We start from the raw sequence: 115343 nt of genomic DNA, 5'->3' as shown, positions 1-115343 counted from the left end.
CAGCAAGGATATCAAAATCCTGCATCACGGCTACGCACCCCGGTGCTCGCCACCTCTGGCCTAGATGGGCAAGCTAATGCCAGAACGGTGGTGCTGCGCCGGGTGGAGCCAGAGAAAAGAAAACTTTTCATCAATACTGATTGCCGCTCGCCTAAGTACCACGAACTTCTTGCTGATCCGAGGGGAACTTTGGTTTTTTTCGATCCGGAAACGGAAACACAACTTCGAATTTATACCGAAATCCGAATTCATCAGCATAACGAGCTCACGCATCGAGCCTGGAACGAGCTACCAGCCGGTGGCCGGCAAATTTATAAAACCACGGCCCCCCCAGGTAAAGTAGCGCCGGCACCCACCTCGGGTTTGCCAATGCCAGAGAGCACCCATGGCTCTATGGATGAAAGCAGTCACCCAGGATATGAAAACTTCGTGGTGCTGGAAGCGATAGCCAAACATCTAGACTGGCTTTGTTTCTCCGAACAGGGACACCGCCGCGCTGGCTTTACCTGGGACCAGGAAGGCCTGCTCCACGCCTCGTGGCGATATCCCTAACGCCCCGCCACATGGATAGCGCGGTTGTCTACATCCAGGGCCGCTTCGTGTAACGCTTCCGCTAAACTGGGATAGGCATGAATAGTCCGCGCCAAATCTTCGCTGCTGGCCGCAAATTCCATGGCCAGCACCGCCTCGGCAATCAACTCCGAGGCCCAAGGCCCAATAATGTGGACACCCAGAAGCTGATCGGTATTGGCATCCGCCACCACTTTGACCAAACCTTCCGTACCATCCATCGCATTGGCGCGGGCAGAGGCTGCAAAGGGGAAGGTCCCCACCCGGACTTCAATACCCGCATCCCGTAAGGCTTCCTCAGTGCGCCCGGCCCAGGAAATTTCCGGTTCCGTGTAGATCACCCACGGAATATTATCCCGTTTCACGGTGGTTTCCTTGCCCTGGGCAATCGCCTCTGCCACGGCAATTCCTTCCTGGGAGCCCTTATGAGCAAGCATGGGACCCCGCACCACGTCTCCTATGGCATAGACCCCAGGCAGGTTGGTGGCGCCATATTCATCCACATGGATAAACCCCCTTTCGTCTAACAGCAACCCCGTTTCCAGGGCAAAAAGGTGTTCAGAATAGGGTTGGCGCCCTACGGCCACGATCAGTTTATCTACCTTAAGCTCGTGGTCCTCTTCTCCGATCTGATAATGCACCGTCACCTGCTTTGAAGTCACCCGGGTAGAAACGACCCGAGCCCCTAAACGAACATCTAGCCCTTGCTGTTTGAATCGCTTATGGGCCTCCTGGGAAATCGCCTTATCCACCATGGGCAAAAACCCATCCCGGGCTTCAAGCAGAGTCACCTTTGCCCCGAGCCGGGACCAGATACTGCCCAGCTCTACCCCAATGACCCCAGCGCCGATAATGCCTAAACGCCGCGGAACTTCCTGGAATGACAAAGCCCCTGTGGAGTCAACAATCCGCTCTCCATCAATGGGGGCAGCTTCCAACTCCATGGGCCGGGAACCACTGGCTAGAATGACATTCTTCGCTGCTAGCATCTGAGGGCCATCAGCTTCATGGGGCGTGAACTCCACCTGATTATTTTCCAATAGCCGACCATGCCCCGGAAGCCATTGAATCTGATAATCCTCAAAGAGGGTGGCAATATTGGCCGTAAGGCGGTGGACCAGGCGGGTCTTGCGGGCCTGCATGGCTGCAAGGTCTACGCTTACTTGGGCGGCTTTGATTCCGTGTTCTGCAAACTCCGTTTGGGCCCGTTGGTAAAGCTCCGAAGAATCCAACAAGGCCTTGGATGAAACACAGCCCGCATTAAGGCAGGTCCCGCCTAAAGACGGTTTTCCCTCCGGGGAGAGCCACTTGTCGATACAAGCAGTCCGCAGGCCAAGCTGGGCACACCGGATAGCCGCCACATAACCTGCCGGCCCGGCACCAATGATCACAACATCGTAGCGTTCAGACATAGGATAAGCATTCTATACCGATCACACTTCAAGCAATAGCCGTACGGGATCTTCTAGGGCTTCTTTGACTGCCACCAAAAACTGGACTGCATCCTTGCCATCGATAAGGCGGTGATCATAGGAGAGCGCCACATACATCATCGGTCGAATCTTAACTTCGCCATTTTCCGCCACGGGCCGATCTTCAACCTTATGCATCCCCAAAATGGCGCTCTGGGGCGGATTCAATATGGGGGTCGATAACAGGGAGCCGAACACCCCACCGTTAGTAATGGTAAAAGTCCCCCCGGTCAGTTCTTCAATGGTTAGCTGGCCGTTGCGGGCCCGCTGGGCAAAGTCCGTGATTTGGGTTTCAATGTCGGCAAAATTGAGATGATCCGCGTCCCGAAGTACGGGAACCACCAAGCCGCGAGGCGTCGCCACAGCAATGCCAATATGATAATACTGATAATACAGAATATCGTTGCCATGGATAGTAGCGTTAACGATGGGGTGGCGCTTTAAAGCTTCGATACACGCCTTAATAAAGAAAGACATCAGACCGAGCCGTACCCCATAACGTTTTTCAAAGGCATCCCGGTGGCGATGACGCAGTCTCATCACCTCTTGCATGTTGACCTCGTTAAAGGTGGTCAAGGCCGCCGTGGTTTGTTGGGATTCAAGCATCCGCTCGGCAATCCGTTGCCGCAACCGGCTCATGGCTTCCCGCCGAACGCCATAGCCTTCTGCTTTTGGAACCGCCGCAGGCTTTGCTTCAGGCGGCGGTGCTGGTTCCGGTGCAGTAGGGGCGGTGACCAGCTCTTCCGATTGGAGAAACCGGACCACATCGGTTTTCGTCAAACGACCATCCTTGCCCGTAGCCGGGATCTCCCGCGGATCTAGCTGATACTCCCTAATCAAGCGGCGAACGGCTGGACTTAAGGGCGGCAGTTCCTCTTCTTCAGCCTCTTTAGGAGGGGGCGGGGGTGCGCTCCTCTTCGCGGAAGGGGCCTGGGCACTGGCTTCGGTTTCCGTTTTTTCTTCGCTGGCAGCCTTGGCGCCGCCTGCCGGGGCTTCTGGAGTCTCTTTTTCGCTTACCTCGGCGGGCTCAATGATTCCCAGTATTTCTTCACTACCTACGGTGGCGCCTTTTTCTTTTCTCACCTCTTGCAAAACCCCATCACCGGGAGCAGGCACATCTAGTACCACCTTCTCGGTTTCAAGATCCAACAACGTTTCATCCCGCCGTACGCGGTCTCCGGGTTTTTTGTGCCAATCCCCGACCACAGCCTCCGTCACCGATTCGGGCAGTCTCGGTACCCGCACCTCTATCCCCATGAATATTTTCTCCTGTTATTCATTTTTTTCCCCCGGACTGAGCGCATCTTTGACCAAGGCACGCTGCTGTTTAAGATGAAAATTGAAGTAGCCGACCGCAGGTGCCGCCGATGAAGCCCGACCCGCATAGCGCAAGGTTTGATTGCGGCGCAGACATCCTTGCAAGCGGCGCCTAAGCTGATCCCACGCCCCCTGATTTTGAGATTCTTCCTGGCACCAGATGATCTCCTTGGCCCTACGGTAGCGTTTTAATTCTTCTTCCAGTTGTTGCCGCGGAAACGGATAGAGCTGCTCTAGGCGAAGAATAGCCACATCATGCTGTTCCTGATCCCGCCGCGCCTGAAGCAAATCGTAGTACACTTTTCCAGAACATAGAATCACCCGCTCCACCATCGCGGGCTTAATCTCATCCACTTCGCCGATGACTAACTGGAAAGCCCCACTGCAAAGCTCGTCCAAGGAGGACACCGAGAGCCGATGGCGCAGCAAGCTCTTAGGAGACATCACGATAAGGGGTTTACGGTAAGGCCGTAGTATTTGCCGCCGCAGCATATGAAACATCTGGGCCGGTGTGGTCGGCACACAGACTTGGATATTATCTTCCGCGCATAGCTGTAGAAAACGCTCCAGCCGAGCGGAGGAATGCTCCGGCCCCTGACCTTCGTAGCCGTGGGGCAGAAGCAATACCAGCCCACACAGTCGTGACCATTTTGCTTCCCCAGAACTGAGAAATTGATCAATCACCACCTGGGCGCCATTAACAAAATCTCCAAACTGAGCCTCCCAGATGACTAAAGCATTGGGCTCGGTGGCGGCATAGCCGTACTCAAATGCCAATACCGCCTCTTCCGACAGGAGAGAATCAATAATACTGAAATCGGCTTGCTCTGGATTCAGCTGCTCCAAGGGGACATAGGCGCAGCCATCTTTCTGGTTATAAATAACGGCATGGCGATGGAAGAAAGTGCCGCGGCCACTGTCTTGACCCGTTAGCCGAACCGAGTACCCTTCATCCAGCAAAGTAGCATAGGCCAAGGTCTCGGCAAATCCCCAATCAATGGGCAAGGCCCCGGCCGCCATTTTGCGGCGGTCAGCCAAAATATTACTTACACGGGAGTGGAGTTCAAACCCTTTGGGAGGCTGATCGATACGAGCTGCAAGCTCTTGCAACCGCTGCAAAGGCATTCCAGTTTCCACCGGTTGATCCCAGGAAGTGCCGAGAAAGGGCTTCCAATCCACTTTAAAAGGATGGGCGCTTTCGGTCGCGCAGGGCGCCACATTGGTCCCTTGCTCTAGGGCTTGCCGGTAGTCATCCAGGATGCGATCCGGCTCTTCGGGAGCAATGATATTTTGTGCTATTAAACGCTCGGCATAAAGCCGGCGAAGCGTAGGGTGAGAGCGGATCTTTTGATACATCAGCGGCTGGGTTACCGCTGGCTCATCCGCCTCGTTATGCCCTTGGCGCCGGTAGCATATCAGATCGATCACCACATCCTTTTTAAATGTCATGCGGTAATCAAACGCTAAGTGAGTCACGAAGACGACGGCTTCCGGATCATCACCGTTGACATGGAAAATCGGGGCTTGCACCATCTTGGCCACATCCGTGCAGTAAACCGTGGAGCGGGTATCCAAAGGGTTGCTAGTGGTAAAACCGATCTGGTTATTAACCACAATATGGAGGGTACCACCGGTGAAAAATCCCCGTGATTGGGACATGTTAAAGTTTTCCATGACCACGCCCTGACCGGCAAAGGCAGAATCCCCGTGGATAAGCACGGGAATCACCTCATCCCCTAGCCAATCCTTGCGCCGCTGTTGGCGCGCCCGCACCGAACCCTCCACCACCGGGTCAATGATCTCTAAATGGGAGGGGTTAAAGGCCAAAGCAATATGGACCGGACCTCCCGGAGTATCGGCGTCCGCCGAGAAACCTAAGTGATACTTGACATCCCCCGAGCGGCTGTCGTCCACTTCATGGCGGCCTTCAAATTCCATGAATAGATCCCGGGGCAATTTACCCAGGGTATTCACCAATACGTTCAACCGCCCCCGGTGAGCCATGCCAATGATGATTTCCTCCATCCCTTTACTACCTGCATGGAGGATGAGGCTATCCAAGAGGGGAATCAAACTGTCCCCTCCCTCCAAGGAAAAGCGTTTCTGGCCCACATACTTGGTATGCAAATAGCGCTCTAGCCCTTCGGCTGCGGTAAGCCGCTCCAGAATATGGCGCCGCAATTCTGCAGACGGGCTCAGATTGCCCTGTGCTCCCTCCAAGTAATTTTGAATCCAGCGTTTCTCGGCGGTTTCGGTGATGTGCATATATTCGGCGCCGATAGTATTGCAATAAATTTTCTTGATTAAGGCGAGAATCTGCCGCAAAGGAGCCTGGGCAAGGCCAATAAGGGACCCTGTGCTAAAAACCTTATCCAGATCCTCTTCCGTGAAGCCATGGAAAGCAGGATCGAGTTCTGGAATTACGGGACGTTCATGGAGATGCAAGGGATCGATATTGGCTTTTTGATGGCCACGGAAGCGGTACGCATTGATCAGCTGAAGCACGGCGGTTTGTTTTTCAGCCGCCTTGGCCGTTAATCCTCTGGCCAAGGCCTCTGCTGGCACCGGTGGTGCGGATGGCCGGGCCATGGGCCCGAGGGGGCGGGAAGGCGGCTCAGGAATAGGCTGTTCCGGAACCCCCGCCTGGAGACGATCGAACCATTCCCGCCAATGGACCGGTACGCTGTTAGGATCCTTTAGATAATTTTCATATAACTCTTCAAGATAAGGGGCGTTGGCAGCATATAGGGGGGAAGTGCTGTCTCGTTTCTCGACAATGGCATTCATTGCTTAAAGTTACTCGGCTCCTCATTTTTGGATGACAAAAGGCGCAGTCAACACTGCTGAGAGTTACTCTCTAAAATAAGTAGACCCCTTGTTTACACAATTTGTTGCGCACTTTTCCTGATATTATTCCTATGTTTCTATGCTTCGACTTTTACTACCGATGCGTGTTTTTTTGATAGTAATAGTAGCGATGACTGCCTGGCTAGCCCAAGTATTAAGTCCCTTGAGAAAAAATTGGAGAAGACCGCGGTCAATTTTGCGCTGTTCAACCACCCCTATCAGCCAACAAGTAGCGTTCGCTATGCGCACGAAGAGGCTTATACTCGACCGATCGACTGTTAAATCAGCGCTTATCCGCAACTCAACAATATTGACGCCGAAAAATGCAATGATATAAATGCCTTGTATACTAAAAGTATGAACCAATGCAAAGTCACCTACCGACGGTACCCCACCCAAGGGCAATTGGCCGCCTTGGAGTCCCCTTTTTGAATCCATCGTCAGCGGGGAAAGAAATATGAATAAAGAAAATACACCTTTTTCCCGGCAAGAACTGCTTCAGATCAGCCAAGAAACGCGGGATCGCTTTTTCCGGCCCCCTCCCACAGAGGGGACCAAGGTGGTATTAATGGTAGTGAACCCCTATTGTCTTTATGTCTATTGGTCAGTGCTGAAACAGGATCTGGTTCGCGCCCGTAAGAAACTCAAGATCAAGAAACCTACTCAACTGATGCTACGGTTTTATGACTTAACAGCCGGGAAGCTTGCCGCCCCCACCCGCTTTGATGTGGCTGTCCCGAGGAGAGCCCACCACAGGTATGTGGATCTTTGGGCAGACGATAAACGTTATAAAGTAGAACTTGGCCTCGCAAATTCCGAAAGGGAATTCGTTCCTTTGGCGCGCTCTAATTCCATCAAAACCCCTCGCGCCGGCCCTGCCGATCCTACCGCTCCGGTGGTTTTTGTACGCCACGACACCCAGCCTCCTCTCCCGGTTAAAACCTTTCCCCTGGAGTTTTCTATTTCCCCAGAGGAGCAGGCGAGCCGAACTCAAGAATTTATTGCCCGCTATTTTCCCTCGCTGGCAGAATCGACCCAAACCCAGCCCCCGGCAAAGCTGACTTCAGCATCTGAGCCCCGCTCTAGATGGTCTGCAAGCCTGTCCAAGCCTCCCCCCTAACCTTCCATGGCTTGCTGCGGTTATCTCAGCTTCATTTTGCACGCGCACTTGCCATACGTGCGCCATCCCGAACAGGAAGAAGCGCTGGAAGAGCGGTGGCTGTTTGAAGCTCTGACCGAGTGCTATCTGCCTCTATTGAATGCTTTTGAACGACTGGCCCAGGAGGGGACTCGGTTTCGCTTGACCTTATCCTTATCACCGACTTTGCTCACCATGCTTCAGGACCCCCTGTTGCTACAGCGCTATGTTCTCCATATGGAAAAGCTCATTACTTTGGCTGAGAAGGAGGTCCAACAAACCCGGGCTCACACCGACCTTAATCGATTGGCACGCCTTTACCGGCGCTGGTTTCTGCAAACACTTTCAGATTTCGAGGAACGTTATCAGCGCCGTTTGGTACCTACTTTTGCCCGGCTACAACAAGAAGGCCTGCTTGAGATCATTACCTGTGCCGCTACCCATGGTTTTTTACCCCTCTTACAACCGGAACCCACCGCCGTTTACGCCCAACTCCAAGTCGCCGCGGATTACTACCGGCAATGTTTCGGCATCGCCCCTAAAGGTATTTGGCTTCCCGAATGCGCCTATTACCCCGGCCTAGAAAAAGCATTAAAAGCGGTCGGCTTTGATTACTTCTTCGTCGAAACCGAGGGCCTTCTCTACGCCAACACGCGGCCTCGTTATGGCCACCTCGCGCCTATTGCCTGCCCTAACGGGGTGGCGGCCTTCGGGCGCGATCCGGCAATTTCACAGCAAGTTTGGAGCGCCGAGGAAGGCTACCCTGGAGACAGGGATTACCGGGAGTTCTACCGGGATGTGGGCTTCGAGCGGGAACTGAGCTATCTTCAACCTTATCTTCCCGGCGGCCAGATCCGCGTCGATACCGGCATTAAATATTACCGGGTGACGGATAAAACCGAGCACAAAGCCCCTTATCAACCGGCCAAGGCCCGGGCAAAGGTGGCTGCCCATGCGGATCATTTTTACCATAATTGCCTCCAGCAGGTCGCGGGCCATGCCAAGACAATGGACCGTCCACCGCTTCTCCTCGCCCCTTATGATGCCGAATTATTTGGCCATTGGTGGTTTGAAGGGCCTCAATGGCTGGAGAGTTTACTGCGCCGCTTTGGCTCCACAAAAGGGCCGATTGAGCTGATCACCCCTTCCCAGTATTTAACCCAGCACCCGGTGCTGCAAAAAGCAACTCCCAATCTATCCAGCTGGGGCGATAGGGGCTACAATGATTTTTGGCTCAATAAAAAAACTGACTGGATATATCCTCTGCTGCACCGGGCTGCCCGACGCATGAGGGAATTGGCGATAGCCTATTATCACGAACCTAAGGGGACTCTTGCCGATCGTGCCTTGCGGCAGGCCGCCCGCTCATTGCTGTTAGCACAAGCTTCGGATTGGCCCTTTATCATTGAAAATGGAACCACAGTGGAGTACGCCACTCGCCGTCTGCGGGATCACCTGTCCCGTTTTCACTACTTGGAAATAGCTTTGGAAAAAGGAATCTTCGATGAACGCCGGCTACAAGCCTTAGAGACCCTTGATAACATCTTTCCGGATCTTGATTACCGCGTCTACTATGGGTATCCCCCAGGGAACAACGGAGAAGCTGCGCGATGTATATCGTTATGATCACACCTGAGTGTGCCCCGATAGCCAAGGTAGGTGGTCTGGGAGACGTTGTTCAGGGACTATCCAACGAACTTTCGATACGGGGTAACGTCGTTGAGCTCATCCTCCCCAAATATGATTGTATGCGCTATGACCGTATCTGGGGCTTGGTGAAAACTTACAGCGACCTGTGGGTACCTTACTATAACCAGTGGATTCACTGTGACGTTTATTTTGGTTTTGCCGATGGGCTGAAATGCTTTTTCATTGAAGCCCATAATGGCTTTTTTGACCGGGGCACCTACTACGGCCAACACGATGATCCCCAACGTTTCGCCTTTTTTTGCAAGGCAGCCCTGGAGTTCATGCTAAAAAGCAATAAACACCCGGAAATCATCCACTGCCATGACTGGCAAACCGGTCTGGTGCCGGTATTGCTCTTCGAGCAATATCAATATTTGGGGATGAGCCATCCCCGAGTCTGCTACACTTTGCATAATATGCAGCACCAGGGGGTTACCGGTGGGCATATCATCCAGCAGGTAGGATTAGACCCTGCGGCCTATATGACACCCCAACGGTTGCTCGACCATACCCACCCCCACGCGGTCAATTTGATGAAAGGTGGAATCGTTTTTTCCAACTTTGTCACCACCGTATCCTCCCACTATCTGGATGAAATTCGCTACACAGAACAGGGCTATGGCTTACAACACACCCTTCACCTCCATGGGCAAAAGTTAGGCGGGATCCTCAATGGCGTGGATTATAATGTATGGAACCCTGGGCTTGACCCCCACATCCCGGTTCGCTATAACCTGGAAACCCTAGACCAAAAATACGAGAACAAAACTGCTCTGCGCCATCGCTTATGGCTGCGGGATGAATATAAACCCATTATTGGCGTCATCAGCCGGCTAGATGCCCAAAAGGGGGTCGGGCTTATTCGCCACGCTATCTTCTACTGTCTCGCCAATGGTTGCCAATTTGTGTTGCTCGGCGCGAGTGCCAACGACAGCATCAATGCGGATTTCTGGCACCTCAAGCACCACCTGAACGACAATCCGGACTGTCACCTGGAAATTGGCTATGATGAGGACTTGGCCCACCAGATCTACGCAGGTGCCGATATGCTCCTGGTTCCAAGCGCCTACGAGCCTTGCGGCCTCACCCAAATGATCGCCATGAAATACGGCACAGTCCCCATCGTGCGCAGTGTGGGAGGGCTAGCGGATACGGTATTCGACGCTAATTACGCCCATAAACCTTACCATGAGCGCAACGGTTTCGCCTTCAACGATTTTAACCATGAGGGACTGGAATCGGCCCTCTATCGGGCCATTGGCCTGTGGTATCAATATCCCCAATATTTCCGGGAATTGATGGAAAACGGGATGCACTACGACTTTTCCTGGAATTATCCAGGACAGCATTACCTGAATATCTATCACCATATCCAAGAAGTATGAGAGTTTCGATGATAAGGTGTCTTCCCTAAAACTCTCCGCCAAACGCTTTAATCCCGATGTGCTGAAACGAGCGATCGTCCCGATCACGGCAGGGGTGCTCTCGGTCATTTGCCTCTTGTTAACAATGGTGAGTCCCTGGTGGCTTCTAGGTCTCGCCGTGACCCTACCGCTGGTGGCGCTCGGAATCTACGATTGGACGCAGCAGCGCTGGACGCTGACACGAAATTATCCAGTCGCTGCTCGCATCCGCTGGCTCTTCTACGACCTTCGACCCTATCTGCGTGCCTATATTGTCGAGGGCGATCTAGAAGGCAAGCCGTTCAGCTTCGATGCGCGCAACCTTGTCTATGCCCGCGCCCGGGGAAAGCCGGACACCCACCCTTTTGGGACAGAGTGGGACATGACCTCCGACGAATACGAGTGGCTCTGTCATTCCATCGCTCCAGCCGAAAACCCGGAAAAAAACCCCTGCGTTTCCATCGGTGGCGCCCAATGCCAGCAGCCCTATAGCGCCTCTATTTTCAATATTTCCGCCATGAGCTTCGGCTCCCTCTCCGCCAATGCGGTGGAAGCGCTGAACAAGGGGGCACGGCTTGGCGGGTTCTATCACGACACGGGCGAGGGAGGAATAAGTCCCTATCACCTGAAACAGGGTGGTGATTTAGTCTGGGAAATCGGTTCGGGCTATTTCGGCTGCCGGGACAATAAGGGAAACTTCGACGAAGATCTGTTTATTGAAGGCGCCACCCGAAATGAAGTTAAGATGATTGAAATCAAGCTTAGCCAGGGCGCGAAACCTGGCCATGGCGGACTCTTGCCAGCAGCCAAGGTGACCGAGGAAATCGCCCGGATACGCAAGGTCCCCGCCGGCCAGGACTGCCTGTCGCCCCGCGGCCATTCGGCTTTTTCTACCCCGGTGGAAATGCTGGATTTCGCGGCGAGGATACGCCATCTATCCGGCGGAAAACCGGTGGGCATTAAGCTTTGCGTTGGGCAAATCCACGAAGTGCTGGCGATTATGAAGGCCATGCTTAAGACCGGTATCTACCTGGATTTTATCGTGGTTGACGGGGGCGAGGGGGGCACCGCGGCTGCACCGCTGGAACTGTCGGACTATGTGGGAATGCCCCTAACCGAAGGGCTGATTGTCGTGCGCAACGCCCTGGTTGGCACCGGACTACGCGATAAGGTGCGGCTGGGGGCCAGCGGCAAAGTTTATTCCGGTGCTGGCATGGCGCGCAACCTGGCCATCGGCGCGGATTGGTGCAACGCGGCGCGGGCTTTCATGTTCTCCATCGGCTGTATTCAGGCGCAGCGCTGCCATCTGGACACATGCCCAACAGGCGTCACCACCCAGGATCCCGGCCGCCAGCGCGGCCTAGTGGTCGACGTACAGGCCGAACGAGCGGCGCGGTTTCACCAACAAACCCTTGCGGCACTGGCCCATATCGTCGCGGCTGCAGGCCTGACCCATCCCCAGGATCTGCAACCCTATCATCTCATCCGCCGCTTTGGCACGACCGATTCCAGACCCTTTGACCGAATCTATCCCTTCATCTCGGAAAACGCACTGCTTGAGGGGGCCGAAGAAACACCCTATGCCGAGTGGTGGCATGCTGCCGATCCTGACAGTTTTCGCCCGCGTATCGACCTAGGCATCGCCCGGGCCAATGTACCGGCTTAAGCGCCGAAAGAAAGGGCAATTCTGAGCATGTTATACCAATCCCAATAAAAAACATTCTTTATTAACCATTACCCCCCCCTCATCCTAACCTTCTCCCGCCAGGGGAGAAGGGATAAAAGAGCATTAATTTCTGGGATTAGTATTATTAAAGTGGAAAAAACGAAATCCTAACCCGCCTAAAGAGTGGATAACGGGCGGGACAGGATCCAGCTCTCCCACCCCGCCCGTTATCCCGGCTATTTAACCTTTTGGCGTAGAATCCGGAGCTAAATACCTCCAGCGGACCTCTACCCTATTTACTGATTACCGAGGGAGAAAAGGCAACTCCTTCGCTCAGAATTCGCAAACACCGCTGAAAATTCAGTTAAACTAATAACTTAACGCTTCCCTGGGGATCAAGCCGCAGCATCCTTGAAATCGTGATTTAGAATGGCCTCGGCGCGCCGGCATAACTCCCGCGCATAATCGGTCCAAATCCCCTGGCCCCAGTAACGGTAACAACTGGTCTGGATCATCAACAGGTAATAGAGAGCATTTCGATAGCGGTATTCCGAGGTGGAAATTCCCCCTTTGTCCAACACCTTTTCGGAAAATAAAGCACTGACCTTTTCAATGGGACCGATCACGTTTTCATAGCCCTGGACCCAGGAAATGTTATTGGTCCAACTGCCCCCTTCCATGTGAAATTGATGGTCGCTGTGTTGAAGTTCCTCAATGAGTTCTTCCAGCTTCTCGGGGCCGCCTCCCGCTTTAAAATTATCCCAAATCTTTTTCTGCTGCACCGGCTGAATAACCGGAAAATCCGCTTCCTTTAAACCCAAAGTTTCTAGATATTCCAGATATTCGCTGACATTAACAGGGGGGGTATGGGAGCCTGTGGCCTCACCCATCACCTCCATAAATTTACCCGGAAATTCATTCATCATTACGCCGCCGTTTTCACCGTCGCCGATCTGGGTGACCAGAGGTGGAATAGACTGGCCTTTCAACTCCTGGCGGGAGAGACCCTGGGCCTCGTAGTAGGGCTGCATCTGGGCCACCAATTTGGTATCCGAGCCCTGAGTCTTGATAATGGCAATGATACTTGCGGTCTCCCCCTTGGAATTTTTCGCCACCAGCCGGTGGGGAATATGGGGACGTTGAGGGTGCCTACCATCTTCGGGCTGTTCCACCGAGTGCTCTTGAACCAGCACCCACTGGTAGCCATTGTCCTTAAGGGTTTTGACGAACTCGTAACATACATCGGGATGATTGGGGAGGGCCATTTCCGCCGGAGAAAACCCTTTTACCCGACTCAAGGCCTCTAAGCCAAAGATGGCGGCAAAATGGTGGCGCCAAGCCTGGACATGCAAACGGTAGTCTTGGACAGGGGTGGAGGGGGCGACCGCATGGCTCCAAGTACATCCCAGCCACTCCACGCAATGCCGATAATGGGGGTCGCAGGTGACGCGTTTAAGGGCGTCGAAGACATCGTCTAACCCCATATCCCGCAAGCCATGGAGCAAACACCCCGAATAATCCAACATGACCCGGGGATTCTTGCCCTCATCCACCAGCTTGGGCACAAATTCACCAATTCGCTTATAGCACCAATGGAAGACGGGGGCATTGTGATTATCGCCTATATCCTGATGATCCATCATGTATTTAAGATTGCTGATAATCGCAGCCGAGGATAAATCCTCCCCGCCGGCGGGAATCAGGGGCTGCTGCATATGCAGAGCAATGGCAAAGGCACTGTTGATATCGCCAAAATCAATTCCGCTCTCGGGCAAATAAGCCGGACCCTGGGCACGGGCATTGGCGATTAACTCTTCAGAACCACAAAGATTAGGTAGATCGTCGACATATTCCGGTAAATCGTTCATATTTACTTACCTCTTCGGCACAGTATTCACGGAACAGTATTAGGAATATTCCACTCCCAAGTCTAGCAATCTTGGCTAGGGATATTGTGGCGTTTTTGCAAGGCCCTAGAACTAAGTGAGTTCTCTAGAGTCGACCGGGATTTCTTGCTCCGTGATTTCTTCGGTTTCTTGCTCTTTCTTTTCTTCGCTGCGGGTGCGAGCAAGCAGCAAATACACCGCCGGCACCACGAAGAGAGTAAACACGGTTCCAATCCCCAATCCACTGGCAATCACCAAGCCAATATGGAAACGGCTCACCGCGCCAGGGCCGCTAGCCATGAGCAATGGCACCATCGCCACTATCATGGAAACCGTGGTCATCAAGATGGGACGTAATCGGATGCTGGCCGCCTTCTCTACGGCCTCCCGTTTGCTAAGCCCTTCTTGGATCTGCAATTGATTGGCAAACTCCACAATGAGAATGCCATTTTTGGCAATCAGGCCAATCAGCGTAATCAGCCCCACCTGGGTGTAAATATTGACCGTCGCAAAACCCAAGGTCAGAAACACTAACGCCCCGGCAATAGACATGGGGACTGACATCATAATAATAACCGGGTCACGCCAGCTCTCAAATTGCGCCGCCAAAACGAGATAGATCACCAACAATGAAAAGAAGAAAGTGATCACCAGGGCACTGCCCTGCTGGGTATACTGGCGCGATTCCCCAGCATAATCCCAGCTAAAGCCAAGGGGAAAAATTTCCTGGGCTTGTTCTTCTAGATAAGTCAGCGCCTCTCCTAAGGTTACGCCCTCGGCCATTATTCCCTGAACGGTCACCGAATTAAGCTGTTGAAACTGGATTCGCTTACTGGGCTCCACCGTATCTTCGAAGGACACCAGTGCCGCTAAGGGGATGAGCTCCCCGGTACCCGTGCGAATATAGTAATTCTCCAGCATTTCCTGATCCAGGCGGTAACGGCGGGCAACTTGCGGGATCACCTTATAGCTGCGCCCTTCCAAATTGAACCAGTTGATATAGCCCCCGCCCAGCATGGTCGCCAAATCTTGTCCGATGTCTTCCATGCGAATACCGAGATCACCCGCCAGATCCCGGTTAATCCTGAGCGTGGTCTTGGGCCGGGTAAATTTCACGGATTTTTGCAGAAAAGCGAATTTGCCACTGGCTATTCCCCGCTGAATCAACTCTTCAGCAACCTGATCCAAGCGTAAGAAATCCGCATCCGTCGTAATTACGAATTGGAGCGGCAAGCCGCGGCCCGCGCCCGGCAGGCTAGGCCGAGGAAAGGACGCAATTTCAAAGCCAGCCACCTCTTGAAGTTGCTGCTGGAGCTCAGGGTGGATTTCCATTTGAGAACGTTCCCGCTGGGAGGGTACCGGCATCTTGAAGCCACCGAAGACGGTACTGGGATCGCCGCCCCGGCCTAGCAGCAGGAAACTTTCATGATATTCGGGGAAAGTCTCGAAGATATCGATAATCTGGCGAGAGTAGGCCTCGTCGTAATCAATTGTCGCCGTCTGGGGGGCCGTAGCCTGAAAAAATAAAATACTTTGATCTTCGGTAGGGGCCAATTCATTTTGGCTGGTCACATACATAAAATAGATGCTACAGAGTATGACGCCAGCAAAAACCATGACCACCGGTAAGCTATCTAGGGCGTGGTGCAGGAGCCTTTGATAACGTTCGGCAAGCCGGGTAAAGAAGTGTTCTACCCACTGCTCAAAGCGGCCCGTCTCACCTGCCGACCGCAAAACTTTAGAGGAGAGCATGGGCGAGAGGGTCAGAGCCACAACCCCCGATACCAACACTGCGCCAGCCAGCGTAAAGGCAAATTCGGTAAACAGCGTCCCCACCAATCCGCCCATAAAACCAATGGGCGCATAAACGGCCACCAGAGTGGTAGTCATGGCGATAATCGGCAGTCCCAATTCCCTGGCCCCCTGGATGGCAGCCTGAAAACGGGACTCCCCGTTCTCCAAATGTCGATGGATATTTTCCACCACAATAATGGCGTCATCGACTACCAGCCCAATGGCCAACACCAGGGCCAGCAAGGTGAGCAGATTAAGGGAAAAACCCAAAAGCAGCATAAGAAAAGCCCCGCCGATTAAGGACAGGGGAACCACGATGGCGGGAACCAAGGCCGCCCGCAAGGAACCGAGAAATAAAAAGATCACCGCGAGCACGATGAGCACCGCTTCCGCGAGGGTGCGAAATACTTCGTCGATGGCATCATCGATATAGGCGCTGGCATCATACACAATATAGCCGTCAAGCCCAGAAGGAAGCTGGCGACGCATCTCTGGCACCAAATCATGGATGCGCTCGGCCACATCGAGGGGATTGGCCCCTGGGGCCTGCTCAATGCCAATAAAGATGGCTGATTTTCCGTTATACCAGTTGCTGGAATCGTAGTCTTCGGCACCCAGCTTGGGTTCGGCGATATCTCTAAGGCGTACCAGGGCCCCATCCGCCTCATAAACCACCAGATTGAGGAAGTCCTCTTCCCGGCTAATATCCGTAGTGGCACTAAGATCCACGGAGACATAGGCCCCCTTGGTCTGCCCCACCCCGGCAAGATAATTATTATCGAGCAGGACTTCTTTGACATCGTCAGCGGTCACCCCCAGGGCCGCCATACGGCGGGGATCGAGCCAGATGCGCATGGCAAAAGTTTTATTACCAATGAGCTCCGCCTTGGCCACCCCTGGTACCGCTTGGAGCTTGGGCCGTACCACCCGCAACATATAGTCCGTGATTTGGGACGGGAGCATCCCCTCGCTGTAAAAGGCCATGTACATCAACGCCGTAGGATCGCCGGTGGTGGAGTCGATCACCGGGTCCTCAGATTCCTCGGGCAGGACGTTGCGCTGGCTGGCCACTTTAGCCTGAATTTCAGCAACCGCGGCGTTGGGATCGTAGTTAAGCTCCATGTAGGCCTCGATAACCGAACGACCCTGGGTGCTGGTCGCCACCATATAATCGATGCCCTTCGCCTCGGCAATGGCCTGCTGCAAGGGAGTGGTAATAAAACCTTTAACCAGTTCGCTGCTGGCCCCAGGATAAAGGGTGGTCACCGTTACCACCGTGTCCCGGGTCTCGGGATACTGGCGCACCTCTAGCAGCGTCAGCGCACGCAACCCAACCAGCAAAATTAACAGGCTAACGACGCTGGCCAGTACCGGGCGGCGAATGAAAAGATCAGTGAACTTCATGGCTCCTCCGCAAGGAAACCCGCAACTTCAGTCGAGGGAGAAATTGCACTATAATTTTTTTGCCCAGTCGTTTACGCATCCCCCACTTCCCCGTCCAGGATCTCCTTATCACTGATCTGGACTTGCTGGCCATTATGTAATTTCATCTGACCCGCACTGACCACCCGCTCGCCGACCTGCAATCCTTTGACAATCTCAACCTGGCCTTCGCGCACCTTCCCCGTCTGCACCAGCTGCTGCTGAACCACCAGGCCGCCATTCTTTTCCTGGATGACAAACACCATATTGCCATAGGGATTGTAGGTAATGGCCGTTTGGGGCACCGTTAAGACTTGCTTCTGCTCCGGCAATAGGGTTTTCACCTCGGCAAACATCCCTGGCCGCAGGCGAAGATTGGGGTTAGGAAAGATGGCGCGCACGCGGACATTGCGGCTTGCCGGATCGATCCCCGGATTAATCGCAATGATACGACCTTCAAAAATTTGCGCAGGATAAGCCTGTACCGTGATGAAAACGGCTTGCCCTTGGGAAAGGGATGAAAAATAGCGCTCGGGCAAAGAATAATCCACATAGATGGGATCAAGGGCCTGCAAGAGCACAATGCGGGAACCCGGTGCTAAATACTCGCCAAGATTAACCTGGCGGATCCCCAACAACCCGGAAAAGGGGGCCCGGATCTGCTTTTTTCGAATCAGGGCTCGCTTAGCCGCAACCTTGGCTTGGGCGTTTTCTAGCTGGGCTTCACTTTCATCATAAGTGGAACGGGATATTGACTTTTCCTTGACCAACCGGGCAGCACGCTGGAATTGCAACTCCCCTAATTTCTGCTCGGCAAGCAACCCCTTGAGATCCGCCTGATCAACGCTATCCTCAAGTTGCAGTAAGAGCTTACCCTTTTCAACCTGTTGCCCGGATTCAAAGTTAATGGCCTCAATGAGGCCCGCCACCTCGTTGGTCACATAGATACCCTGGGTCGCCACCAGGCTACCCACCGCCTGGAGGGAAGATTGCCAAGTTTCTGGATGGACCTCAGCGGCCGCTACAGTCGCCGGTGGGGGTGGCATGGCGGCCTGGGCGGCCTGCTGCTGCTGCTGATAATACTTCCAACCAAAAATGCCACCAAAAAACAAACCTAGGGTTAAAAGAACAACAATAAGACGCTTTATCATTGCCACTCCTTAACCCTAAGAACTTTTAGATGGAATAAGTTTGCCTGAGTCATATTACTTATTTATTTCCACTGCGCTTTAATCCCGTTTAGCTAAACATCCCTTTAACAAGATCTCACTTAACGCTTTGCTATAGTCTCCCGGCGCTTCGGCAAAATGAACATCCCGGAAATGCTGGAACACATCCCGCGCCATGAAGAAAAAAACATCCGCCCCCAGCAACATCACCGCCAGCATTGCCGGATCAATGTCAGGGCGAATCTCCCCTGCTTCCTGCCCCTCACGGACCATTTGCACCAAGCTGGAAAAATTGTCCTCGAGCACCCCTTTCGCAAGAATTTCCTTGCGCAGGGAGTCCTTAGCCAGGAGCTCACGGAGAAAAAGTTGTACGGCACCTTGCTCATTGAGCATGTTCTCAAGATGAACCTGGGCAAACTGCCGCAGCTGCTCCCGACAAGTCGGTGCTGAAATCGGCCTGCTCCCCCGGAGAGGGCTTAACTGCTCGCAATAATCCTTAAGGACAGCCAGATAAAGGCCTTCTTTCGATCCAAAGTGATGAAAAATATTGGCTTTGCATACCTTAGCGCGGGTTGCAATCTTGCTAAGAGTCGCCCCATGATAGCCATATTCTGCAAACTGCTTTTTCGCCACAGCCAGGATGGCTTCCCGCCCCTGGGCGGGTGCCGAGGCTTCAGTATCCCTGCCTGTCAGCCTCTTAGTCATTGCACCTTCCTGCTGCTGGAATCATCTTTCATAGAAGTCACCTACCAACCGACCGGTCAGTAATTAAGGGACACCAATGCCTTTACAAAGTTCCAATTTCGTATCTTATCATCGCCATATTGGTTGCCACAAGAAAGCGCAGGACAAGCGGCGTCGCAGCGCTTGAGGAACTCGCTACCCAGGCCCAAAAACTCAATAGGGGCTATTGAAGCGTACGAAAACCACTCGAGCCGATGCTATTTTTAATTTGAGAGGCTGCTATATTCTTATCACATGTGACACTCCGTGAAGCAGGTTGGGATGTGGAACTGATCTGCCAAGTATTTTAGAGGGCTGCTGGTACTTACTGCCCTCAAATCCATATGAGGCGTCTCACATCACAAAAGATGAATATCTGCTAGCATGACTCGCCCCAGTTCTGGCCAGCAAAATAAGGAGAAGATAAATGGGCCTTCGTTTAATGTCTTGCGGCTTCGCATTGGCAACCATAATGCTTGTAACTAGTGCCCAGGCGGTGATGGTGACCGGTGCATTTACGGGTGCTTGGTTTGATAAGGACGCCCCCGGACAAGGATTCCTATTACAGGTCGTCGATAGGAAGGGCACCGACACTGCTATTGTTTATTGGTTCACCTTCAATGCCTTCGGTAACCAGAATTGGCTCCTAGGACAAGCACCTGTCAAAGGGAATCAAGTCAACTTCACCATGCACTCGGTAGAGGGCGGAATTTTAGACCTCAACGGTTTTGATCCGGCCCGGATCACATTGCAACCTTGGGGACATCTGGTCCTCCAATTCGAAGATTGCAATCACGGCACGGCCCGCTATGAAGCCCTTGACCCCCAGATCAACGACGGCCAATTTGAAATAACTCGATTGACCAGAAGCTTGGGGGATGAGTGTAGCGGTGGCCTATCCGATAATACGCCACCCAGCGCAGGCGCCAAAATCATTCGGGTGGATTTTGACAATACCGGCCTCATTCCTCAGGCCACAGCCCGGATGAAATTTGAACAGAACCGCAACCACGCCAAGTTTAAGGTCTGGATGAAGGATCTCCCAGCAGGCCAATATGACCTTTTAGTGGGAGATAAAATGGTCGGCGTTATCAACGCGCGCGGGCAAGGCCAGAACAAACTTTTTTTTCGCAGCCCGAAAACCTGCAATTGGGAATTACTCGATTTTGATCCTCTCAATCAGACTATCAAGATCGCCCAGGGCAACAAGGTATTCCTGACTGCCTTCCTCAGTAATGATCTTGCCTCATTTGATGATAGCGATGACAGAGACGAGGATGACGATGACAACAGAGATGATGGCTCCTGTGAGGAGGATGATTGATCAAGGGGTAAAAAAGTCCACTGGGATTGAAATTACACCAAGAAAATAATTTATCGCTGAGTGATAAGAAGGGAAATTTAGGTTTAATAATAAGGAGAAGGAATGCCTGATGATATTTTAGGTGGGAGACCGGGCAGGTTTCCCACCTAAATAAATTTATAGCAGTCACATTTCTTCGCTATTCTAGAGATAAAAATGCTTCCATCGGGGTAACTTGCGGAAGGAGTTTTCCAGACTTACCTAAAATCATCCGGACGATCTGCTTGCTATTGTCAGGCCCAAAGCTCACATGGATGGGCTTGTCATCGCCGTAGAAATACAACCGATCAAAAGGCGTATTGGCAACCACCCATTGAGCCACCTCGAGCATACTTTCGTAGTCAACGATAAAATCCACGGCAGCGCCTAGTCGATCGCAAATGGGTTTTCCCCGCCGATTCAATTCGCAAGCCGCATGTTGGTCTCGCTGAGGGGAAATGCGCCCGGGGATCTTTTTCGCCAGAGCCGGTGAACAAAACCCATAGGTTAGGCGAATCATACCAAAGTAATCGATGACAGGATCCAAGACCTGCGTCGTCAAGTCACAGAGGGCGTTGTAAGTTTCCGGTTGTTCTGGCAGGTTTTCCAGGCCGGTTCGCGCCTGAGTTTCTCCGCATTCAATCAACTGACGAAATATAAAGTAGCGGCCACAGGGACTGTCGAGGTTCGGAATTGTCCGGCTACGTACCAATCTAAATCCTTCAATGACCAGCCGATTTCTCGAAAGTATTTCCAGAAAATTATCTGGATTTGGGCCGTAGCCAGCAAAGTCAAATAGTCCACATTTCTCTAACGCTTGATCGAAAACCACCTGCTCGGGGTAATGGAGAAATTCTTCGTTAATGTAACGAGATTTGTTATAGAGGAAAGGGGGGGTATAGTTATCGTCATAGGCATAATATTCGATATCTTGCTCTCGAAGCTTAACCTTGACTCTTTCAGTCATTCGCGGCAGCGGTTTTCTCTCAAAATCATCATATTTCATGAAACTGACCTTGCCAGAGGCAATGTGAATCTTCACAAGATCGGCATCGTGATAATCGCCATAAATGACAGTGGCGCAGCCCACATAAACCCGGAGAAGGGGCGAGAGTTTTTCGACCAAACTTGCATGCAGCTGCAGAGATTTGCGCTCGACTAGCCAGCCAAGCCCCTGCTCCGATGCCTGTTGGCACGCCTGATTTATCGCTTCCACGTCAGCGATCTGAAACAGCAACTCATGGGCAACTTGTTTCACATTAGTATAACTTCCAAAGAACGCTTTAATGTCTCGCTGGAGCCCATGCTCTAGGCGTTTATAAGGCTTTCGCCTCTTAAACTCGCAAAGGGCAAAGTAAACTTCGAGATCAGCCGTTCGAGTTTGCCGAGAGCACTCGAGAGCTGTCAAATTTTTCCGCGCTTTGATGAATCGAAAGGCATTGTTTAGGGAACCAAAGCCTTCTATAAGAGCTACTTGCCCTTCAACCTCAGTTTTGTCCGGCTTACGCCCTAGAGATACCCATAAATTCCACAATCGATCAAGAGATTCACGATAATAGGCGTATTTTTTATCGGTGCGCTCATTTCGATTCCTCAACTGCCTTTCACGTGGGAACAGTAATGGGACACGGAGCACATTTCCTCGACTTCGAAAACGATTGACTAAGAATCGCTGTTCAGCGTCTTTATCCCGGAAGACAAAAAAAACACCAGGTGCGACAGGAATCGGTTCCTCATGTAAGAGATCTTCAAGAAAGTCTCTTATCTCTGCTTGTGTATAGTATTTCTGAAAGGTTCCACGCTTCGTGAGCATACCATCCTTGAAACGTTGTCCTTGAATCTTGTTTTGGTTGACAAGCATTACAGAGACAACCAGCAACTGCCTCGCAAGAGAAAAAGCCGTCACTAGGGCATCAACACGCTCGTCAAAGTCCTCTATAACATTGATCACAAAACCCAAGTTGACGATATCCGCTTGAGTAATAGGGTTATCCGGAGCATAATATGGATCCCAACCCGCCGCCTGCAGGCCATTTTCAACTAATCCCCGAACATCATCACCACGGCCACAACCATAGTCAAAGATCGTGTTACAACCATCTAGAAAACCGTAGCGCGCGAGGCTTTGGATAGGTGCTGATAGACCGTAGCGGGTCAGCGCCGTAAGCTGGCGGGCTACTGACCAATCCGCATGAAGAGGTGCCTCATCATCCTGCAGCGATTCATCGTTACCGATGGGGACAAGTTCGTGGCCAATGATCTGGTAGCCCTTTTCTCGAACTAACTGCAACCATTGACGTTGATATCCAATTCGAGTCGGTTCAGCAAATAACCCAACCGATTCCGCAGCCTCGGTCAGCGACTTATACTGGCACCATCGAGGATGATCATCCGAAATAAGAAGTTCTTTGCGATGCAGAATGGGGGGATTCAATGAATCCTTGTAGGTCCGGTAGCTCAACTTCCCTGCTGCCAGATCGACTCGCCAACTTTCCCTTAGAGCGGGGAAAGGCTCTTCAAAAAAATTTGGGTAATAAAGGAGCGAAATACAAGATGTGCCTAACTCATAGCGGACCACGTTGTAATGATCTGATCGGCACACGCCAGCCAAACGTTCAGCTTCTAAAAGAGCACTTTTTAGCGTTGTATCCATGCTATTTATATAATTTACATGGACATAAATTTGCCGCGCGACTTTCTTGCTAGGGACAGAAGCCATGAAAATTTGATCAACTTCAGCGTAAAGTACTTATCTTGTTCGCTGCTGCATTCCCATTATTCTCTGACGTCAGGGAGGCTAACTAACCAATCTTGTGACTCGAAGCTAACAAGCAATAGGGATAACCTAATGAATACCCATATTCTCAATTAATCGGGCATAAGCTGTTGAGATCAGCTCAATCGCTTCATCAATATGGGCACTTTCAGTAAAGCGCCCAAAACTAAAACGGATCGAAGCATCCGTCTCCTCTGCACTTAGGCCAATAGCTCTCAGTACATGGGAAGGCTCTGGTATCCCTGTCGTACAAGCAGCACCGGTAGAGGCCGCAAGGCGCGGCTGAAGTGCTAACAGCAAATCTTCTGCAGCTACAGAGGGAAAACGCAGGTTAGCATTTCCCGGATGGCGGACGGAGAATTCAGGCCCGTTCAAAACAAGACTTGGAATGCGTTTCTTGAGTAAGTACACGAATCGATTGCGCATTTCTTGTACTCGCTTCCGCTCCTCATTGGCTTCAGACGAAGTAACTAATTCGGCAGCCTTTGCCATACCTATTACTAATGGGAGAGGCACAGTACCTGACCGTAGCCCTGCTTGTTGGCCGCCGCCGTAGAAAAGAGGCTCAATCTCCCGTTGTAGGTCACGTCGAATATAAAGGGCACCAACACCTTGTGGCCCGTACATTTTATGCCCCGATAGACTCACCATGTCAGCCGTTTCAGCCAAGTAATTTAGATCCAGGGCAACAGGGGCCTGAGCAGCATCACAATGAAAGTAAGACTCTGATTTAGATATTATTTTGTAGATTTCACGAAGATCCTGAATGGTACCAATTTCATTGTTCATTGCCATGACTGATACAAGCAGGACATCTTGATCGAGGGTTTGGGAAAGATAATCGAGATCCACACATCCGTTAGAGCATACCGGCAAAAGCTCCACGGAAAAGCCAAGCTGCTCCGATACAGCCTGCGCCGCCCTAAGAATACATTTATGCTCAATGGCGCTGACAAGAATGCGCCGGCGATTCCCTCCTGATCGGCGACGGGATAAGCCAAGAAGGGCAAGATTGTTGGCTTCCGTTGCTCCCGAGGTAAACACAATCTCATCGGCATCCGCGCCAATAAGCCGCGCGACCCGCTCACAAGCCTCATCGACGGCCAGCCCTGCTCGCCACCCTAGTCTGTGATCGGAAGCATGCGGGTTACCAAAAGATTCGCGCCAGAAGGGCATCATTGCCGCTAAAACTCGCGGATCAATAGGGGTCGAGGCTTGATAGTCAAAGTAAAGCGTTCCGTCTATTTCCATATTATTTACAATAACATAAACATTTCTTCCTATTATTGGCCCTATCTTCTAACCTTAGGAATGATCTGGAGCCTCTCTCCAGATCGACTTCAATCCTAACCTAAGATATGAAATACTGTACATAGAAACCTTTTGCCCTCTATAAGTATAAATAAACATGGCGCGCAGACCCCTCTATCAAAGCGATTATCGTCCCCAATTTTCCGGACACGAAACATTTCCGTTACGCTACGGGTGGTTGAAGAAAGCATTTGATACTGTTGCTGCTACGGAGAATAAGGAGGAAAACAAATCTGTTTTCCTAAGTGACGACGCTATCGCCCGATTCGGGGTAGGAAAAAACATGGTTGCCTCCATACGCCACTGGGCAACAGCTGCAAACGTTCTGGAAAATCCCTCTAATGGACCAAAAATCTTTACAACCCGGCTTGGACGAAAGATTTTTGCAGACAGGGGGCTTGACCCCTTCATGGAACATCCCACCACGCTTTGGGTTATTCATTGGCATTTAGCGAGTTACACAGAAAAAACCACCTGGTTCTGGGCATTCAACTATTTTCATAGTGCTACCTTCGATCGGAATCACCTCGTTCAGGGCCTAGAGAAACTCTGCAAGGATCGGACATGGTCCCGTGTGGCCACCACGACGCTCAAACGGGACGTAGAGTGCTTCGTGCGTACCTATGTTGCCCGCCCTTCCTTGGCAGGCGCAGGACATGAGGAAACTTTAGAGTCCCCGCTGACTGAGCTTGGACTTATTAAACCCATCGGTCGGCGAGAAGGATTTCGTTTCGTGCGCGGAGCCAAACCCAACTTAGGAAAAGGCATGTTTCTATATGCGCTGACGGATTTCTGGCGACACTCTTCTACTGCCCGCACCCTTTCTTTCGAAAATATCGCTCATGAGCCGGGGTCGCCGGGCCGGGTGCTCTTGCTTGATGAATTTGCACTTGCAGAGAGACTCTCCAATTTAGAAGAGGCAAGTGGGGGCATTTTTCGCTGGTCGGAGACAACCGGGCTGAAACAGGTCCTCCGGCAAGCGGAGCTCACTGAAGATCTCGCCTTTAGCTTCATGGAGCTCGATTATCCCCCTCGTGGTAACCGGGAGGCAGCCTAATGAGCCTAGCCGATTGCGTGCATATTGCGAGACGCTTCCAACGTTCTGTCCGCATCGATACAGACTTAACCAAAGCCAATGCTTTGGAAGGATTTATCTGTCCGAAATCCTCGGCTGAGGTACTCCGTACCATGGCCAATCATGTGGCTGAAACTGGACAAGGCGCCTTTACCTGGACCGGACCGTATGGCAGTGGAAAATCGAGCTTGGTTATTGCGCTCAGCGCCCTTCTCGACGGAAATAATCATCGTCGGAAACAAGCATACCATGCCATTGGCAGCAAAGCCGCAGAAGCCGTCTGGGAAGCACTGCCACCAAAATCGAAGGGTTGGCGCATTCTGCCGGTAGTGGGCCAGAAGGATCACCCTGCACAAGTAATTGGAGAAACCCTCGCCCAAGCTAAGTTCTGGAAGGGGAAAGCACCAAAAGTATGGCGTGAGCAAGCCCTCATCTCTGAACTAGAAGTTATTGCAAGGCAGAATTTACGTAGTTCCGGTGGTCTAATCGTCTTTCTTGATGAGATGGGAAAATTCTTAGAGGGAGCCGTCCATGGAGACAGGGATATTTATCTCTTCCAGCAGCTTGCGGAAGTTGCCTCCCGCAGCAATGGTCGCCTTATCATCGTTGGCATCCTCCATCAAGCGTTTGAAGAATATGCGCAGCGCTTGTCACGCGAGATGCGCGATGAATGGTCGAAAATCCAAGGCCGATTTATGGACCTGGCCGTCAATACAGCGGGTGAGGAACAGCTCGAACTCCTTGCTCGCGCTATTGAGGACAATCGCCGTTCCTCATCCTCTCACCAAATCTCTCAGACTGTCGCCAACCTAATTCGCAAGGTGCGACCAGGTGCCTCCCCCCATTTAGAAGTGACCCTAGAAGACTGTTGGCCCCTCAACCCTATTGTTGCCACCTTGCTCGGCCCCATTTCCCGCCGACGCTTTGGGCAGAATCAGCGCAGTATTTTCGGCTTTCTCAACTCCGCCGAGCCACAAGGCTTTCAGGATTTCTTGCGCCACGGATCTGAAAAAGATCTCTATAATCCAAACCGTCTTTGGGACTATCTACGCCTCAACCTTGAATCTTCTATTTTAGCCTCCCCAGATGGGCACCGTTGGGCTCTTGCCGTGGAAGCCGTGGAACGCTGCGAGGGCATGGGAGGGGATCCATTGCAAGCACAGCTTCTCAAAACCATCGCCCTCGTCGACCTATTCAAAGAACGTTCCGGTCTTGCTCCAAGTTTGCCGTTGCTAAAGGCCGCCGTCCCTAATGTCTCTTCCAGAAGAGTTGAAAAAGCGATCAAAGAACTAGAGCGCCGCTCTTTCATTATCTTCCGAAAATTCGCTGACGCCTATACGATTTATGCAGGAAGCGATTTCGATATCGAGCAAGCTGTGGAACAGGCGCTGACTAATATTCAGGACGTCGATTTCGCCGCCCTTCGCAAGCTCGCCGGCCTACATCCCATACTAGCTAAGCGCCACTATCATAGGACTGGCGCCCTATGCTGGTTTGATGTGGTGCTGGTGCCCCTGAATAAGCTGCTGGAGGAGGTCAGCCGCTTCTCACCGGATCAGGGCACGATGGGCCAGTTTGTACTCACGCTGCCAACGGAGAATGAGCCCGAGGAGGTAGCCGAGAAACTATGCCGTAAAGCCGCCCGCCAGGCTGATGGCTGGGATATCGTCGTTGGTCTATCGAGCCGGTCCTGGACGATTATCGATCTTGCCAAAGAATTACTAGCCGTAGAGGATGTCAGTCTTAACCATCCAGAACTTACCGGCGATGCAGTCGCCCGGCGCGAAGTGCGGGTGCGAATTGCCGCCTTACAAGGGCAGCTAGAAGATGAACTTCATCAAGCATTCGATAACACTGCCTGGTACCTAAAGCATCACCCCCGGAAACGTTTAACCCAAGCACAACTTTCCTTCCTCGCATCAGACTTAGCTAATAAACGCTTTCACAAAGCGCCTCGGCTTCATAATGAGTTACTCAATCGCATCAAACCATCGAGCAACGCTGTGGCAGCGCAAAATGCACTATTGCGTCAAATGGTGATGAAGGAAGGCGAGCCTCGGCTAGGTATCGATGGCTTTCCAGCAGAGGGCGGATTGTTTGCCTCCATTCTGGAGATTACGGGCCTTTACACTGAGACCTCCCATGGTTGGCAATTTGTAGCACCTCATAAAACCAATGATCCCTGCGGCCTTACGCCTCTGTGGGAGGCAGCACGCGATTTCCTGCAACAAAACCGCACTCGAACGGTCACTGTCTCAGAAATCTATGAAGTATGGCGACAACCTCCTTTGGGGCTCAAAGAGGGATTAATGCCTGTACTAGCCGTGGCTTTCGCTCTTTCCTGCCGGGATACCGTTGCATTTTATCGCCGGGGTATCTTTCAGGCACGACTGCAAGACCTTGATGTCGACTATCTAGCCAAGGATCCATCGGCTATCCAATTGCGGTGGATGGATCTGTCCAAAGTGTCTCGGCGTCTCCTTTCGGGTATGGCAGACGTAGTACGTGATCTAGATAAAAACAACTCTCTTCAGGATCTAACACCCATTGATGTAGCCCGAGGTCTTATTGCTATTTATGATCAATTGCCAGCCTGGACAAAGCGTACTATGCGACTCTCAAGTAATGCTCTCCGGATACGACAATTGTTTAAGCAGGCCAATGATCCCAATAAATTTTTATTTGACGATATCCCAGCGCTGTTTGGCTCATCGGTCGATTTAACTAAGAAAGAAGGATTGCTAAAAATCATCCAGCAGGTTCGGGAAGGACTAAGTGAGCTGAGAGAAACCTATCCAACAGTGCTACGCCGCCTGCGGGAGACATTGCTTGTAGAATTACAGGTACCTAATGATTCGCCTCAGGCCCTATCGGAGCTGCGTGCCCGCGCGGAAAATATCCGGCAGCTCGCCGGTGATTTTCGCTTGGAGGCTTTTATTAACCGGATGGCATCCTACAACGGCCGCGATGAAGAAATAGAGGGCCTCGCGAGTCTTGCAGCGAATAAACCACCCCGGGATTGGGTGGATCCGGATATCGACAAGGCAGCCATTGAGCTATCCGACATGGCACAGAAATTCATTCGGGCAGAGGCTTTCGCGCGAGTAAAGGGGCGTCCGGACAAGAGGCAGGCGATGGCAGTGGTAGTAGGTGTTGGGGGTCGACCGACGCCGGTTCTAGGCGAGTTTGATATCACCGACTCGGAGCGGGAGAGCGTCAATACCCTCATCTCCCAGATGAAAACCACGCTAGATGCTGCTGAGGCGAGGCGACGAAACGTGATTTTAGCAGCTCTTGCTGAGCTAAGTGCCCGATATCTAAATGCGCCTGATGATGAATTTGCTGCGGAAGAAAAAGAGATAGTAGGCAAAAAGAAAGTTTCTTAATGGATATAAAGGAGAAGCATGTGCTTGGTCTATCTGGCGGTCGCGACAGCGCGGCGCTAGCTGTGTACATGCGTCAAAATTTTCCCGAGTTTGAGATCGACTATTTTTTCACGGATACCGGCAAGGAGTTGCCTGAGGTCTATGAATTTCTTGGCCGGTTAGAGGGGTTTCTCGGTAAGCCCATCCGCCAACTGAATCCCGACCGAGATTTCGATTTCTGGCTCAAGCAATACAACTCATTTCTACCTTCTCCCCAGGCCCGTTGGTGTACTCGCCAACTCAAGCTAAGACCCTTCGAGCAGTGGATCCGACCGCTGCTCGAAAGCGGGATAAAAGTCTATAGCTATGTAGCCATCCGCAGCGATGAAGAATACCGAGAAGGCTACACCTCCCGCCACAAGAATCTGAAAGTACGGTTGCCCTTCAAAGAAGCTGGCATTGATAAGGCTGGTGTGCTTGAAATTCTGGAGGGATCGGGTCTAGGCTTGCCAGATTATTATTCTTGGCGTACCCGCAGCGGTTGTACTTTTTGTTTTTTTCAGCAGAAAATCGAATGGGTACGCTTAATGGAACAGCACCCCGAGGCATTTGAGGAAGCGAAAGCGTACGAAAAAAATGCCGTCGAGCACGGCTCCCCCTTTACCTGGAGCCAGGGAGAATCATTGGAAGAACTAACCCGGCCTGAACGGATTGAACAGATCAAGGAAGAACACACACGTCGAATCGAGCGAATGAGGATAAAACAACAGGTTAATCCGCTGCGCCCGGACGGTGAGCCTCTTGATATTGATGATTTATATGGACAAGCGAAAGTATGTCTGGCGTGTCATAAATAGTCAATCATATGAAATCAAGCCAGGGTGCTAACCTATCCCATGCTAAGCCCGCGATGCAACGAGAGCGTTTCTCAATGAAACCTAAGCTCCAGTCATCGTTTTTTGATGCGACGCTTTTGCATAAGCCGAGGTAGTTTGCCTTATCGAGGATTTCCTCTGCTTTTTTGCTAAGCGTTAGGCCCTTCGCGCTACAGGCTGCCTTTGCTTTATCGAAGCTCTCCTGATCCTCTGCGGCCAGGACACGATATAGGAGTCGCTTGTGTTCCCAAGACCGATTTCCGAGCAGCGAGTTCTCGTTTGGCGGCAGCAGGATTAGGTTGCCAAGCCGGTTTATGGCATCAGCATCATCGTAGATGTCCGCTTGCCAACCAGTCGTGTTGCTTTGCGGTGCGATGTGTTCAACTGTGAAGTAATCCTTGTCCCGCCAACGGTTCAGGGCCAGCATTGAGGCTAACCCCTTGCGACCACGAATAACCAGCCCTGGTTCACTCTTATCCACGATAGCGTCATCGGAGGCAAGGAAAAGTAAGAAGCGTGCGATTACGGGGTATTTGTAAACAGGCGTTCGTGCGGTAGCCTTCACCCAGTCGTCTCTGCTGGTGATGCTTCCCTTTTCTTCCAAGATCGTCCGAAGTGCCTTCTTGTAGTTAGCGATCGAAACCGCTCCTGTGCCACTCTTGGGCCTCTTGGCCAATGGAGGAATCTTATCTTTACCCGTACTCTGACGCATGATATCGCGGTAATGTCTATCGATGTTCGAGGTGCCGCCGAATGCGCCACGCCACAGCATCGAGAAGGCTACAGTAGCCTTTATAGCGTCCACGAACTCTGCTGTGCAGGTAGCTTGCTCGGTTTCATCGTCTGTCTCCAGCGCCCTGCCATAAAATCGAGAGAGGGGCGCGATAGTGATATGGTGCTTCAACTCGCGTAGTGCCTCAAACCCAACTAGGACAGCATCATCCACAACCGTGAGTGGAAAAAAACTCGGCTTCTTCGCCGTTTCCGTATCCCACGCATTTTTCATGAAAGAAGCTACATAAGCAAGGCGACGTACGAACTCACGTTTTTCATTTATTGAAGATAACTCTCCTCCCTCATACTGTTCCCGCAGATACCGACGTTGATCGTTAAGTCGTTTTTGAAGCTTGTCTCCCGTCTCAGCTAAAGCAAAGGGAACTAGCATTTCCGAGGTAGCTTTTTGTTTCTGCTCAGCTTTTCTAAAGTTCTCTAGATACTCTTCAATCCGTGAAATACACTTATATGACGGAGAGTGTTCATACTTGGAAATTCCTTCTTCGTCGATCACCTTAGGCTTGAAAGTTTCAAAGGCCGTTAAAGGTTCACCGGTCGTATTGAGAGCCTCAAACATGTCGAAGGCATCGTCTTCGCTTCTTGTAGTAACGACCGTGAATGCCATGCGGTTATTGAGATATCGGGCAAATACAATCAGCCGAAGAAGCTGACAGTAAAGGTCATACAAGGTATCATCCACATGATCTATTATGTAAGTTTTCACCTCACTCGGAAGGTCGAACCCCCATATGGCATCAATGAAATCTTCGGATTGAATGATCGCTAGGACGTCCGGAAAATCTGCTTCCGATGCCTTTTTGCCGGTGATCTGATCAATTTGCCGTTGGATGTACTTAAAAACTGTCACCACCGGCTGATAATGCGGATGCGGATTTCCGACATTATCCTTAGGTATATACCTAAATGGCTTTGTTTCTTCGGTTTTCTGATAGCAGAAAAATTCCCAAATCAAGCGGGCAATAGGGCTATTGTACTTCGCCTGTCCTTTGCGCTTCGACCACACGTCTTCATAGGACCGAATCATGCGAGGGTAATATCGGTAATTTCCCTCGCCTATCTTCATGTCGAGAACAAATGAATCCTCAAGCTCAGCAATTAGTTGCTGGGTTTGTTCAGCCAACCACGTAAATTGAGGTTCTTCTTTATTCTTAAATTTAGACGCCATACGACGTACGTGATCGTGAATGACCATATTGGCCATAAGAAATGTACAGATGCGTTGCTGACCATCGATAATGGTCATAACCTTAGAAGCAACTTCCTGCTGGAAGATAGGTTGAACAGTTCTATGCTTGGTATCGTGAAAAGCGATAATCGTACCCAGAAAACTGATCGTATCTCCTCGCTTCAGTAGCGATTTCATACCGTGAGCTGCATCTTCAAAAAGACGCTCAACATTACCTTCGTCCCACGAGTAAGGCCGCTGATACGCAGGAATGTAACACCCCTGGCCATTAGTAATCAGAAAATGCCAGGTACTCTGCGCCGTTGCTTTGAAGATATTCTCAATATCGATTGACATGCGTGTTTCTTTACTTAACGAGTTTAGTTGATTTCGTCGAAGGAAATCAGATCAATTTACGAGTATACGGAGGCCCACCTCGTATGTCACAAATAAGGCAGGTTCCCTGACTTCAAAAGCGCATCGATCCGATTTCAGAGCCTCTCTGTAAATCGAACGATCCGGAGAGTTGACGATACTTTCCGGATAAGAAATGGAGAAGCCAGGCACGCAATGTTTCCCAGTGCTGTTCGGCGCTATACAATAAGTAATCGTCTGTCGCATTAGATTTGATGAACTCTTGGCCTTTAGTTGGACTGATCGGTTCTCGCGCCTTTTCATACACTCTCTGGGCAAGTGGGGACTGCTGTAATAGGGTCGCAACATATCGTCGAAAATTCTTTTCAGATAGGCCTGGTGGAATACACAGTGCACGGATATCCCGACGCCCCGATTCTAAGGTCCAACCAACGATCTGATCTATATTTCTATTAACATAGATGCTGTAGAGTAAGTCCGGCCGTGTGCAGAGAGGCAGCCAATATTGAGGCGGGATAGAGATTTCCTCTTCCTCCGCGCCTAGCTCTTCGGTTACGAATTTAATACCTTCGCCCTGCATTGTCTCAGCAGCTTTGGCTACTTCATTTTTGAATGTTTGAGAAGCCCGAATGGACGTTGAAAACAGCATACGTTCGAACTCAGGTAGCGATTCGGTGTCTGACGGGAGGCTAATCAGTAACTCTAGGTTTGCCGGCATCGCCCATCCCAGCGCGCTCTGAGTAAGGTTCGCGGATCCAACAAGACAGCTGTTATCGGCGCGAAAGTACTTCGCATGTAGGAGAGGCTGTATAAAAAGTGCAGCCGCGCTGCGCTGAGTGACAAGATTAAAAACCTCGAGATCGCTTACGCCAGCAACGATCTCTTCAGGCCGCCAGCGCGTAACGCATTTGATCGAGGTAACATTCTCTGGGATAGCGCCAAGTACTGCCTCCAAAGCACGTACCTTCATAAAAGGCGCAACAAGTACGACCTCATATTGAGCTGTCTGGCAGAGTTCTAAAAGGTTCGCGCCCGGCGATCGCATTCATTATTCCTTCTCAGAGATGAAGTTCTTCGCCATCTTTCCCCACTCATGCCGGATATCCCTAATCTTCTCTCGCGAAGGAACATCCTCTTCTTCGTAGCGAGCCCACGCGGCAAGGAGCAATTTAAGGGTGTTAGAGGCATTCTCGATTCGCCAAACCAAATCGCTCGATGAAGCTTCGGAAACATCAATATCGAGAGTCTTCAAGAGTTTTTCATAGGCAGGATGACGGGTGTTGAACACGATCTCCGTGATGCCGCCAGGCCGCAGATCCACGTTAAAGAATGCCTGCGAGTCAGCTTCGGCTGTCACAAAGATGATCTTGCGGTCCCTCGCCTTAACTGCGGCAGCAATTTCCCGTGCGACTTCCTCATTGTATTTTTTGTTTTGGACCAAATCATCAACAAGCTGATCCTGGGCATCATCATCGAAATCTTGATCATCCGCCTCGGTCTTATAACCCCTGCTTGCTCGATCCTTCCACTTGGTTGTGGCAGTGTCTTCAACCGATACGTCATCATGCCGCTTTCCACCACTACGCCTCCCCTTCCTTTGATCTTGAATGCGGGCACGTATCTGGTTGAGCTGGTCTTTAATGTAATTGACGATACCAATAAGAAGGTAGCGGGTGTCGCCCTCTTCTTCGAGACGACGCACGAAGTCCATATATTTCTCACCGGGCTCAGCCTCATTTTTCCACTCGAATTGGGACATATGAGAGAAGACAGTAGCAGCCTGCTTATTGTTGGTGACACCAAACACCTCGTCTAAAGCAGGAGGAAATTCCACCTCTACGCCCCACCACCTTTCTCGTGAGTCATACCCAATTGCCCAGGAATTATCCAATTCAAGCTCTCGACCAGCACGAACAATGGAAACACCAATGTTCTTTGCAGCGTGCTTACCATAAGGAGTCCCGCCTGGATCGGTGCCATCTTGCGGAATCGTCTCTAGTTTTGCCCAGGACATACGCACGGCCACTTTGTGGATTTGTCCCTGGTAGTTGATGGAAAATTCAAGATGTTGCTCACCCCAGATTTGAAACATGGGTTTATTGTTGAATGGCGCCGGCGTGGAAGTCGATGTCATTAAATAGAGGGGATCATTAGCACGGACTCGTTGGTTGAAGGAAATTTCGTTAGCTTCGAGCGCCACCAGACGGATATCGGCTTTTCCTTCATTGATGAACTTTCGGTACATACGCCCTGCAAGGATTTCGGTGTTTTCGAGGGTTGAACGGCCGCTTCGCCAAGTTAGTCGATGCTCTTCGAAATTCCTCCAAATTACTAGAGTTCCGCTCGTTCCAATTTCCTCAGATCGGTCACGCCATTCGTGTGGCACAGGATTGGCTTTGGGTACTGGAACCGCTCGCATCTTTCCTGACTCGACCTCGTCCACGTCAAGATATGTATGAATGGCATTATCTGGTCCAGCCTGCCAGGTCCAAATGTCAACACGCCGGCACTGGGAGATGGAAGCGTTCGGCAATCCCATACCAAAACGTCCGATTCCGTCGCGGTCGTTGAGGTGTGTGCCGTTGCCAAATTGGAGAGCCAGACGCAGGATAGAGCTATCCATGCCAGTTCCGTTGTCTAGCACAGCGATTTCTGCGATGCGTCTGCGCTTCTGTTCCCTTACCAGAACACGCTTTTCAATGCAGAAGACTTCTACAAAGCTTGCACCGGCCTGGATGGAATTGTCTATCAACTCGGCAAGCGCGTATGCGGTATTCTTGTATCCACTATCCCGCATCGCCTTGACGGCGAGCGAAGGCGGAATGACCTCCCCATCATGGTAATGTGTTGTTTGTACTGCCTCGCTACTCATGTTCATGCCAAACGTCCTCCCAATTCTTGAATGCCTCTGCGACGCTGCCGAATCCGGGTAGCGCAGTGTCAATAACCGTCACGATTTCTGCAACTTCATTACCACCAGCACGTGGGCCGCGAGTCGCTCGCCCAACCATCTGACTGTAGAGCACGAGGGACTTCGTAGGACGTGCAATCACTGCTGCACTCGTCTTGGGGGCATCAAATCCGGTAGTCAAAACACCGTAATTGCACATAATCATGGACTGGGGGCTATCGCTCTTAAACTGGCGAATCAGTCGTTCGCGTCGCGCGATAGGCGTCTCACCGGTGATCATCTTGGCGTCGTGGCTTCGTGCGATGAGAAGTCCTGCGATTAGATGTGCATGCCGGACAGAGGCACCGAAAACGATCACACGCTTATGTCGACTTAAAAGCTCCTCAATGGCTTGAATGATGAGAAAATTGCGCTCGCCATTTCGGGCAATCGTATCTAGGGCATTATCGGATAGGTCGCTTGTGCTCCCACCCTCAAGCTCCTCAGCACCGGGTAAATCCATCGCCCCTTCGAAACTAAGCGTTCGAAAAACAGGCTTCGCAAGGTATCCCTCAGCCATAAGAAATTCGACGGGTTCGCTGTACTTGCTTACTGAGAGGGTCACCTTTGCATTGCCGAAAAACGCCGATAATTCGGCGTCCGCCTCGATATTATCCCATGTCCGACCGGGCGTTGCCGTCAGACCAAGCAGCTGGTTTTGCGGGCGCTTGGTGAAAAGAGCTTCAATTACCGAACGGTAAGTCGGTGCGATTGCCTGGTGGGCTTCATCGACAATAGTCAGAGACGTACGGTCACCGAGCGCAATGAACGCATTCTGCTCTCGCATATAGGCCGCATGCATTTTTGCGAAACCAGCAACAAGAACACCGTCTCGTAGCGTATGAAGATCGATGGACCGATCACCCCAAAACCTAAAAAGCTTAACCGGACGATCACCAAGCACACGCCAGCTCTTCTCGAAATCCTCTGCTGCTTGCTCAAGCAACTCCGCGCTATTCGCAAGCCAACAGACAAGAGTGGGACCTCGTTCGAGAAGGTGCCTTGCTAAGATGTGCATCGCGGTGCGCGTTTTACCTGCACCCGTAGGCATATGCACCACAGCTTTATGTGGCGACTCGCTGAGCGCTTGGCGGGTGCGCAGAGCTACATCACGCTGATGGTCAAAAAGACCATATTCCGGAGACACCTCGCCGACTGCTGGCTTGCGGATCGGCTGGGCAGTCATGTCTTCGACAATGCCAAAGAAACTACGAAGAGCAGCTGCTCTATTAGGGTCAGATTTCGAATCGAATCTCTTTAAGCTTTGATAGATGTTGCCAGCCGAAAAAAGACCAAGTTTTTGCGTTAATTCGCGGGCCTTTTCAAGCGGTAGCGCATCGATGATTTGATTTCGAACAACCTGTTCTTGCAGCGCAGCCGGATTATTGTCTCCGTATAGAACTTGCGCGACCTTGCGAAGGGCTTCATCGGACGGTGTATCTTTGGTAAGTTGCTCAAGAGTATGAACTAAATCATTACCTAACAGCCGCATCAGAGCCGCTCGTTTCATGCCATTAATTACTCTGTTGACTGAGATCCCCGGCGCTGTCACTTATCCCCCTCTATTTCTGCCTCACCGGTTCTTCATGCTTTTCCAATTTTACGCGCCTGCCTGAATTAACTTGTACTTAAATATTATTACGTACCTAATTTGCGACTCTTTAGTGACTAATCTACTAGGCAACCCCTCTAAAGAACCGCCGCTCGTTGCCCGTAGCGTAGTCTGCAGTGGCGGAATAACGCTACCAAGTGTACTAGAAATAAGATTTTATCCAGACAATAGGGTTAAAATACGTTCATTAATAATGAACGTTTGCAAATAATGTACAAAATAATGGACGCCGCCCCTGGAAAAAGAGCCTCCAGAGAGGCCAAACTCCTTCGAACCGCCCTTGAGATGTTCCATCATACCACGGGGCTACAGATGGTCATTGAGGCCGAAGAGGTCACCGATAACGCCGGCCATCGGGCAGATGCCTTAGTGCACCTAGAGACGCTCGGGATCGATCGGCGGTTTGTCGTGAGGGTCAAGTCTCAGCTCAACCAGGCCACCCTCGGGATGACGGTTCACCACTTGGAGCGATTCCCGCAAAAAGGGTTGATCGTTACCGACTATGTGAATCCAAAGATGGCGGAGCAGCTGAGGGCGATGGATATGCCATTACTAGATGTGGCGGGCAACGCCTACCTCAATGAGCCACCGGTATATGTCTACATCAAGGGCAACAACCCCATCGAAAAGCCCCACCGGAAACGCCCCACCCGTGCCTTCCAACCGACCGGCCTAAAAGTGCTCTTTGCACTGCTCAGCTATCCCAATCTCGAAACCCTACCTTATCGCGATATCGCAAAAGCAGCCGATGTCGCCTTGGGCACGGTGGGATGGGTAATCACCGACTTGAAAGAGCTGGGTTACCTGGTGGATATGGGCAAGCGGGGGCGCAGGTTGATCAACAAAGAGAAGCTGATCGAACGCTGGGTCACCACCTACCCAGAGTTGCTACGGCCCAAGCTGGTGTTAGGGCGTTACAAGGCAGTTGATAGTGACTGGTAGAAACATGCCCCACTCCACAATTTCCAGGCCTACTGGGGTGGGGAAGTGGCGGCGGCAAAACTGACGAAATATCTAAAGCCGGAGCGGGTAACCATTTATACACAAGGAAAGCTGGGACAACTATTGCTCACAAATAAGCTGAAGAAAGACCCTGATGGCGATGTGGAGATCCTGCAAGCTTTCTGGCGGATCGAATATGACTCGCTGTACCCCGAGTTAGCGCCACCCTTGCTGATCTATGCTGATCTGCTGGCAACAGGCGACGCTCGGAATATCGAAACCGCCGGGATGATTTATGAGCAAGTGCTTGCTGGACTTGTCCGGGAAGATTGATCCCGCGCTGGTGGAAACCTTCGACGCCATCGCAAATATAGCTGCTGCAAAGCATATCCGTTACTTTTAGCCGATAATTTTGACTACGAGCACGCCAGTGCACACCTGCTGGGGCGGGATATGGCAAAATTGACGTCACCCGAGACCAGAAAGGTGGTCCTTGAAATACTTGATACCAATTTAACCAAAGAATGCAATCTATTAAGGCTTCAAGTGGTTGTTTAGACTGAATCCATACAATGCAAAATCACATGAAATTGGTATGACCATGAAACGGATAACCCGAAACGGTATTGCTTAGTCGAAGATATGATGAACAACTATGCCGCGAGCAGGGATGCGTTTGAAGAGTGCCTACAGTTTCTGGAAACGCTCAAAGCAGGGATTCAAGAAGGTTAGAAGAAAGCAGCACCTGAAGTGGAAATCACTAAATCCAGACTGATTTTAGAGAAATATTTTCTTTCTTTTTGGAACAGGGGAAAGGACCTTTGGCGGTTGAAGGTGTGGGATCCTGGAGGACAAGGGGCTCAAATATCGCATTATCTACGCCTTTACCCCTCGCAAGCTCCATTACCATGTGCTAGCGATTGCGCCACGAGAATTTAACTATGAGACCACCCACCCCATCAGCCAGCGCCTCCTCCGCGCCTACGAAGACCTTTGAGAAAGTGATTAGCCCGCCGGGCACAGCAACGGAAACCACTAGCTTTACCCATTGCCAAATCTTCACCTTCGAGAATTATGCCGTTCTTCCGCCAAAGGCTCACGCCAAGCACCCCCCTATCGGTGATCTAGTAGGTCAGTGGGAGCAAAACGACAAGCGACGCGCAGCCTTGGAAGAGGCTCGGCGCTGGGTGGCAGAGACCTTCCACGGTGAAGAGGGTGATACCGTGCGCACTCTACGCCTGCGCAAGGGGTGGTCCCAGGCTCGCTTAGCCAAGGAGCTGGGAACCAGTCAGCCTCACATCGCCCGCATTGAACGGGGTACCGAGAATCTTGCCATTGAGACCTGCCGTAAGCTCTGCATAGCCCTGGAGATCGACATGAATGCCTTGGATCAAGCACTCCGCCGCCAGGAAGCCATTGCCCGGGGAAAGGTTCAATCTAAATGATTGAACGTCATGTCCAGACCCTCTTTTGTGATGACATTCGCCACAAGACATGGTGAATCTTAGCCGCAACGTGCCTACAGCGCGCTAGCAACAAGCAGCAGATGGAGATTCTTGTCCAGTCCGCGGCTTTCGTTCAGAATTCCCAGCAATCTCAAGGCGCAGGATCGAGACCCCCCATACGGCAAACTTCCCGCCATTCATCTTCGGTAACGGGCTGAACGGAAAGCCGCGCGGAGGTGACGAGGGCCATCTTGGCAAGCTTTGGATTGGCCTTGATCTTCCTCAAGGAGACCGGCTTTGGCATATCACACAGCGCCCGGACATCCACACATTCCCAGCGGGGATCCTCGGTGGTTGAATCAGGATGGGCCGGCTTGCAGACTTCAATAATGCCCACCACCTCTAGTCCCTTGTTGGAATGGTAGAAGAAGCCTTTGTCACCAAGCTTCATGGCGCGCATGTTGTTGCGGGCTTGGTAATTACGCACGCCATCCCATTCCTCGCCGGCGGCGCCCTTTTTCTTCTGATCCTCCCAGGACCATTTGGAGGGTTCGGATTTAAACAGCCAGTAGGACACTGTGTTTTCTTCGGGTTCTTATTTCAGGGATGGATTTCAAGCAGCAAACTAGCAAACTCAACCTACTTATTTTATTTATTTGTCGGGTTTCGCTACGCTCAACCCAACCTACGAGGTGCTAGGACGCTCCTTGAATATAGATAACAAGGCAAGGATTTACTTGGTCGGGGTGAGAGGATTTGAACCTCCGGCCCCTGCCTCCCGAAGACAGTGCTCTACCAAGCTGAGCTACACCCCGATGTATCAGTAGGTCCGATAGACCGCAAACTTCGCCAAATTCAATAAGGCTTCTTGATAGGGCGAAGCGGGAATTTTTTTAATTGCTTGTATCGCCTTTTCGGCCTCACGGCGGGCCGTTTTCGCAGTGTACGCGATAGCGCCGCTTGATTCAATGGCCTCGATCACTTCAGCTAAATTATCACGACCCCCGCCCTCAATCGCATTGCGGATAACCTCAGCATGGGAGGGAATGCCGTTGCGCATGGCATAGATAAGTGGCAGCGTCGGCTTGCCTTCCGCCAAATCATCGCCGATATTCTTCCCTAAATCGTCACTGGAAGCGCTATAATCCAGCACATCATCGGTGAGCTGAAAAGCCGTTCCCAAGTGCATACCGTAGGCGGCCATCGCTTCTTCCTCTGCGGCTGGCCGACAGGACAATACCGCTCCGAGTTGGGTAGCCGCCTCAAACAATTTGGCGGTCTTGCTGCGGATAACATCCAAATACCGCTCTTCGGTGGTATCCGGGTCATGACAGTTGAGGAGCTGCATCACCTCACCTTCAGCAATGGTATTGGTGGTTCGGGCGAGAATCTCCATGACCCGCATGCTATTGACATCCACCATCATCTCGAAGGCGCGGGAATAGAGGAAATCGCCCACCAGTACGCTCGCTTCACTACCCCAGATGCTATTGGCGGTTTTTTGCCCCCGCCGCAACTCCGAAGAATCCACCACATCGTCATGGAGCAAAGTCGCCGTGTGAATGAACTCAATAATGGTAGCGATATCAATATGGCATGAGCCCTGATAATCAAAGGCGCGGGCACTCAATAGGACCACCACCGGGCGCAAACGCTTGCCGCCGCTGTTGATAATATAATGTCCTAGCTGATTGATGAGTACCACATCAGAATGCAACCGTTTCTGGATCAAGCCATTAACGGCCTGCATATCATCAGCGATTAGATCGTAGGTGGACTGTATATCCAAGGGTATCTCAAAATTAAATAGGGCAAAACTTGCGCATGCTAAAAAGCACCGCGTTCGGTGTCAAGTGACAATATTCTGACTATGCTTAATGCTTAAGCATTTTAGGCTGGCTATATTACACTATTTCCCTTGACCACTTGAATGAGTAATTTTAAAATTGTGAGCCTAGATTATCGAGCCATGCACTTAGCACAAAGTGCTGAGCTTTTATTCCCTTTCTTTCCACCGAGTGGGATAACCCAATTTTCAGGAAAGCACCATAATGTACGCAGTCATTAAAACTGGCGGGAAGCAATACCGTGTCCAAGAAGGAGACACCCTCCGGGTGGAAAAAATCGACGCCGATGAAGGCGCCAATATTACACTCGATCAGGTGCTCCTGGTAGCTGATGGCGATAATATTCAGGTCGGCGCCCCCTATGTTGAGGGTGGGAAGGTGAATGCTACCGTCAAAACCCAGGGTCGCGGTGAAAAAATCAAGATCATTAAGCTCCGTCGCCGCAAACATCACCGTAAACAGATGGGACATCGTCAGTACTTTACGGAGTTGCAAATTGATAATATCTCAGCAGGTTGAGGCGAGGTAAGGACAAGATATGGCACACAAAAAGGCAGGCGGCAGTTCCAGAAACGGTCGCGATTCCGAATCTAAACGTCTTGGAGTCAAACGATATGGCGGCCAGCAGGTATTGGCCGGAAACATCCTGGTTCGGCAGCGGGGCACCCGTTTCCTGGCAGGAGTTAACGTAGGGACTGGCCGTGATCATACCTTGTTCGCCACAGCGGCGGGCAAAGTCCAATTCGCTAAAAGAGGTCCGAATAATCGCACCTACGTGGACATTATCACGGAATAAAAGCCTATGCCCACGGTGATGGGCACCATCCCATGCATGCCATGAGAAAGCCCCGCAGGTGCGGGGTTTTTTCGTCCTGCTCTCCTTGGACTGAGCGTTTCTGTAACCATGAAATTCATAGACGAAGCCATTATCAAGGTCCAGGCCGGGGCAGGAGGTAACGGCTGCCTCAGCTTTCGGCGAGAAAAATTTATTCCTTTTGGTGGGCCGGATGGGGGAAATGGCGGCAATGGCGGCAGTATCTACCTTATTGCGGATAAAAATCTCAATACCTTGGTAGATTTTCGCCATCAGCGTCACTATCGTGCCCAGCGGGGCGAAAATGGGCGTGGACGGTTGCAGACCGGCAAGAGCGGCGAAGACCTTTATATCCGCGTGCCTGTGGGTACCGAGGCCTGGGAGGCTGACACAGAAGAGTTATTGGGTGATCTGACCCGGCCCCAGCAAACTTTGCTGATAGCCAAGGGCGGGACCCGGGGTCTGGGCAATGCCCATTTTAAGAGCAGCACCAATCGGGCGCCCCGCAAGACCACGGAAGGCAAACCTGGGGAAGAGCGAACCTTACGGCTAGAGCTTAAATTACTTGCCGATGTGGGTTTGCTCGGTCTACCCAATGCAGGCAAGTCAACTTTTATTCGTCAAACATCGGCGGCCACCCCCAAGGTGGCCGACTACCCTTTTACCACCCTCTATCCCCACCTTGGGGTGGTGAGCATTGATTCTAACCGCAGCTTTGTCATGGCCGATATTCCCGGGGTTATTGAGGGTGCCGCCCAGGGCGCGGGATTGGGAATTCGTTTTCTCAAACACCTGAGTCGCACCCGCTTGCTCCTCCATTTGGTCGATGTGGCGCCGATGGAGCCCGCCATGGACCCTGTGGCAAACGTGCGCACTATCCAAGGGGAGCTGCAGCAATTCAGCCCAGAACTTGCCAAGCGTCCGCAATGGCTGGTACTCAACAAAATCGATTTAATCCCTCCCTCGGAGCAAGCAGAGCGCTGTCAGGAAATCCTTAACCGCCTTGCCTGGCAGGGACCCGTCTATCAGATTTCAGCGCTGACCGGGGAAGGCTGCCAGCCGCTTATCCGGGCAGTTATGGAATACCTAGAACAACCTAGCCTAGACAAAACTTAAGAATACCGAGCAGTCAGGCCATGAGCGACCATCGTAACCGTTTGATTGCGACCCGCTGCTGGGTAGTCAAAGTGGGCAGTGCCTTACTCACCGCCAATGGCCGTGGTCTAGATGCCGAGTGTATTCGAGCGCTGGCCAACCACATTGCCAACCTCCGCAAACAGGGATATGCCGTGGTACTGGTCTCTTCAGGTTCGGTGGCCGCTGGCATGCAGCGGCTTGGTTGGCAGCGGCGCCCCCGGGCCTTATATGAGCTACAAGCCGCCGCCGCAGTGGGCCAAATGGGGCTTATTCAAGCCTACGAGAGCCAATTTCAGCATCATGGCCAACACACCGCACAGGTATTGCTGACCCATGAGGATTTAGCTGACCGTAGCCGTTATCTTAATGCTCGCAGCACCTTGCGCACCCTTTTACAACTCGGGGTCGTACCCATTGTCAACGAAAACGATACTGTCGCTACCGAAGAAATCCGCTTCGGAGACAACGATACCCTATCAGCCCTGGTGGCTAACTTAGTCGAAGCGGAACTTTTGGTGATTCTCACGGATCAACCAGGCCTATTCGATGCCGACCCACGGCATCACCCCAATGCTCGACTCATCCCCGAGGCAGCGGCGAATAACGCCGAACTCGACACCATGGCCAGCCCCGGAACGGGGGCTTTGGGACGCGGCGGCATGATTACCAAAATTAGGGCAGCAAGGCGGGCTGCACGCTCTGGCGCTATCACCATTATCGCCTCCGGCAAGGAACCCAACATCTTGCAACGGCTCGCCAATGGTGAGGCCATTGGTACCCTGCTATGGCCTGATAAAGAGCCCCTTGCCGCCCGCAAGCAATGGCTAGCGGGACAATTACAAACTAAGGGGCGCTTGTGGCTGGACGCCGGTGCAGCCAAGGTGGTCCGCGAGGCGGGGCGGAGTTTACTCCCGGTGGGGGTTATCGCTAGCGAAGGCCACTTTGCCCGTGGCGAGGTGGTCAGTTGCTTGGACCCGGAGGCCCGTGAAATAGCCCGCGGCCTAGTGAACTACAATGCCGAGGAAACACGACGTATCCTCGGCCATTCCAGTAATCAGATTGAACAAATATTGGGTTATGTGGACGAAGAAGAACTCATTCACAGGGATAATCTAGTGCTACTCTAAAATCAAGACATCGAGCGAATTCTGGCGCTCAACCGACTCTTATGCCGAGCGGCTTTGTTAGGATGAATCAACCCCTTCCGCGCCAAACGATCGAGTACCGGAACAGCTACCCCATAAGCCACAGTCGCCTGCTCCTTATCACCCGAGGCAATGGCTTTTATGACTTTCTTCATATAAGTCCGCATCATAGAACGCTGGCTTGCATTATGGAGCCGGCGTTTTTCCGCCTGACGGGCACGCTTACGGGCTTGTAACGAATTGGCCAAAATTCCACCTCCGAAGGTTCAATATTAAAAAATTAAAAACAAACAATAATGCCAATTTCCATGGCAGTTGTAAATGCCCCTAGGTAAAATAACGCACCTTTCCTAAAAAAAACGAGCCATTTCCTAGTCTATTTATATGAGTGCACGCTTACTTAAATCGACGGCTGTTGTCGGCAGCGCTACCCTCCTCTCAAGAATTCTAGGCTTCATCCGCGACGTGGTGATCGCCCAGGCTTTTGGCGCGGGACTGGCAGCGGATGCTTTTTTTGTCGCCTTTAAAATTCCCAATTTCCTGCGGCGCTTATTCGCAGAAGGAGCTTTCTCCCAAGCCTTCGTGCCAGTACTTTCAGCCTATCATATGCGTGGCAATCTCAGTGAAGTTCAGCAACTCGTCAACCGGGTCGCAGGAACTTTGGGATTGGTCCTGCTGCTGGTGACCCTCACTGGGGTGATAGGTGCCCCCCTATTGGTGATGATATTTGCCCCAGGCTTTATAGAAGAGCAAGGCAAATATGAACTCACCGTCAACCTATTACGAATCACCTTTCCCTATTTATTGTTTATTTCCCTGACAGCTTTCGCTGCTGGTATTCTCAATACCCATAAGCATTTTGGGGTGCCCGCCATTACCCCTATTTTTCTCAATTTAGCTCTTATCGCCGCAGCCCTATGGCTTGCCCCCCATCTGGAGATCCCGGTCACTGCCCTAGCTTGGGGAGTCTTTTTCGCAGGCCTAGCGCAGCTATTATTTCAGCTTCCATTTCTCGCCCACCTGAAGCTGCTGCCAAGACCTCGCCCTCGCTGGAAAGATCCAGGGGTACAACAAATCTTCAAGCTTATGCTACCCGCCATTGTGGGCAGCTCAGTTGCCCAAATTAACCTTATTATCGATACTCTTCTCGCCTCATTTTTGGTCACTGGCAGCGTCTCTTGGCTCTATTACTCGGATCGGCTGGTGGAATTTCCTCTAGGCGTTTTCGGGATCGCCCTGGCCACCGTCATCCTTCCCAGTCTTTCGGAAAAGCACGCCCAGGCATCGAGTGAGTCCTTTTCCCGTACCCTGGATTGGGCCCTACGCTGGGTCTTTCTTATTGGCACACCAGCGGCCGTAGGACTTGCCCTACTTGCCGGCCCCATTCTCACCACCCTATTTCAATATGGCGAATTCAGCGACCATGATGTGACTATGGCTTCCCGCAGTCTCATCGCCTATAGTTTTGGCCTACTCCCTTTTATCCTGATTAAAATCCTGGCACCTGGATTTTATGCCCGGCAAGACACTCGAACGCCCGTGCGAATCGCCATTATCGCCATGTTTGCTAACATGGTATTAAACGTAATTCTCATCTTTCCCCTCGCCCACGCGGGTCTTGCCCTCGCTACCTCTCTTTCCGCCTGGCTCAATGCAACCTTGCTATTTTTTACCTTAAAACGGCAAGGAATCTACCGGCCTCAACCTGGGTGGCTATGGCTCAGTTTGCGTATCCTTATTGCTGCTGAGCTCATGGCGATCAGCATACTTTGGCTAATGCCGCCGCTAGCAAGCTGGCTAAATTGGGAGGTAATGACTCGCGTCGCTGAAATCACATTGCTGATTGGCGCTGCGGTGATCCTTTACTTTGGCACCCTACTGGTCATAGGTGTCCGTCCACGCATGCTAGCGCTCACCTAAGAAAACAAAATAGGCGTGATACTAGAGTTACAAGATATCACGCCTGTGGGATGAGTTTTATCACTGTAGCTATTATTTATAAAACCTGTGCTTGGGTAAGAGGAGGGTATCTCCTGTGGTCATAAACCCCTATCCTTATCCAGCGCTAAGGTTATAAAAATTTTGGCAGGTAATGGTCCACTAATAAAAATGCAAACAGCGCCGCCAGATAAAATATAGAATAGCCAAAGGTCTTCATTGCTAGTTCATTACTGGTATGGCGGTAAAGCGCAAGCGCAAGATACAGGAAGCGTCCCCCCAGCCCTACGGCACCGACCAGATAGACTAGTCCACTCATTTGGCTGACGAAAGGTAGCAGGCTGACCGCAAATAATAAAAAAGTATAGAGGACGACCTGCTGCTTGGTGAAATCAATCCCATGGGTGACCGGTAGCATGGGAAAATTGGCACGGCTATATTCTTCCCGGCGTGCCAAAGCCAAAGCCCAGAAATGAGGCGGCGTCCACACGAAGATAATCAAGAATAGGAGAAAGGCGTGCACGTGCAATTCCCCGGTGACGGCGGTCCAACCTAGCACCGGCGGCATTGCCCCTGCCGCCCCTCCCAACACGATGTTCTGCGGAGTGGCGCGCTTGAGAAAAGCCGTGTAAATAATTCCATAACCAAACATGGAAGCCAAAGTTAGCCAGGCCGTCAAAGGGTTTACCAGAAAATACAAGATCGCCATTGACAGCAAGCCCAACATAATCGCAAAGGCCAAGGCTTGCTCCCGGTCAATCTTGCCGCTAGGCAAGGGACGGCCTTGCGTTCGGGCCATTAAGGCATCGGCTTTTTCATCAATCAAGTGGTTAATGGCCGCGGCAGAAGCAGCGCCCAAACCAATGCCAAGGCTGCCCAGCAAAAACACCTGCCATGGCGCCAGCTCTGGAACAGACAAAAACATACCGACAATGGCGGTAAACACAATGAGGGAAACAATACGGGGCTTGCACAATACGAGATATTCCCGCCAGTTGGTCAAAGCCCCACGAATTAAGGTAATCGTTGTCATAGTCTTGTAGCTCCTCGCAATTGGTACCCTGTGGGATGGAGCAGGTGATTTAAAGTAACGACGGCAAGCAACAATAGTGCGGCCACAGCGTTATGGGCTACCGCCAGCGCTAAAGGTATTCCGCCCATGGCAGTGGCGATTCCTAACGCCACCTGGGTAAGGAGCAGCGCCACGACGACCCACCCGACGCCACGCAACGCTGGAGTGCCTCGGCCTAATCCTGCCCGTAACCCGATAGCACCCAGCACGATCAGAACTACCATGGCACCAATTCGATGAACCACATGGATAGCCGTTGCTGCCTCAGGCGCTAACCGCCCACCTTCGTAATTTTCTCCTAGCGGCTGCCAAAAGGTAAAAGCCTCGCGGAAATGCATATTCGGCCACCATTGTCCCTGGCAAGTGGGAAAGTCCGGACAAAAGAAACCCGCATAGTTAGTGCTGGTCCAGCCTCCTAGGATGATCTGGAGCACTAGGAGAAACAATCCTATTAGGGACCAAGTTTTGAAAGCCGGCGAGTACCAGATCCGCTGCATAGGGTGCTGTGCTTGCCGCTGTCGTAGTGCCAGCCACCAAACCAAGGATAAAACGGCCAACCCCCCTAGGAGGTGTAACGTTACAATGGCTGGTTGCACTAGGAGGGTAACGGTCCACATTCCCAATGCCGCTTGAAATCCGACTAACCCCACCAAAAAAATAGGCAAAGCAACTCTCTGCCTGGGATCAGAACGATTGCGCCAGGCAGCGATGGCAAGTCCTAGGATTAAAAGTCCTAATATACCTGCAAGATAGCGGTGGATCATCTCTTTCCAAGCTTTATCCGACTCTACCGGGCGGTCTGGATAAAGAAGACTAGCTTGGTCAATCTGCTGCTCGGTAGTCGGTGCTAGCAACTGCTCATAACAACCTGGCCAATCCGGACAACTAAGTCCAGCATCAGAAAGGCGCACATAGGCTCCAAATACCACAACCACCAACGCTAATAGACTGGCTGCCACAGCAAAGGTGTGAAACCGGGGACTCATATTTATCTATTACCCTATTTGAGAAACAAATAACAAGCGTTTAAGGTCCTTAAGAATATGCTCGGGGGCTTCTTCTGGCGGGTAAGTAATCACGATATTACCGATAGGGTCGACGATATACACACGCTGCGCCGCTAACGGGTCAGGAACCTCCGGCAGCACAAATTGGTCTATAAATCCTTTTTTCTTTTCTCCTTCGGATGCTATGAGGAGATCAGGGTGTTGTTCTTGGAGCCAATCTGATTCAGCAAGAGAGCTCACATCATTAACGACCCACAAACGTTGGACACGCTGCATGTTCTTACCTACGGCTAAGCGTATTTGGCGTGTCTCGTAAAGGTTTTCCCGGCAAGTTTCATCACAGGCTGCCGGCCCAAAAACAACCAGAGTCCACTTCCCCCTTAGCTCAGAAAGAGTAAGATCCTTACCTTCCAAAGTCTTGAGAGTTGTCTCTTCCAAGGGCCTTGCAGGCCTGATAAACTCACCGTAATTGCGGGTTGAAAACTCCCCTCCTTGCTCTAATGTTTTCAAAAACCACCAGGAGGCTATTACAGGGAGTGCGCATATGGCAAAAATGGCAAAACTCACCCAACCTGGTCGTCCCCGTTTCGTCTTCGATTTTCCGTTATCCACCGCTTGCTCTTACCCTTTAACTTCTGTTCCGTTGCTCGTTGCCATCAAAACTGCGCCGATATAAAATCACGAATACGACCACCGCGACTAATGCCATAGCAAACCATTGAACCGCATAAGCAATATGCTGCTGCACACTGGTGGGGAGTTCAGGCCACTGGCGCACAAAACCATAAGGCTCATCAGGAGCCAATTGGAGAACTAAGGGCTGCAATGGATAGCCTAACTTAGACTGCAACTGCTCCGTGTTGACATATTGAACTAATTTTGGCCAGCCACTTGTTTCTTGGGTTCCCTCATCCCCTAAAAAAAAGGGTGCTCGAGGGGGCCGCCGTAAAGTACCACGTACAGTCACCTGTGAATGTGGAATATCTACCTGGGGCAGTTGTTGCCGATCTAAACCCATGGGAACCCAGCCCAAGTTAACGAGTACCGCACTCCCACTTTCGCTAGCTAGCCGTAACGGCACTAGCACGTGATAACCCGCCTGGCTCTCCTGGATTTGATTATCCAAAAACACAGTATGTGCGCCATCAAATCGACCTTCTGCGATACCCTGGCGGTACTCGCTATCCGGCAATGATAGCCTATCCCGCCCGACCCAAAGAGGTTCGCTAGCGCTTCGCTCTCTAAGGGCAGCTTCAATAGTACGTTTCTCATCAGCTCGCTGTAGTTGCCAGACACCTAATGATGCCAGGATCGCAGTGACAAGCAGAGAAACCATCATGAAACGTAATTTGGGCCAGGGATTTTTACCCTTAAATTGAGATGACACGCTTGGGCCGTTCAACTAATGAAGGTTAAACTATGGTTGTATGTTACAGCACTATTACATAAAAATTTTAGAGAGGGGTAATTGGCGAACCGGTACCTATATTTTCGAGAAAGGTTACACCCTGACCCTAGGGGGGCAAAGCTGCAACTTTTTCGTTGTAATGACCCAACTCTACTATTTCAGATTCAGATTCTAAACTAAACGGAGCACACCATGATTTTTAAATTAATCGTTATCGCCCTTTTAATTTCAATTCTCTACGCCCTAGGGAGCGCGCTCTTTGCCCTGGTACGAAGCGGCGGCACTTCGGATGATCGAATGGTCAAAGCATTGACTTTTCGCATTGCCCTATCTTTAGGATTATTTATCCTGCTTATGCTTGGCTATGCTACTGGGCTTATTACCCCCAATACCATGGTTTCTGCGGAAAAAATGGAAATGCAATCTAGCCAGCAATAAATGGTAGCACTGCTTATTACCTAGCTAGGAAACCCTAGCTAGGTAATAAGACAAAGCAAGAACTCATTGCTGACGAGCAGCAACCGTTACAGCCAATAAACAAACACAAATAGGCCTAGCCATACCACGTCAACGAAGTGCCAATACCAAGCCACCGCCTCAAAGGCAAAATGGCGCTTGGGAGTAAAATGGCCAGCCATACTGCGAATTAACACCACAAGCAACATAATGGAGCCAACGGTGACGTGGAATCCATGGAAACCGGTCAACATGTAAAATAGCGAACCATAAATTCCAGACCCCAAAGTGAGATTTAACTCACTCATGGCATGACTATATTCCCAGGCCTGCAATCCAATAAAGGTGAAACCCAAGGCCACTGTCAAAAATAAGCCGATAATCAGTTTCTGCCGGTTATCCTGCTTGAGGCCCCAATGGGCCCAGGTCACGGTAACACCACTGGTAAGCAGAATCAGCGTATTGAGGGCTGGCACTCCCCAGGCCGCCATGGACTGGAACTCACCACCCACGCCTTGAGGTCCATTGGTGGGCCATGCCTCGGTAAACTCTGGCCAGAGGAAAGTATGAGCCGTTCCCTTCGCGCCCTCACCCAAAAGCCACGGTAAAGTTAAATCCCGGGTGTAGTAAAGGGCTCCAAAGAAAGCCGCGAAAAAGAAGACTTCTGAGACGATAAACCAGATCATCCCCCACCGAAAGGAGCGATCAACCTGGTCGTTATAAAGACCCGCTTCGCTTTCGCGGATAACGGCTCCAAACCAACCAAACATCATGAAGAGCAAGATGCCTATGCCGGCTAACATGATATATTTGCCTATATCCACCCCATTAAGGAAGGCGGCAAAGCCAGCGACTCCGGTAAAGAGTCCAATAGAGCCAATGATTGGCCAATAACTAGGTTGGGGCTGGTAATATTCCCCATGCGCATGGGCCATATGAGATATCCTCCCGCGTTATTTTAATCGTAATAAAGACCGTTATCTTTGCTTGCTCAAAATGACGCCGAGCAACCCAGCTACTACCCAGCCGCTGCCGTTTGCGCTTGGGCACTAGCGCCCACGTCAAAAAATGTATATGACAGAGTCACTACGGAGTAATCGTTGGGTAGCTTAGGATCGATAAAAAAGACCACCGGCATCTCCTTTTTCTCACCTGCCTGAAGAACTTGCTCGTTAAAGCAGAAGCACTCGGTCTTATGTAAATGCTTGGCTGCCAGCCCTGGGCTTATACTAGGGATTGCCTGACCAGTTACAGAGTGATCAGCCAAATTACTGGCATAATAACTCACCTTTGTGACTTCGCCAGGATGAATGCTAATTTTGCTTACTTCCGGTTTAATCTCCCAAGAGAGTTGGCTGTTTACATTCGCCAGCAATTCTACGGTGACCGTCCGGCTAGTATCCACCGTGCCAGCTTTAGCTGCTGATACCGCCACATTATCTGGTTTACCGTTTAGACCAGTAATATCACAGAACACATTGTAGAGCGGCACCATGGCATAGCCGAAGCCGAACATTGCTACCACTACTAGGGTTAGCCTCAGCACTAACCTGCGCTTATTGGCTTCTCTCATAACCGTGCTCACCTTGTCGCAGTCAGATAGATAAATAAGAAATAAATAGCCAAGACAATCCCAAAAAGGATCCATGCCGTACGCCGGGCTTTCGCCCGGCGCCGACTCGGAGACTTAGACCCAAGTCTGTCAGTCATAATCTAAAGTTATCCCTAGAACAACCATCCACCTATCAATAGGGCTTTGAAGTCACCTGAGGCGGAGTTGTAAAGCTATGATAGGGCGGTGGTGAACTGAGGGTCCACTCAAGGCCCTTCGCGCCTTCCCAAACTTGATCGCTCACTTTGACCCCAACTCCTCCGCGAATGGTCTTAACAATCACATACACGAAGATCAACTGGGAAATGCCAAATATAAAAGCACCTACGGTGGAAATGGTGTTGAATTCAACAAATTGCAAGGCGTAGTCAGGTATCCGCCGGGGCATACCCGCTAGACCAAGGAACGCTTGGGGAAGGAAAATGATATTCATGGAAATCACAGATAACCAGAAATGCAATTTCGCCAAGCCCTCGTCATACATATTACCCGTCCACTTCGGTATCCAATAATAAACAGCGGCAAAGGTACCAAAGACTGTTACTGGCAACACCACATAGTGGAAGTGAGAAACGATGAAATAGGTATCGTGATATTGGAAGTCTACCGGGGCCACACCCATCATCAAGCCGGTCAAACCACCAATGGTGAATAGCGCGATGAAAGCTTGACACCACAGCATGGGCACTTCAAAGGTCATGGAGCCCCGCCACATGGTGGTAAGCCAGTTAAAGATTTTAACGCCAGTGGGAACAGAAATCAGGATGGTAGCGTACATAAAGTACAGTTCTCCCGAAACCGGCATTCCCACGGTAAACATATGATGCGCCCACACGATGAAAGAAAGAAAGGCGATAGAGGCCATGGCGTAGACCATGGAGCTATAGCCGAATAGGGGTTTGCGAGCAAAGGTGGGGATAATTTCCGAAATAACCCCAAAAATAGGCAATACGAGAACATAAACCTCGGGATGGCCAAAGAACCAGAAAATGTGTTGGAACATTACTGGGTCACCACCGCCTGCCGCATTAAAGAAGCTGGTGCCGAAATGACGATCGGTTAGAACCATGGTCACAGCGCCGGCAAGTACTGGAACCACTGCAATCAACAAGAAGGAAGTGATTAACCATCCCCAGACAAACATCGGCATTCTCATCAGAGTCATGCCCGGTGCCCGCATATTCAGGATGGTGGCAATAATATTGATTGAAGCCAATATGGAGGAGATACCCAGTAAGTGGACGGAAAAGATGGTCATATCAATGCCCGCTCCCCCTTGTGCGAATAAGGGCGGGTACATGGTCCATCCCCCTGCGGGGCCACCACCCGGCACGAACATGCTGCCGAGGAGTAAGGCTGCGGCGAAAGGCAAAATCCAGAAACTCCAATTGTTCATCCGCGGCAAGGCCATATCAGGTGCGCCGATCATGAGCGGTATTTGCCAGTTCGCCAAACCCGCTAAAGCCGGCATCAGGGCACCAAAGATCATCACCAGCCCATGTAGTGTTACTAATTCATTAAACTTTTGGGGATCTACAATCTGCATTCCCGGGGAGTAGAGTTCGGCCCGGAATACCAGCGCCATTGCGCCACCAACGAAGAACATGATAAGGCTGAACCATAGGTACAGCGTTCCGATATCCTTATGGTTAGTGGTGAACAGCCAGCGCGCAATTCCTGTTGGATGATGCGCGTGATCATCATGTGCTACTGCTGTGCTCATGCCATTTCTCCTACAAAATTAATCCTCATCATGAAAAATACCTTACCGAGGTTATTTCCTATCCCTTTTTTACCTTCTTTTTTCTCGCCTCCTTGAACCCCATAGCAACGCGAGAAATATCTAGGAACCTAAGTACGATATCCTTCGGCTAGAGTTAGAGCGCTTCTTTAACTTGACTCGGTTGAATCACCGTTTGTGTCACTGGACTGGGCAGCTTTTTGCGAAGATACCCATTTGTCAAACTCTTCCTGAGTCTTCGCTTCTACGACAATAGGCATATAGCCATGCCCCCGACCACAAAGTTCCGTACATTGGCCCCGATAAATTCCCGGCTCTTCTATGACCGCCCAAGCCTCATTGATAAAACCTGGGATTGCATCTTGCTTGAACCCAAGCGCCGGCACCCACCAAGCATGGATGACATCATCGGCGGTAATGACAAAACGGACCTTTTTATTGACTGGAAGCACCAATGGATTGTCCACTTCAAGCAGATAATTTTCACCCTTAGGTGATTTATTCGTTATCTGATCAAATGGCGTGGACAAACTGCTCATGAAACCAAATCCATGGTCTACATAGTCATAGCGCCAGCGCCACTGGTAACCCGTAACTTTAATGGTAAGTTCCGAGTCTGAAGCATCATACAAGCGGATCATGGCAGAGGTTGCCGGCACCGCAATGGATATTAAGATTACAAACGGGATAACCGTCCATAGTACTTCAAGGGTAGTATTTTCATGGAACTGACTAGCTACCACACCCTTGGACTTACGGTGATGGTAAATGCTCCATGCCATAATACCGTAAACTAAAAGACCGATACCGACGCAAACCCAAAAAATCAGCATATGGAGGTCGTATATCTCTTTTGAGGAAGGAGTAATTCCTTCAGTCAGATTCACGGCTAACTCGGCGCTAGCATTTCCACTCATCAGGAACAGGCCTATGGCTCCCGCAATAACCGTGAATAAGCTTCTTTTATCAGACACGCCCATTCATCTCCCCTTCAACTGTCAATTAATGTGATGGTTCTCGAATGTTTTAAACAACTTTTCGCATCCTTGGATAAAGGACCAACGTCTCGTTCACGCGCAAAGTCTGCACCCAACCAAACGTCGGTTTAAACAAGGTACAGAAAACAAAAAATATAGGTGCTAAACCATTATTGGTTAGTGGCAAGCTCGCCCACAAGCGTCTGCACCTTTGAAACTGAATGCTCATCGCTCTCCACGATATTTAGGCTCAAATGAAATGCAGTTCCTGCCTTGACCAGAATTCAGGACGTCCGGGTAATGTTGTGTGGAGCCACCGAAAATATTTGCTAACACCTCTGTCACCATGCACCCTCTTCGCGCAATGTCACTTTTACTGGTCCAGTCCGAGATACTCCGGTGGACTGGTGGTAGCATAAGCACTCACTAAACCTTGAGTTTGCCGGTAATGCCAGACACCAAAAAACCATGGTGTGCGCTCAAGGAGCGGGAGCTAATCGCTGGTACCCCAGCCTTTAACCTATGGCTCAAGCCCAAACCGCGAAACTGCTGTGAGGATTGGCACCACAGCAGTTTATGGCTTTGGCTTCCCGCGGCTAGCTCTGGTTCCATTTTAAGGTTGGGCCTTGCAAAATTCATAGATCCTATGGGCGATCCAAATAGTGGTACCAAACCCATATATACCATACATGTTTTATAGATGCCATTATTTATACACCCATAATGGAAATGAAACCACTATGGGCTGCAAACCTTCCGCAACTCCTTCGCTAAGTAGAGCCGCTCTTCCTCAGTGAGGAAAATTCCAATCTCTACCTCATGCCCATGTGAACCTATCATGAGATGGCTCATATGCCAGGCATGGGGTGCGGATTCAACCCGGACACGCACCCACTGGCGGTGAAACCTCCATCTTTCACCATTTGCCTTACGGCCGCGGAATATCTCGATTCCATTCTGGTCGATCGTGATTACCTCACAGCGTTGAGCACGACGAGCACAAAGGTAAAATGCAGATCCCAGAACGACCAACTCCAATCCCGCAAAAGGAAATATCAGCCATAGGCCCAGGAGGCTAAATGCTCCTGAAATGATCCCCAGGACTCCCGCCACAGCATAAAAAACCAGCTTCATTTTTTGCCAACTCAGGGAACTGTTAGGCTGAAGGATAAATTGAAGCGTGTTTTTATGGGGCTCGATCTGCTTGGAAATCACATTACACCCTTGGGCCCGCGCAAGCCCTGCGGAATTGTACGTGTTAAGACGATTCAGATCAAAACTTTGAGCTAAAAGAACCAAAGGCCCGCGGGTAGGGCAGTTGTCTTAGAAGAAAACTAGCCCTACCCACTCAGGCCTGTGGCTAGAAGGCATTACTTATTTCAGCTTCCAACCCAAACTAAGGCCTTTCTGACTTGAGTAGTAGGCAGCCAGATCTTCTTTATCCTGCTCGGAAAGCGGAGCCGCCATCTGCTGCATCATGGGATTTTTCCGCTCACCGGTTTGGTAAGCAGTCAAAGCATGCACCAGATAATCAGAATGCTGCCCAGCCAGCTTAGGAAATTGCGGCGCGGGGCTATTACCATCGGGTCCATGGCAAGCTGCGCAAGCTTGGGATTTTTGCTTTCCCGCGGCCGGATCGCCGGCTGCTAGAAGAGAACCAGACATCAGCACCGCAAACACCGACACAAATAAGAGTAACCACCGTCTCAGCATCGAAAATTCTCCTTAATCGTATATTCTTGCTTTAACCGTTAGAGTTGCTATTTCTTATTGACCGGAAAGGAAAGCGGCAATATCAAGCATATCCTGCTCAGTCAAGCTAGCAGCCGAACCCTGCATTGGCGGATGGTTTCGATCGCCGGATTTATAAGCTTTAAGTGCAGCAACGAGATATTCCGCATGCTGCCCACCAAGCTTTGGCACCGAATAGGCAGGATAAGCATTACGCCAACCAGGAATGCCGTGGCAGCCTGCGCAAAGTTCCGCTTTTTGACGACCTGCCTCAGGATCACCCGCAGCCTGGACAGTGAAACTGCCCAGCAACGCTACACCGGCGCTCAAGAGAATAAAAAGGTTTTTCTTACCCATTTTGATTGCTCCCCTTAGTGGATAATTCATCTAAGTCCCTAGTTTATCAACTAATTTAGTGCCTTTATCTCCGTACCCAGCAGATCTCTTTTCAGAGGCGCGCTTAAGCATGGATGGGCATTAACAGCCATAAAATCTCTTTAGTAACCTATATTTTATATATCTCTTAACAGTCGCAGCGCAATAGGCAACTTGCCCTCGATAGGGTTTTTTTCTTGGCGCCTAGCTGGATAGCACGGTATATTATTGGGGTGCAACCATACACGTAACCCGATTAACAGGCAATGATTTATAATGCAAAGTAACGATACTCCCCCCACCTTAGTGCAAGTATTTAAAAGCGTTTTTTCCGCAATGATAGGAGTACAGAACCGCCGTAACCATGAACGTGACTTCAATCATGGACGGCCAACTTCCTTTATTTTTGCTGGTATTGTTGCGGTCACCCTCTTTGTCCTAACTTTAGTGGGGCTCGTCCAATTAATTCTCCACTTAGCCAGCACTTAATGCTTAACCCGGTTAAGGCAAAAATGATAGGGAACTAATCTAGTTCACAGCAGAGATAGCAACGATCAAGCGCTTGCAAATCAGGTAGCAATGAGCAAATTCAGGTAATATTCATATCTCCCGAAAACACACGCCATGCTCTTGCAAGCCTTGTATCGGAGAAAACCATGTCGAGCTATACAGCGACCGTCTACCGTGAGACGTTAGAAACCCGCGTCGAAGTTGCCCTCAACTTGGCCGGAGAAGGGTATTTTTCCGCCGAAACAGGGGTGCCTTTTCTTGAGCACATGATGGACCAAGTGGCTCGACATGGATTATTCGATCTCACAGTAAAAGCATCTGGGGATTTGCATATCGATGCTCACCACACCGTTGAAGATATTGGCATTACCCTGGGACAGGCTTTGAAACAAGCGATTGGCGATAAAACGGGAATTCAGCGCTATGGTCATGCCTATGTTCCCTTGGATGAAGCGCTTTCCAGGGTAGTATTAGACCTTTCCGGGCGGCCAAGCCTGCACTATCGGGTGGATTATCCTCGGGCCCGTATTGGTGATTTCGATGTGGATCTTTTCCAGGAGTTTTTTCAAGGGCTAGTCAATCACGCCGCAATGACCTTGCACATTGACAACCTGCAGGGGCGAAATACCCATCATATTGCTGAGACCATATTCAAGGCCTTTGGTCGCGCCTTGCGGGTTGCCGTGGAACAAGATCCACGCCGGAAAGGACAACTAGCCTCCACCAAAGGGACGTTATAGTTATAAATTAGGCTTAAACTCATGTCCAGCATAGCGGTGATTGATTATGGGATGGGCAACCTTCGCTCAGTGTCTAAGGCATTGGAACAGGTTGCAGACAAGGTTCGCGTAGAGGTCACCAGTGATCCCCAACGAATCCGCGCAGCTGATCGGGTAGTTTTCCCCGGCGTGGGTGCTATCCGAGACTGTATGAATGAACTACGGCACCTAAATTTGGATACCATTGTCGCGCAATGTGCTGCTGATCGGCCATTTCTAGGTATCTGTCTGGGTATGCAAGCCTTACTTGAGCTTAGCGAGGAAAACCAAGGGACTTCCTGCCTTGGCATATTACCGGGCCAAGTAAAACATTTTGATGCCGCCGAAGAGCATTTGAAGGTGCCCCACATGGGCTGGAATCAAGTTCACCAGGCTCATGCCCACCCCCTGTGGCGCGATATTCCCCAGGACTGTCGTTTCTATTTCGTCCACAGCTATTATACGGTACCCGATGAACCATCCTTAATCGCTGGTCGCACGGACTATTCTACTTCCTTTGCCTCGGCGCTAGCCCGAGACAATATTTTTGCGGTCCAATTCCATCCAGAAAAGAGCCAAAAATATGGGCTGCAACTACTTGCCAACTTCCTGACATGGAATGGAGTAAGTTAAGACATTATCCACTGCAATTCGAGCCAAATCGCTTGCAAACCGGAAGGAAACCACCATGTTATTGATACCTGCCATTGACCTCAAGGGGGGGAAATGTGTTCGCCTGCGTCAGGGACGCATGGAGGATGATACGGTATTCTCTGATGATCCAGTAGCTATGGCCCTACATTGGGCCGAAGCCGGTATAGAACGGCTTCACTTAGTTGACCTAGACGGAGCATTTGCAGGGCAGCCTGTCAATGCCGATATTATTTATAACATTGCCCAGGCCCTACCCGACATGGATATTCAAGTCGGGGGGGGAATTCGCGACGGGGATACCATCCAGACCTATTTAGATGCGGGTGTTCGTTATGTCATTATCGGCACTAAGGCCATTAACACTCCCCATTTCGTCGCCGATGCCTGTCTAGAATTCCCTGGCCATGTCATCCTCGGCCTTGACGCGCGAGAAGGCAAAATTGCGATTAACGGATGGTCTAAACTTTCCCGCCATAATGTGGTCGATATTGCTCGACATTTTGAAAAGGATGGGGTCGAAGCCATTATTTACACTGATATTCAGCGTGACGGCATGATGAAAGGAGTCAATATCGAGGCAACTCGCGAACTAGCCGAAGCGGTTAATATTCCCGTCATCGCCTCAGGAGGGGTCTCCTCACTGGCAGATATAGAGGCTTTATACCGGCATGAACAAGATGGCATTGCGGGCGCCATCATCGGCCGGGCTCTCTACGAGGGCCAAATTCAACTTACTGAGGCCCTGGCTTTAGTAAAACGTTTATCCGCAGAGTGAGCAGTGTGAATGGGCTTAGCTAAACGTATCATTCCCTGTCTTGACGTGGATAATGGCCGGGTGGTGAAAGGGGTCCGTTTTGTCGATATTCGCGATGCGGGCGACCCGGTAGAAATTGCCCGCCGCTACGACGAGCAAGGTGCAGATGAAATCACCTTCCTAGATATCACCGCTAGCAGCGATAACCGGAATACAATGGTGCACGTCGTTGAGGCAATTGCCGCTCAGGTATTCATTCCCCTGACCGTGGGTGGGGGGATCCGAAGCCTAGAAGATATCCGGCGTATGTTAATCGCCGGCGCCGATAAAGTGGGCATTAATACCGCTGCAGTACAGCGCCCCGAATTTGTTCGGGAAGCAGCTGAACGCTTTGGCTCTCAGTGTATTGTTGTCGCCGTGGATGCTAAGCGAGTTTCCCGTGCCGATGAGCCACCACGATGGGAAGTTTTTACCCATGGTGGACGCAAAGAAACCGGGATCGACGCCGTCACTTGGGCTCGTCGGATGGTGGAATTTGGTGCTGGGGAAATTCTGTTGACCAGCATGGACCGGGACGGAACCCGGGAAGGCTTTGACCTCTTGCTTACTCGCACCATCAGCGAGGCCGTTCCAGTACCTGTGATTGCCTCGGGAGGGGTAGGTACCCTAGAACATCTAGCTGCAGGGATCCTGGAAGGAAAAGCAGATGCAGTGCTGGCCGCTAGCATCTTTCACTTTGGTCAACATACCATAGAAGAAGCCAAACGGCATTTATTGGCCCATGGCATTGAGATGAGGCTGTAACAATGTCCTCCTGGTTAGAGGAAATCGCTTGGAACGAGGAAGGGTTAGTTCCCGCAATAGCCCAAGAAGTTCATACGGGTCAGGTGCTTATGCTCGCCTGGATGAATCGAGAAGCCCTGGAAACCACTCTGCAATCTGGTCATGCGGTTTACTGGTCTCGATCCAGGCAGCGTTTGTGGCATAAGGGCGAGCAATCAGGCCATGAACAAGTTATTAAAGCCATTCACCTTGACTGTGACAACGACGCAGTGCTTTTATTAGTTGAACAAAAGGGCGGAATTGCTTGCCATACCGGCCGTCACCGTTGCTTTTTCAAACGCCTAGAGAGGGACAACTGGACCAGCGTTGAACCCGTATTGAAACATCCTGACAGCATCTACGGGAAATCCGGATGAATGATATCCTTGAGCGCCTCGCTATAATATTAGAGGAGCGCAAAAATGCAGACCCGAAACACTCTTACGTGGCTAATCTTTATCAAGCAGGACAGGATAAAATCTTAAAGAAGCTAGGAGAAGAGGCCATAGAAACCATCCTTGCCGCTAAAAGCATGGAAAGGGATGCTATTATCCATGAAACTGCTGATTTGTGGTTCCATAGCTTAGTGATGCTAGCCGACTACGGGCTTCGACCCGAACAGGTACTTAACGAACTAGACCGGCGTTTTGGTTTATCCGGGCTAGAAGAGAAAGCTAATCGGGGTAAGGATAATGACGATGGGTAATACAGATTGCATCTTTTGTAAAATTATAGAGGGTAAAATCCCAGCTACGTTAGTTTATGAAGACGACCAAGTAATTGCTTTTAAAGACATTCACCCTAAAGCGGAGGTGCATCTGCTCCTCGTCCCCCGTACTCATATCCCCAGCTTAAATGAACTAGAAATCAAACATGAAGGACTGATTAGCCATATGCTACTGCTACTGCCCCACCTAGCCCACCGCCAGGGCCTCCAGGCAGGTTTTCGGACTATAATTAATACTGGGCGGGGAGGTGGCCAAGAAGTGGATCATCTTCATCTCCATTTATTAGGTGGCAACCGAATGCCAGGTTTCTAGTTAGCGCCTAGAACTCGATCAACTATTGCTAATCTATATCGAAAAGATAACCCCCATTATTTAAGGACGCGGAATAAAATTATGGGAGCGAGTGGAATTAGTATTTGGCAGCTTCTTATCATCTTAGCGATTATATTGCTGCTATTTGGTACCAAAAAGTTGCGCTCCATCGGCGCTGATCTGGGCAGCGCGGTAAAGGGTTTTCGTAATTCTTTGCGCGATGAAGAATCCCATGATACCGAAGAGGTTCAAACCATAGAGGATAAACAAGGGCAAACCAAGAAAACCGAAGGTTTTTCCCAGAAAGATCATCGTGATGCTGACTTCAAAGTAAAGTCAGATAACGACCTCAAGTAATTCCTTATACTATTATCCTGTGTTTGACATTGGCTTTTGGGAAATCCTGGTGATTTTGGTGATACTGCTGGTAGTAGTGGGTCCAGAGCGGTTACCCACCGTTGCCCGTACTACGGCGCTATGGATACGGAAAGCACGCCGCTTTGTCTCCCAAATCAAGCAAGAAGTGGAAGAAGAGTTAAGGGCTGAAGAACTTCGCCAATCGCTTAAAGAAGATAAAGATTTTCTCGATCTGAACGAAACTATTGGCGAAGCTCCTCCTCGAAAACCGAATCCACCCCAGGACCAGGGCAAACACTCCCCTCCCAAAGCGTCCAATGACGGCGCCTGAATCTTCCGACAACGAAGAACAACCCCTAGTCTCGCACTTGCTCGAGTTGCGGAACCGTTTGCTTCGCGGTATTGCCGCCGTATTGGTCATGGCGGTCGTACTTATGCCCTTTGCCAATGACCTCTACCGCTTACTGGCACGTCCTCTCATGGCTCATTTGCCCGAGACCAACTCAATGATTGCTACTGAGGTAGCGGCGCCTTTCCTCACCCCTTTTAAACTAACCTTGGTGACAGCGATTATGCTCTCTGTCCCCATGCTTTTATACCAAATCTGGGCTTTTGTTGCCCCCGGCCTCTACAAAAATGAGCGCCGCATTATTCTGCCCCTATTAGCTTCTAGCACCCTCCTGTTCTTCTTAGGAGTTGCTTTTGCTTACTTTGTAGCGTTCCCTTTGATGTTTGGCTTTTTCACTCAGGCAGCACCTGAAGACATTGCTGTCATGACTGACATCAGCAAATATTTGGATTTTGTGCTCACAATGTTTTTTGCTTTTGGGATTGCCTTTGAAGTACCTGTCGCTACTGTATTGCTGGTATGGGCAGGGGTTACCGAGGTGGAGCGTCTACGAGAAAAGCGCCCTTATATCATTGTTGCGGCCTTCGTTTTTGGTATGTTACTGACCCCCCCCGACATCATCTCACAAACCTTGCTGGCCCTCCCCATGTGGATTTTATTCGAAGCAGGATTGTGGTTCTCCCGACTGTTCGTGCCGAAAAATTCTGTAGAGGAAAGCTAATCCGCCTTTAAATAACGCATCCGAGTTCCATAGAGCAAGGATAAACTTATCTCTTCAGGTCTCAACTCCGAAGGAAAATAAACTCCTGCAATATGGGCACCATGTATGCTCGACCCTTCGAGCCGACTCCTAGAAAAATCAATACCTCTTAGGTCTGCTTGGCGGAAATAACTACCACTGAAATCTAGGCCATCCGCCACCAATCCCCGCAGATCTGCTCTGCGGAAATCGCAATGGGTGAGATCATAAGTTTCTCCACTTGCCACCCGGCGGTTGAACTCCTCAATCTCACCGTTTCTAAGTAATAAATAGAGGGGATCAGACTTAATTTGGGGCTCAGTCATTGCTCAGTCTCCAGCATTTATTAGTGAGTAAGGTTATCGACCCAAGAGAGAAATTCATCCACCAAATCGCAGCTGACGTTTACCGAATGCCTAAGCCAGGTTATGCTTAAAAGATAACATAAAGCATTCAATGGCTTGCCCCGCTAGTGAAAATGGGCAAGCTTTAACTTAGGAGCCCAAAATGTATCTAAAACACAAACCTTCTTCTGACCTCGTAGAAATTCTTGATATCAAGGAATTAGTGGATCCTTGTAGGGAGAACATCACCGGCCGCTTTCATGTGGGGGAGGAGATGCAAGAACCCGCTCCTTTCCAGAAAGCAGATCTTATCTTTCCCTCAGGAGAACAACTTCCCCAATGTTGGATTGACCCAGACTATAAACAGAAAGTGTAATGCTATAGGCTGATTTAACAAACCGAGCGGAATTTTCTATCTATAGCAAAATTGATATTTTCCCCCTAAAGCTGGGGAATTCTTAGGGCGCTTGGGGGCGGTTTTAAGCCACCCCTGAGCCCGCTTTGGCGCATTACCGTGTCCCACTCCTTAGAAAAAAGTAACCTTTTTTAGAGATTTAAAGAAACTAAACACCCAAACCAAAGGTCTGAATTAAAATATCTGGACTTATGCAGTTTGTCCTACCTCTGTAGGCGGGTGTCCACAGTCCTGAATTTAAAATTTTCTCAATAATCAGGCGCTCATAACGGTAAAAAAACCAGCGGTATCCCTTTAGTTCTTTTTTTTAGTTTTTTCTTATACTTATATATATTTTTTATTATTATTGATTGCCACTGGCGCCTGCCATCATACCCCTTGATATGTGACGATGCAGGCCTAGAAAGCTCCAGAGCTACAAACGCGGCTTTCTACTATAGAATGTTATGAGCGCCTGACATTACTAGTAAGCATTCGTTTGCAGCTTCTGTCAACCCATCAATATAAAAATTATTTTTGATCTAGGTTATCTTAGATATCATAGATCTTAAAAATTAACCCCTTTTCAAAGGCCTCAACTGCAAGCATAAACCCCGTCTCCGTCATTGCTTAGCAGCGACAAAAACGATAAATTGGCTCTGGGTTCGTCCATTCAAGCCTAAAAAAATAATCTCAGCAATTTAGTTCGTGGAAATCATCTGGATCGCTGTTGCCTATGTCCTTGGGTTAGGGGCTTCATATTTTGGCCTTCCTCCGCTAGTAGGCTATTTAATTGGGGGCTTCGTCCTTGGGGGATGGGGTATTAGCGGGGGACCCGTCATCCATACCATCACCGAGCTAGGGGTTTTGCTGTTATTATTTGGGATTGGCCTTAAGCTAGATCTCAAAAGCCTATTGCAGTGGGAAGTATTGGGTATCGGGGCCACTCACCTGATAGCCCTCGGAATAGGATTTACCCTACTTTTCCTCACCGCTAAAATAGCCCAATCTCCAGCCCTATTTCTGAGCCTCGGACTCGCTTTTTCCAGTACCGTATTTGCGGCCAAGGTATTGGAAGAAAAAGGTGAACTCGGTGCCTTTCACGGTCGTCTCGCCATCGGCATTTTAATCCTGCAAGACTTGGTGGCAGTAGGAATGTTAGTGGCAGCCGAAAACGGCGCGCTCTCTCTGTGGACACCGATCTTTCTACTCTGCACTCCCCTGTTGCGCTTACCGCTCAAACAAGCCCTCACCTGGAGTGGTCATAGTGAGCTTTTGCTACTTTATGGCCTCCTTGTCGCCCTGGGCGGGGCCCATACCTTTCAAGCACTGGGGTTGGGTACAGAGCTAGGAGCTTTAGTAGCCGGTATGCTACTCGCTGATCACTCCCGTTCCGAGGAACTCTCCAAAACCCTTTGGGGGCTGAAAGAAGCCTTTCTCGTGGGTTTTTTCCTACAAATTGGCCTCGAGGGATTGCCAAACTTGCAAGATAGCAAATGGCTACTTCCTTTGATAATCTTTTTACCCCTGAAGGCAGTATTGTATTTCTTCCTTGGCACCCTCTTCGGCTTGAGAGCACGAACGGCCTTTCTCACTTCTCTGGCATTGTTTAGCTATAGCGAATTTCTGCTAATCGCCGCTGCTGTAGGAGCAAAAAATGGAATTCTCCCTTCCACCTGGCTGCCTAGCTTAGCCCTTTTGGTTACCATCTCATTTATAATCGCGGCCCCCTTGAGCCGAGCCTCTCACACCCTTTTTGCCTATTTTGAACGATGGTTAGTCCGCTTCGAGCGTCAGGTTCCCCACCCAGATGAGGAACCGCAAAATGTTGGACAAGCAAAATGGCTGATTGTCGGTATGGGACGAACAGGCACCGCAGCCTACGATTTGCTGACTCAAAGGCATCAACGAGCCTTGGGCCTAGATTCCGATCTGGTGATCGTCCGCCAGCATTTGGAAGAAAAGCGTCGTGTCGTCTATGGTGATGCGGAAGATCCTAATCTGCTAGAAAAAATTAGCGTCAACTCACTGGTTGGGGTTATCTTAGGAATGCCCGATCTAGAAGCCAAGCTGCGTCTTTCCAAGGACTTGCGCCAAAATGGTTTTCAAGGCATGCTGGCAGCAATGAGTTTCTATCCAGAAGAAGATGCCAAACTCTACGAAAACGGGATTAATTTGATCTTCCACCCCTTCAATGAGGCCGGCGAACGCCTGGCTGAACGGGCATTGGCGGAGGCGAACTCTATTACCCTGAAGCCGCTCCCCTTAAACCCTATGGAAAAAGCGCCCATTAGGCCCCCACCCTAATGGAAAGTAGCAAAACCAGTTTTTATTACCCTCTAAAGTCAATCTTAAGTTTTTAGAAAATTAAATTAGAAAAAAGCCATGAAACTGTTTCGAACCAAACCTATCGAAACGGACCTTGCCAAAGATACCGGTCTCAAAAAAGTACTGGGTGCATTTGACTTGGTCTTGCTTGGCATTGGCGCTATTATCGGCGCTGGTATTTTTGTACTGACAGGTATTGCTGCAGCCAATCACGCAGGGCCCGCGGTTGTGCTGTCCTTCGTGGTAGCGGGGATGGCAGTGACTTTCGCTGCTCTATCCTATGCAGAGCTTGCTGCTTCCATCGGCGGTGCTGGCAGTGCCTACGGATATGGCTACGCAGGCCTGGGGGAATTCGTTGCCTGGGTCATTGGCTGGATGCTAATCCTGGAATATTCTGTTGCCATCTCGGCCGTATCGGCTGGCTGGGCAGGTTATGTGGACAACGTGCTAGCGGCGATGGAGATCCACCTTCCCGAGGTACTCACAAAAACGCCTTCCCAGGGCGGCTGGATCAACCTGCCGGCAATGCTCATCATCCTTGCCCTAGGCACCCTCCTAGCGACCGGCGCCAAGGTCAGTGCCCAATTCAACGCCATCATGGTATTCGTGAAGGTAGCCACCATACTGCTGTTTATCGGTGTTGCCTTCTTCCATGTGGATATCAACCACTGGACTCCGTTTATGCCCTTTGGCTGGGAAGGGGTTATGACAGGCGCCGCCAGCATTTTTTTTGCCTATATCGGTTTTGATGCGGTATCCACAGCAGCCGAAGAAACCCGGAATCCGCAAAAAGATCTCCCTATCGGCATTCTCGGCTCCCTTGCCATCTGCACCCTACTTTATATGCTGGTTGCCGCGCTACTGACGGGTATTGTCCCCTATCCCTCCCTGGACGTACCTTCACCGGTCTCCGATGCCCTGCTCCAGGTAGGCGAAAAATGGGCCTCTGGTATGATCGCCATCGGTGCCATTGCCGGCCTCACCACTGTCATGTTGGTGCTTTATTTTGGCCTGACCCGGATTCTTTTTGCCATCTCGCGAGATGGCCTGCTACCCCCCTTTTTCTCCCATATAAACGAGAAAACTGGCAGCCCAGCGCGCGTGATCCTGTTGGCTGGAGTGGCAATGGCCACCATTGCAGGCTTCGCGCCCCTCAATGATATTGTTGAGCTTACCAATATCGGCACGCTGGGTGCCTTTGTCGTAGTTTGCGCCGGTGTCGCGGTGTTGCGCTACACTAAACCAGATTTACATCGACCCTTTCGGACTCCTTTCAGCCCCATTGTCCCAATACTGGGGATTGCCTTCTGCGTATACTTGATGACCAATTTGGGCGCAGAGACCTGGACCCGGTTTTCCCTTTGGCTGACCGCAGGTTTGATCATTTATTTCACTTATTCTTACCGTCACAGCAAGCTCGCTGCCCCGGAGAAAAGCGAGCCCGCTCATGCCCCCCTTGAATAAGCGTTTTGTCTTTATTACCAGCACCGGGTTTCCCCTTTTTAGTCTCTTAATCACTGTTTGGAACCCATTGGGCCTAGGGTCAGCGTGATCAGACCGTCGGCGGCAGGGACGTCGAGCTTCCAGGGACGGATCGACAGCGTGTCTGGTCACGCTTGCCCCAAGCGCCTTAGGTCTTGTTTGAACGAGAAATGCTATAGATTAAATTTAAACGGGAAAGGCTATCACAGACCCATCTTCCTTCAAATATAAATAACTTATTGATTTTATTATAAATATTACATGGGTACAAACACATTACGCCTTTGATTTCATTAGGTGGTAGGGGGAAGATGGGTCAGAAACTCCTCCCCCCAGACAAAATAAACCCGCCCTACTCCTAAGGAGAAAAAAAGCCAATGCCCCATAGCGTTCCCCTGATTACGACCCTCGCTGTAGCGCTTGGTCTCGCTCTTGCGCTGGGTTTCCTCACCGAGCGAATCAAGCTGCCAGCGTTGGTAGGGTACCTATTGGCCGGCATTCTCATCGGCCCTTTTACACCCGGTTTTGTAGCTAACGTGGAAATCGCGGCGCAATTGGCTGAGATTGGTGTGATGTTGTTGATGTTCGGCGTCGGGCTGCACTTGTCTTTGGAAGAACTATTGGCGGTTCGTAAGATTGCCCTGCCTGGAGCCATATTGCAGATGGCTGTTGCCACCGGATTGGGCATGGGTGTGGCGACCGCATGGGGGTGGGAGCTGGGAGGTGCTGTGGTTTTTGGCTTGGCATTGTCGGTAGCAAGCACCGTAGTCCTGTTGAAGGCCCTTGAAACCCATGGCGTTTTGGAATCCATCAATGGTCGAATCGCTATTGGCTGGCTGGTGGTGGAGGATATTGCCATGGTGCTCGTGCTAGTCCTTCTTCCGCCACTAGCAGGATGGCTGGGGGGCAATACGCCCTATGCCGGAGAGACGGGATTATGGTGGCCACTGGTCGTCACTTTAGGTAAGGTAGCAGCGTTCGTTGCGCTGATGCTCATCGTGGGACGCCGCTTTTTCCCTTGGCTCTTGTGGCAAATAGCGGATACGGGCTCACGGGAGCTTTTCACCCTATGCGTGGTGGCGGCAGCCGTGAGTATCGCCTACGGGGCCACAGCCCTATTCGGGGTATCCTTTGCTCTGGGTGCCTTTTTTGCTGGCATGGTATTAAGAGAATCTGAACTCAGTCATCGGGCTGCCGCCGAGTCTCTGCCGCTGAGAGATGCCTTTGCAGTGCTGTTCTTTGTCTCGGTAGGAATGCTTTTCGATCCTGCTGTCCTCATTGAACAACCTTTGGAAGTACTTGCTGTCGTGACTATCATCATTGTGGGAAAATCACTGGCAGCGGCAGTCCTAGTGTCCACCTTCCGTTACCCTTTGAATACGGTGCTTACCGTTTCGGCCAGTCTTGCCCAAATCGGTGAATTTTCTTTCATCTTGGCCGGATTTGGCGTGAGCCTAGGGCTACTCTCCGTTGAAGGTCAAAGCTTGATTTTGGCCGGTGCCTTAATCTCCATCGCCCTCAACCCCATGGTGTTCAAAGCAATTGAACCGCTACAGAGATGGATTCGATCCCGATCGGCCCTAGCTCGGATACTTGAACGACCCGATGATCCCTTAGCCGAACTCCCCCTCTCGACTGAGCAAAAGTACCTTTCCAAACAGGTGGTCTTAGTGGGCTATGGTCGAGTCGGTCGACGGATTGGGGATATGCTAACGAAAAAAGGCATCCCCTATGTAGTTGCAGAGCAGAATCGCGAGCTAGTCGAGGCGCTGCGGGAACAGGGGTTACCTGCCGTGTCGGGGGACGCCTCGGACCCAGCCGTACTCATTCAAGCCCATATTGCTCGGGCCAGGATGTTGGTGGTCGCTACCCCTGACACCCTGAATGTACGACAAATGATTAAGACAGCACGTACACTCAATCCAGGCATTGAGACGGTCGTCCGTACCCACAACGAAGAAGAAGCCAGGCTGCTAGAGCAAGAGGAGGCTGGGCAAGTCTTTCTTGGAGAGAGCGAACTGGCCACGGGTATGGCCCGGCATGTGCTAGAGCGACTAGGGAAAGGCAAACATTGAAAGAATAGCCTTACTATTTTTGGAGAGAGGTAATCAGAGATCAGTAGGTCGTGCGGCAGACCACGCCGTTATGGATGTGTTAACGCTTGGGCTTTGGGAGGTAGTGGGCACGCCAATCGAGGGGTTTGCCGGTGGTAAATTTACAGTTACCATCGAATAGTAAGAAGGTTTCTACAGTAGAAGGCCATCAATCGTTTTAAAGGGAGCGATTTATGGCTGACAAGAAACATCGAGATAATTTAGTCTCTATTGAGGACAACAGGAAGGCTAATCACTAGCCTTCCTTGAAGATTCTTTGCTCTTTTTAGGATAATTGCCTTTTTTTTGCTTCTTCTGCAAGTCTGTATAGAGAGGAACAACTATGGGATTAATCCCCATACGGGCGCACGTGCTTTGAACATACTCTCGCCAATAAGGCCATACATGATAGCCGACGTTCAGCTTACCAAATGCTTCAATACATTCTTCCTCAAGTAGTTTATCTGATAAATAGTTAGTTTCAAATTCAGCTTCTATCGAGACAAGAACAAATCCTTTATCTCCTTCTTCGAGTCCGCTATCAACTAATCTGACTCCTACAGAAAAAATATATTTATATAGGAATACCTGCTTGTTGTTCTTCTCTTTAGATTGTATATCGCAGTGCAGAAGGCCCCTAAAAGATTGATGCTGGATACGCTGTCCTTTTCTACTCGTGGAAAAGTTATCCTCTTTAAAGGTCTGGCTTCCTTTTAAATAGATAGCGCCCAACACAAGGTGATTGGCCGCTTCATTTAATAGTTCTTGACTCATGGCTTAGGCATATTTCAGGCCATCTTCTCTATGCCCGTTCAATGTAACTTTACGTTCCTCTCTAGGACGCTTTTCTGTAAGTTTCAATATATCAGCACTTTCCTGGTATTCTTCATCTCTTTCCCAATCAAATCTACGATTCTCCCCATTTATACACCGGCCGTTGTTGAGGTTAGAAAAAGATATTTTTGGTTTAATGTTTAAAGCAAAGCAAATATCCGAGAGCGTATGCAGAGTCATATTTCTAGATCCGCTCAAGATCTGGGTAACAAATGATTTAGATTTGCTTAAGGACTGAGCTAAGTCAGACTTAGATACTCCTTTGTCTTCCATGACGATAAGGAGATCTTCGGTGACATCTACTACCAGATCTTCCCTAGCGCAGATCTTTCTATTACTCTCTGCCTCGCTTGCCCATCTCTCTAAAAAATCACTCATCTTCACCCTCCTCAATCTTTCTCCAGTTATCACAAACTCTCTTTATGTCAGACTTCACTAACTTATCTCTTTTCTTGTATATATAGTGGCTTATATAAAAAGTTCTTTGTGATTTTGTAGATAGCCATACATATGCTCTTATAGGTATCTTCTTTAAAGCCCAAAAGTGGCTTCCATCAGGTAATTTCCCTTCCTTGGGGAACGTCTCTTTAGATAAACGGCGTCCATCAGCTAAATACTCCCTAATTCTCCTCATCCTTGCTCTATAGCTGTCCTGTAAATGTTTTGGAGCATGTTCTAGCGCAGACTCGAAGCTCTCCCTAGCACCTTCGCAGTGAATTACTCTATATTTCTTCCCTTGGTAATCTTCCATCGGGAGGCACTATAATTAATATATATGTTAACTTCAACATAAATTCAACATCATCTTAATTTATTTGTGGCATATTTTGCCTTTATAGATAATAATTTTTGCTTTTCATATAGTTATAGTTCTAGACGCCCATTGGTTAAAATTTAATCGGCACAAGCAACCCACTGTTTAGTATTTACTGGTTTCTCCCCTTATCTAGCCGCCCCCACTAACCCTACCCTAGCCCGCCCCAAGCGGGCTTTTGTTTTATCCCTAACTGCCGATAATAAGTACCTATGGATATGTTTTTAGAGTGGCTTAGCAGGGTAGAACTAGGGCACAGGGGAATAAATACTCTAAAATTTTTGCCGAGGTACTTAGATTCCTCTAATAAGAAAAAAGAGGGAATTCCATGAAAGTTATATTTTTCCTATCGGCGCTACTCCTAACCCTCGCTAATACCACCCATATCGGCAAAGTCGTTGGCATATCCGATGGCGATACCCTAACCTTACTGACATCCGCCAAAGAGCAAGTCAAAGTCCGCTTGGCTGAGATCGACACCACCCGAGAAGGGGCAACCCTACGGCAGCCGGGCAAAGCAGGCTCTCTCTAATTTGGTATTCGGCAAACAAGCGCGGGTAGTGGTGGAGGACGTTGACCGCTAAGGCCGTACCGTGGGCCATGTGTTTATTGATGGTGTGGACGTCAACAAGGTGAGAAAGGGTGCGACAAGAATGGTGAGTTTTCGAGCATCCTAAAAAGAGACTATTTGCGCACCCCCTTATTTATTGGTGGTAAACATGATAGCCGTCCGTGCCTTTTCTCTAATTCTTTCAACATCGTAGATCTCGTTTTTCTCGCAATCTACGTAAATTTTGGATGCAATCATGCCGATAGTCTCAGCGTCGATATCAGCTTCCATTGTGTCCGCAGCATCCAATACCTCCCTTATTGTTGTTCTCATTAGTTTTTCATTAGTTACCGCAGGCTTTTTAATACCTGGGTGAATGTCCCATGGTTCCATGTCGAGGAATTTAGCCCACCGTTCCGCCGCGCTTTGACCGACCGGATATTTCTCATTGAGATCTTGGGTTACACTCCCGACCTTAACGCCCATTCGCCTAGCGACAGAGGCATGGGTAACTTTAACACCTTCTCTCACTTTTTTCCTTTTATATTCATTATCAATAGTTCGGACAGTTTTGGGCAGGTTTGCCACCAACAATCAGAGACTTACTGAATAAAATGCAACTCAAGGATAATCCTAACTTGCATTTTATTCATCTGGGAATGGCAACTTATTGATCATTTTGAATAAAAACTGTCCGAACTATTGCATTATACAACTTAATAATATTCGCCTTTGCCTGTTTCTGCTCAGGCGTCTCTATTCTCTTACGGCTCATGGCTCTCGTACATTATTGTTAGTCAAGGTGAACATTATTACCCCCATTTTATTAATATCATGCCGATCGAACTCGGAGATAGCGCAGACTACAAAAAGGGAATTTCCTCTTTATAAAAAAGCCAACCGGCTGAGCTTTGCGGTCCACCAGGCAGGAGGGGGATAGCTATTTTTATAACTTACAAAAATGGGTAATTTCTTCAGCCCCTAAAAGGAGGATTTTGCGGAATCTATAAAAAATAGAGATAGCGGAGGCTATAAAAAAGGGAATTTCCCCTCTATAAAAAAGACCAACCGGGTGAATTTTGCGATCCACCACGCGTGCAGGGGGGTGGATATCTTTCGTCTGATGCTTAATTACTGCTTACATAAACAAAAACAGCGGCCCTGCTTTATCGCGCAAGCCGCTGATTCTCTTTGGTGGGCCCAGCAGGACTCGAACCTGCGACCAAGGGATTATGAGTCCCCTGCTCTACCGACTGAGCTATAGGCCCAATAATAACTTCTGTTAGTTACTGACTCTCCATGTCCAAGAAGCTGCGTAACTGCTCCGAACGGGAAGGATGGCGCAATTTACGCAGGGCCTTAGCCTCGATCTGGCGGATTCGCTCCCGGGTTACATCAAATTGCTTACCTACTTCCTCCAGAGTATGGTCCGTATTCATATCGATCCCAAAGCGCATCCGCAGCACTTTAGCCTCACGTGGGGTCAAACCCGCCAGTATTTGTTGCGTGGTTTCCCGCAATCCAGAGAAAATCGCTGCATCAGGCGGGGAAACGACCTCGGCGTCCTCGACAAAATCCCCCAGGTGGGAGTCTTCATCGTCGCCAATGGGTGTTTCCATTGAGATAGGTTCTTTGGCAATCTTCAGAACCTTTCGTACTTTATCTTTCGGCATATCCACCCGCTCAGCCAACTCATCGGGAGTCGGCTCTCGACCCATTTCTTGCAACATTTGGCGCGAAACGCGGTTGAGTTTATTGATAGTTTCAATCATGTGCACCGGAATACGGATGGTCCGAGCTTGATCAGCAATTGAACGGGTAATTGCCTGCCGTATCCACCAAGTGGCATAAGTGGAAAACTTATAACCGCGGCGATACTCAAATTTATCAACTGCCTTCATGAGACCAATGTTGCCTTCCTGGATTAAATCCAGAAACTGGAGGCCACGGTTGGTATATTTTTTGGCGATGGAGATTACCAAGCGTAAATTTGCCTCGACCATCTCCTTTTTCGCCCGTCGAGCCCGGGCTTCCCCAATAGACAAGGAGCGATTAGCCTCCTTAATCTCGGCGACACTCATGCCTGCCCCCTGCTCAAGGGCAATAAGCTTCTCTTGAGCTTGCCGAATCGCCTCCCCTTTTTTTCTGAGCACGGAAGAATAATGTTTTTTCGCCCGAATATGTTTTTCTACCCAATTCAGGTTCGTTTCCTGCCCTTGGAAAGAAGATAAGAAATCCTGGCGCGGCATATGAGCTTCGTTCACCGCAATTTGCATGATAGTCCGTTCAAGCACCCGAATCCCTGCCACCACGGCGCGGAGGCCTTCTATCAACTGGAGGGACAAGCGAGGCACAAGCTTAAACCGGAGGAAACATTCGCTCATTGCCTCCGATAGCTCAGCTAGCGCTTTACCATCATCCTTGGAAGCGGCTTCCTGGCGCAACCGGTACAATTCCCGCAGCTGGACAAACTGTTCCCGGGCTCTTTCCGGATCAGGGCCGCCGCCATTTTCTTCCTCTTCACTGTCTTCAGCCGAGTCGGCAACAGCCTCTTCTTCCGCAACGGCCTCCTTGATATCCTCTTCTTCCGGCTCATGAAACCCGGAAATCATGTCAGCTAAGCGGGCGTCACCTGCCTCCACCCTTTCATATTGACGTAATAACTCAGCTACACTGCCGGGGAAAAGAGAAAGAGCAGTATGAACTTGGCGCATTCCCTCTTCGATTCGCTTAGCAATGCGAATCTCCCCTTCTCGGGTCAAAAGCTCAACGCTGCCCATTTCCCGCATATACATGCGGACTGGATCCGAAGTCCGGGCAAATTCCCCATCCACGGAGACCAGGGCGGCAGCAGCTTCTTCAGCCGCCTCATCATCGGCAACCGCGGTATCCATGATGGCGAGGGCATCTGCTTCCGCCATATCTTCATGCACGGAAATGCCCATATCATTGAACATAGTGATAATATCTTCGATCTGTTCCGGATCGATGACATCGTCAGGCAAGTGATCATTCACTTCGCTGTAGGATAAATACCCCCGATCCTTACCCCTAGCGATCAAGAGCTTCAATTGTGATTGGCGATCTTGCTCCATATTCTCAACTTGCTACCAAGAGGCTCAAAAATAGCTACCGGCTAAACCGAAAACCAAATCTGAAAATTATACACCACCTTCACCCTAGGTGCCTACCCAGGCTCAACCCTCTACCTTCACCATACAAGGCAGATCTACTTGGCCGCTAGCAAGGCAAGCAATTCTTGCCGCTCCGCAGCAGTCAAGGAAGGTTGATTAGAAAGCATTGTCATCCGCTGCTCCGCTGCCTGAGCCTGTAAACGCCTTAAAGCGGCTTGTAATTCCAATCCCATATCCTCATCAGTCAAAAACAATTCCCAACTTGCTAATTGCTCCAGATATCGACCCATTTCCGAATCCCGCCAGCGTTCAAGCAAGGCAGCCGTACTTAAATGTGGACTACTTTGCAATAATTCAATCAACTCCTGGAGTAATTTCGCTCCTCTCCCGTCTAACCCCCGTAAAGAAAAACTTTCATCTACCGATTGAATCAAATTAGGCCGTTGAAGCAGAATAGCCACTGCTTTCCGTGCTAGGGGAGCCATCCCCCGCTCCAATCGCTGACGGGGCACTACCGGGGGGGATTTACCTTGATCCAAATGGCGAGTGAGGGCTGCTTGCTCTACTTGGGCAACTTCCGCCAGACGAGCAAGCAGCATATCCCGATAAACCCCCGGCGGGATCTTAGAGACGAGGGGCCGTGCTAATTCTACTAGGCGTGCCCGTCCATCCATGCTGCCAAGATTAACCTTTCGCTGCAAACTGCTTAACAAAAAATCTGATAGTGGCGTAGCCTTTTCAAGGCGGGCTTCAAAAGCGGCCTGACCTTCTGCACGCACCACAGTATCCGGGTCTTCCCCTTGGGGCAAAAACATAAACTGCACCTGCCGCCCTTGACTCAATAAGGGGAGTGCTGTTTCCAGCGCCCGCCAAGCTGCTCGGTAGCCAGCCCGATCCCCGTCAAAACAAAACACCACCACTGGCGTCATCCGGAATAAACGGGTCAAATGATCCGGGGTAGTCGCCGTTCCCAAAGTCGCCACCGCATAGCGGATGTTATGCTCAGCCAAGGCCAAGACATCCATGTACCCCTCCACCACCAACAACCTATCACAGTGGCGGACTGATTGCCGTACTTGATACAAGCCATAAAGCTCCCGCCCTTTATGAAATAACGGCGTTTCCGGCGAATTCAAGTATTTTGGAGATCCCTCACCCAAAAGACGACCGCCAAAGCCAACCACCCGCCCCCGGTAATCATGAATGGGGAACATCACCCGATCTCGAAACCGATCGTAACAACGGCCATCCCCTTTATCGACCACTAAGCCCGCCGTCTGAAGGCGAGACCTAAGCGGCAATGGCGTGTGGCGCAGCAATGCATCCCAGCGGGATGGAGCAAAACCCAACCCAAATTCAGTAATAATAGGGTGGCTTAAACCCCGTCCCTGCAAATATGCCTTGACTCGCCCCTGATGGGTCCCTGTTTTTAACTGCTGCTGGTAAAACTCTGCAGTATAGGACAACACTTCATACAGGCCCTGATGGTGATTGCGATGAGCTGAATCCGAGCCCTGGGGAATAGTCATCCCCACCCGTTGCGCCAATTCCTCTACCGCCTCGATAAAACTAAGACGGTCGAAGGCTATCAAGAACCCAATGACCGTCCCATGGACACCACACCCAAAACAGTGATAAAACTGTTTTTGTGGGCTAACCGTAAAGGAGGGGGTCTTTTCGTTGTGAAAAGGGCAACAAGCCACATACTCACGGCCAGCCTTGCGTAAAGGAATACGGGAATCTATCAATTCCACGATATCCGTACGCGCCACCAGCTCATCGATGAATTCTTGCGGGAACCGCTCCCCCATACACCCCTAAATACCTAGGCATAGAAACAGACACAAACCATCAGAAAAACGGCGTCTATCCAGGAAAAATTAGCTGAATATTAAGCGCTTGTCGAGGGAATTTAAGGTCAGCTAGGCGCTGTCGTTAGCTGTGACTTGACCTTAGCACTCACCACTGCCATATCGGCGCGGCCCTGGATGCGGGGTTTGAGAATCCCCATCACCTTGCCCATATCTTTTATTGTAACCGCCTGGGACTGAGCAATCGCCTCCTTGATGAGCTGTTCGATTTCAGCCTCGCTGAGTGGCGTTGGCATATAACTTTGAATCACATCCAGTTCAAAGCGCTCTTTTTCAGCCAAGTCTTCCCTTCCTGCGGCTTCGTATTGCTCCAAAGCCTCACGCCGTTGCTTCATCATCTTATCCAACAGCGCAATAATTTGCGCGTCTTCTAAAGATTCACGGGTATCCACTTCAAACTGCTTAAGGGTCGCCATTATCATCCGCAAGACCCCCAGCCGGGCTTTATCTTTAGCCCGCATGGCAGCCTTCACCTCTTCCTGTAAGCGCGCTTTCAGTGAACCCATTTCAGTCACCATTAAAAATGTCAATCAGACAGCAAGGGGAGGGTAACAGGCTTAATAGAGTCGGGTGCGACGTGCTCTCTCGCGCGCCAACTTCTTCATGGAACGCTTGACTGCAGCCGCGGCTTTGCGCTTGCGAACAGCCGTAGGCTTTTCATAAAATTCCCGACGTCGGACTTCCGACAAAACACCTGCCTTTTCACACGTCCGCTTAAAGCGGCGAATAGCAACATCAAAAGGCTCGTTCTCTTTCACTCGAATGCTTGGCATAAAATCTCCTCTGTTAACTTAACACTAAGTATAGGAAAAAACTTACCCATAGGTTAAAGTGTGCGGATTCTACGAATTACAAGCCAAAAATGCAAAGAGGATTTGCTCGCAATCGGCATTCCGCCCCCCTATTTATAACTTATTGATTTTTATATTTTTTTAATTACAGCTTAAAACTAGCGTAAAAGTTAATCTTGGATTTTCAGCAAGTTACGAAGGAAGTGCGGAAAGTGGGTCACAAGACTGACGCTCCCGGCCTCCTATAAAACCTATGCGCGTACTTGGAATCGAAACTTCCTGCGACGAAACAGGCGTTGCCGTCTTTGACAGCAAGCGGGGGCTGTTAGCCCACATCCTCTATAGCCAAGCAGAACTTCATGCCGACTATGGCGGGATTGTCCCGGAATTGGCCTCCCGGGATCACATTCGTAAGCTATTGCCCTTGCTCCGCCAGGTACTAGGGCAGGCCGATCTTAGCAAGCAAGACATTGACGGGGTTGCCTATACTGCAGGTCCAGGACTCATCGGTGCCCTCTTAGTGGGTGCCGCAGTGGGCCGTAGCCTAGCTTGGGCTTGGGGTAAACCTGCGCTTGCCGTCCATCATATGGAAGGGCATTTACTCTCTCCCCTGCTAGAAGCGGACTCCCCTGATTTCCCATTTTGCGCGCTCCTCGTCTCCGGAGGCCACACTATGCTAATAGCAGTGAGCCATATTGGGGCTTATCGGGTGCTTGGCGAATCCCTTGATGATGCCGTGGGCGAAGCCTTTGACAAGACGGCTAAACTGCTTGGACTGGGCTATCCAGGAGGACCTGCTCTAGCCAAGCTCGCCGAACGAGGAAACCCGGATCGTTTCCATTTTCCACGTCCTATGCTCGATCGCCCAGGTTTAGACTTTAGTTTTAGCGGGCTAAAAACCTATGCCCTAAATACCTTATACGAGAAAGGGCCTGAAGCTAGCGCCGATATTGCCCGGGCCTTTCAAGATGCCGTCGTGGAGACCCTCACCGTCAAATGCCGCCGAGCCTTGCAACAAACGGGACTCAAGCGTCTGGTTGTCGCCGGTGGGGTCAGCGCCAACCAAGCGCTTCGAGAACGCCTTAAGAGCATGGGAGCCCAGGAAAATGCCCAAGTTTATTATCCACGGTTGGCTTTCTGTACTGATAACGGAGCCATGGTTGCTTTTGCTGGCTGTCAACGTCTTTTAGCTGGAGAGCAAGTCGGCCTTGGATTTAAGGCCCGGGCAAGATGGTCTCTCGATAGCCTGCCGGAGATTTAACCAGGCTTGCCTAAACGCGACCTTCCTGGCCACTGAATAAACGGCGAATATTATCTTGGTGGCGCCAAAGTAAAAATACCGCCAAGACGGCGACCGCCACCCTAATTGCAGTCTCCGGTACCAACCACCAAGCCAAGAAAGGGGCAAGCGCGGCTGCACAAAGTGCAGAGAGAGATGAGATTCGCCAGCGCCAAAACACCAGCAGCCAGATACTCAACACGGCGAGGGCAAGGGGCCAAGAAAAGCCTAGCAACACCCCTAATCCAGTAGCTACTCCCTTACCCCCATGAAAACCAAAAAATACCGGATAGAGATGACCCCAGAAAGCCGCTAATCCGACTCCAGCAATAACCCAGGCCTCGACTCCTATTCCCCATGCTAACCACACGGGTAAAATCCCCTTGAGGGTATCACCAAGGAGCACTACCGCTGCGAGCCGCTTACTACCCAAGCGCAGAATATTAGTTGCACCAGGATTTCCCGATCCTTGAGTACGGGGATCTCCTAAACCTGCCAATCGCGCCACGATAATAGCACTAGATAAAGATCCTACAACATAACCTATGAGCAGCAGAATTAAAGTAGTTAGCATGTTATTATTGGTCGTTTTCTCCATCTGAACCTGGATACTTTCCAGGCTAAAGACATTCATTATATTGATACTCTGTGCTACCGGCTATACTACTTGTTGAAATGCAATGGACATCGTCTATTTAAACGACTTACGTATTGATACCGTAATAGGTATTTATGATTGGGAGCGTCGAATCAAGCAGACAATTTCCCTGGATTTAGAAATGGCCACCGATGTCGCCAAAGCTGCTGTCAGCGATAACATTGAGGACGCCCTCGACTACAAAGCAGTGGCCAAACGAATGATAGACTTCATCGGCAATAGCGAATTTTTATTAGTGGAAACTTTGGCAGAGCGCGCGGCGCAGATCATATTAAATGAATTTGGAGTTTCTTGGCTGCGCCTTAAAGTGGACAAGCAGGGCGCGGTGCGCGGTGCTCGAGGCGTAGGGGTCATTATCGAGCGTTGCCAGCCCAAGGAGCCAGCACAGCCTTAAGCATTATGGCCCGTGCATATGTCAGTATAGGCAGCAACATCAATCGGGAGAACAATATCCGTGCTGGAGTCGATGCGCTCCGCCGTCGCTATGGGCCCCTTATTATTTCACGGGTATTTGAAAGCGAGTCGGTAGGATTTCAAGGCGATAATTTTTACAATTTGGTGGTCGGTTTTGATACCAATGAGCCACCCCAAACAATCGCCCATGCCCTCCATGAGATTGAGCGGGCCTGCGGCCGCAAGCGGGGTGGTCCCCGCTTTGCCCCCCGAGCCCTCGATTTGGATCTCCTGCTTTACAATGACTTAGTCATTGACGAGCCAGGGCTCCAAATCCCCAGGGATGATATTCTTAATTATGCCTTTGTACTTCAGCCCCTTGCAGAGATTGCACCCCGCTGCCATCATCCCGTTCTGGGCAAATCTTATGCCGAACTCTGGGCTACCTTTGATAAATCCTCAAACCGTTTATGGCCAACCGACTTGAAGCTATAAGCCATTTTTCCCCCTAGATACGTCTTTTCCCTGAATAACCGACCCCAACCAACGGATATAGGGGCTTAAGATAAAGCTTTGACAGTACCTCCACCCATGATTTCCCCCCATCACCACAAAGATCCTCTTCCTCTCCCTAATCCGGCAGCCTTGGCCCATAGCCAAAAATTGCAAAGTATCATCCGGGAGGACATTGAACAAAATGGCGGCCAAATTTCTTTTGCCCGCTTCATGGAACTGGCGCTTTATAAGCCGGGCTTAGGTTATTACATGTCAGGCCTGCACAAGTTAGGCGCTGCCGGTGATTTTATCACTGCTCCTGAACTGTCCCCTCTCTTTGCCCGCTGCCTCTCTCGCCAGTGTCAACAAGTCTTGGAACTGCTTGGCTCAGGCGAGATCCTGGAATTTGGGGCGGGATCAGGCCGCATGGCCGCCGATTTGTTAGCTGAGCTGGACCGCAGAGGGCAACTACCAGAGCGATATTTCATCCTGGAACTTAGCGCCGAGTTACGCCAACGGCAGCAACAGACGCTGCAACAGCAAGTCCCTCACCTCGCCCCCAAAGTAAGCTGGTTAGACCGCTTACCCGATAACATTCAGGGGTTGGTGCTTGCCAATGAGGTCTGTGATGCCATGCCTGTGCATTGCTTTCAGCTTGAGGACGAACACAGTTGGGAACGCTACGTGGGCTATGAAGGAGACAGCTTTGTTTGGAAAAAAGGCCCTTTGAGCCACGCCCGCCTTAAAGAGCGCATCACCGAAATCCGCCTGTTGCTCAAGCAGGTAAACCGCTACGAGTCGGAAGTCAATTTAGCCATGGAGAACTGGGTGGCTGAAATTGCTCACCGCTTACAACAAGGAATGCTGCTCATTATCGATTATGGTTTTCCCCGGCAGGAGTATTATCACCCGGATCGAACGACAGGAACCCTCATGTGCCATTATCGCCATCGGGCCCATCCAGACCCGCTGATCTTACCGGGATTACAAGATATTACCGCCCATGTGGATTTTACTGCCCTCGCCGAGGCAGGCCATAACAGCGGGCTTAGGGTCGCGGGTTATTGTTCCCAAACCGATTTCTTGCTGGCCTGCGGTTTGGATGAATTAGCGGCGGCTGAAATCGCAGCGGGAGGATACCATGCTTTGGAAATCAGCAATCAGATCAAACGCCTCACTCTCCCCAGCGAGATGGGCGAACTTTTCAAGATCCTTGCCCTGACCCGGGGGATAGATCCACCCTTATTGGGCTTTAGCTTGCGAGACCGGCGGACCCGCCTATAGCTCGTTCAGCAGCTCCCGGCGCTTAACCTGGTATTCATCACGGTTAATGAGCCCATTATCATAGAGCTTCTTCAAGGATTGAAGACGGGCCTCAATCGTTGCATAACCCCCTCCCTGTTGGAGCTCTAGCAGGTCCTCCTTGAGTTCGAATAAGACTTCCTTAACATTGGCAAGATCTTCCTTAAGGTTCTGGGTCTCCTGCTTGCTGCGTGCAATATCCTCCAAAAGCGTCGGATCAATATGCTCATCTGGGGTATTCTGATCGGGCTTGGCAACGAGGGTAGGAATATCCAACACCAACCAGTCTTCTCGTTCCTCGCCACTCTCCGGGTCCAAATAAAATGCTTGGCCTTCCTCCAAAGCAACGGTATGCGAAAGCTTCGTTTCGTAAAGGCGGGAGCCCACCACAAAAGGATGTAAGCGTCGATCAATCTGCGCCCCGGTTTCACGGTCCTGGTCACGGACCTCATGGTGAAGCATGCCAAAAATAATATGGAGCTTATCGTCTTTAAAAAATACCCGTCCCGTATTGGCCTTACGGACCTTGGCAAAGGTTCCCTGGTGAATACCAATGCTCACAAAGGTAATATCTTGATCGGGCCGAGCTAAAGCCAAACCTTGGGCCAAAGCCGCGCTGAGCACTTGAACCTCTCCCGGAGAGAAAATAGGATTTAATTTTTTTCTAATAAAACGCCGCTCTGGGACAAAGAGCGATTCCAAAGCAGCGCGCATCTCTTCCGCAGTCACTGCTGCGGGGTGCTGATTATCCACGGCCCTATCACTGGAGTTGAGGCGCACATATTGCTCACCTGCCTCCCAGAGAACACGGCCCTCTTCGCTGCCTTCTACCTCCTCTTTGGTTGCCGAGCCGCCACCACAAGCCACCAGGCACAGAGCCAAAAAGAGGAAAAAAGGTAATCTTAGCCACGAAGATCGGTGGCAATCATCGCTCTTCATTAAGCAAACACCTCATCTTATACATATTCGGGTTTTTGTTCCCGGCTACACAGAGCTTCAACGGCCTGTCGTGGCGAGCGCCCAGCATATAATACTTGGTAAACTTGCTCTGCAATGGGCATTTCTACATTAAGTTGTCTAGCCTTTGCGACCACTACCTTAGCGGCTGTTATTCCCTCCACGGCCTGGCCAATGAACGCCTGGGCTTCGTCTAACTGCTTTCCTTGGGCTAATGCCAGACCAAGACGCCGGTTACGGGACTGATCATCGGTGCAGGTCAGCACTAAATCCCCCAACCCTGATAATCCCATCAAGGTCTCTCTTTGGGCTCCATAAGCGAGGGCAAAACGCATTAGTTCTGCAAGCCCACGGGTAATCAAGGCCGCCCGGGTGTTGGCACCAAACCCCAAGCCATCACCAATCCCCGCCGCAATGGCAAGAACATTTTTTACCGCTCCCCCTAATTGCACACCTATGAGATCATCGCTGGTATAGACCCGAAAATTATCCCCATGAAGGCAACTAGCAAGGCGGGCCGCTACCACCGATTGGGTAGCGGCTATCGTCACCGCTGTCGGTAACCCGGCAGCGACTTCCTGGGCAAAGGTAGGTCCCGACACCACAGCCATTGGCCACCCAGGACCCAAAACTTCCGCCACGACCTCATGTAACAGCCGGCCAGTACCGGGTTCTAAGCCCTTGGTCGCCCAGGACAGGGGGATGCCATCAGGTAAATGCCCCGCTAAACGCTCTAATACCGACCGAAAACTATGGCTTGGGACGACCACAAGGACTTGTGTCACCTGTGGCAATGCGGCTTCCAAGTCCGCAATCGGTTCTAGAGACGGGGGGAAAAATACTTGCGGCAAGTAATGGTCATTGTGACGGGCATGGACCATGGCCGCCACTTGAGCCGAATCCCGCGCCCATAGCAAGGTAGGCACCTGATTGCGAGCAAGCAAAATGGCTAAGGCGGTGCCCCAAGAGCCAGCTCCCACCACTAAGGTCTTTAAGCACTCGTTGCCGTTTTGAGGTCCCACTGATAAAAAATTAACCCACAGGTCAATGCCGAACTTCAGCCGCCTCGGCCGATTGGCGTTGTTGCTGTTGCTGCTGCTTCAGCCGTTGTGCATAGAGCGCGTCAAAGTTGATTGGCGCCAGCAGCAACGGCGGAAAACCACCTTTCGTCACTAGATCCGCGACCACCTCCCGGGCAAAGGGAAACAGGATATTAGGACAGTAGCTACTCAGTAGAGGTCCCAGATTCTGATCACTATAGCCATTGAGCGTGAAAATACCTGCTTGCTGAACCTCGGCAAGAAAGGCCGTTTGGTCGCCAAGTTTGGCTGTTACGGTCAGCGACAATATCACTTCATATACATTTTCAGCGATACGTTTATTTTCATTACTAAGCTGAAGATTGACTTCAGGCTTCCATTCTTGAGTAAAAACCTGGGGAGAATTAGGAGTTTCGAAAGATATATCTTTCACGTAGATCTTCTGGATAACGAACTGGGTTTGTTGATTTTGTTCGTTGCTTTGTTGGTTTGCACTCTCTTCTGCCATTTGGTCCATCCTGTAAAAAGCTCGTGCGTTAAAAAAGCCTCCTAGGACCATTGCTTATGGTCAAGCAAGGCCTAACAGCGTATCAAGTTCTCTTGCCCGATCGAGTCGAACTAAGTCATCGAAACCACCAATAGACTGATCATCGATGAATATCTGGGGCACAGTCCGGCGACGGCTTCTATCAATCATAATGGCACGCTGTTCAGGCTCAAGGTCAACGCGTATCTCTTTGTAACCAATGCCCTTATCATCTAATAAACGTCGAGCCCCAATACAATAAGGACACCATGCGGTGGTATACATCACAACTTTTGGCACTGTTCAACTCCGCCTGGCCTTGGCCTTTTTGCTCCCCCTGGCTTTTTTTCCTTTACCGCCCCTGGCTCTCTTACTGGCTCTAGGCTGATCGCTCATTTTGGTTTGGGCAGGAGCTTCAGCCTGAGCGGGAGTTTCAGCCTGAGCGGGAGTTTCAGCCTGAGCGGGAGTTTCAGCCTGAGCGGGAGTTTCAGCCTGAGCGGGAGTTTCAGCCTGAGCGGGAGTTTCAGCCTGAGCGGGAGTTTCGGCCTGAGCGGGAGCTTCGGCCTGAGCCTGAACCTTTGCTTTGGCCTTATGGGCCTTAGTATTGCCGCTAAATAAGGGCATTTTCGCTTCTTTCCATGTCTCGATCCCGCCCTGAAGTACATAAATGGTCTTATGACCCTGGAGGCTCAACTGCGTGGCAACATAGAATGCTCGCTGCCCTGTCCCCCATATCACCAACAAAGGACGACCTTTGAATTTGTCGAGACTATCTAAGCGCTTAAGAAAATTAGAGAAAGGTAGGTTTATGGAATCGAGAACATGCTCTTTATCGAATTCTTTTTCTTCTCGAATATCAACGACTTGAGCGTTTTCTTGATTAATCAGTCGCGTGGCCTCAACCGCAGACACCGTCTTAATCCCGCGTAGTCGACGCAGCAATGGATCAATAACCAAAGCAAGCAAAATAACCACGAGCAGCAGTGACAACATCCAGTGGTTGGTGAGAAATTCAAAAAGGCGATTGGTATCCATTTTGTTATCCTGTTTCTGTACTATCGGCTACTCAGGTTGGCTGATCAGCAAATTCCTTAAAAGATTTTGTGGTCGCATCGTATCAGGGTCGCGGACAGCAAAAAACCTTCATTTTATTTCAATTTCGAGACTCAAAGATGGGACATTGCTTTAACCTGAGCGCGCTATGAAATTTCAAAGCCCCTGTCCTGAATGGCTACTTCTGAACTCTGCATGCATCATCAACTCAATCTTGCTTGCCGCCATCTATGGTATTCTAATGAATTAAACCATAAGGAATTTACATTTTTTCGATTCTGGGTTCTGTGCGAATGTTATTTCTGGATATCCTGCATCTTTTTGAAAACACAGGAATAAAGAAACAGAAGCGCTGGCAGAGGACTTATAGCCTGTTTGAAATTTGCCGTTGGCTCCATTGAACATACGGGCTGAGCATGCTCAGCATTTTTGTTAATAAACAACGGGTCGGCAGCATTCTCCATGAGTGCTGACTAACTCCTCGCCTTGGATAAACCGAGATCCCTTTGGCAAAAAAAGGGGGAGGGAGGTCTCCAGACCCTAAACCAAGCATGCCCATGTCCATCAACGGCCCCAGGCCTAGTAATCAGCTTACCGTATCACTCTGGGACATAAATCAATATATATCTTTGAGGTTTGGACAAAATCACTAACTTTTTAAAAGCGGTCCATTATACACGGATATTAGAAAACCATGTATCATCATGCCGCGCTAAGACCTTTTGCCGTCACTAGAGCAAACTTGAGGACGTACTGAATAAACAACTGCTATGTCGATATCTCCTAGACCTTTGACCTTAGTCATCTTAGATGGATGGGGCTATAGTGAAGAGACAACATCCAATGCTATTCAAGCTGCGCACACCCCTGTCTGGGACACATTATGGAATCATTACCCCCATACAGTGATCCGTGCTTCCGGCGCCGAAGTGGGTTTACCCAACGAACAAATGGGTAACTCTGAAGTGGGCCACCTTAACTTAGGTGCGGGACGCGTCGTATATCAAGAATATACGCGGGTCAATCGCGCTATCCGCACGGGGTCCTTTTTTACCAATCGCACACTCACCGAGGCTGTTGATAAAGCTGTCCAATCAGGTAAAGCCGTCCACATCCTAGGTTTGCTCTCCCCCAGTGGGGTTCACAGCCACGAAGAGCATATCCATGCCATGGTGGAGCTCGCCGTAAAACGCCACTGTCATCAGGTCTATTTGCACGCCTTTCTTGATGGCCGAGACACCGCCCCCAAAAGCGCCCAGACCTCGATCTTAGCCATGCAGGATAAATTCACTGAGCTTGGTCATGGCCGCTTTGCCTCTCTTATTGGCCGCTACTATGGGATGGATCGTGACCATCGCTGGCCTCGCATTCAAGCTGCCTACGATCTGATTGCTGCCGGCCAGGCGGAATATGAGGCAGAAAACGCTGAGCAGGCTTTGGCCATGGCCTATGAACGGGGTGAAACTGACGAATTTGTCCGAGCTACCCGGATAGCCTCCCCCAGCAAACCGCCCGTTCGAGTAGAAGATGGTGATGTCATCATCTTTATGAATTTTCGCTCCGACCGCGCTCGGCAGATTACCCGTGCTTTTATCGAGCCTAATTTCACTGGCTTTGAACGCACCTACTGGCCAAAATTAGCCCAATTTGTCAGCCTCACCGAGTACAGCAAGGATTTTGATATTCCAGTGGTGTTCCCGAGTGAAAAACCCAAGAATACCTTGGGTCAAGTACTCGCTGAGACAGGTCTACACCAGTTACGGATTGCAGAAACCGAGAAATATGCCCATGTGACCTTCTTTTTTAACGGGGGAAGGGAACAGCCTTTTGAGGGGGAAGATCGAATTCTTATTCCCTCGCCTCAAGTCGCTACCTATGACCAAAAACCCGAAATGAGCGCAGTGGAGATCACCGACAGTCTGGTAGAGGCGATTGATAGCGGCAAATACGATGTCATTATCTGCAATTACGCCAACCCAGACATGGTCGGCCACACAGGGAATTTCAATGCCGCGGTCAAAGCAATAGAGGCCCTTGATGAATGCTTGGGGCGGGTATGGGCTGCTCTCCAATCCGCCGGCGGCGAATTAATTATTACCGCTGATCATGGCAACGCCGAGAAAATGTATGATGCGCAGAGCGACCAGCCCCATACCGCTCATACCCACAATGGGGTTCCTCTTATCTTTGCCAGCAAGCGCTCCGCGATTGTCAGCGCCAATGGCAGCCTCGCAGATGTGTCCCCCACCATGCTTTACCTAATGGGCATTGAACCGCCACCCGAGATGAGCGAGCACCGCTTGATCGAGCTACGGTCAACATGAGATCCTGCTATGAGACCGTGACCTTGCACCCTCTCATCCCAACAGGACAGAGCTAGAGTGCATCCGCTGACTAGTTAGGCGACTTATAGGCTATTATTGTATAGTGGGTTATGGTGATATAAACCGTCTTCTCAGTAAATTGAGAGGTTTCCATGCCAGGGCAATTCTCTAGGAGTCTATATGGACATAACCTATCGCTTTTCAAGGAAATCGGAGATGGAGTCGATACTAGAGGGGTGTTAGTCCAAACTGGTCATAACAGCGAACACCAGCAGGTAGGAGTTTATATTGAGCTTCGCTAGCAAGGGAAGGTTGTCTCTCCCTATTATCCTGGTTGATGAAACCATCTTGATTTTAACGGTCAAAAGACTAGAACAAGCTACCCTATCAGGGTAGAGACTAGGCGACCTTGCTAGATGAAATTGTGATTATCGAAACGATGGGGCACCATAAATTTAGCATCCGAAATCTACCCTCGATCTGGCTGGATTAAGCGCTTTCTCGCAGGAACGATAGATACATGCCATTCTCAAAACGTGATTTATTGATAATGACCTTAGGTCTCGTCTTGGGTGTAAGCCTGGTTTTTGGACAAATGGTCCTGGCTGAACGCTCGGAGAACGAATCGAAATCCTTGCCTCTGGAAGAGCTACGGATCTTTTCAGAGGTATTTGGGCAGATTAAGCGTAGTTACGTCGAATTGGTGGATGACAAAACACTGATCGAGGATTCTATCCGTGGAATGCTTGCTGGCTTGGATCCCCACTCTGCTTACCTAGACCCTGAAGCTTACAAGGAACTCCGCATTGGAACTTCCGGTAAATTCGGAGGGCTGGGTATTGAAGTTGGCATGGAAGATGGCTTTGTCCGTGTAGTTGCCCCTATCGATGACACTCCAGCCCAAAAAGCAGGTATCAAGGCGGGGGATCTCATCATCCGCATTGATGACACGCCGGTAAAGGGCATGAGCCTCAGCGAAGCCGTGCAGCGAATGCGCGGTAAGCCAGGTACAGACATCATTTTGACTATTATCCGAGAGGGTGAAGAGCAACCTCTAAAATTCACCATCACTCGTGCCGTTATCAAGGTTAAAAGCGTCAAAAATAGGACCTTGGAAGAAGGTTATGGGTATATCCGCGTCAGCCAGTTCCAAACCCAAACGGCATCCAATGTTCAGAACGCCATTGAAAAACTCAAAGAAGAAAACAGCGGAAAGCTTAAAGGTTTAATTCTAGACCTACGTAACAACCCAGGGGGAGTCCTCAGCGCCGCAGTAGAGGTCTCTGATGCCTTCTTAGAAAAAGGCGTCATTGTCTATACGGAAGGCAGGGATCTGGAGTCCAAACAGAGATTCCGGGCCACCTCTGGTGATATCCTTGATAATTCACCTATAGTGATTTTAGTAAATGGAGGTTCAGCCTCCGCCTCTGAGATTGTCTCTGGGGCCCTTCAGGATCATCGCCGAGCAATAGTGGTCGGCTCACGCACCTTTGGTAAAGGATCGGTCCAAACTATTTTACCGCTCACTGAAAACACCGCGCTGAAACTCACCACTGCTCGCTATTACACTCCCTCTGGACGCTCCATCCAGGCTGAAGGGATTGTCCCGGATATTGAACTTGAAAGTGTAAAGGTTTCAGCCTCTAACCCCGCTGAGTTTAATCCGGTTAGAGAATCGGATCTTTCCCGTCACCTCAGCAATGGGAACAAAGCGGAAGAAACAAAAGATAACCCCCAAGAAGACAATAAAAATTCCCTCGCTACGGAAGACTATCCTTTGTATGAAGCATTAAACTTACTTAAGGGACTCAGCATCCTAGCAGCAGAGCAATAATACCAATAAATACAGGGAACGGCGCAGGTCCCCACAGAAATATTAAGCACTTTCAGGGTAGACCCGCAGCCTGGAATCAAAGGACAGGGAAGTCTTTAGGGTCTTTTTAAAGGAGGTCGCTGATGATCAACGTTCTTATCCCTTTGGCCCAAGGTTGCGAAGAACTGGAAGCTATCACACTCATTGACTTACTACGGCGTGCTGGAATCCAGGTCGTTACAGCGGGCCTTGATGAGCAGGTAGTAACGGCTAGCCGTGGCACCCGCTTAATTCCTGATACCTCGCTGGATAAAGTGGTTCAACAAGAATTTGATATGGTAGTGCTACCAGGTGGCCAGCCTGGGGCTGATAATCTCAATGCCGACCCGCGTATTCACGCCTTGCTAAAGCATACCGTAGAACGGGGAAAGCTCACCGCTGCCATCTGTGCCGCTCCTACCGTACTTGCGAAAGCAGGACTGCTTGATAGCAAACGGGCAACGGGTTATCCCGGCTTCCTTGACAAGCTCAACTTACCCACCACCACCTTAGAAGACCAAGCCGTCGTTGTAGATGGTCCCGTTGTCACTTCAAAAGGGCCGGGAACGGCAATGGACTTTGCCCTTACTTTGATTGAACTCCTCGTGGGTAAAGAGACTCGCGACGAAGTTGAAAAGGCCTTACAACGTCCAGTGGGAAGCTAACCCGATAAAACTTATCCAATTCTTTAGAAGATCTCCTCTACTTTCCGGTTTCCTTTGATATGCTATCGGGCAAGCTGACGCTACCCATGACCTGAATGGTGACCCCTCCCACTATTCTGCGTCTAGCCATCCCTTCCCCCTTGCGGCGTTACTTTGATTACCTACCGCCAGCCGGAGTTCCGCGTCAACAATTGCAACCTGGCATCCGTTTACAGGTCCCTTTTGGCAGACGCACAGTGGTGGGCATCCTCGCCCGAGTCGTCTCTCAAAGTCCAATCACTGCCGATAAGCTAAGGCAAGCCCAATACTGCCTCGACAAAACGCCCATCATTCCCCCCTCTTTACTCCAACTCCTCACGTGGGCCACTGAGTATTATCATCATCCCCCCGGAGAAGTCTTTTTTAGCGCTTTACCTCAACACCTACGCCAGGGGAAACCCGCTGCCCCCCCTGTCTACCGACGGTGGTTTCTGAGCCCTAAAGGCCGCGCCGCTGAGTTAGCAACCCTTAACCGAGCTCCTCGGCAGCAACAACTGGTAGAGCTACTACGCCCCTATCCAGAGGGTTTAACCTCATCCCAGATCAAGGAGCAATTGGGTGCTTGCCAAAGCAGCCTTCGCAGCCTCATTGCTAAGGGTTGGGTGCATTCTCAAGAAGAACTCCTCTGCAAGGACAAAGAACCCCTAAAGGAGCAACTTCGACACCAGCTCAATGACGATCAGAAAGCAGCCGTCACCACCCTCCTTGCGGCACAGCAACAATTTCAACCTTTCTTATTAGAAGGGGTGACTGGCAGTGGCAAAACAGAAGTCTACCTGCAGGCCATTGAAAAGATAATCACTCACAACCGGCAGGCCCTGGTGCTTATTCCGGAAATCGGGCTAACGCCCCAAATCGTGGAACGCTTTCGCCGCCAGCTTCAAGCGCCCATCGCGGTTTTGCATTCTGCCCTGAGTGACCGGGAGCGCTTAGCCGCTTGGCTCGCTGCTTATGAGGGCAGAGCTGCGGTGGTCATTGGAACCCGCTCCGCCATATGGACCCCTCTCCAGCATCTGGGGATAATTATTATTGATGAAGAACACGATCCTTCCTTTAAACAACAGGAAGGATTCCGCTACCATGCCCGGGATCTAGCCATCATGCGGGCCTACCAAGCTAAGATACCGGTTGTATTAGGCAGTGCGACCCCCTCCTTGGAAAGTCTTGATAATGTCAAGCGACGACGCTACAGCTTGCTGCGGCTGTCACAACGGGCAGGCCCAGCGCAAACGCCACGGATTCAATTGATTGATGTCCGCTCCCGCCCGCTGGAGGCTGGAATCTCTCCGTCTATGCTGGCGGCCTTGAAGCATCATTTGGGACAAGGAAATCAGGCATTACTGTTTCTTAACCGACGGGGCTTCGCGCCGACTCTAATCTGCCACGAATGCGGCTTTGTTGTACCTTGTCGCCGCTGCGACGCTTATATGACCGTCCATCAGCGCACCGACCGACTGCTTTGCCACCACTGCGGAGCTGAATATCCTTTGCCCACCAGCTGCCCTCAGTGTGAAAATCCGCTCTTGCGCCCACGGGGGTTAGGCACAGAACAGGTGGAAACTGGGCTTAAAACTTTTTTTCCGGAGGTTGAGATTGCACGTATTGATAGGGATACCACCCGTCGGGTAGGGACCTTGAATGAGATGCTCGAGGGTGTTCATAGTGGAAAATATCGCCTCTTGATTGGCACCCAGATGTTGGCCAAGGGCCACCACTACCCCAATATCACGCTGGTGGGAATCCTCGATGCTGACCAGGGTCTATTTGGCAGCGACTTTCGTGCTGGAGAGCACATGGCTCAGCTCATCCTTCAAGTGATGGGACGGGCCGGTCGGGGCAATAAGCCCGGCGAAGTGTTGATCCAGACTCATCACCCTGGGCATCCTTTGCTGACGGCGCTAGTCGACCATGGCTATCGACACGTCGCCGAGATACTTCTGGAAGAGCGCCGCCAAATCGGATTTCCTCCCCTGGGTTACCTGGTCCTACTTCGCGCAAGAGCCGTGTCCCCTGCCGCTCCAATGATATTTCTCGAAGCAGCGCGGAAACTGGCCACAGAGTTTAATTCCCAGGGGATAACCTTACTCGGACCGGTACCCGCTCCCATGGAGCGCCGAGCTGGCCGTTACCGCGCTCAACTTCTACTCCAAGGAAATTCTCGCACCCATTTGCAACGATTATTGGCTGCCTGGGTACCTGAACTAGAGCATCTCAAAGCAGCCCGGAAGGTACAGTGGTCCTTAGATGTGGACCCGGTCGATCTCATGTAAACCTCCCCAAAAGCAATCACACGAGCCCTTCTCGTTCGGCAACGGCCAGGTTAGAATCTTCTGTTTTTCATTTTCAAAAGACAATCACTAAAGAAGACCCTCTCTTGAAAGAACAACTTCGGAAACTTATCGTTACTGCCCTTTCCTCTTTGCAACAAGAAGGAATGCTGCCCCATTGGGATACCCATAACATCCAAGTCAAACGGACTCGGGACAAACGTCATGGGGATTTTGCCAGTAATATCACCATGATGTTGGCCAAGGAAGCGCGGCAAAAACCGCGCGATCTAGCCGGACTTATCGTGAGCCGCTTGCCGGAACACCCTTGGGTGGAAAAAGTCGAGATAGCGGGCCCAGGTTTTATCAATTTCACCCTGGCTTTACCTGCCTTTCAGGCTGTGGTTTCCCTGGTGCTAGACCAAAGGGAAGACTTTGGCTGCAGCAATCTAGGGCAAAATAAGCCAGTCCACTTAGAGTTTGTCTCTGCCAACCCTACTGGACCTCTCCATGTGGGCCATGGTCGGGGAGCAGCTTATGGCGACGCCCTCGCTCGCTTACTCACCACTGTGGGCTACAAGATTCACCGGGAATACTATGTGAACGATGCTGGACGCCAAATGGATATTCTTGCCGCCAGCGTCTGGTTACGATACTTAGAACTGTGTGGCGAGACTCTCCCCTTTCCTGCCAATGGCTATCGGGGCAGTTATGTTCGGGATATTGCTCAGGTTCTTAAGACTGAAAAGGACGATATTTTCCATCGTCCTGGGCAAGAGATCCTAGACGGATTACCGCCGGATGCCCCTACGGGAGACAAAGAACAGTACATCGACGCGCTTATTCAAAAGTGCAAAGACCTGTTGGGAGAAAGGGGTTATCGGCAAGTTTTTGATCAGGGGCTTAATTCGATTTTGGCGGACATCCGTGAGGATCTGGCTGAATTTGGGGTCACCTATGACGAATGGTTTTCCGAACGCCATCTCATGGAAACCGGTGCGGTAGAGCAGGCGGTAGAACAGCTCAAGACTTCGAGCCATCTTTATCAGAAAGAAGGCGCCTGGTGGTTTCGTTCCACTGATTTCGGCGACGAAAAAGATCGGGTCGTCATCCGGGAAAATGGTCAACCTACTTATTTTGCCTCGGACATTGCGTACCACTTGAATAAACTGGAACGGGGTTACCCTAAAATAATCGACGTCTGGGGCGCCGATCACCATGGCTACGTGCAACGGGTTAAATCATCCCTCCAGGCCCTAGGTGCTGATCCCCAGCAACTGGAGATCCGACTGGTCCAATTTGCCATTCTTTACCGCGGCAAGGAAAAAGTACAAATGTCCACCCGCAGTGGTGAGTTCGTCACTTTGCGAGAATTGCGCCAAGAGGTGGGGAAGGACGCAGCCCGGTTCTTTTATGTCATGCGCAGCGCTGAACAACATATGGATTTTGATCTGGAGCTGGCTAAGTCCCAAAGCAACGAAAACCCCGTCTATTATGTGCAGTACGCCCATGCCCGTATTTCCAGCGTTTTCCGCCAACTTGAAGAACGGGGGCTTGCCTGGGATCCAAAACAAGGCAGGAAACAATTACAGAAGCTTAATGAGTCCCATGAGGTAGCGTTACTGGACCGCCTCTCCTGTTATTCAGAGGTGGTTGAAGATGCTGCCACCCAAAGTGCGCCCCACCTATTGGCCTATTACCTTATGGATTTAGCGAGAGATTTTCATACTTATTACAATGCCCATACCTTTCTTGTGGATACCCCTGAACTACGGGATGCTCGATTAACCTTGATTGCGGCAACCCAACAGGTCATAAAAAATGGTCTGACATTATTGGGTGTCTCGGCACCGGAGGCCATGTAACCCATGCCCCCTAATAAACGCAGACGACGCACCTCCTCTGGTCAAACATCTAAACCCTGGTCCTGGCTTATTGCTGGATTGCTGGTTGGCGCCTTGGTAATGTTTTTGCCTTCCCTCCAGAACTGGCTTCCCTGGATAGGGAAGAGCGCTGATAATACTCCCCCAGTCGAAAATGCCATCGAAGCCCAAAAAGCCAGTACGGAGCAGTCCACAACACCCCGGTTTGAATTTTATACCCTACTGCCCAAAATGGAGGTGGCGGTACCAGAACCTAAACCGTTATCCTCTCAACAACAGCCAAAACCTCAACCCAAGGCGCCCCCCGAACCCTCCCCCAAGCCCACGCCTAAGCCATCACCCTCCAAATCGGTACCCTCGCAAGTTTATGTCCTGCAAGCAGGTTCATTCCGCAGTTATGCCCAAGCCGACAAACGCAAGGCTGATTTGGCGCTGATGGGAGTAGAGGCCACCATTCAAACCGTGACCATCGGTAACAGCAAAACTTGGCACCGAGTCCGCATTGGCCCTAGCAGCAATCTCCCTAATCTCCAGCGGATCCGCCAGCAATTGCGCAAGAATCAAATTGAATGCCAGATGTTTAAAGTAAAGTCTTAGTCAATTTCTCTTGCTATAGGCTATGCTATCAGCCTAGAGGAGAACGAATTCAAGGGAGGTCACCATGACTGAGCAAGTAAAAGAAAGGACTTACACCGAAGAGGAGATTGAGGAGCGGCTCAAAAAAGAACTGCCCCATTGGTATTACGAAAAAGGTTGGATCCGCAGGAAATACCGAACCAACAGCTGGAAGGGAACCCTGATGGTCATTAATGCTGTGGGCCATTTGGCAGAAGCGGCTTGGCATCACCCCGACCTGACTGCCTCTTACGCTTGGGTGGAAGTTAGGCTGGTCAATCACCATGCCAAAGGCGTTACCGACAAAGACTTTACCCTAGCCAAGAAAATCGAAGAGGTCATTCAATGGCAACCGGGGAAAGAGGAAGGGCCCCTAGAAGGGACCCCAGATGACCCTCGCTTTAAGTATATTAAATACGACTGAGGAAGATCATGACCCGCCAGATCCAGCCTGGAGTCTGGGATGAGGTCCCCAGCCCATTTTGTGGTATTGCTGCCGATGACCTTAAGGTGAAGGTAGAAGGCAATCGGCTCACCGTTCTAGAGAACGGCTGCCCGGTGACCCAACCCGCTTTTGAACAGAAAATAGGCGAGAGCACCCCTCAAATTCAAGGTAAAGCAACCCGCCTAGAAACGGCGATCGCACGCGCCGTTGAAATTCTCAGCCAAGCGAAACTACCCCTGATATCTGGGCTTGCCACTGATGTGGAAGGGATTCGGGCCGCATTAGCGCTCGCCGATCGCTACGGGGCAGTGGTCGATCATATGGATTCCGAAGCGGCCCTGCGCAACATTTTGGCCCTTCAAGACAGCGGTTGGATAACCACAACCCTCAGTGAAGTGAAAAATCGGGTCGATCTCTTGCTGGTGGTGGGCAGCGATATTGAAACCCACTTTCCCCGCTTTTTCGAACGCTATATCTGGAACCCGGAAACTCTCTTTAACCAAGACACTGCCCAGCGGGAAATTATCTATTTAGGCAAATCTCCCAGTGGGCAGGCGGCCTACGGGCCTGATGGTCGTGCCCCTCTAGTCATCCACTGTAAACAGGAGGAACTTCCAGAAGTAGTGGCCGCGCTACGGGCCCAAGTAGCTGGCCATCTCCTCCAAGCCGAGGCGGTAGCTGGAATTGCCATGGAGGAATTAGCCGCTTTAGCGGATCGATTAAAGCAAGCCCAGTATGGCGTGGTGACCTGGGCTGCAGGACAATGGACTTTCCCTCATGCCGAACTCACTATCCAAATGCTCTGTGAGTTAATCATGGCCCTAAATAAAACGACCCGCTGCTCGGGACTTCCCCTGGGCGGGCAGAACGGTCAGATCACCGCTAACCAAGTCTGCACCTGGCAGACGGGTTATCCTGTACGTACCAGCTTTGCCCGAGGTTACCCTGATTATGACCCCTATCACTGCAGCTCTGAACGCCTACTCGAATCAGGAGCAGCGGATGCCTTGGTGTGGATCTCGGCCTTCGACCAAGGCCGAACTCCGCCGGCGACTTCTATTCCTACGGTAGTATTGGGGCGAGCTGGCATGGATTTTAACCAGGCGCCAGAAGTCTTTATCCCCATAGGCACGCCGGGGATTGACCATCCGGGACATACCTACCGCAGTGACAATGTTGTCGCCGTACCCCTGCGTCAATTGCGGCAATCAGGGCTTCCCAGTACTGCCGAGATTGTTAACGCCATGCTCCAATACAATCGTTAATTTCATCGCCTGCCTGACGGGAGGAAGGCCTACCATGCTCATCAAACTCACTGGCGGCACCGTCTATGATCCTATGCATGGAATCAATGGCGAAGTTCGTGATATTTATGTACGCGATGGCCGCATTGTCGACTCCCCCGGTGATCTCCCTATCGACCAAAACTATAATTTGAGCAATAAAATCGTTATGGCCGGGGCTATTGATATGCATACCCATATCGGTGGGGGCAAAATCAATATCGCCCGCACCCTGCTACCGGAAGACCACCGTGCCGATCCGCTAGCCCGTACTGATTTATTACGGGCTGGATGCGGACATGCCGTTCCCAGCACCTTTACCACTGGTTACCGGTATGCAGAAATGGGCTATACGGCAGCCTTCGAACCCGCAGTATTGCCTACGAATGCCCGCCAGGCCCATATGGAGATGGGGGATATTCCCATCGTGGATAAAGGCGGTTATGTCTTATTGGGCAGTGACGACTATGTGCTGCGGATGTTGGCAGCGAACAAGGACCAGAAAGCCTTTAACGACTATGTGGCCTGGACCTTGAAAGCAAGCCAATGTCTAGGGATTAAGGTGGTCAATCCCGGCGGCATCAGCGCCTTCAAATTCAATCAACGCAAGCTGGATCTCGACGAGCCAGGTCCCCACTACGGCGCTACGCCGCGCCAAGTCCTGCTTCATCTTGCCCGAGCGGTGCATGAGTTAGGCGTTCCCCATCCCCTTCATGTCCATGGCTGTAATCTGGGTGTGCCGGGTAACATAGAGACCACCCTAAACACCATCCAGGGAATTGAGGGTCTTCCCATGCATCTTACCCATGTGCAGTTCCATAGCTATGGAACTGAAGGTGACCGCAAATTTTCCTCCGGGGCAGCCCAAATCGCGGAGGCGGTGAAGGAGCACCCCAACATTACTATTGACGTCGGTCAGATCCTCTTTGGACAAACCGTCACGGCTTCAGGTGATAACATGCGCCAGTACGCTGGGCACCGCCATGCCCACCCCAAGAAGTGGGTCTGCATGGATATTGAATGCGATGCGGGCTGCGGCATTGTCCCTTTTAAATACCGAGATAAGAGCTTCGTCAATGCCCTACAGTGGGCCATTGGCCTAGAGATCTTTCTTTTAGTGGATGACCCTTGGCGGGTATTCCTCACCACCGATCATCCCAATGGCGCGCCCTTTGTCACTTATCCCCACCTCATCCGATTGTTGATGGACCGCAGCTTCCGTAATGACATGCTAGCCACTATCCACCCGGATTCTGCCCAGGCAAGCACTCTAGGCGCTATTGACCGGGAGTACTCCCTCTATGAAATCGCCGTCATCACCCGGGCCGGAGCCGCTAAGCTACTCGGCCTTTCAGACCGGGGGCATCTGGGTGTCGGGGCAGCAGCCGATATCACCGTCTATACGGAACATGAAGACAAAGAAAAAATGTTCTCTAAACCCGACTATGTTTTTAAGGACGGAGAGCTGGTGGTTAAAAATGGGGAGGTCGTCAAGGTGACCTGGGGCACCACCCACGTGGTCCGGCCGGAATTCGATAACAACATAGAAAAGGAGCTTGCTAGCTACTTTGATCGTTATCTTTCCATAAAGCTTAGCAATTTTAAAATAGACGATGAAGAAATTGTTCACCCTGGACGGGGCCGTATTCAGGTGCATCCCTGTCATGGGGGAGCATTCCGATGATCATCAACGGCGTCAAGATTGACCCCTCTTTTGCTGAAGCTTTCCCCATGAAAGCCACCCGGGTCATTATTACCGCTCAAAATCTCAAGTGGGCCCATCATTCGGCTCAAGCCATGACCGGGTTTGCGACTTCGGTGATCGCCTGCGGTTGTGAAGCAGGCATTGAACGGGAATTAGACCCTTCTGAAACGCCGGACGGACGACCGGGGGTTGCCGTTTTGGTATTTGCTATGGGGGGCAAAGGATTAGCCAAGCAGCTTGAAACCCGGGCCGGTCAATGCGTGCTCACTTCACCCACTTCCGCCTTATTTGCCGGAATCCATGAGGGTGAAGCCCTTCCCCTGGGAAAAAATCTCCGCTTTTTTGGTGACGGCTTTCAAATATCAAAATTAATTAATGGCCGCCGCTATTGGCGAGTTCCTGTCATGGACGGTGAATTTCTCACTGAAGAAACTGTGGGCATGATCCCCGCCATAGGAGGTGGCAACTTTCTCGTTCTTGCCCAATCCCAACCCCAAGCCCTCGCTGCCTGCGAGGCAGCTATTGCAGCCATGGAAAAAATTCCCAATGTGATTATGCCCTTTCCCGGTGGTGTCGTTCGCTCAGGCTCAAAAGTAGGTTCTAAGTACAAGGGGCTGAATGCCTCCACCAACGAAGCTTTTTGCCCCACCCTTAAAGGACAGACCCGAACCGAGCTTTCGGCCGAAATTGAATCCGTGATGGAAATCGTCATTGATGGTCTTTCTGAAGAAGACATCCAAAAAGCCATGCGCGCTGGAATCTCCGCCGCCTGTAGTCTCGGAGCCCAAAATGGGATCTCTCGCATCAGCGCAGGTAACTACGGCGGTAAACTCGGCCCCTTTCATTTTCACCTCCAAGAAATCATGGCATGACGAATGGCTTAGCAGCAGAATGACCAAATTACAGAATGAGTATTTCCTCTTGCCGATAACCCCATAGGATGATGGCTTCTGGAAACCTCCCATGAATACGCTGACTCTGACCTTAAAAACTGCTCCTCCCCAGGGGGTGGATGTCTCCCCGCTCACTCCAGAAAATTTAGCGGGCCTCTCTAAGGCTGAAATAGGTTCTATTGCCCTGGTGACAGGTAATCGCCGCCTGCGGGTAGATGAACTCTTTGAGATTTCTGGGGACAATACCAAGCACCTGGTTTTCACTGGAGAAACCGCCCTGCTAGATTACCTAGGTAAAAATCTTTCTGGCGGCCAAATCGAAGTCCAGGGTCCTTGCGGTGCCTATGCAGGCATGGGCATGAATGCCGGTCAAATTAATGTCCGCGGCAATAGCGGTGCTTTTGCGGGCTGTGAAATGGGGGGGGGATTACTCCGAATCGAGGGTAATAGTGGTGATTTCCTAGGGGCCGCCCGCCCCGGTAACAAAATCGGCATGGCCGGGGGAACGGTGATTGTCAGTGGAAATGTGGGTGCCCGTGCTGGAGATCACATGCGTCGAGGAACTTTACTTATCGAAGGAAACGCAGGTGATTACTTAGGCTCACGCATGTTAGCGGGCACGATTGCAGTGCTGGGTAAAACTGGAAATTATCCAGGATATGGCATGAAGCGAGGAACTCTTTTGCTTTGGCAAGCTCCCGCTAAGCTGAGCGCGACGTTTAATGACTGTGGCCGTCACACGTTGGGGTTTTTACCCCTTATGCTGAAATCTTACCAGAATCTAGAAACCCGCTTTACCACCCTCACTAAAACGGGCCGGGTCCATCGTTTTTGCGGCGATATGGCCACCTTGGGCCATGGTGAGATTTTGATCCAGATCCAAGAAACTGCTTAAAAATATACTCTTTCACGCCCATATGGAAATTTTATTTCCTGTTATTGGTATAATAGCGCCTTTTTTGTACCCCAAATGGACATGATAACCCTCCCCCTCTGGCCCCAAAGGCAGTCTACCCCCACGGCTGAGTCAAGGACGAGGGACAGCATTTGGGCAGAATACCAATATCCTTGGGTATAACATTCGATTGAGCAGGGATGCATCCCCCATGTCGGTTTTAACTCAACTTTTAAGTTAAATATTACCCATTGTTATTTGGATTCTGACGATTTAGCTCAGGGTATACAGCCCTTTCTCCATCCATTTTCCATTAAGTTTTTGTTTTTCATTAAACACGCAATGAGGATGATTAATTTATGCATAGTGGTACCTTTTTAACTCAGTTCATTATCGAGGAACAACGCAGTATCCCCAACGCTACAGGCGATTTTACCGGGCTGCTTAACGATATCGTGACTGCCTGTAAAACTATCTCCCACTTAGTTAACCGTGGTGGTCTCATCGATATACTAGGGGCTGCGGGGACCGAAAATGTTCAAGGCGAAGGCCAGAAAAAACTCGACGTGATCAGCAATGAAGTCATGGTGAAGTCTCTGGAATGGACCGGGCATCTAGCCGCCATGGCCTCAGAAGAAGTTGAAGGTATCATTTCCATTCCTAGCCAATATCCTAAGGGTAAATACCTTCTGCTTTTTGATCCTTTGGATGGCTCTTCCAACATTGATGTCAACATCTCGGTAGGCACCATCTTCTCCATTCTACGCTGCCCGGATGGTGTGCCTGAACCCACCGAGAAAGATTTCCTACAACCGGGTACCCAGCAAGTGTGCGCTGGATTTTGCATCTACGGTCCTACTACCATGATGGTGTTAACGACCGGCCATGGCGTCAATGGTTTCACCCTAGACCAGGACATTGGCGAATTTATCCTCACCCATCCAAATATGACCATTCCGGAGGACACTGGGGAATTCGCCATCAATATGTCTAATCAACGTTTCTGGGAAGCACCGGTACAACGGTATATTGAGGAATGCATACAAGGGAAGGAAGGTCCCCGAGGCAAGAATTTCAACATGCGCTGGGTTGCCTCCATGGTGGCGGAAGTCTACCGGATTCTGACCCGCGGCGGGATTTTTATGTACCCCTGGGATAGCCGGGACCCGAGTAAACCTGGCCGATTGCGTTTAATGTATGAAGCCAACCCCATGAGTTTCATCGTGGAACAAGCCGGCGGTGCCAGCTCCACCAGCCAACAGCGCATTTTAGAAGTAGATCCCGAAGGTATTCACCAACGAGTACCTGTCATCCTCGGCTCTAAAAACGAAGTGGAACGGGTAGTGGCTTACCACCAAGAAGCCTAGCTTCTCTCCATAGAAGAAAATTTTTATTGAATAAATTGGTCCCCATGGGAGATATTTCCATGGGGACCAGTTTCCTTTAAATGAGCACTAAGGCACTTAGGGTCAGCGTGGCCAGACCGTATGACTTACGAAGCACGTCTTTTGAGTGCGCCCATTACAATCACAATGCCTCCTAACAGCAATCCCGCAAGGAAAGTTAATGATAGAGAGCGGATACTAACGAAGCCAGTTACCAGTTCAGGATCACCTAACATGCCTGCTTCGTCATAGCTACTCCAAGCCGGTACTTTTCTTTCATAGAATGCTTTAGAGAAAAATGGCTTGATATCGACACCGTGGAGTAGCGGCATATAATTTTCACCAAGGTAGGAGCGATAAACAATCAAGGTAATTCCTCCCCCTGGATACATCCCGTCAGAAGTCAGCGCCTTCTCTTGGTGGTCGTGAAACATCCATACCCCTTCGCCGAAGCTATGCAAACCATCATCAATGGTAGTGAGGACTAAATCCAAGCGCTGGGCTGGACTGAGATCAGCCACATCCCGCGTAACCTGAGCCTCCGGGTTATGCTCTATCCCGTCATAATGGGTGATTCTCATCCTGTGTCCATGGCTATGGATAGCGATGTACTTATCGTCTCCCCCATTGGCCAAACGCAATTTGACACGTTCATTGGCATTGACAACGATAAGTGATTCTCGCAACGTATAGGGAAATGATTGTCCATTGAGCAAAAAGTAATCAGGGGTACCCTCAGTCATATCATAGCCGCGGGTGGTGGCCTTGGCGATCAAGCGGGGATCATTTGCTGTTCTAATCAAATTATTAAGATCCTGGTCCACCTCTTGGTAAATCAGATCATATTCCCGATCGTAATTTTCTTTAACAGCCACGGAAGGATGACGCACCTGTCCTGCTCCCACATTTAAGGTTTGGACCCAGTTATTAGGGCGATTCTCTTCCACAACGAACATCCCCATCAACCCTAGCATGACATGGACAGGCGCTTGTTCATGGCAATGATAGAGCATGGTACCCGTCTGCCTTGGCTTCATTTCATAAATAAAACTTTCTCCAGGCATCACCGGTCGGTGGCTCGTCTCTGGCACCCCATCATTACCTTTGCCCATCCCATTCATGTAAGGATGATCGACCCCATGAAAATGGATCGTGTGAGGCAGATAATGGGTATTTTCCAGAATTATTCTTATCCTATCCCCTGCTTCGACCCGGATGGTAGGGGAAGGCAACCGCAGTAATGGGTTAGCCTTCAGGCTTTCGAAGTTTTCAGTAGACATGCCATGGGTTTTAGGGACAAAGGCCCAAAAGCCGGGCTGAATACCTGGAGCAATGAAATAACCGGGAATAGGCTCAGCATAGTCGGGGGAACGCCCGTTTAATTCAGCCACTTCAAGTCGGATCTCAATAACATCCGGGTCACCGTCCCCATCCAAGTCTTCCCCCTTGGTAACGGCATCCATCGCCAACCCTGATTCCATCAAGGTATCATGGGAAATATTGTTAGTGCCTTTCACAAAAGCGGCCACTAAGGCGGGATTATCTGGATGACAAAGGGGAGACTCCTCTATCAAAACACCATCAATAACCTGGGATTTCCGCCATAGGGGATCCACCTCCGGGCACACAGGTTCTGTTTCCAATTTTGACAGATCAAATTTGGCGGTGGGAGGCGGAGGTTGGTAAGCGTTTTTTCCAATGGGAAAGGCAAGCAACCCCGCCCCAAATAGGATAACGACCAAAAAAAATACCACCAGAAAACGGCGTGGAACCATCTTTGATTTAACCTCATAAAGATTCGGCCAGCTCATCGAACCTCATGGATTATCACAGTTTTCAGGCTCCCCCAGGAGAGAGCTGGTTTCCTGACGGTGGGTGATTCTGAGTAGACCTACTCAAGCCAGGTTAAGGTTTTATCCTACAAGAACAAAGAACATTGCCCACTTACGGCACCAAACTTCATTGTGATTGCTTGATAAGCCCGATCACCGAAACTTGAATGCAAGAAAAGCACCCAGGGACTATGACCTGAAATGAAGCAAGCCTAAAAAGCTAGGGTCTAACTTTGAAAGCACTCTATTCGAGTGAACTATTAGTCACCACCTGAAAGTCATTAGTTCCAGGCAACAAAACAGTTGGATGCTAGAGGCAAATGCCCCCTAGTTCAGCCACCTGGTAACTTTCAAAAGGACAAACAAAGTAAACTTTTTGTGGAAACTGGAACTCTAAATAAAAAATAAGTGTCCAAAAGCTGGGCCGAAGAAGGAGCCAGCATTGAGTCAGCCAGGAATCCCATCAGCCACTGCACCCCGCATCGTCTCTGTGGATCTCCTGCGAGGAATTGTTATGGTCATCATGGCCATTGACCATGTCCGTAATTTCTTCAGTCCCTTTCCTTACCCACCCGAGGATCTTTCCCAAGCCTCTGCCGGATTGTTTTTGACCCGCTGGATCACCCACTTTTGTGCGCCAGTGTTTATCTTTTTAGCTGGAACCAGCGCCTACCTCTACCGCCACAACCGAAGTTGCTCCCATCACGAGCTAGCCCGTTTTCTAGTCACTAGAGGGCTATGGCTTATCTTTATTGAGTTATCAGTTATCAACCTTTCCTGGACCTTCGGCTGGTATCCCTATCTTTTTGTTCAGGTGATTTGGGCCATTGGTTGGTCCATGATCTTTCTGGCTGGAATGCTCTATCTGCCATTTTGGGTGTCCATGGGAAGCGCTCTTACAATGATAGTGGGTCATAACCTACTTGATCCTATCCAAGCCCAACAGTTCGGTGACTGGTCCATCTTCTGGAACATCTTGCATGAAATGGGGGGCCAGCCAGTTCCCATTATCAATTATTTTTTTGTCGCCTATCCTCTGATCCCTTGGCTCGGGGTAATGGTGGCAGGCTATGGCTTTGGCCGCCTTGTGACCCTGCCAGCCGACCACCGCAATCCTCTCCTCTATAAACTCGGCCTAGGATTAGTCGCCGCTTTTATTATTCTTCGCGGCTTCAACCTCTATGGTGACCCTGAGCCCTGGCAGCCCAGTGAGCGCGGCCTTCTGTTCAGCGTCCTTGAGATATTGAATACCGAGAAGTATCCACCATCGCTCGCCTATCTGTTGATGACCTTAAGCCCAGCCATTGCTTTGCTTCCCTTGATTGAAAAATGGCGTGGACGGCTCGCCGATGGAGTGAAGATATTTGGGCAGGTCCCCTTTTTCTACTACCTTGTGCACCTACTCCTCATCCACATCCTGGCGATGCTTTGGATCAGATGGACATTTGGTACTTGGGATCGACTGCGGTACCTATCCCAATCCGGCGGCTTTCCGGAAAGCTACGAACCTAGCCTGCTGCGGGTTTACCTGGTGTGGATTATGGTAGTGGGAGCACTGTATCCCCTGTGCCGATGGTATGCCCATCTCAAAAAACGTAGCCAAAGCTGGTGGCTGAGCTATCTCTAAACTCTCCTTATCCCTCTAGCCCCATCGATAAAAATTATCTAACTCAACTTAAGAAAGCCACAATCACGGACTTTTCAAGCAAATAATGTTATTAAAAGGTATTTTTTTGAAACCATTGTCAGCGCCTATTCAAAGCGCGCTTAAGCAAAGCAATAGCCTTTGGATCAAGGCTAGATTGCCGCTGCCCAGCACAGCATAAAGCGCTACGAAATCCCAAATAATCAGCTCCTAAAGGCAACAGCTTGGGTATATCCTCAAAACTAAGAGAACCTGCCAAGCCGCTGACTAGACCACCACTGCGGGCTGTTTGCACGAAGCCACTCAGCTCAGCCAGTGACAGATGGCTGAGCAAATTGTGGCCATCTTTAGCGGCCGTATCCAACATGGCTCCTGTAAAGCCCACCTTCTCCATCAAGGATATCCAAGAAAAATCGGGCCGTTTGTCGGCGAACATCACGCCTACCAAAGAAATTCCTTGAACTGCCAATGGCTGCAGAGCTATCAAGCAATCAGGTACCCGGTCATCGGGGAACAGACCAATTTTCACGTAGTTCACCCCAGTGGCTGCGATTTGTTCCACGGCATGGCAAATGGGTGCTGGTTCCATGGGGAGATCACCGATAGTGGCACTAGTGGGACAACGACCTCCGATCAAGGCTACAGCCTGGCAGATGGTTTCTGAGGATAGAGCCCCCAAAGCTCCTTCTTTGGGTTCCTTAAGATCAATGATGTCAGGCCCTTCCGCAAGCAAGCTGCTGACCTCTTCCAGATTACGAACACTGGCCAGCCAGCGGTTCATGACTTCATTTCCTCCCCACGATAATGCTGAACCTGTTCCATCAACCATTCCCAGGCTTCCCACTCACGAGGTCCTCCAGTCTTGTCAACAGCAATTTGGAGATATTTCAATTCTCTTTCAATCTTATCGAAAGGTAAGAGATGTAAACGGCTTACCAACACGGCGGCTTCGATAACGGCCCCTTGGGCCCGGTTGAAACCACGAAAAGGCCTATGGTTCGCTTCGTATATTACCCGGCAATAAAAATGGGCTCGAGGATCCGTATCCTGCAATTGAGTCACCCGCAGTTCACTATGGGCCAAAGCTTGTACCAGGACCCCCCCGTAGACACGGGTAGCTGCTTGGGTAGGCCAATGGCGCCGACCCGTAACCGATCCTGCAAATACCCGAACATCGTCTGTGTAGTTGACTACACACTCAGGGTAGCGGGATAAATTGTTATAGGTGGTAGAGGGCTTGAAAGGAGCCACGATAAAATTGCCTTTCTCTTCCCAAATGCCCATGGGTGCTGCATGAATCTGCCCGTCTTCACTTAAGGTGGTGAGGATAACTTCATGGATCTTGCTTTCAAGCCTTGCCATTGCCCTCCCCCCGCTTAGAGTTCTGCAGCGTGGTACCGGGTGGCTTCTGCTCCATGAGATCTTCTGTCTCTTGCTCATAGGCACAACCCCAATCTAGTTCTTCATCCTGGCTGTAGCGCTTGCCTAACTGCCAGGCAATCTGTGCCCGTGCTAACTCTATTCCTAGATAAAAGGCATGGCCTGCATCTCCTGCTACGGCAAGGTGGGGAAATAAATCAAAGGGATCTTGAGCTCTGTGGATGCCATCCCGATTAAAAATATGGATTCCTTCCTGACTGATGCGAATGCGGTAGCTGGGATCTCTAACTCGGGCCGCCAACTCAGCAATTTCCTTAGAGGAATCGGGGAAAGGTCGGCGCTCATGGAGACATAGCAGCCCATCATCAATATTCTGTGGCAGAGCATTGTTTTCCCGTGCCGCATACATGATACGGCGGGCGAGATCTGCTTCCCGGACTGCCCGCCGAGCATGGGAGCTCACTTCTGTCGTCAGAATCGCACTGATTCCAAGCTCAGAAATAATACCAAACAGGATGGCGTTGATCCCGGTAGTATCAGCATCTGTTAGCTCCGTCAGATTACCTACCCCCATCAGGAGGGGTGCTTGAGGATAGCGACGACGCAGTTCATGATAACGGGCTAGGGAATCCATGAAGCCAAAATGGATAGGTTCCAAAATAGGATCAGCAAGCCAAGCACGCCCCTGTTTGTCTAGGCTTTCCATCGCCCGCTCCAGGGAAGGCAAATCCCCCCGCGCAGCCGGGACTAGAATTGGGGTAGAACCCACTTCATCAGCAATATAGAGAGTTTTCTCAGTAAGGCTCAGTAGATAATCAACACCCGCTTTTCCGGCGCGAATTAAATCTTCTGGCTCCAGGGAATCGGCACTTAAACAATACCCTTCCGCCTTAAGGGCCTGAATAGCTTCCTCCAGGTGGTCAAAAGGTTCACTCGGAAGAAAACCTAGATCGATAACATCGGCACCACAGCTTCGGTAATAGGCAGCCCGGTCTAGAATACCCTGAACTGACTGTTGTGGGGCATCCACAATTTCAGCAAAGAGACACACCTTGTATCGACTGAGATCAGGGGCTGGACCACTACGACCAAAGTAAGCAGGGAGATCTTTGAGCTCATTTGGCCCTCGCTCCACAGGCAGCCCCAGTTTTTTAGAGAGTTTTTCTAAATCGCCGCGACAACGGCCTGGCACCAGAATCCGGGTGGCTTCACCGGTTTCCGTCAAACGACGTTCGACCATCTCTGCCGTCATCAAAGCAGCAACACTCAATCCCAATTGTTTCACGGTGTAATCAAAATCCACCGGTTCCATAGCCTTGAGGATTTTGCACAAGCTGGGTTCAGCCAGCTTCCCAGTAAGAAAGAGGATATGTTCTCTCACTAGCGGAGCTCCCAGAAACTTTTCTATATTTTAGTCATTATGAGCGCAGAGCCTAGATAATGATCATCCTAGAATTCATATTGCCGCAAAATTAAACACGATAGAATAAGTTTTTTCTTTTAACAAAGATCTTATACACCATGGCAACAGAAAAAGCAGGGAACAGTAAACATAAAATTATCGTCGTGGGTGGCGGGGCTGGAGGCCTACAGCTAGCAACTAAATTAGGAAAAAAGCTTGGTAAAACAGGATTAGCTGAGATTATCCTAATAGAAGTCAGTCCTACTCATATTTGGAAGCCCTTGCTCCACGAAGTTGCTGCAGGCACCCTTGATTCCCACGAAGATGAAATTGAATATCTAGCTCAGGCCGCTTGGAGCCATTTCCGCTATCGCCGCGGGCGGATGGATGGCCTAGATCGCCAGAAACGGGAAATCTCTGTTGCGCCGACTTACAATCAAAAAGGAGAAGAGATCATTCCCCGACGTAATTTTAATTATGATACTTTGATAATCGCAGTGGGTAGCGTCAGCAATGACTTTGGGATTACCGGCGTCCAGGAACATTGCCTCTTCTTGGATACTACCCAACAGGCTGAGTATTTTCAGCGGCAAATCATAGAGTCTTATTTACGAGCCCATGCCCGAGGCAAACCCATGGCAAGTGGTGAACTCGATGTAGCCATTGTCGGAGGGGGAGCTACTGGGATTGAATTGGCTGCCCAACTACATGCGGTCTCCCGTTTATTTACTGCCTATGGCCTAGAGGTCAAGCCCGCCGATATTAAACTCAGTATTATTGAGGCCGCTCCTCGCCTGTTACCAGGGTTGCCATCTCGAATCTCTGGTTCTACTGAGAAGCAGCTTGGCAAACTGGGCGTTGAAATCCTGGTTAACGAACGGGTCATTGAAGTCACGGAAAAAGGGATTCAAACCCAAAGCGGGCGTTTTATTCCAGCGCGAATCAAAGTCTGGGCAGCCGGTATCAAGGCGCCGGATTTCTTAAAGGATATAAATGGTCTGGAAACCAATAAACTCAACCAATTGGTGCTTAGACCAACATTGCAAACCACCCGTGATGAAAATATTTTTGCTCTAGGTGATTGTGCCGCCTGCCCCTGGAAAAATCATGAAGGAGTGGTGCCACCCCGTGCCCAAGCAGCCCACCAACAGGCTCAATTGTTATATAAAAATATCCGTAATCAGCTGGAGGGGAAGCCACTTCAGGAGTATCACTACCGTGACTATGGTTCGCTGGTATCTTTGGGAGGATATAGCACTGTGGGAAACCTGATGGGAAATATTACCGGTAGCATCATGATAGAAGGGCTAATTGCTCGGTTGGTTTATCTTTCCCTTTATAAAATGCATCAAATGGCCCTATTTGGTCCCTTTCGCACCACCATGCTTACTATTTCCCATTTATTCCGACGCAGCGTCCATCCTAAAATCAAGCTCCATTAAACCGAGTTTGTTAAAAAGCTTTTGAACCCCAGGGACAAGGATGTCCCCCCTTTTTACCCCAAGATACTTTTCAAGCTAATAATCTTTGGTTACCTATCAAACTAAACATCAAGATGGGCCACATTTAGCGCATTGGCTTCAATAAAATCTCGTCGCGGTTCCACGTGGTCTCCCATTAAGGTGGTAAATATTTCATCTGCCGCAATGGCATCCTCAATTCGAACCTGACTGAGACGCCGGGTAGCAGGGTTCATCGTGGTTTCCCATAATTGATCTGGATTCATCTCTCCGAGCCCTTTATAGCGCTGTACGGCTTGACCGCGCCTAGCTTCTTCCATTAACCAGTTGACCGCTCCTTGAATACTGCTCACGGGTTGTTGCTTGTCATTCCGTTGGACATAACTTTCTGTCGTAATCAGTTTGACTAAAGGCTTTCCTAACTTCTGAATATGTTGGTAATCAGGGGAAGCAAAGAAATCCATGCTAAAACGCTGATAGGTAGTCACTCCATGGCGGGTAATCTTCACTTGGAGAATGGGTACCTGATTTTCAACTGGTGTTGTGACCTCAATCTCATAACGTACACCATCTCTTGCTGCGCTATTCGCCCGTGACTCTAGCTGAGCAGCCCATACCTCCAATCGCTTAACTTCTGTCACCAGCTCAGTGGACACGGTGTCAAGATATAATGTTTGATCGAGCAATAAAGGATCATAGCGTTGAGAAAGCCGCTCGATAGCGCCTTTCAATTGAAAATAATCAGTTACCAGGGTTAATAGGGTTTCCCCCTCAATGGGTGTTGCGCCCGGCTCGGAATAGATTTTTGCATTATCAATCGCTAAGTTGATTAAATAACGTTCCATCTCAGCGTCATCCCGGATATACCGCTCTTGCTTTCCTCTCTTGACTTTGTAAAGGGGAGGTTGAGCAATATAAATATGGCCACGCTCTACCAACTCAGGCATCTGGCGGTAAAAAAAAGTGAGCAACAGGGTACGTATGTGGGACCCATCAACATCGGCATCCGTCATAATAATGATCCGATGATACCGTAACTTATCGGGGTTATATTCTTCCCGACCAACACCACACCCTAGCGCTGTAATGAGGGTAGCTACTTCTGCAGAGCTTAGCATTTTGTCAAAACGGGCTTTCTCCACATTCAGGATTTTACCCTTAAGAGGAAGGATAGCCTGGTTTTTACGGTCACGTCCTTGTTTAGCAGACCCCCCCGCTGAATCTCCCTCTACCACAAATAGTTCCGAGAGCGTTGGATCCCGCTCTTGGCAATCTGCCAACTTCCCAGGCAACCCCGCCATATCCAGAGCCCCCTTCCGGCGCGTTAACTCTCTGGCTTTACGGGCTGCTTCCCTGGCTCGAGCAGCATCTATCATTTTGCTGCCAATGGCTTTAGCATCGGCAGGATGCTCCAACAAAAAGCTTTGAAAGTATTCTGAGACCAGGGCATCAACCACTGGTTTAACCTCAGAGGAGACTAGTTTTTCCTTGGTCTGGGAAGAAAACTTCGGATCTCGCACTTTTATGGAGAGAACTGCCGTCAGCCCTTCCCGAGCATCATCCCCCGTCGTGCTGACCTTGGTTTTTTTGGCTAATGCCTCCCTCTCAATATATTGATTCAAAGTTCGGGTCAGAGCAGATCGAAAGCCAGCGAGGTGGGTACCTCCGTCCCTCTGTGGAATGTTATTAGTGAAGCAGAAAAAATGCTCTTGATAAGAATCATTCCATTGCATTGCCAATTCCACGACGACGTCATCCCGTTCTCCTTGGAAGTAAAAAACATTGTCGTGGAGAGGAGTCTTATTTTTATTGAGATGCTCTACAAAAGCTTGTATCCCACCCTCATAAAGAAACTCTTCCTTTCGCCCAACGCGCTCATCCTCTAATAAGATACGAACTCCAGCGTTAAGAAACGCTAGTTCCCGCAATCGTTTAGCAAAAATATCGAAGTTAAAAACGATATTGGAAAAAATCTTAGGGCTTGGCGAAAACCGAATTGTCGTCCCACTATGCTTTGTGGAGCCCACAGTCGTTAAAGGAGCCTGTGGAACTCCATCACGATAGTGCTGTTGGTAGACCTGGCCATCGCGGTGAATCTCTAAAAAAAGGGTAGAAGAAAGCGCGTTAACCACTGATACTCCTACCCCATGTAATCCGCCAGAGACTTTGTAGGAGTTGTGGTCAAATTTCCCCCCAGCATGCAATACGGTCATAATGACCTCAGCTGCAGAACGCCCTTCTTCATGGTGGATATCGGTCGGGATGCCCCGTCCATTATCAGAGATAGTCACAGTGTCATTAGAATGCACAATGACACTCACTTCATTACAAAATCCTGCTAGGGCTTCATCGATGGAATTGTCCACCACTTCGAACACCATATGATGGAGTCCAGTACCATCATCGGTGTCCCCAATATACATACCAGGGCGTTTGCGGACAGCATCCAACCCTTTTAAGACTTTAATATGGGATGAATCGTAGGCAGTGCTGGCTTTCATTATTGCTCCTAAAGTTGTTCTTTATTATACCATTTTTCTGAGTTTTCCCAGTTCCACGTGGAACTGTTGGGAATCGGGATAGGCCTTCAGTTCATTATCTAGTGTTTCCACAGTAGTAACAAAGACTTGGATCCCTAATTGATTTAGCAATGCCAACACCCGTCTTCGATGATCTGCATCAAGTTCTGAGGTAAAATCGTCAATCAAAAAAATACAATGTTGTTCTTTTATTTTACATAATAACTCTACCTGACCCAACGCCAGGGAATAGCAAAACACCTTTTGCTGGCCCCTAGATAGTATATCCCTAACATCTTTTCCGCTTGCGTAGAATGCCACCTCCGCACGATGGGGGCCATATCGCGTATAGCCTGCTGCCCGATCATAATCTAAGGTTGCTTTCAGAACCTCTCCCAGAGCTATGGTGCGGCTCCAGCCTCGCTTAAACTCCATAGTCACAGGCCCAACTTGGTGGGCTAAGACTGCAAACAATTGAGATACGCTCTCTTGCAACTGAGAGAGAATAGCTTCCCGAAAAGAGGTCACCTGCTCTCCGTAGGTGGCAAGTTCCCTATCCCAGGCATCAATTTCTCGGCGCCAACTAGGCATCTGGGTTCTTAATGCATGATTACGCTGCTTTAGCGCCCGATGATAGCGCCACCATAAATCACGGAAATTAGACTCCAAGTGAAATAGTCCCCAATCAAGCCATTGTCTACGGTAGCGGGGCCCTCCATCGAGTATGAGGTGGCTATAGGAGGACATATAAAGCAAGGGTAATTGGGCAGCTAGTTGGGAACGCCTCTTTACGGCGTTTCCATTAATGCGGGCACGAAAACCAGTAGAGCTGAACTCTACTCCTACGATCTGGAAAGCATCTGTGGTTTGCTTGACTCTAGCCACAACCCGCAGCGATTTCATGTTACCCCGGACAACCGAGGCTAATTGAGAGCTACGGAAAGAACGTCCCAATCCCAGTAAATAAATAGCTTCTAAGAGGCTAGTTTTACCACTGCCATTGGCACCTGTAAAAATATTGAGGCCTTTTGCGGGATAAAATTCGATGTGCTCTAAATTCCTGAAGTTGCGTATATCAAGATGAGCAATATGCATTAAACAGGGCTAGAAAAGTGGCCAATGAATAAAATAAAAGATTAACGCTAGCAGTTAACTACAATCTCATAGGCATTACCACATATTTGCTGCCAACCTCGCCAATAGGAGTAATCAGGCAGCTACTATTCGCGTTGGTAAACTCTAATTTAACTTGCTCAGTATTTATAATATTAAGAACATCAATAAGATAGGAGTTATTAAAAGCAATTTCGAAGCTTTCCCCTTGATACTCAACCTCTAATTCCTCTTCGGCAGATTCTTGCTCTAAATTCGTGACCGTCGCTTGTAGCTTTAAATTTGATAAGTGTAAACGTACCCCACGGTATTTATCGTTAGTGAGAATATTTACCCGTCCTAAAGCTTGTTTAAATTGTTCCCGATCAGCAACAAACCGCTTCTCACAGCCCACAGGTATGACCCGTTTGTAGTCGGGGAATTGACCGTCGATTAGCTTAGTAGAAAAGGATAACCCCTGAAATTCTGCCCCCATTTGATTGGTACCAAACTTTAATCGTACCGGTTCATTTGATTCCTCAAGCAAACGCACCAACTCCAACACCGCTTTTCGAGGGATGATAGATTGGATCTGCACCCCCTCCCGTCGAGGTCCTTTTTCCAAAGAAGCCACTGCAAGGCGATGCCCATCTGTGGCAACTGCATAGACGGTTTCTTCACCAAGCTCCAATAATAAGCCATTGAGATAGTAGCGGACATCTTGATGGGCCATGCAAAAGACCGTCCGGTGCAATAATTGTTTTAGCTCTGCTTGGGTCAATTCTAGCTCTACCACCTCCTCAAGGCTATCGGTGCTTGGAAAGTCTTCAGCAGGAAGTGTGCTAAGCGTGAACCGACTATGACCAGAATGAACATGAAATTGCCCTTTTTCATGTTGTACTTCCAGTTCAGCTCGAGCAGGTAAGGCACGGCAAATATCCAAAAATTTCCTTGCTGAAACAGTCGTTTTTCCTCCTTTTGGATGGAGAACTTCAAGAGTAGTTCTTATCTCGACTTCAAGATCCGTTGCCGTCAGGGATAGCCTATCCTCTTCAACGGATAGAAGAACGTTGAAGAGGATAGGCAGCGTATGGCGTCGTTCTACTACACCACAAACTGTGGCTAAATGTCTAACGATTTCTTCTCTTTCAATGGAAAACTGCATCTATTGCTTTTTCTCTCTTAAAACAAGTAGGGATAAAGGGTATCTAGCATTGTCCCAGTTTCCCACAAGCTCTATTACTATTATCTTTAAGAATCTATATTAATAGTGATAGTGAGTCACCTGAAAATCTGTGGATATCTTACTTTTATTTAATTTAATCAAAAAGTTATTATGTGGATAACCCTATGGATAACTCGTGTATAACTGGTGGATAAACAGTGGATAATTTGTGGGGTAATTTTTTTCAACAACTTATCCACGCGTTATACACAACTTATCCACACCCTTATCCACATCTAGGTAGATAGTCTTTTCAGTAGATTTTGGTAATCTTCAGCCACTCGCCGATCAGTTCTCTTAAGCTCATCTATTTTACGACAGGCATGGAGAACTGTGGTGTGATCGCGGCCGCCGAAGGATTTTCCAATTTCCGTTAAACTGTGATCAGTGAGTTCTTTGGAAAGGGTCATGGCGATCTGCCGGGGCCGAGCTATCGCTCGGGAACGCCGCTTCGACGGTAAATCAGAAACCCGGATCTTGTAATATTCCGCTACTGTTTTCTGGATATTCTCGATAGTGACTAGCTTCTCTTGCAAGGCTAGTAGGTCTTTAAGTGCTTCGCGGGTCAGTTCCATCGTAATGGGACGACGGGTAAATCGAGAGTAAGCGATCACCCGCCGTAGTGCTCCTTCCAATTCACGGACGTTAGAATAGATGAGGCGTCCGAGGAAAAATGCGACGTCATCCGATAGGGCAACGCTTTCAATGTTGGCTTTGTTCATTAAAATTGCGACCCGTGTTTCCAATTCTGGAGGTTCAACAGCAACCGTTAACCCCCAGCCAAAACGTGATTTCAACCGTTCCTCCAACCCATTAACCTCTTTCGGGAAGCGGTCACAAGTCAAAATAATTTGGTGTTGGACCTCAAGTAAGGTGTTGAAAGTATAGAAAAACTCTTCCTGGGAGCGCTCTTTTCCAGCAAAAAATTGGATGTCATCGATAAGCAAGACATCTACCGAGCGGTAACGGGCCTTAAATTCGTTAATGGCGTTAAGCTGTAAGGCCTTAATCATCTCGGCAACGAATTGTTCTGAGTGTAAATAAGCCACCCGAGCGTCAGGGCTACGGGTTCGGATATAATTGCCTACAGCATGCATCAGATGGGTTTTGCCAAGGCCTACCCCTCCGTAAATGAAGAGAGGGTTATAGGCGCTTCCAGGGTTTTCTGCAACTTGATAGGAAGCGGCACGAGGCAGCTGATTAGATTTGCCCTCAACAAAATTGTTGAAGGTATAATTTTTGTTGAGTCGGGATTCGGGTATCCGATCGATGCCTCTAGGCGAAGGGGCGAATGGGGATTCTGAAGGTAGTTCAGGCACAGGGGAGGGGGCTTGTGGCTGCGGATTACAAGAACCCACTTCCAAGATTGCCTTTTCGATGCGACCGTCGCTGTAGTGGGATAGTAACGCATTAATGCGGCTTTCAGCGCAGTCTTGCACCCAATCGACCACAAATTGATTGGGCGCGTAAAGTCGCAGATTAGAATCTTGCTGTATTGCTTGTAAGGGGCGAATGTAGGTATTGAACTCTTGGAGATCAAGTTCCCCTTCTAAATGATTAAGGCAGTGTTCCCAAAGCGAGAATGGCACGGATTGCATACTCCTTGTAAACAATCGAGATTAGGCTAGATTGCCCAGCGTTTAAGAGAGATGCGGCCAGAAACAAGGGCAACTTAACGTATCCTTAGCGTATAAGGACTGGGTTTCTGCCCTGATTATTGTTACTGGGGAAATAAAAAACTTATCCCTATCGAGCCATCTTGGCAAGGAGGAATGGATTTCTAATTCTTCTCTTGACATCAGCCACCGCTGCCAGATAGTTTATTGGCTTTA

At 50.2% G+C, this 115343-nt stretch carries 101 protein-coding genes, 2 tRNA genes and 1 pseudogene (1 of these 104 running past the window's edge); 52 read left to right on the top strand and 52 right to left on the bottom strand.

The features are described from left to right. Nucleotides 1-552: the 3' portion of a pyridoxamine 5'-phosphate oxidase family protein gene (locus tag NHAL_RS00525; RefSeq protein ID WP_013031218.1), read on the top strand. 54 nt of this gene lie to the left of the window's left edge; 552 of the gene's 606 nt are visible here — the last part of the coding sequence; the start codon falls outside the window, past its left edge; the stop codon is at nucleotides 550-552. On the opposite strand, the gene lpdA is transcribed toward NHAL_RS00525, so the two are convergent. The 3 genes from lpdA to NHAL_RS00510 are packed head-to-tail and all read right to left on the bottom strand — an operon-like array spanning nucleotide 549 to nucleotide 6146. Continuing rightward, nucleotides 549-1982: a dihydrolipoyl dehydrogenase gene (gene lpdA / locus NHAL_RS00520; protein ID WP_013031217.1), complete on the bottom strand. Its 1434-nt coding sequence runs from the start codon at nucleotides 1980-1982 to the stop codon at nucleotides 549-551. The two genes, NHAL_RS00525 and lpdA, sit on opposite strands and share 4 nt — an antisense overlap. 21 nt (nucleotides 1983-2003) lie before the next feature. Further along, nucleotides 2004-3299, bottom strand: coding sequence for a 2-oxoglutarate dehydrogenase complex dihydrolipoyllysine-residue succinyltransferase (gene odhB / locus NHAL_RS00515; RefSeq protein ID WP_013031216.1), 1296 nt, complete (start codon nucleotides 3297-3299; stop codon nucleotides 2004-2006). A 15-nt stretch (nucleotides 3300-3314) separates the two neighbouring features. Beyond that, entirely contained in the window at nucleotides 3315-6146 is a 2832-nt protein-coding gene (locus tag NHAL_RS00510) for a 2-oxoglutarate dehydrogenase E1 component (protein WP_013031215.1), read from the bottom strand. Nucleotides 6147-6663: 517 nt separating this feature from the next. On the opposite strand from NHAL_RS00510, the gene NHAL_RS00500 reads away from it, so the two are divergent. The 4 genes from NHAL_RS00500 to NHAL_RS00485 are packed head-to-tail and all read left to right on the top strand — an operon-like array spanning nucleotide 6664 to nucleotide 12102. Beyond that, complete coding sequence (locus tag NHAL_RS00500) at nucleotides 6664-7326, top strand: DUF4912 domain-containing protein (RefSeq protein WP_013031213.1); 663 nt, start codon at nucleotides 6664-6666, stop codon at nucleotides 7324-7326. A gap of 6 nt (nucleotides 7327-7332) precedes the next feature. Next, nucleotides 7333-8970: a glycoside hydrolase family 57 protein gene (locus NHAL_RS00495; RefSeq protein ID WP_013031212.1), complete on the top strand. Its 1638-nt coding sequence runs from the start codon at nucleotides 7333-7335 to the stop codon at nucleotides 8968-8970. Then, complete coding sequence (locus NHAL_RS00490) at nucleotides 8955-10418, top strand: glycogen synthase (protein WP_013031211.1); 1464 nt, start codon at nucleotides 8955-8957, stop codon at nucleotides 10416-10418. The genes NHAL_RS00495 and NHAL_RS00490 overlap by 16 nt, the downstream gene beginning before the upstream one ends. A 16-nt stretch (nucleotides 10419-10434) precedes the next feature. Next, entirely contained in the window at nucleotides 10435-12102 is a 1668-nt protein-coding gene (locus NHAL_RS00485; RefSeq protein ID WP_013031210.1) for an FMN-binding glutamate synthase family protein, read from the top strand. 395 nt (nucleotides 12103-12497) lie between these two features. Here NHAL_RS00485 and NHAL_RS00480 read toward each other — a convergent pair whose 3' ends face one another. The 4 genes from NHAL_RS00480 to NHAL_RS00465 form a co-directional block, all read right to left on the bottom strand. Next, entirely contained in the window at nucleotides 12498-13970 is a 1473-nt protein-coding gene (locus tag NHAL_RS00480) for a hypothetical protein (RefSeq protein WP_013031209.1), read from the bottom strand. 111 nt (nucleotides 13971-14081) lie between these two features. Further along, nucleotides 14082-17186: an efflux RND transporter permease subunit gene (locus tag NHAL_RS00475; RefSeq protein WP_013031208.1), complete on the bottom strand. Its 3105-nt coding sequence runs from the start codon at nucleotides 17184-17186 to the stop codon at nucleotides 14082-14084. 71 nt (nucleotides 17187-17257) lie between these two features. Beyond that, entirely contained in the window at nucleotides 17258-18355 is a 1098-nt protein-coding gene (locus NHAL_RS00470) for an efflux RND transporter periplasmic adaptor subunit (RefSeq protein ID WP_013031207.1), read from the bottom strand. Between the two features lie 78 nt (nucleotides 18356-18433). Continuing rightward, a complete protein-coding gene (locus NHAL_RS00465; protein ID WP_013031206.1) occupies nucleotides 18434-19078 on the bottom strand; it encodes a TetR/AcrR family transcriptional regulator in 645 nt (214 codons plus the stop codon). A gap of 490 nt (nucleotides 19079-19568) precedes the next feature. Here NHAL_RS00465 and NHAL_RS00460 point away from each other — a divergent pair, with 490 nt between their 5' ends. Next, entirely contained in the window at nucleotides 19569-20420 is an 852-nt protein-coding gene (locus NHAL_RS00460; protein ID WP_162010813.1) for a hypothetical protein, read from the top strand. Nucleotides 20421-20598: 178 nt separating this feature from the next. Here NHAL_RS00460 and NHAL_RS00455 read toward each other — a convergent pair whose 3' ends face one another. Both NHAL_RS00455 and NHAL_RS00450 read right to left on the bottom strand, forming a co-directional pair. Then, nucleotides 20599-23091: a DNA phosphorothioation-associated putative methyltransferase gene (locus NHAL_RS00455; protein WP_238985404.1), complete on the bottom strand. Its 2493-nt coding sequence runs from the start codon at nucleotides 23089-23091 to the stop codon at nucleotides 20599-20601. A gap of 192 nt (nucleotides 23092-23283) precedes the next feature. Next, complete coding sequence (locus NHAL_RS00450; RefSeq protein ID WP_013031203.1) at nucleotides 23284-24465, bottom strand: cysteine desulfurase family protein; 1182 nt, start codon at nucleotides 24463-24465, stop codon at nucleotides 23284-23286. Between the two features lie 157 nt (nucleotides 24466-24622). On the opposite strand from NHAL_RS00450, the gene NHAL_RS00445 reads away from it, so the two are divergent. Genes NHAL_RS00445 through NHAL_RS00435 form a run of 3 tightly spaced genes read left to right on the top strand, consistent with a single transcriptional unit; the run spans nucleotide 24623 to nucleotide 29822 of the window. Next, a complete protein-coding gene (locus NHAL_RS00445) occupies nucleotides 24623-25582 on the top strand; it encodes a DUF4007 family protein (protein WP_013031202.1) in 960 nt (319 codons plus the stop codon). Then, entirely contained in the window at nucleotides 25582-28986 is a 3405-nt protein-coding gene (locus NHAL_RS00440) for a P-loop NTPase family protein (RefSeq protein WP_013031201.1), read from the top strand. The genes NHAL_RS00445 and NHAL_RS00440 overlap by 1 nt, the downstream gene beginning before the upstream one ends. Further along, on the top strand, nucleotides 28986-29822 hold the full coding sequence (locus NHAL_RS00435; RefSeq protein ID WP_013031200.1) for a phosphoadenosine phosphosulfate reductase domain-containing protein: 837 nt from the start codon (nucleotides 28986-28988) through the stop codon (nucleotides 29820-29822). The genes NHAL_RS00440 and NHAL_RS00435 overlap by 1 nt, the downstream gene beginning before the upstream one ends. Nucleotides 29823-29826: 4 nt before the next feature. Here NHAL_RS00435 and NHAL_RS00430 read toward each other — a convergent pair whose 3' ends face one another. The 4 genes from NHAL_RS00430 to NHAL_RS00415 form a co-directional block, all read right to left on the bottom strand. Next, nucleotides 29827-32157, bottom strand: a complete 2331-nt coding sequence (locus tag NHAL_RS00430; RefSeq protein WP_013031199.1) for a DUF262 domain-containing protein — start codon at nucleotides 32155-32157, stop codon at nucleotides 29827-29829. A 112-nt stretch (nucleotides 32158-32269) separates the two neighbouring features. Further along, nucleotides 32270-33220 carry a phospholipase D family protein gene (locus tag NHAL_RS00425; protein WP_013031198.1) on the bottom strand — a complete coding sequence of 317 codons (951 nt, stop codon included), beginning with the start codon at nucleotides 33218-33220 and terminating at the stop codon, nucleotides 32270-32272. 3 nt (nucleotides 33221-33223) lie between these two features. Then, nucleotides 33224-35053 (bottom strand): ATP-binding protein, encoded by a 1830-nt coding sequence (locus NHAL_RS00420; RefSeq protein ID WP_013031197.1) that lies wholly within the window; start codon nucleotides 35051-35053, stop codon nucleotides 33224-33226. Continuing rightward, complete coding sequence (locus NHAL_RS00415; protein ID WP_013031196.1) at nucleotides 35040-36635, bottom strand: DEAD/DEAH box helicase; 1596 nt, start codon at nucleotides 36633-36635, stop codon at nucleotides 35040-35042. Before NHAL_RS00415 ends, NHAL_RS00420 begins: the two co-directional genes overlap by 14 nt. Nucleotides 36636-36947: 312 nt before the next feature. Here NHAL_RS00415 and NHAL_RS00410 point away from each other — a divergent pair, with 312 nt between their 5' ends. The 3 genes and pseudogenes from NHAL_RS00410 (at nucleotide 36948) to NHAL_RS00405 (ending at nucleotide 39124) form a co-directional block, all read left to right on the top strand. Then, nucleotides 36948-37679, top strand: coding sequence for a type IV toxin-antitoxin system AbiEi family antitoxin (locus NHAL_RS00410; RefSeq protein ID WP_157862446.1), 732 nt, complete (start codon nucleotides 36948-36950; stop codon nucleotides 37677-37679). 21 nt (nucleotides 37680-37700) lie between these two features. Further along, nucleotides 37701-38012 (top strand): annotated as a pseudogene (locus NHAL_RS22370) (type IV toxin-antitoxin system AbiEi family antitoxin); the annotation flags it as partial. Between the two features lie 608 nt (nucleotides 38013-38620). Continuing rightward, nucleotides 38621-39124 (top strand): helix-turn-helix domain-containing protein, encoded by a 504-nt coding sequence (locus NHAL_RS00405; protein ID WP_013031195.1) that lies wholly within the window; start codon nucleotides 38621-38623, stop codon nucleotides 39122-39124. A 151-nt stretch (nucleotides 39125-39275) separates the two neighbouring features. Here the strand turns inward: NHAL_RS00405 and NHAL_RS00400 are convergent, their stop codons facing one another. The 3 genes from NHAL_RS00400 to ispB form a co-directional block, all read right to left on the bottom strand. Beyond that, on the bottom strand, nucleotides 39276-39701 hold the full coding sequence (locus NHAL_RS00400) for an EVE domain-containing protein (protein ID WP_013031194.1): 426 nt from the start codon (nucleotides 39699-39701) through the stop codon (nucleotides 39276-39278). Between the two features lie 161 nt (nucleotides 39702-39862). Continuing rightward, nucleotides 39863-39939: transfer RNA gene (locus NHAL_RS00395), tRNA-Pro, on the bottom strand. A 5-nt stretch (nucleotides 39940-39944) separates the two neighbouring features. Beyond that, a complete protein-coding gene (ispB, locus tag NHAL_RS00390; RefSeq protein WP_013031193.1) occupies nucleotides 39945-40913 on the bottom strand; it encodes an octaprenyl diphosphate synthase in 969 nt (322 codons plus the stop codon). A gap of 262 nt (nucleotides 40914-41175) precedes the next feature. Here ispB and rplU point away from each other — a divergent pair, with 262 nt between their 5' ends. The 4 genes from rplU to proB all read left to right on the top strand — a co-directional run bounded on the left by rplU (nucleotide 41176) and on the right by proB (nucleotide 44049). After that, a complete protein-coding gene (rplU, locus tag NHAL_RS00385) occupies nucleotides 41176-41490 on the top strand; it encodes a 50S ribosomal protein L21 (protein WP_013031192.1) in 315 nt (104 codons plus the stop codon). Between the two features lie 19 nt (nucleotides 41491-41509). After that, nucleotides 41510-41767 carry a 50S ribosomal protein L27 gene (rpmA, locus tag NHAL_RS00380; protein ID WP_013031191.1) on the top strand — a complete coding sequence of 86 codons (258 nt, stop codon included), beginning with the start codon at nucleotides 41510-41512 and terminating at the stop codon, nucleotides 41765-41767. Nucleotides 41768-41875: 108 nt separating this feature from the next. Beyond that, nucleotides 41876-42901, top strand: a complete 1026-nt coding sequence (gene cgtA / locus NHAL_RS00375) for an Obg family GTPase CgtA (RefSeq protein ID WP_013031190.1) — start codon at nucleotides 41876-41878, stop codon at nucleotides 42899-42901. Between the two features lie 20 nt (nucleotides 42902-42921). Next, the gene (gene proB / locus NHAL_RS00370; RefSeq protein WP_013031189.1) at nucleotides 42922-44049 is read left to right on the top strand and encodes a glutamate 5-kinase; all 1128 of its coding nucleotides are present in this window, start codon (nucleotides 42922-42924) and stop codon (nucleotides 44047-44049) included. 2 nt (nucleotides 44050-44051) lie between these two features. Here proB and rpsT read toward each other — a convergent pair whose 3' ends face one another. Next, a complete protein-coding gene (gene rpsT / locus NHAL_RS00365; RefSeq protein WP_013031188.1) occupies nucleotides 44052-44315 on the bottom strand; it encodes a 30S ribosomal protein S20 in 264 nt (87 codons plus the stop codon). 136 nt (nucleotides 44316-44451) lie between these two features. Between rpsT and murJ the strand changes: the two genes are divergently transcribed. Continuing rightward, the gene (gene murJ, locus NHAL_RS00360; RefSeq protein ID WP_013031187.1) at nucleotides 44452-45987 is read left to right on the top strand and encodes a murein biosynthesis integral membrane protein MurJ; all 1536 of its coding nucleotides are present in this window, start codon (nucleotides 44452-44454) and stop codon (nucleotides 45985-45987) included. A 151-nt stretch (nucleotides 45988-46138) separates the two neighbouring features. On the opposite strand, the gene cyoE is transcribed toward murJ, so the two are convergent. The 4 genes from cyoE to NHAL_RS00340 are packed head-to-tail and all read right to left on the bottom strand — an operon-like array spanning nucleotide 46139 to nucleotide 49471. Then, nucleotides 46139-47038: a heme o synthase gene (gene cyoE, locus NHAL_RS00355; protein WP_013031186.1), complete on the bottom strand. Its 900-nt coding sequence runs from the start codon at nucleotides 47036-47038 to the stop codon at nucleotides 46139-46141. Further along, nucleotides 47035-48063: a COX15/CtaA family protein gene (locus tag NHAL_RS00350; RefSeq protein ID WP_013031185.1), complete on the bottom strand. Its 1029-nt coding sequence runs from the start codon at nucleotides 48061-48063 to the stop codon at nucleotides 47035-47037. Before NHAL_RS00350 ends, cyoE begins: the two co-directional genes overlap by 4 nt. Nucleotides 48064-48072: 9 nt before the next feature. Next, on the bottom strand, nucleotides 48073-48696 hold the full coding sequence (locus NHAL_RS00345) for an SCO family protein (RefSeq protein ID WP_013031184.1): 624 nt from the start codon (nucleotides 48694-48696) through the stop codon (nucleotides 48073-48075). Nucleotides 48697-48712: 16 nt separating this feature from the next. Next, nucleotides 48713-49471, bottom strand: coding sequence for an SURF1 family protein (locus NHAL_RS00340; RefSeq protein ID WP_041354505.1), 759 nt, complete (start codon nucleotides 49469-49471; stop codon nucleotides 48713-48715). A 213-nt stretch (nucleotides 49472-49684) separates the two neighbouring features. Between NHAL_RS00340 and NHAL_RS00335 the strand changes: the two genes are divergently transcribed. Continuing rightward, the gene (locus NHAL_RS00335; RefSeq protein WP_013031182.1) at nucleotides 49685-49930 is read left to right on the top strand and encodes a twin transmembrane helix small protein; all 246 of its coding nucleotides are present in this window, start codon (nucleotides 49685-49687) and stop codon (nucleotides 49928-49930) included. An 86-nt stretch (nucleotides 49931-50016) separates the two neighbouring features. Here the strand turns inward: NHAL_RS00335 and NHAL_RS00330 are convergent, their stop codons facing one another. The 7 genes from NHAL_RS00330 to NHAL_RS00295 form a co-directional block, all read right to left on the bottom strand. After that, complete coding sequence (locus NHAL_RS00330) at nucleotides 50017-50883, bottom strand: cytochrome c oxidase subunit 3 (RefSeq protein ID WP_013031181.1); 867 nt, start codon at nucleotides 50881-50883, stop codon at nucleotides 50017-50019. Between the two features lie 83 nt (nucleotides 50884-50966). Then, nucleotides 50967-51521 (bottom strand): cytochrome c oxidase assembly protein, encoded by a 555-nt coding sequence (locus NHAL_RS00325; protein ID WP_238985403.1) that lies wholly within the window; start codon nucleotides 51519-51521, stop codon nucleotides 50967-50969. A 172-nt stretch (nucleotides 51522-51693) separates the two neighbouring features. Further along, entirely contained in the window at nucleotides 51694-53283 is a 1590-nt protein-coding gene (ctaD, locus tag NHAL_RS00320; RefSeq protein ID WP_013031179.1) for a cytochrome c oxidase subunit I, read from the bottom strand. Nucleotides 53284-53450: 167 nt separating this feature from the next. Next, entirely contained in the window at nucleotides 53451-54281 is an 831-nt protein-coding gene (gene coxB, locus NHAL_RS00315; RefSeq protein ID WP_013031178.1) for a cytochrome c oxidase subunit II, read from the bottom strand. 735 nt (nucleotides 54282-55016) lie between these two features. Beyond that, on the bottom strand, nucleotides 55017-55493 hold the full coding sequence (locus NHAL_RS00305) for a DUF2244 domain-containing protein (protein WP_041354502.1): 477 nt from the start codon (nucleotides 55491-55493) through the stop codon (nucleotides 55017-55019). 159 nt (nucleotides 55494-55652) lie between these two features. Continuing rightward, nucleotides 55653-55991: a c-type cytochrome gene (locus NHAL_RS00300; RefSeq protein ID WP_013031176.1), complete on the bottom strand. Its 339-nt coding sequence runs from the start codon at nucleotides 55989-55991 to the stop codon at nucleotides 55653-55655. A gap of 54 nt (nucleotides 55992-56045) precedes the next feature. Next, a complete protein-coding gene (locus NHAL_RS00295; RefSeq protein WP_013031175.1) occupies nucleotides 56046-56366 on the bottom strand; it encodes a c-type cytochrome in 321 nt (106 codons plus the stop codon). Between the two features lie 294 nt (nucleotides 56367-56660). Between NHAL_RS00295 and NHAL_RS00290 the strand changes: the two genes are divergently transcribed. The 11 genes from NHAL_RS00290 to tatC all read left to right on the top strand — a co-directional run bounded on the left by NHAL_RS00290 (nucleotide 56661) and on the right by tatC (nucleotide 62349). Continuing rightward, entirely contained in the window at nucleotides 56661-56873 is a 213-nt protein-coding gene (locus NHAL_RS00290) for a DUF2970 domain-containing protein (RefSeq protein ID WP_013031174.1), read from the top strand. 167 nt (nucleotides 56874-57040) lie between these two features. After that, entirely contained in the window at nucleotides 57041-57634 is a 594-nt protein-coding gene (gene hisB, locus NHAL_RS00285; protein ID WP_013031173.1) for an imidazoleglycerol-phosphate dehydratase HisB, read from the top strand. A gap of 21 nt (nucleotides 57635-57655) precedes the next feature. Then, on the top strand, nucleotides 57656-58285 hold the full coding sequence (hisH, locus tag NHAL_RS00280; RefSeq protein WP_013031172.1) for an imidazole glycerol phosphate synthase subunit HisH: 630 nt from the start codon (nucleotides 57656-57658) through the stop codon (nucleotides 58283-58285). Nucleotides 58286-58340: 55 nt separating this feature from the next. After that, a complete protein-coding gene (gene hisA / locus NHAL_RS00275) occupies nucleotides 58341-59081 on the top strand; it encodes a 1-(5-phosphoribosyl)-5-[(5-phosphoribosylamino)methylideneamino]imidazole-4-carboxamide isomerase (protein ID WP_013031171.1) in 741 nt (246 codons plus the stop codon). 9 nt (nucleotides 59082-59090) lie between these two features. Next, nucleotides 59091-59864 carry an imidazole glycerol phosphate synthase subunit HisF gene (gene hisF / locus NHAL_RS00270; protein WP_013031170.1) on the top strand — a complete coding sequence of 258 codons (774 nt, stop codon included), beginning with the start codon at nucleotides 59091-59093 and terminating at the stop codon, nucleotides 59862-59864. A gap of 2 nt (nucleotides 59865-59866) precedes the next feature. Further along, complete coding sequence (hisI, locus tag NHAL_RS00265) at nucleotides 59867-60259, top strand: phosphoribosyl-AMP cyclohydrolase (RefSeq protein ID WP_013031169.1); 393 nt, start codon at nucleotides 59867-59869, stop codon at nucleotides 60257-60259. Continuing rightward, on the top strand, nucleotides 60256-60588 hold the full coding sequence (locus tag NHAL_RS00260) for a phosphoribosyl-ATP diphosphatase (RefSeq protein ID WP_013031168.1): 333 nt from the start codon (nucleotides 60256-60258) through the stop codon (nucleotides 60586-60588). Before hisI ends, NHAL_RS00260 begins: the two co-directional genes overlap by 4 nt. After that, complete coding sequence (locus NHAL_RS00255; protein WP_013031167.1) at nucleotides 60581-60922, top strand: histidine triad nucleotide-binding protein; 342 nt, start codon at nucleotides 60581-60583, stop codon at nucleotides 60920-60922. Before NHAL_RS00260 ends, NHAL_RS00255 begins: the two co-directional genes overlap by 8 nt. 81 nt (nucleotides 60923-61003) lie before the next feature. Next, complete coding sequence (gene tatA, locus NHAL_RS00250) at nucleotides 61004-61279, top strand: twin-arginine translocase TatA/TatE family subunit (protein ID WP_013031166.1); 276 nt, start codon at nucleotides 61004-61006, stop codon at nucleotides 61277-61279. A 19-nt stretch (nucleotides 61280-61298) separates the two neighbouring features. Continuing rightward, nucleotides 61299-61610 (top strand): Sec-independent protein translocase protein TatB, encoded by a 312-nt coding sequence (gene tatB, locus NHAL_RS00245; protein WP_013031165.1) that lies wholly within the window; start codon nucleotides 61299-61301, stop codon nucleotides 61608-61610. Then, entirely contained in the window at nucleotides 61597-62349 is a 753-nt protein-coding gene (gene tatC, locus NHAL_RS00240; protein ID WP_013031164.1) for a twin-arginine translocase subunit TatC, read from the top strand. The genes tatB and tatC overlap by 14 nt, the downstream gene beginning before the upstream one ends. Here tatC and NHAL_RS00235 read toward each other — a convergent pair. Further along, nucleotides 62346-62693, bottom strand: coding sequence for a pentapeptide repeat-containing protein (locus NHAL_RS00235; protein WP_013031163.1), 348 nt, complete (start codon nucleotides 62691-62693; stop codon nucleotides 62346-62348). The two genes, tatC and NHAL_RS00235, sit on opposite strands and share 4 nt — an antisense overlap. Nucleotides 62694-62874: 181 nt before the next feature. Between NHAL_RS00235 and NHAL_RS00230 the strand changes: the two genes are divergently transcribed. The 4 genes from NHAL_RS00230 (at nucleotide 62875) to NHAL_RS00215 (ending at nucleotide 68990) form a co-directional block, all read left to right on the top strand. Continuing rightward, nucleotides 62875-63087 (top strand): hypothetical protein, encoded by a 213-nt coding sequence (locus NHAL_RS00230; protein WP_013031162.1) that lies wholly within the window; start codon nucleotides 62875-62877, stop codon nucleotides 63085-63087. Nucleotides 63088-63813: 726 nt separating this feature from the next. Next, entirely contained in the window at nucleotides 63814-65412 is a 1599-nt protein-coding gene (locus NHAL_RS00225; RefSeq protein WP_013031161.1) for a cation:proton antiporter family protein, read from the top strand. A 78-nt stretch (nucleotides 65413-65490) separates the two neighbouring features. Continuing rightward, complete coding sequence (locus NHAL_RS00220; RefSeq protein WP_013031160.1) at nucleotides 65491-66897, top strand: amino acid permease; 1407 nt, start codon at nucleotides 65491-65493, stop codon at nucleotides 66895-66897. Between the two features lie 395 nt (nucleotides 66898-67292). Continuing rightward, on the top strand, nucleotides 67293-68990 hold the full coding sequence (locus tag NHAL_RS00215; RefSeq protein ID WP_013031159.1) for a cation:proton antiporter domain-containing protein: 1698 nt from the start codon (nucleotides 67293-67295) through the stop codon (nucleotides 68988-68990). A 267-nt stretch (nucleotides 68991-69257) separates the two neighbouring features. Here the strand turns inward: NHAL_RS00215 and NHAL_RS00210 are convergent, their stop codons facing one another. Genes NHAL_RS00210 through NHAL_RS00200 form a run of 3 tightly spaced genes read right to left on the bottom strand, consistent with a single transcriptional unit; the run spans nucleotide 69258 to nucleotide 70593 of the window. After that, nucleotides 69258-69782: a hypothetical protein gene (locus NHAL_RS00210; RefSeq protein ID WP_013031158.1), complete on the bottom strand. Its 525-nt coding sequence runs from the start codon at nucleotides 69780-69782 to the stop codon at nucleotides 69258-69260. A gap of 3 nt (nucleotides 69783-69785) precedes the next feature. Then, nucleotides 69786-70220 (bottom strand): helix-turn-helix domain-containing protein, encoded by a 435-nt coding sequence (locus tag NHAL_RS19545; RefSeq protein WP_013031157.1) that lies wholly within the window; start codon nucleotides 70218-70220, stop codon nucleotides 69786-69788. Next, entirely contained in the window at nucleotides 70213-70593 is a 381-nt protein-coding gene (locus NHAL_RS00200) for a hypothetical protein (RefSeq protein WP_049780559.1), read from the bottom strand. The genes NHAL_RS19545 and NHAL_RS00200 overlap by 8 nt, the downstream gene beginning before the upstream one ends. A gap of 530 nt (nucleotides 70594-71123) precedes the next feature. On the opposite strand from NHAL_RS00200, the gene NHAL_RS22365 reads away from it, so the two are divergent. Continuing rightward, a complete protein-coding gene (locus NHAL_RS22365; RefSeq protein ID WP_420804798.1) occupies nucleotides 71124-71240 on the top strand; it encodes a thermonuclease family protein in 117 nt (38 codons plus the stop codon). Nucleotides 71241-71356: 116 nt separating this feature from the next. On the opposite strand, the gene NHAL_RS00190 is transcribed toward NHAL_RS22365, so the two are convergent. The 6 genes from NHAL_RS00190 to rpsU all read right to left on the bottom strand — a co-directional run bounded on the left by NHAL_RS00190 (nucleotide 71357) and on the right by rpsU (nucleotide 76984). Next, nucleotides 71357-71794: a helix-turn-helix domain-containing protein gene (locus NHAL_RS00190; protein ID WP_157862444.1), complete on the bottom strand. Its 438-nt coding sequence runs from the start codon at nucleotides 71792-71794 to the stop codon at nucleotides 71357-71359. A 604-nt stretch (nucleotides 71795-72398) separates the two neighbouring features. After that, nucleotides 72399-72474: transfer RNA gene (locus NHAL_RS00185), tRNA-Ile, on the bottom strand. Nucleotides 72475-72492: 18 nt separating this feature from the next. Beyond that, complete coding sequence (rpoD, locus tag NHAL_RS00180) at nucleotides 72493-74301, bottom strand: RNA polymerase sigma factor RpoD (protein ID WP_013031154.1); 1809 nt, start codon at nucleotides 74299-74301, stop codon at nucleotides 72493-72495. A 134-nt stretch (nucleotides 74302-74435) separates the two neighbouring features. Then, entirely contained in the window at nucleotides 74436-76151 is a 1716-nt protein-coding gene (gene dnaG, locus NHAL_RS00175) for a DNA primase (RefSeq protein WP_013031153.1), read from the bottom strand. A 107-nt stretch (nucleotides 76152-76258) separates the two neighbouring features. Further along, on the bottom strand, nucleotides 76259-76717 hold the full coding sequence (locus NHAL_RS00170; RefSeq protein WP_203434340.1) for a GatB/YqeY domain-containing protein: 459 nt from the start codon (nucleotides 76715-76717) through the stop codon (nucleotides 76259-76261). A 51-nt stretch (nucleotides 76718-76768) separates the two neighbouring features. Continuing rightward, on the bottom strand, nucleotides 76769-76984 hold the full coding sequence (gene rpsU / locus NHAL_RS00165; RefSeq protein WP_013031151.1) for a 30S ribosomal protein S21: 216 nt from the start codon (nucleotides 76982-76984) through the stop codon (nucleotides 76769-76771). A 271-nt stretch (nucleotides 76985-77255) separates the two neighbouring features. Between rpsU and tsaD the strand changes: the two genes are divergently transcribed. Then, entirely contained in the window at nucleotides 77256-78263 is a 1008-nt protein-coding gene (gene tsaD, locus NHAL_RS00160; RefSeq protein ID WP_013031150.1) for a tRNA (adenosine(37)-N6)-threonylcarbamoyltransferase complex transferase subunit TsaD, read from the top strand. Between the two features lie 10 nt (nucleotides 78264-78273). Here the strand turns inward: tsaD and plsY are convergent, their stop codons facing one another. Further along, the gene (plsY, locus tag NHAL_RS00155; RefSeq protein WP_041355228.1) at nucleotides 78274-78855 is read right to left on the bottom strand and encodes a glycerol-3-phosphate 1-O-acyltransferase PlsY; all 582 of its coding nucleotides are present in this window, start codon (nucleotides 78853-78855) and stop codon (nucleotides 78274-78276) included. A 106-nt stretch (nucleotides 78856-78961) separates the two neighbouring features. Between plsY and folB the strand changes: the two genes are divergently transcribed. The 3 genes from folB to NHAL_RS00140 all read left to right on the top strand — a co-directional run bounded on the left by folB (nucleotide 78962) and on the right by NHAL_RS00140 (nucleotide 81111). Then, on the top strand, nucleotides 78962-79333 hold the full coding sequence (gene folB, locus NHAL_RS00150; RefSeq protein ID WP_013031148.1) for a dihydroneopterin aldolase: 372 nt from the start codon (nucleotides 78962-78964) through the stop codon (nucleotides 79331-79333). Nucleotides 79334-79338: 5 nt separating this feature from the next. Next, nucleotides 79339-79827, top strand: coding sequence for a 2-amino-4-hydroxy-6-hydroxymethyldihydropteridine diphosphokinase (gene folK, locus NHAL_RS00145; RefSeq protein WP_013031147.1), 489 nt, complete (start codon nucleotides 79339-79341; stop codon nucleotides 79825-79827). 96 nt (nucleotides 79828-79923) lie between these two features. Continuing rightward, nucleotides 79924-81111: a class I SAM-dependent methyltransferase gene (locus tag NHAL_RS00140; protein WP_013031146.1), complete on the top strand. Its 1188-nt coding sequence runs from the start codon at nucleotides 79924-79926 to the stop codon at nucleotides 81109-81111. On the opposite strand, the gene NHAL_RS00135 is transcribed toward NHAL_RS00140, so the two are convergent. The 5 genes from NHAL_RS00135 to NHAL_RS00115 are packed head-to-tail and all read right to left on the bottom strand — an operon-like array spanning nucleotide 81106 to nucleotide 84687. Beyond that, nucleotides 81106-82068 carry an SHOCT domain-containing protein gene (locus NHAL_RS00135; protein WP_013031145.1) on the bottom strand — a complete coding sequence of 321 codons (963 nt, stop codon included), beginning with the start codon at nucleotides 82066-82068 and terminating at the stop codon, nucleotides 81106-81108. The genes NHAL_RS00140 and NHAL_RS00135 overlap by 6 nt on opposite strands. 17 nt (nucleotides 82069-82085) lie before the next feature. Then, nucleotides 82086-83129, bottom strand: a complete 1044-nt coding sequence (locus NHAL_RS00130; RefSeq protein ID WP_041354493.1) for an NAD(P)H-dependent glycerol-3-phosphate dehydrogenase — start codon at nucleotides 83127-83129, stop codon at nucleotides 82086-82088. A gap of 1 nt (nucleotide 83130) precedes the next feature. Then, nucleotides 83131-83634: a protein-export chaperone SecB gene (secB, locus tag NHAL_RS00125; protein ID WP_013031143.1), complete on the bottom strand. Its 504-nt coding sequence runs from the start codon at nucleotides 83632-83634 to the stop codon at nucleotides 83131-83133. Between the two features lie 60 nt (nucleotides 83635-83694). Continuing rightward, nucleotides 83695-83952, bottom strand: a complete 258-nt coding sequence (grxC, locus tag NHAL_RS00120) for a glutaredoxin 3 (RefSeq protein WP_013031142.1) — start codon at nucleotides 83950-83952, stop codon at nucleotides 83695-83697. Between the two features lie 3 nt (nucleotides 83953-83955). Next, nucleotides 83956-84687: a rhodanese-like domain-containing protein gene (locus tag NHAL_RS00115; protein ID WP_013031141.1), complete on the bottom strand. Its 732-nt coding sequence runs from the start codon at nucleotides 84685-84687 to the stop codon at nucleotides 83956-83958. A gap of 788 nt (nucleotides 84688-85475) precedes the next feature. On the opposite strand from NHAL_RS00115, the gene gpmI reads away from it, so the two are divergent. The 12 genes from gpmI to NHAL_RS00055 all read left to right on the top strand — a co-directional run bounded on the left by gpmI (nucleotide 85476) and on the right by NHAL_RS00055 (nucleotide 100938). After that, nucleotides 85476-87029 (top strand): 2,3-bisphosphoglycerate-independent phosphoglycerate mutase, encoded by a 1554-nt coding sequence (gpmI, locus tag NHAL_RS00110; protein WP_013031140.1) that lies wholly within the window; start codon nucleotides 85476-85478, stop codon nucleotides 87027-87029. 520 nt (nucleotides 87030-87549) lie between these two features. Then, nucleotides 87550-88863: a S41 family peptidase gene (locus NHAL_RS00105; RefSeq protein WP_013031139.1), complete on the top strand. Its 1314-nt coding sequence runs from the start codon at nucleotides 87550-87552 to the stop codon at nucleotides 88861-88863. Nucleotides 88864-88985: 122 nt separating this feature from the next. Beyond that, nucleotides 88986-89546: a DJ-1 family glyoxalase III gene (locus tag NHAL_RS00100; protein ID WP_013031138.1), complete on the top strand. Its 561-nt coding sequence runs from the start codon at nucleotides 88986-88988 to the stop codon at nucleotides 89544-89546. Nucleotides 89547-89641: 95 nt separating this feature from the next. Beyond that, entirely contained in the window at nucleotides 89642-91855 is a 2214-nt protein-coding gene (locus NHAL_RS00095; protein ID WP_013031137.1) for a primosomal protein N', read from the top strand. A gap of 104 nt (nucleotides 91856-91959) precedes the next feature. Further along, on the top strand, nucleotides 91960-93717 hold the full coding sequence (argS, locus tag NHAL_RS00090) for an arginine--tRNA ligase (protein WP_013031136.1): 1758 nt from the start codon (nucleotides 91960-91962) through the stop codon (nucleotides 93715-93717). 3 nt (nucleotides 93718-93720) lie between these two features. Beyond that, nucleotides 93721-94332 carry an SPOR domain-containing protein gene (locus NHAL_RS00085; protein WP_013031135.1) on the top strand — a complete coding sequence of 204 codons (612 nt, stop codon included), beginning with the start codon at nucleotides 93721-93723 and terminating at the stop codon, nucleotides 94330-94332. 64 nt (nucleotides 94333-94396) lie between these two features. Beyond that, nucleotides 94397-94774, top strand: a complete 378-nt coding sequence (locus NHAL_RS00080; RefSeq protein WP_013031134.1) for a 4a-hydroxytetrahydrobiopterin dehydratase — start codon at nucleotides 94397-94399, stop codon at nucleotides 94772-94774. Between the two features lie 8 nt (nucleotides 94775-94782). Beyond that, nucleotides 94783-96060: a formylmethanofuran dehydrogenase subunit B gene (locus tag NHAL_RS00075; RefSeq protein ID WP_013031133.1), complete on the top strand. Its 1278-nt coding sequence runs from the start codon at nucleotides 94783-94785 to the stop codon at nucleotides 96058-96060. Between the two features lie 34 nt (nucleotides 96061-96094). Continuing rightward, a complete protein-coding gene (locus NHAL_RS00070) occupies nucleotides 96095-97762 on the top strand; it encodes a formylmethanofuran dehydrogenase subunit A (RefSeq protein WP_013031132.1) in 1668 nt (555 codons plus the stop codon). Continuing rightward, a complete protein-coding gene (gene fhcD / locus NHAL_RS00065) occupies nucleotides 97759-98655 on the top strand; it encodes a formylmethanofuran--tetrahydromethanopterin N-formyltransferase (RefSeq protein ID WP_013031131.1) in 897 nt (298 codons plus the stop codon). Before NHAL_RS00070 ends, fhcD begins: the two co-directional genes overlap by 4 nt. Nucleotides 98656-98746: 91 nt before the next feature. Further along, nucleotides 98747-99571: a formylmethanofuran dehydrogenase subunit C gene (locus NHAL_RS00060; protein WP_013031130.1), complete on the top strand. Its 825-nt coding sequence runs from the start codon at nucleotides 98747-98749 to the stop codon at nucleotides 99569-99571. Between the two features lie 359 nt (nucleotides 99572-99930). Further along, nucleotides 99931-100938 (top strand): class 1 fructose-bisphosphatase, encoded by a 1008-nt coding sequence (locus NHAL_RS00055; protein WP_013031129.1) that lies wholly within the window; start codon nucleotides 99931-99933, stop codon nucleotides 100936-100938. A 125-nt stretch (nucleotides 100939-101063) separates the two neighbouring features. On the opposite strand, the gene NHAL_RS00050 is transcribed toward NHAL_RS00055, so the two are convergent. Beyond that, the gene (locus NHAL_RS00050; protein WP_041355226.1) at nucleotides 101064-102731 is read right to left on the bottom strand and encodes a multicopper oxidase domain-containing protein; all 1668 of its coding nucleotides are present in this window, start codon (nucleotides 102729-102731) and stop codon (nucleotides 101064-101066) included. A 499-nt stretch (nucleotides 102732-103230) separates the two neighbouring features. On the opposite strand from NHAL_RS00050, the gene NHAL_RS00045 reads away from it, so the two are divergent. Further along, the gene (locus NHAL_RS00045; RefSeq protein WP_013031127.1) at nucleotides 103231-104415 is read left to right on the top strand and encodes an acetyltransferase domain-containing protein; all 1185 of its coding nucleotides are present in this window, start codon (nucleotides 103231-103233) and stop codon (nucleotides 104413-104415) included. Between the two features lie 118 nt (nucleotides 104416-104533). Here the strand turns inward: NHAL_RS00045 and NHAL_RS00040 are convergent, their stop codons facing one another. From NHAL_RS00040 to NHAL_RS00030, 3 genes are read right to left on the bottom strand one after another with little or no spacing between them, the layout of a single operon-like run. Then, the gene (locus NHAL_RS00040) at nucleotides 104534-105214 is read right to left on the bottom strand and encodes a (5-formylfuran-3-yl)methyl phosphate synthase (protein ID WP_013031126.1); all 681 of its coding nucleotides are present in this window, start codon (nucleotides 105212-105214) and stop codon (nucleotides 104534-104536) included. Continuing rightward, nucleotides 105211-105795 (bottom strand): DUF447 domain-containing protein, encoded by a 585-nt coding sequence (locus NHAL_RS00035; RefSeq protein WP_013031125.1) that lies wholly within the window; start codon nucleotides 105793-105795, stop codon nucleotides 105211-105213. The genes NHAL_RS00040 and NHAL_RS00035 overlap by 4 nt, the downstream gene beginning before the upstream one ends. Beyond that, nucleotides 105782-107194 (bottom strand): DUF6513 domain-containing protein, encoded by a 1413-nt coding sequence (locus NHAL_RS00030; RefSeq protein WP_013031124.1) that lies wholly within the window; start codon nucleotides 107192-107194, stop codon nucleotides 105782-105784. Before NHAL_RS00030 ends, NHAL_RS00035 begins: the two co-directional genes overlap by 14 nt. A 140-nt stretch (nucleotides 107195-107334) precedes the next feature. On the opposite strand from NHAL_RS00030, the gene NHAL_RS00025 reads away from it, so the two are divergent. Then, a complete protein-coding gene (locus NHAL_RS00025; protein ID WP_013031123.1) occupies nucleotides 107335-108657 on the top strand; it encodes an NAD(P)/FAD-dependent oxidoreductase in 1323 nt (440 codons plus the stop codon). A 101-nt stretch (nucleotides 108658-108758) separates the two neighbouring features. On the opposite strand, the gene gyrB is transcribed toward NHAL_RS00025, so the two are convergent. The 4 genes from gyrB to dnaA form a co-directional block, all read right to left on the bottom strand. Further along, nucleotides 108759-111176 (bottom strand): DNA topoisomerase (ATP-hydrolyzing) subunit B, encoded by a 2418-nt coding sequence (gene gyrB / locus NHAL_RS00020; protein WP_013031122.1) that lies wholly within the window; start codon nucleotides 111174-111176, stop codon nucleotides 108759-108761. Between the two features lie 24 nt (nucleotides 111177-111200). Further along, the gene (gene recF / locus NHAL_RS00015; protein ID WP_013031121.1) at nucleotides 111201-112289 is read right to left on the bottom strand and encodes a DNA replication/repair protein RecF; all 1089 of its coding nucleotides are present in this window, start codon (nucleotides 112287-112289) and stop codon (nucleotides 111201-111203) included. A 58-nt stretch (nucleotides 112290-112347) separates the two neighbouring features. Then, nucleotides 112348-113451 carry a DNA polymerase III subunit beta gene (gene dnaN / locus NHAL_RS00010; protein WP_013031120.1) on the bottom strand — a complete coding sequence of 368 codons (1104 nt, stop codon included), beginning with the start codon at nucleotides 113449-113451 and terminating at the stop codon, nucleotides 112348-112350. A 296-nt stretch (nucleotides 113452-113747) separates the two neighbouring features. Then, a complete protein-coding gene (gene dnaA, locus NHAL_RS00005; RefSeq protein ID WP_013031119.1) occupies nucleotides 113748-115100 on the bottom strand; it encodes a chromosomal replication initiator protein DnaA in 1353 nt (450 codons plus the stop codon). Nucleotides 115101-115343: the final 243 nt, after the last annotated feature.

It is taken from the genome of Nitrosococcus halophilus Nc 4 (assembly GCF_000024725.1).
GTDB lineage: Bacteria > Pseudomonadota > Gammaproteobacteria > Nitrosococcales > Nitrosococcaceae > Nitrosococcus > Nitrosococcus halophilus.
This window is presented reverse-complemented; position numbering and strand designations above follow the sequence as displayed.

Coding starts and splice junctions, on each gene's coding strand:
- lpdA (WP_013031217.1), bottom strand. CDS start 1,982: ATGTCTGAACGCTACGATGTTGTGATCATTGGTGCCGGGCCGGCAGGT.
- odhB (WP_013031216.1), bottom strand. CDS start 3,299: ATGGGGATAGAGGTGCGGGTACCGAGACTGCCCGAATCGGTGACGGAG.
- NHAL_RS00510 (WP_013031215.1), bottom strand. CDS start 6,146: ATGAATGCCATTGTCGAGAAACGAGACAGCACTTCCCCCCTATATGCT.
- NHAL_RS00500 (WP_013031213.1), top strand. CDS start 6,664: ATGAATAAAGAAAATACACCTTTTTCCCGGCAAGAACTGCTTCAGATC.
- NHAL_RS00495 (WP_013031212.1), top strand. CDS start 7,333: ATGGCTTGCTGCGGTTATCTCAGCTTCATTTTGCACGCGCACTTGCCA.
- NHAL_RS00490 (WP_013031211.1), top strand. CDS start 8,955: ATGTATATCGTTATGATCACACCTGAGTGTGCCCCGATAGCCAAGGTA.
- NHAL_RS00480 (WP_013031209.1), bottom strand. CDS start 13,970: ATGAACGATTTACCGGAATATGTCGACGATCTACCTAATCTTTGTGGT.
- NHAL_RS00475 (WP_013031208.1), bottom strand. CDS start 17,186: ATGAAGTTCACTGATCTTTTCATTCGCCGCCCGGTACTGGCCAGCGTC.
- NHAL_RS00470 (WP_013031207.1), bottom strand. CDS start 18,355: ATGATAAAGCGTCTTATTGTTGTTCTTTTAACCCTAGGTTTGTTTTTT.
- NHAL_RS00465 (WP_013031206.1), bottom strand. CDS start 19,078: ATGACTAAGAGGCTGACAGGCAGGGATACTGAAGCCTCGGCACCCGCC.
- NHAL_RS00460 (WP_162010813.1), top strand. CDS start 19,569: ATGCTTGTAACTAGTGCCCAGGCGGTGATGGTGACCGGTGCATTTACG.
- NHAL_RS00455 (WP_238985404.1), bottom strand. CDS start 23,091: ATGGATACAACGCTAAAAAGTGCTCTTTTAGAAGCTGAACGTTTGGCT.
- NHAL_RS00450 (WP_013031203.1), bottom strand. CDS start 24,465: ATGGAAATAGACGGAACGCTTTACTTTGACTATCAAGCCTCGACCCCT.
- NHAL_RS00445 (WP_013031202.1), top strand. CDS start 24,623: ATGGCGCGCAGACCCCTCTATCAAAGCGATTATCGTCCCCAATTTTCC.
- NHAL_RS00440 (WP_013031201.1), top strand. CDS start 25,582: ATGAGCCTAGCCGATTGCGTGCATATTGCGAGACGCTTCCAACGTTCT.
- NHAL_RS00435 (WP_013031200.1), top strand. CDS start 28,986: ATGGATATAAAGGAGAAGCATGTGCTTGGTCTATCTGGCGGTCGCGAC.
- NHAL_RS00430 (WP_013031199.1), bottom strand. CDS start 32,157: ATGTCAATCGATATTGAGAATATCTTCAAAGCAACGGCGCAGAGTACC.
- NHAL_RS00425 (WP_013031198.1), bottom strand. CDS start 33,220: ATGCGATCGCCGGGCGCGAACCTTTTAGAACTCTGCCAGACAGCTCAA.
- NHAL_RS00420 (WP_013031197.1), bottom strand. CDS start 35,053: ATGAACATGAGTAGCGAGGCAGTACAAACAACACATTACCATGATGGG.
- NHAL_RS00415 (WP_013031196.1), bottom strand. CDS start 36,635: ATGAAACGAGCGGCTCTGATGCGGCTGTTAGGTAATGATTTAGTTCAT.
- NHAL_RS00410 (WP_157862446.1), top strand. CDS start 36,948: ATGTACAAAATAATGGACGCCGCCCCTGGAAAAAGAGCCTCCAGAGAG.
- NHAL_RS00405 (WP_013031195.1), top strand. CDS start 38,621: ATGAGACCACCCACCCCATCAGCCAGCGCCTCCTCCGCGCCTACGAAG.
- rplU (WP_013031192.1), top strand. CDS start 41,176: ATGTACGCAGTCATTAAAACTGGCGGGAAGCAATACCGTGTCCAAGAA.
- rpmA (WP_013031191.1), top strand. CDS start 41,510: ATGGCACACAAAAAGGCAGGCGGCAGTTCCAGAAACGGTCGCGATTCC.
- cgtA (WP_013031190.1), top strand. CDS start 41,876: ATGAAATTCATAGACGAAGCCATTATCAAGGTCCAGGCCGGGGCAGGA.
- proB (WP_013031189.1), top strand. CDS start 42,922: ATGAGCGACCATCGTAACCGTTTGATTGCGACCCGCTGCTGGGTAGTC.
- murJ (WP_013031187.1), top strand. CDS start 44,452: ATGAGTGCACGCTTACTTAAATCGACGGCTGTTGTCGGCAGCGCTACC.
- cyoE (WP_013031186.1), bottom strand. CDS start 47,038: ATGACAACGATTACCTTAATTCGTGGGGCTTTGACCAACTGGCGGGAA.
- NHAL_RS00350 (WP_013031185.1), bottom strand. CDS start 48,063: ATGAGTCCCCGGTTTCACACCTTTGCTGTGGCAGCCAGTCTATTAGCG.
- NHAL_RS00335 (WP_013031182.1), top strand. CDS start 49,685: ATGATTTTTAAATTAATCGTTATCGCCCTTTTAATTTCAATTCTCTAC.
- NHAL_RS00330 (WP_013031181.1), bottom strand. CDS start 50,883: ATGGCCCATGCGCATGGGGAATATTACCAGCCCCAACCTAGTTATTGG.
- NHAL_RS00325 (WP_238985403.1), bottom strand. CDS start 51,521: ATGAGAGAAGCCAATAAGCGCAGGTTAGTGCTGAGGCTAACCCTAGTA.
- ctaD (WP_013031179.1), bottom strand. CDS start 53,283: ATGAGCACAGCAGTAGCACATGATGATCACGCGCATCATCCAACAGGA.
- coxB (WP_013031178.1), bottom strand. CDS start 54,281: ATGGGCGTGTCTGATAAAAGAAGCTTATTCACGGTTATTGCGGGAGCC.
- NHAL_RS00300 (WP_013031176.1), bottom strand. CDS start 55,991: ATGCTGAGACGGTGGTTACTCTTATTTGTGTCGGTGTTTGCGGTGCTG.
- NHAL_RS00295 (WP_013031175.1), bottom strand. CDS start 56,366: ATGGGTAAGAAAAACCTTTTTATTCTCTTGAGCGCCGGTGTAGCGTTG.
- NHAL_RS00290 (WP_013031174.1), top strand. CDS start 56,661: ATGCAAAGTAACGATACTCCCCCCACCTTAGTGCAAGTATTTAAAAGC.
- hisB (WP_013031173.1), top strand. CDS start 57,041: ATGTCGAGCTATACAGCGACCGTCTACCGTGAGACGTTAGAAACCCGC.
- hisH (WP_013031172.1), top strand. CDS start 57,656: ATGTCCAGCATAGCGGTGATTGATTATGGGATGGGCAACCTTCGCTCA.
- hisA (WP_013031171.1), top strand. CDS start 58,341: ATGTTATTGATACCTGCCATTGACCTCAAGGGGGGGAAATGTGTTCGC.
- hisF (WP_013031170.1), top strand. CDS start 59,091: ATGGGCTTAGCTAAACGTATCATTCCCTGTCTTGACGTGGATAATGGC.
- hisI (WP_013031169.1), top strand. CDS start 59,867: ATGTCCTCCTGGTTAGAGGAAATCGCTTGGAACGAGGAAGGGTTAGTT.
- NHAL_RS00260 (WP_013031168.1), top strand. CDS start 60,256: ATGAATGATATCCTTGAGCGCCTCGCTATAATATTAGAGGAGCGCAAA.
- NHAL_RS00255 (WP_013031167.1), top strand. CDS start 60,581: ATGGGTAATACAGATTGCATCTTTTGTAAAATTATAGAGGGTAAAATC.
- tatA (WP_013031166.1), top strand. CDS start 61,004: ATGGGAGCGAGTGGAATTAGTATTTGGCAGCTTCTTATCATCTTAGCG.
- tatC (WP_013031164.1), top strand. CDS start 61,597: ATGACGGCGCCTGAATCTTCCGACAACGAAGAACAACCCCTAGTCTCG.
- NHAL_RS00235 (WP_013031163.1), bottom strand. CDS start 62,693: ATGACTGAGCCCCAAATTAAGTCTGATCCCCTCTATTTATTACTTAGA.
- NHAL_RS00230 (WP_013031162.1), top strand. CDS start 62,875: ATGTATCTAAAACACAAACCTTCTTCTGACCTCGTAGAAATTCTTGAT.
- NHAL_RS00220 (WP_013031160.1), top strand. CDS start 65,491: ATGAAACTGTTTCGAACCAAACCTATCGAAACGGACCTTGCCAAAGAT.
- NHAL_RS00215 (WP_013031159.1), top strand. CDS start 67,293: ATGCCCCATAGCGTTCCCCTGATTACGACCCTCGCTGTAGCGCTTGGT.
- NHAL_RS00210 (WP_013031158.1), bottom strand. CDS start 69,782: ATGAGTCAAGAACTATTAAATGAAGCGGCCAATCACCTTGTGTTGGGC.
- NHAL_RS19545 (WP_013031157.1), bottom strand. CDS start 70,220: ATGAGTGATTTTTTAGAGAGATGGGCAAGCGAGGCAGAGAGTAATAGA.
- NHAL_RS00200 (WP_049780559.1), bottom strand. CDS start 70,593: ATGGAAGATTACCAAGGGAAGAAATATAGAGTAATTCACTGCGAAGGT.
- rpoD (WP_013031154.1), bottom strand. CDS start 74,301: ATGGAGCAAGATCGCCAATCACAATTGAAGCTCTTGATCGCTAGGGGT.
- dnaG (WP_013031153.1), bottom strand. CDS start 76,151: ATGGGGGAGCGGTTCCCGCAAGAATTCATCGATGAGCTGGTGGCGCGT.
- NHAL_RS00170 (WP_203434340.1), bottom strand. CDS start 76,717: ATGGGTTCACTGAAAGCGCGCTTACAGGAAGAGGTGAAGGCTGCCATG.
- rpsU (WP_013031151.1), bottom strand. CDS start 76,984: ATGCCAAGCATTCGAGTGAAAGAGAACGAGCCTTTTGATGTTGCTATT.
- tsaD (WP_013031150.1), top strand. CDS start 77,256: ATGCGCGTACTTGGAATCGAAACTTCCTGCGACGAAACAGGCGTTGCC.
- plsY (WP_041355228.1), bottom strand. CDS start 78,855: ATGCTAACTACTTTAATTCTGCTGCTCATAGGTTATGTTGTAGGATCT.
- folB (WP_013031148.1), top strand. CDS start 78,962: ATGGACATCGTCTATTTAAACGACTTACGTATTGATACCGTAATAGGT.
- folK (WP_013031147.1), top strand. CDS start 79,339: ATGGCCCGTGCATATGTCAGTATAGGCAGCAACATCAATCGGGAGAAC.
- NHAL_RS00140 (WP_013031146.1), top strand. CDS start 79,924: ATGATTTCCCCCCATCACCACAAAGATCCTCTTCCTCTCCCTAATCCG.
- NHAL_RS00135 (WP_013031145.1), bottom strand. CDS start 82,068: ATGAAGAGCGATGATTGCCACCGATCTTCGTGGCTAAGATTACCTTTT.
- secB (WP_013031143.1), bottom strand. CDS start 83,634: ATGGCAGAAGAGAGTGCAAACCAACAAAGCAACGAACAAAATCAACAA.
- NHAL_RS00115 (WP_013031141.1), bottom strand. CDS start 84,687: ATGGATACCAATCGCCTTTTTGAATTTCTCACCAACCACTGGATGTTG.
- gpmI (WP_013031140.1), top strand. CDS start 85,476: ATGTCGATATCTCCTAGACCTTTGACCTTAGTCATCTTAGATGGATGG.
- NHAL_RS00105 (WP_013031139.1), top strand. CDS start 87,550: ATGCCATTCTCAAAACGTGATTTATTGATAATGACCTTAGGTCTCGTC.
- NHAL_RS00100 (WP_013031138.1), top strand. CDS start 88,986: ATGATCAACGTTCTTATCCCTTTGGCCCAAGGTTGCGAAGAACTGGAA.
- NHAL_RS00095 (WP_013031137.1), top strand. CDS start 89,642: ATGGTGACCCCTCCCACTATTCTGCGTCTAGCCATCCCTTCCCCCTTG.
- NHAL_RS00085 (WP_013031135.1), top strand. CDS start 93,721: ATGCCCCCTAATAAACGCAGACGACGCACCTCCTCTGGTCAAACATCT.
- NHAL_RS00080 (WP_013031134.1), top strand. CDS start 94,397: ATGACTGAGCAAGTAAAAGAAAGGACTTACACCGAAGAGGAGATTGAG.
- NHAL_RS00075 (WP_013031133.1), top strand. CDS start 94,783: ATGACCCGCCAGATCCAGCCTGGAGTCTGGGATGAGGTCCCCAGCCCA.
- NHAL_RS00070 (WP_013031132.1), top strand. CDS start 96,095: ATGCTCATCAAACTCACTGGCGGCACCGTCTATGATCCTATGCATGGA.
- fhcD (WP_013031131.1), top strand. CDS start 97,759: ATGATCATCAACGGCGTCAAGATTGACCCCTCTTTTGCTGAAGCTTTC.
- NHAL_RS00060 (WP_013031130.1), top strand. CDS start 98,747: ATGAATACGCTGACTCTGACCTTAAAAACTGCTCCTCCCCAGGGGGTG.
- NHAL_RS00055 (WP_013031129.1), top strand. CDS start 99,931: ATGCATAGTGGTACCTTTTTAACTCAGTTCATTATCGAGGAACAACGC.
- NHAL_RS00050 (WP_041355226.1), bottom strand. CDS start 102,731: ATGGTTCCACGCCGTTTTCTGGTGGTATTTTTTTTGGTCGTTATCCTA.
- NHAL_RS00040 (WP_013031126.1), bottom strand. CDS start 105,214: ATGAACCGCTGGCTGGCCAGTGTTCGTAATCTGGAAGAGGTCAGCAGC.
- NHAL_RS00035 (WP_013031125.1), bottom strand. CDS start 105,795: ATGGCAAGGCTTGAAAGCAAGATCCATGAAGTTATCCTCACCACCTTA.
- NHAL_RS00025 (WP_013031123.1), top strand. CDS start 107,335: ATGGCAACAGAAAAAGCAGGGAACAGTAAACATAAAATTATCGTCGTG.
- gyrB (WP_013031122.1), bottom strand. CDS start 111,176: ATGAAAGCCAGCACTGCCTACGATTCATCCCATATTAAAGTCTTAAAA.
- recF (WP_013031121.1), bottom strand. CDS start 112,289: ATGCATATTGCTCATCTTGATATACGCAACTTCAGGAATTTAGAGCAC.
- dnaN (WP_013031120.1), bottom strand. CDS start 113,451: ATGCAGTTTTCCATTGAAAGAGAAGAAATCGTTAGACATTTAGCCACA.